At 45.6% G+C, this 115343-nt stretch carries 101 protein-coding genes and 1 pseudogene (1 of these 102 running past the window's edge); 32 read left to right on the top strand and 70 right to left on the bottom strand.

Annotated features, from left to right (window positions below; all coding sequences use genetic code 11):
- Nucleotides 1-342: 342 nt before the first annotated feature.
- Nucleotides 343-1230 carry an NmrA family NAD(P)-binding protein gene (locus tag HFD99_RS20945; RefSeq protein WP_025364014.1) on the bottom strand — a complete coding sequence of 296 codons (888 nt, stop codon included), beginning with the start codon at nucleotides 1228-1230 and terminating at the stop codon, nucleotides 343-345.
- 231 nt (nucleotides 1231-1461) lie between these two features.
- Here HFD99_RS20945 and HFD99_RS20950 point away from each other — a divergent pair, with 231 nt between their 5' ends.
- Nucleotides 1462-2103: a TetR/AcrR family transcriptional regulator gene (locus HFD99_RS20950; protein ID WP_025364013.1), complete on the top strand. Its 642-nt coding sequence runs from the start codon at nucleotides 1462-1464 to the stop codon at nucleotides 2101-2103.
- Nucleotides 2104-2499: 396 nt separating this feature from the next.
- On the opposite strand, the pseudogene HFD99_RS25800 reads toward HFD99_RS20950, so the two are convergent.
- The 4 genes and pseudogenes from HFD99_RS25800 to acpS all read right to left on the bottom strand — a co-directional run.
- Nucleotides 2500-2697: pseudogene (locus HFD99_RS25800) on the bottom strand (FAD-dependent oxidoreductase); the annotation flags it as partial.
- Between the two features lie 56 nt (nucleotides 2698-2753).
- Nucleotides 2754-3641 (bottom strand): NAD-dependent epimerase/dehydratase family protein, encoded by an 888-nt coding sequence (locus tag HFD99_RS20955; protein ID WP_025364012.1) that lies wholly within the window; start codon nucleotides 3639-3641, stop codon nucleotides 2754-2756.
- 799 nt (nucleotides 3642-4440) lie between these two features.
- Complete coding sequence (mutY, locus tag HFD99_RS20960) at nucleotides 4441-5673, bottom strand: A/G-specific adenine glycosylase (RefSeq protein ID WP_025364011.1); 1233 nt, start codon at nucleotides 5671-5673, stop codon at nucleotides 4441-4443.
- A gap of 4 nt (nucleotides 5674-5677) precedes the next feature.
- On the bottom strand, nucleotides 5678-6082 hold the full coding sequence (gene acpS / locus HFD99_RS20965) for a holo-ACP synthase (RefSeq protein WP_016819345.1): 405 nt from the start codon (nucleotides 6080-6082) through the stop codon (nucleotides 5678-5680).
- A gap of 182 nt (nucleotides 6083-6264) precedes the next feature.
- Between acpS and HFD99_RS20970 the strand changes: the two genes are divergently transcribed.
- Nucleotides 6265-7092: an alpha/beta hydrolase family protein gene (locus HFD99_RS20970; protein WP_016819346.1), complete on the top strand. Its 828-nt coding sequence runs from the start codon at nucleotides 6265-6267 to the stop codon at nucleotides 7090-7092.
- Between the two features lie 91 nt (nucleotides 7093-7183).
- Here the strand turns inward: HFD99_RS20970 and nadE are convergent, their stop codons facing one another.
- The 3 genes from nadE to HFD99_RS20985 all read right to left on the bottom strand — a co-directional run bounded on the left by nadE (nucleotide 7184) and on the right by HFD99_RS20985 (nucleotide 10412).
- The gene (nadE, locus tag HFD99_RS20975) at nucleotides 7184-7993 is read right to left on the bottom strand and encodes an ammonia-dependent NAD(+) synthetase (protein WP_025364010.1); all 810 of its coding nucleotides are present in this window, start codon (nucleotides 7991-7993) and stop codon (nucleotides 7184-7186) included.
- Between the two features lie 102 nt (nucleotides 7994-8095).
- Nucleotides 8096-8530 carry a BrxA/BrxB family bacilliredoxin gene (locus HFD99_RS20980; protein ID WP_016819348.1) on the bottom strand — a complete coding sequence of 145 codons (435 nt, stop codon included), beginning with the start codon at nucleotides 8528-8530 and terminating at the stop codon, nucleotides 8096-8098.
- Nucleotides 8531-8672: 142 nt separating this feature from the next.
- Nucleotides 8673-10412 carry a two-component system sensor histidine kinase NtrB gene (locus HFD99_RS20985; protein WP_167440994.1) on the bottom strand — a complete coding sequence of 580 codons (1740 nt, stop codon included), beginning with the start codon at nucleotides 10410-10412 and terminating at the stop codon, nucleotides 8673-8675.
- Between the two features lie 294 nt (nucleotides 10413-10706).
- On the opposite strand from HFD99_RS20985, the gene HFD99_RS20990 reads away from it, so the two are divergent.
- On the top strand, nucleotides 10707-11972 hold the full coding sequence (locus tag HFD99_RS20990) for an NAD(P)/FAD-dependent oxidoreductase (protein ID WP_025364008.1): 1266 nt from the start codon (nucleotides 10707-10709) through the stop codon (nucleotides 11970-11972).
- A gap of 223 nt (nucleotides 11973-12195) precedes the next feature.
- On the opposite strand, the gene HFD99_RS20995 is transcribed toward HFD99_RS20990, so the two are convergent.
- The 6 genes from HFD99_RS20995 to HFD99_RS21020 all read right to left on the bottom strand — a co-directional run bounded on the left by HFD99_RS20995 (nucleotide 12196) and on the right by HFD99_RS21020 (nucleotide 19807).
- Nucleotides 12196-13866, bottom strand: a complete 1671-nt coding sequence (locus HFD99_RS20995) for a ribonuclease J (RefSeq protein ID WP_016819351.1) — start codon at nucleotides 13864-13866, stop codon at nucleotides 12196-12198.
- A 171-nt stretch (nucleotides 13867-14037) separates the two neighbouring features.
- On the bottom strand, nucleotides 14038-15468 hold the full coding sequence (locus HFD99_RS21000) for a YfcC family protein (RefSeq protein ID WP_017428446.1): 1431 nt from the start codon (nucleotides 15466-15468) through the stop codon (nucleotides 14038-14040).
- Nucleotides 15469-15470: 2 nt separating this feature from the next.
- On the bottom strand, nucleotides 15471-17054 hold the full coding sequence (locus tag HFD99_RS21005; protein WP_123796786.1) for an amidohydrolase: 1584 nt from the start codon (nucleotides 17052-17054) through the stop codon (nucleotides 15471-15473).
- Between the two features lie 134 nt (nucleotides 17055-17188).
- A complete protein-coding gene (locus tag HFD99_RS21010) occupies nucleotides 17189-17905 on the bottom strand; it encodes a GntR family transcriptional regulator (protein ID WP_225164843.1) in 717 nt (238 codons plus the stop codon).
- Nucleotides 17906-17997: 92 nt separating this feature from the next.
- A complete protein-coding gene (locus HFD99_RS21015; protein ID WP_113050157.1) occupies nucleotides 17998-18810 on the bottom strand; it encodes a fructoselysine 6-kinase in 813 nt (270 codons plus the stop codon).
- A 28-nt stretch (nucleotides 18811-18838) separates the two neighbouring features.
- Nucleotides 18839-19807, bottom strand: a complete 969-nt coding sequence (locus HFD99_RS21020; protein WP_016819356.1) for an SIS domain-containing protein — start codon at nucleotides 19805-19807, stop codon at nucleotides 18839-18841.
- A 276-nt stretch (nucleotides 19808-20083) separates the two neighbouring features.
- On the opposite strand from HFD99_RS21020, the gene HFD99_RS21025 reads away from it, so the two are divergent.
- A complete protein-coding gene (locus HFD99_RS21025; RefSeq protein ID WP_080902360.1) occupies nucleotides 20084-20716 on the top strand; it encodes a LysE family transporter in 633 nt (210 codons plus the stop codon).
- Between the two features lie 20 nt (nucleotides 20717-20736).
- Here the strand turns inward: HFD99_RS21025 and HFD99_RS21030 are convergent, their stop codons facing one another.
- The 4 genes from HFD99_RS21030 to HFD99_RS21045 form a co-directional block, all read right to left on the bottom strand.
- Complete coding sequence (locus tag HFD99_RS21030; RefSeq protein WP_045245124.1) at nucleotides 20737-22077, bottom strand: amino acid permease; 1341 nt, start codon at nucleotides 22075-22077, stop codon at nucleotides 20737-20739.
- Between the two features lie 156 nt (nucleotides 22078-22233).
- The gene (locus HFD99_RS21035; protein WP_017428451.1) at nucleotides 22234-22533 is read right to left on the bottom strand and encodes a spore coat protein; all 300 of its coding nucleotides are present in this window, start codon (nucleotides 22531-22533) and stop codon (nucleotides 22234-22236) included.
- A 15-nt stretch (nucleotides 22534-22548) separates the two neighbouring features.
- Complete coding sequence (locus HFD99_RS21040) at nucleotides 22549-22734, bottom strand: spore coat protein (protein ID WP_017428452.1); 186 nt, start codon at nucleotides 22732-22734, stop codon at nucleotides 22549-22551.
- A gap of 195 nt (nucleotides 22735-22929) precedes the next feature.
- A complete protein-coding gene (locus tag HFD99_RS21045) occupies nucleotides 22930-23352 on the bottom strand; it encodes a hypothetical protein (RefSeq protein WP_167440995.1) in 423 nt (140 codons plus the stop codon).
- 286 nt (nucleotides 23353-23638) lie between these two features.
- Here HFD99_RS21045 and HFD99_RS21050 point away from each other — a divergent pair, with 286 nt between their 5' ends.
- A complete protein-coding gene (locus tag HFD99_RS21050) occupies nucleotides 23639-24103 on the top strand; it encodes a MarR family winged helix-turn-helix transcriptional regulator (protein ID WP_013369372.1) in 465 nt (154 codons plus the stop codon).
- 168 nt (nucleotides 24104-24271) lie between these two features.
- Here HFD99_RS21050 and HFD99_RS21055 read toward each other — a convergent pair whose 3' ends face one another.
- The 8 genes from HFD99_RS21055 to HFD99_RS21090 all read right to left on the bottom strand — a co-directional run bounded on the left by HFD99_RS21055 (nucleotide 24272) and on the right by HFD99_RS21090 (nucleotide 33962).
- Nucleotides 24272-25864: a glycoside hydrolase family 32 protein gene (locus HFD99_RS21055; protein ID WP_045245125.1), complete on the bottom strand. Its 1593-nt coding sequence runs from the start codon at nucleotides 25862-25864 to the stop codon at nucleotides 24272-24274.
- Between the two features lie 107 nt (nucleotides 25865-25971).
- Complete coding sequence (locus HFD99_RS21060) at nucleotides 25972-27471, bottom strand: glycoside hydrolase family 68 protein (protein WP_019686126.1); 1500 nt, start codon at nucleotides 27469-27471, stop codon at nucleotides 25972-25974.
- A gap of 610 nt (nucleotides 27472-28081) precedes the next feature.
- Entirely contained in the window at nucleotides 28082-29596 is a 1515-nt protein-coding gene (locus HFD99_RS21065) for an MDR family MFS transporter (protein WP_039276767.1), read from the bottom strand.
- A gap of 173 nt (nucleotides 29597-29769) precedes the next feature.
- Nucleotides 29770-31329: an ABC transporter ATP-binding protein gene (locus tag HFD99_RS26015; RefSeq protein WP_039276764.1), complete on the bottom strand. Its 1560-nt coding sequence runs from the start codon at nucleotides 31327-31329 to the stop codon at nucleotides 29770-29772.
- Between the two features lie 54 nt (nucleotides 31330-31383).
- On the bottom strand, nucleotides 31384-31971 hold the full coding sequence (locus tag HFD99_RS21075) for an ECF transporter S component (protein WP_039276763.1): 588 nt from the start codon (nucleotides 31969-31971) through the stop codon (nucleotides 31384-31386).
- A gap of 158 nt (nucleotides 31972-32129) precedes the next feature.
- Nucleotides 32130-32888 (bottom strand): energy-coupling factor transporter transmembrane component T family protein, encoded by a 759-nt coding sequence (locus HFD99_RS21080; protein ID WP_039276762.1) that lies wholly within the window; start codon nucleotides 32886-32888, stop codon nucleotides 32130-32132.
- On the bottom strand, nucleotides 32872-33468 hold the full coding sequence (locus tag HFD99_RS21085) for a GNAT family N-acetyltransferase (RefSeq protein ID WP_039276759.1): 597 nt from the start codon (nucleotides 33466-33468) through the stop codon (nucleotides 32872-32874). The genes HFD99_RS21080 and HFD99_RS21085 overlap by 17 nt, the downstream gene beginning before the upstream one ends.
- A gap of 188 nt (nucleotides 33469-33656) precedes the next feature.
- Nucleotides 33657-33962, bottom strand: a complete 306-nt coding sequence (locus HFD99_RS21090; protein ID WP_039276758.1) for a hypothetical protein — start codon at nucleotides 33960-33962, stop codon at nucleotides 33657-33659.
- Nucleotides 33963-34311: 349 nt separating this feature from the next.
- On the opposite strand from HFD99_RS21090, the gene HFD99_RS21095 reads away from it, so the two are divergent.
- Together HFD99_RS21095 and HFD99_RS21100 are read left to right on the top strand one after the other, a co-directional pair.
- Nucleotides 34312-34791, top strand: a complete 480-nt coding sequence (locus tag HFD99_RS21095; RefSeq protein ID WP_016819371.1) for a GAF domain-containing protein — start codon at nucleotides 34312-34314, stop codon at nucleotides 34789-34791.
- Nucleotides 34792-34881: 90 nt separating this feature from the next.
- Nucleotides 34882-35358 carry a hypothetical protein gene (locus tag HFD99_RS21100; protein ID WP_017425717.1) on the top strand — a complete coding sequence of 159 codons (477 nt, stop codon included), beginning with the start codon at nucleotides 34882-34884 and terminating at the stop codon, nucleotides 35356-35358.
- 97 nt (nucleotides 35359-35455) lie between these two features.
- Here HFD99_RS21100 and HFD99_RS21105 read toward each other — a convergent pair whose 3' ends face one another.
- The 3 genes from HFD99_RS21105 to HFD99_RS21115 all read right to left on the bottom strand — a co-directional run bounded on the left by HFD99_RS21105 (nucleotide 35456) and on the right by HFD99_RS21115 (nucleotide 37816).
- Nucleotides 35456-36220 (bottom strand): MerR family transcriptional regulator, encoded by a 765-nt coding sequence (locus HFD99_RS21105; RefSeq protein ID WP_019686120.1) that lies wholly within the window; start codon nucleotides 36218-36220, stop codon nucleotides 35456-35458.
- 238 nt (nucleotides 36221-36458) lie between these two features.
- Nucleotides 36459-36830, bottom strand: a complete 372-nt coding sequence (locus HFD99_RS21110) for a MerR family transcriptional regulator (RefSeq protein ID WP_019686119.1) — start codon at nucleotides 36828-36830, stop codon at nucleotides 36459-36461.
- A 113-nt stretch (nucleotides 36831-36943) separates the two neighbouring features.
- Complete coding sequence (locus HFD99_RS21115) at nucleotides 36944-37816, bottom strand: hypothetical protein (protein WP_045245127.1); 873 nt, start codon at nucleotides 37814-37816, stop codon at nucleotides 36944-36946.
- 249 nt (nucleotides 37817-38065) lie between these two features.
- Here HFD99_RS21115 and HFD99_RS21120 point away from each other — a divergent pair, with 249 nt between their 5' ends.
- Nucleotides 38066-38530, top strand: a complete 465-nt coding sequence (locus HFD99_RS21120; protein ID WP_016819375.1) for an AbrB/MazE/SpoVT family DNA-binding domain-containing protein — start codon at nucleotides 38066-38068, stop codon at nucleotides 38528-38530.
- 405 nt (nucleotides 38531-38935) lie between these two features.
- Here HFD99_RS21120 and HFD99_RS21125 read toward each other — a convergent pair whose 3' ends face one another.
- Nucleotides 38936-39496, bottom strand: a complete 561-nt coding sequence (locus tag HFD99_RS21125) for an NAD(P)H-dependent oxidoreductase (protein WP_045245128.1) — start codon at nucleotides 39494-39496, stop codon at nucleotides 38936-38938.
- A 418-nt stretch (nucleotides 39497-39914) separates the two neighbouring features.
- Between HFD99_RS21125 and HFD99_RS21130 the strand changes: the two genes are divergently transcribed.
- The 3 genes from HFD99_RS21130 to HFD99_RS21140 all read left to right on the top strand — a co-directional run bounded on the left by HFD99_RS21130 (nucleotide 39915) and on the right by HFD99_RS21140 (nucleotide 42370).
- Nucleotides 39915-40826, top strand: a complete 912-nt coding sequence (locus HFD99_RS21130) for a helix-turn-helix transcriptional regulator (RefSeq protein ID WP_045245129.1) — start codon at nucleotides 39915-39917, stop codon at nucleotides 40824-40826.
- Nucleotides 40827-41203: 377 nt separating this feature from the next.
- Complete coding sequence (locus tag HFD99_RS21135; RefSeq protein WP_017425723.1) at nucleotides 41204-41491, top strand: DUF1330 domain-containing protein; 288 nt, start codon at nucleotides 41204-41206, stop codon at nucleotides 41489-41491.
- 84 nt (nucleotides 41492-41575) lie between these two features.
- Nucleotides 41576-42370, top strand: coding sequence for an SDR family oxidoreductase (locus HFD99_RS21140; protein ID WP_045245130.1), 795 nt, complete (start codon nucleotides 41576-41578; stop codon nucleotides 42368-42370).
- Nucleotides 42371-42528: 158 nt separating this feature from the next.
- Here HFD99_RS21140 and HFD99_RS21145 read toward each other — a convergent pair whose 3' ends face one another.
- The 8 genes from HFD99_RS21145 to HFD99_RS21170 all read right to left on the bottom strand — a co-directional run bounded on the left by HFD99_RS21145 (nucleotide 42529) and on the right by HFD99_RS21170 (nucleotide 48169).
- Entirely contained in the window at nucleotides 42529-43947 is a 1419-nt protein-coding gene (locus HFD99_RS21145) for an aldehyde dehydrogenase family protein (protein ID WP_045245131.1), read from the bottom strand.
- Nucleotides 43948-43989: 42 nt separating this feature from the next.
- Nucleotides 43990-44418: a universal stress protein gene (locus tag HFD99_RS21150; RefSeq protein WP_016819378.1), complete on the bottom strand. Its 429-nt coding sequence runs from the start codon at nucleotides 44416-44418 to the stop codon at nucleotides 43990-43992.
- A 27-nt stretch (nucleotides 44419-44445) separates the two neighbouring features.
- Nucleotides 44446-45657, bottom strand: a complete 1212-nt coding sequence (locus HFD99_RS21155; RefSeq protein WP_016819379.1) for an MFS transporter — start codon at nucleotides 45655-45657, stop codon at nucleotides 44446-44448.
- A 40-nt stretch (nucleotides 45658-45697) separates the two neighbouring features.
- On the bottom strand, nucleotides 45698-46153 hold the full coding sequence (locus tag HFD99_RS21160; RefSeq protein ID WP_016819380.1) for a MerR family transcriptional regulator: 456 nt from the start codon (nucleotides 46151-46153) through the stop codon (nucleotides 45698-45700).
- Between the two features lie 168 nt (nucleotides 46154-46321).
- A complete protein-coding gene (locus HFD99_RS25980; protein WP_016819381.1) occupies nucleotides 46322-46444 on the bottom strand; it encodes a hypothetical protein in 123 nt (40 codons plus the stop codon).
- 65 nt (nucleotides 46445-46509) lie between these two features.
- Nucleotides 46510-46611 carry a hypothetical protein gene (locus HFD99_RS25815; RefSeq protein ID WP_014599460.1) on the bottom strand — a complete coding sequence of 34 codons (102 nt, stop codon included), beginning with the start codon at nucleotides 46609-46611 and terminating at the stop codon, nucleotides 46510-46512.
- Nucleotides 46612-46717: 106 nt separating this feature from the next.
- Complete coding sequence (locus HFD99_RS21165; RefSeq protein ID WP_017425727.1) at nucleotides 46718-47302, bottom strand: TetR/AcrR family transcriptional regulator; 585 nt, start codon at nucleotides 47300-47302, stop codon at nucleotides 46718-46720.
- Between the two features lie 255 nt (nucleotides 47303-47557).
- A complete protein-coding gene (locus tag HFD99_RS21170; RefSeq protein ID WP_045245132.1) occupies nucleotides 47558-48169 on the bottom strand; it encodes a pyridoxamine 5'-phosphate oxidase family protein in 612 nt (203 codons plus the stop codon).
- 115 nt (nucleotides 48170-48284) lie between these two features.
- Here HFD99_RS21170 and pdxR point away from each other — a divergent pair, with 115 nt between their 5' ends.
- Together pdxR and HFD99_RS21180 are read left to right on the top strand one after the other, a co-directional pair.
- On the top strand, nucleotides 48285-49823 hold the full coding sequence (gene pdxR, locus HFD99_RS21175; protein WP_045245133.1) for a MocR-like pyridoxine biosynthesis transcription factor PdxR: 1539 nt from the start codon (nucleotides 48285-48287) through the stop codon (nucleotides 49821-49823).
- A 122-nt stretch (nucleotides 49824-49945) separates the two neighbouring features.
- Nucleotides 49946-50374, top strand: coding sequence for a DUF1259 domain-containing protein (locus tag HFD99_RS21180; protein ID WP_016819386.1), 429 nt, complete (start codon nucleotides 49946-49948; stop codon nucleotides 50372-50374).
- A 72-nt stretch (nucleotides 50375-50446) separates the two neighbouring features.
- On the opposite strand, the gene HFD99_RS21185 is transcribed toward HFD99_RS21180, so the two are convergent.
- The gene (locus HFD99_RS21185) at nucleotides 50447-51085 is read right to left on the bottom strand and encodes a pentapeptide repeat-containing protein (protein WP_045245134.1); all 639 of its coding nucleotides are present in this window, start codon (nucleotides 51083-51085) and stop codon (nucleotides 50447-50449) included.
- Nucleotides 51086-51304: 219 nt separating this feature from the next.
- Nucleotides 51305-51772, bottom strand: coding sequence for an AbfB domain-containing protein (locus HFD99_RS21190; RefSeq protein WP_025363989.1), 468 nt, complete (start codon nucleotides 51770-51772; stop codon nucleotides 51305-51307).
- 321 nt (nucleotides 51773-52093) lie between these two features.
- Between HFD99_RS21190 and HFD99_RS21195 the strand changes: the two genes are divergently transcribed.
- Entirely contained in the window at nucleotides 52094-55360 is a 3267-nt protein-coding gene (locus HFD99_RS21195; protein ID WP_123796784.1) for a DUF5695 domain-containing protein, read from the top strand.
- A 331-nt stretch (nucleotides 55361-55691) separates the two neighbouring features.
- Here HFD99_RS21195 and HFD99_RS21200 read toward each other — a convergent pair whose 3' ends face one another.
- Complete coding sequence (locus tag HFD99_RS21200; RefSeq protein WP_016819389.1) at nucleotides 55692-56738, bottom strand: hypothetical protein; 1047 nt, start codon at nucleotides 56736-56738, stop codon at nucleotides 55692-55694.
- A 217-nt stretch (nucleotides 56739-56955) separates the two neighbouring features.
- On the opposite strand from HFD99_RS21200, the gene HFD99_RS21205 reads away from it, so the two are divergent.
- Together HFD99_RS21205 and HFD99_RS21210 are read left to right on the top strand one after the other, a co-directional pair.
- Complete coding sequence (locus HFD99_RS21205; protein WP_045245135.1) at nucleotides 56956-57354, top strand: hypothetical protein; 399 nt, start codon at nucleotides 56956-56958, stop codon at nucleotides 57352-57354.
- A 588-nt stretch (nucleotides 57355-57942) separates the two neighbouring features.
- Nucleotides 57943-58893 (top strand): glycoside hydrolase family 26 protein, encoded by a 951-nt coding sequence (locus HFD99_RS21210; protein WP_045245136.1) that lies wholly within the window; start codon nucleotides 57943-57945, stop codon nucleotides 58891-58893.
- Between the two features lie 272 nt (nucleotides 58894-59165).
- On the opposite strand, the gene HFD99_RS21215 is transcribed toward HFD99_RS21210, so the two are convergent.
- The 7 genes from HFD99_RS21215 to HFD99_RS21245 all read right to left on the bottom strand — a co-directional run bounded on the left by HFD99_RS21215 (nucleotide 59166) and on the right by HFD99_RS21245 (nucleotide 68801).
- Nucleotides 59166-59993 carry a carbohydrate ABC transporter permease gene (locus tag HFD99_RS21215; RefSeq protein WP_045245137.1) on the bottom strand — a complete coding sequence of 276 codons (828 nt, stop codon included), beginning with the start codon at nucleotides 59991-59993 and terminating at the stop codon, nucleotides 59166-59168.
- Nucleotides 59990-60874 (bottom strand): carbohydrate ABC transporter permease, encoded by an 885-nt coding sequence (locus tag HFD99_RS21220; protein WP_045245138.1) that lies wholly within the window; start codon nucleotides 60872-60874, stop codon nucleotides 59990-59992. The genes HFD99_RS21215 and HFD99_RS21220 overlap by 4 nt, the downstream gene beginning before the upstream one ends.
- A 38-nt stretch (nucleotides 60875-60912) precedes the next feature.
- A complete protein-coding gene (locus HFD99_RS21225) occupies nucleotides 60913-62193 on the bottom strand; it encodes an ABC transporter substrate-binding protein (protein ID WP_045245139.1) in 1281 nt (426 codons plus the stop codon).
- Nucleotides 62194-62303: 110 nt separating this feature from the next.
- Complete coding sequence (locus HFD99_RS21230; RefSeq protein WP_045245140.1) at nucleotides 62304-63371, bottom strand: response regulator transcription factor; 1068 nt, start codon at nucleotides 63369-63371, stop codon at nucleotides 62304-62306.
- Nucleotides 63368-65167: a sensor histidine kinase gene (locus tag HFD99_RS21235; RefSeq protein WP_045245141.1), complete on the bottom strand. Its 1800-nt coding sequence runs from the start codon at nucleotides 65165-65167 to the stop codon at nucleotides 63368-63370. Before HFD99_RS21235 ends, HFD99_RS21230 begins: the two co-directional genes overlap by 4 nt.
- 132 nt (nucleotides 65168-65299) lie before the next feature.
- On the bottom strand, nucleotides 65300-67306 hold the full coding sequence (locus HFD99_RS21240; protein WP_045245142.1) for a beta-galactosidase: 2007 nt from the start codon (nucleotides 67304-67306) through the stop codon (nucleotides 65300-65302).
- A gap of 100 nt (nucleotides 67307-67406) precedes the next feature.
- Entirely contained in the window at nucleotides 67407-68801 is a 1395-nt protein-coding gene (locus HFD99_RS21245; protein WP_045245143.1) for an MFS transporter, read from the bottom strand.
- A gap of 173 nt (nucleotides 68802-68974) precedes the next feature.
- Between HFD99_RS21245 and HFD99_RS21250 the strand changes: the two genes are divergently transcribed.
- Nucleotides 68975-69889: an AraC family transcriptional regulator gene (locus tag HFD99_RS21250; protein ID WP_016819399.1), complete on the top strand. Its 915-nt coding sequence runs from the start codon at nucleotides 68975-68977 to the stop codon at nucleotides 69887-69889.
- Nucleotides 69890-70044: 155 nt separating this feature from the next.
- On the opposite strand, the gene HFD99_RS21255 is transcribed toward HFD99_RS21250, so the two are convergent.
- Nucleotides 70045-71133, bottom strand: coding sequence for a site-2 protease family protein (locus HFD99_RS21255; RefSeq protein ID WP_045245144.1), 1089 nt, complete (start codon nucleotides 71131-71133; stop codon nucleotides 70045-70047).
- Between the two features lie 333 nt (nucleotides 71134-71466).
- Between HFD99_RS21255 and HFD99_RS21260 the strand changes: the two genes are divergently transcribed.
- Together HFD99_RS21260 and HFD99_RS21265 are read left to right on the top strand one after the other, a co-directional pair.
- Nucleotides 71467-72417 (top strand): macrolide 2'-phosphotransferase, encoded by a 951-nt coding sequence (locus HFD99_RS21260; RefSeq protein WP_123796783.1) that lies wholly within the window; start codon nucleotides 71467-71469, stop codon nucleotides 72415-72417.
- Between the two features lie 165 nt (nucleotides 72418-72582).
- Nucleotides 72583-75948, top strand: a complete 3366-nt coding sequence (locus HFD99_RS21265; protein ID WP_123796782.1) for a DEAD/DEAH box helicase — start codon at nucleotides 72583-72585, stop codon at nucleotides 75946-75948.
- 132 nt (nucleotides 75949-76080) lie between these two features.
- On the opposite strand, the gene HFD99_RS21270 is transcribed toward HFD99_RS21265, so the two are convergent.
- From HFD99_RS21270 to HFD99_RS21280, 3 genes are all read right to left on the bottom strand, one after another.
- On the bottom strand, nucleotides 76081-77022 hold the full coding sequence (locus tag HFD99_RS21270) for a ring-cleaving dioxygenase (protein WP_123796781.1): 942 nt from the start codon (nucleotides 77020-77022) through the stop codon (nucleotides 76081-76083).
- Nucleotides 77023-77060: 38 nt separating this feature from the next.
- Complete coding sequence (locus tag HFD99_RS21275) at nucleotides 77061-77687, bottom strand: nitroreductase family protein (protein ID WP_016819404.1); 627 nt, start codon at nucleotides 77685-77687, stop codon at nucleotides 77061-77063.
- Between the two features lie 119 nt (nucleotides 77688-77806).
- Nucleotides 77807-78178 carry an MmcQ/YjbR family DNA-binding protein gene (locus tag HFD99_RS21280; protein WP_016819405.1) on the bottom strand — a complete coding sequence of 124 codons (372 nt, stop codon included), beginning with the start codon at nucleotides 78176-78178 and terminating at the stop codon, nucleotides 77807-77809.
- Nucleotides 78179-78681: 503 nt separating this feature from the next.
- Here HFD99_RS21280 and HFD99_RS21285 point away from each other — a divergent pair.
- Nucleotides 78682-79611 carry a ketopantoate reductase family protein gene (locus tag HFD99_RS21285; RefSeq protein ID WP_016819406.1) on the top strand — a complete coding sequence of 310 codons (930 nt, stop codon included), beginning with the start codon at nucleotides 78682-78684 and terminating at the stop codon, nucleotides 79609-79611.
- A gap of 91 nt (nucleotides 79612-79702) precedes the next feature.
- On the opposite strand, the gene HFD99_RS21290 is transcribed toward HFD99_RS21285, so the two are convergent.
- On the bottom strand, nucleotides 79703-80263 hold the full coding sequence (locus HFD99_RS21290) for an NADPH-dependent FMN reductase (RefSeq protein ID WP_031462837.1): 561 nt from the start codon (nucleotides 80261-80263) through the stop codon (nucleotides 79703-79705).
- Nucleotides 80264-80596: 333 nt separating this feature from the next.
- Between HFD99_RS21290 and HFD99_RS21295 the strand changes: the two genes are divergently transcribed.
- Complete coding sequence (locus HFD99_RS21295; RefSeq protein WP_090891260.1) at nucleotides 80597-81484, top strand: DMT family transporter; 888 nt, start codon at nucleotides 80597-80599, stop codon at nucleotides 81482-81484.
- Between the two features lie 177 nt (nucleotides 81485-81661).
- Here HFD99_RS21295 and HFD99_RS21300 read toward each other — a convergent pair whose 3' ends face one another.
- The 6 genes from HFD99_RS21300 to HFD99_RS21325 form a co-directional block, all read right to left on the bottom strand.
- Nucleotides 81662-82669 carry an AI-2E family transporter gene (locus tag HFD99_RS21300; protein WP_013369319.1) on the bottom strand — a complete coding sequence of 336 codons (1008 nt, stop codon included), beginning with the start codon at nucleotides 82667-82669 and terminating at the stop codon, nucleotides 81662-81664.
- A gap of 55 nt (nucleotides 82670-82724) precedes the next feature.
- Nucleotides 82725-83141 carry a phosphate-starvation-inducible protein PsiE gene (gene psiE / locus HFD99_RS21305; protein WP_016819410.1) on the bottom strand — a complete coding sequence of 139 codons (417 nt, stop codon included), beginning with the start codon at nucleotides 83139-83141 and terminating at the stop codon, nucleotides 82725-82727.
- Nucleotides 83142-83229: 88 nt separating this feature from the next.
- A complete protein-coding gene (locus tag HFD99_RS21310) occupies nucleotides 83230-83724 on the bottom strand; it encodes a DedA family protein (protein WP_016819411.1) in 495 nt (164 codons plus the stop codon).
- Between the two features lie 22 nt (nucleotides 83725-83746).
- Nucleotides 83747-84256 (bottom strand): CDP-diacylglycerol--serine O-phosphatidyltransferase, encoded by a 510-nt coding sequence (gene pssA / locus HFD99_RS21315; protein WP_025363970.1) that lies wholly within the window; start codon nucleotides 84254-84256, stop codon nucleotides 83747-83749.
- Between the two features lie 24 nt (nucleotides 84257-84280).
- The gene (locus HFD99_RS21320; protein WP_025363969.1) at nucleotides 84281-86050 is read right to left on the bottom strand and encodes a sensor histidine kinase; all 1770 of its coding nucleotides are present in this window, start codon (nucleotides 86048-86050) and stop codon (nucleotides 84281-84283) included.
- Complete coding sequence (locus tag HFD99_RS21325) at nucleotides 86047-86727, bottom strand: response regulator transcription factor (RefSeq protein ID WP_016819414.1); 681 nt, start codon at nucleotides 86725-86727, stop codon at nucleotides 86047-86049. Before HFD99_RS21325 ends, HFD99_RS21320 begins: the two co-directional genes overlap by 4 nt.
- A 213-nt stretch (nucleotides 86728-86940) precedes the next feature.
- On the opposite strand from HFD99_RS21325, the gene HFD99_RS21330 reads away from it, so the two are divergent.
- The 3 genes from HFD99_RS21330 (at nucleotide 86941) to HFD99_RS21340 (ending at nucleotide 89558) form a co-directional block, all read left to right on the top strand.
- On the top strand, nucleotides 86941-88284 hold the full coding sequence (locus HFD99_RS21330; protein WP_016819415.1) for a glycoside hydrolase family 30 protein: 1344 nt from the start codon (nucleotides 86941-86943) through the stop codon (nucleotides 88282-88284).
- A gap of 163 nt (nucleotides 88285-88447) precedes the next feature.
- The gene (locus tag HFD99_RS21335; RefSeq protein ID WP_016819416.1) at nucleotides 88448-88843 is read left to right on the top strand and encodes a winged helix-turn-helix transcriptional regulator; all 396 of its coding nucleotides are present in this window, start codon (nucleotides 88448-88450) and stop codon (nucleotides 88841-88843) included.
- Between the two features lie 268 nt (nucleotides 88844-89111).
- Entirely contained in the window at nucleotides 89112-89558 is a 447-nt protein-coding gene (locus HFD99_RS21340; protein ID WP_016819417.1) for a hypothetical protein, read from the top strand.
- Nucleotides 89559-89664: 106 nt separating this feature from the next.
- On the opposite strand, the gene HFD99_RS21345 is transcribed toward HFD99_RS21340, so the two are convergent.
- Entirely contained in the window at nucleotides 89665-90156 is a 492-nt protein-coding gene (locus HFD99_RS21345; RefSeq protein ID WP_016819418.1) for a phenolic acid decarboxylase, read from the bottom strand.
- Nucleotides 90157-90320: 164 nt separating this feature from the next.
- Between HFD99_RS21345 and HFD99_RS21350 the strand changes: the two genes are divergently transcribed.
- Complete coding sequence (locus HFD99_RS21350) at nucleotides 90321-90869, top strand: PadR family transcriptional regulator (protein ID WP_016819419.1); 549 nt, start codon at nucleotides 90321-90323, stop codon at nucleotides 90867-90869.
- Nucleotides 90870-90944: 75 nt separating this feature from the next.
- On the opposite strand, the gene HFD99_RS21355 is transcribed toward HFD99_RS21350, so the two are convergent.
- Genes HFD99_RS21355 through HFD99_RS21365 form a run of 3 tightly spaced genes read right to left on the bottom strand, consistent with a single transcriptional unit; the run spans nucleotide 90945 to nucleotide 94958 of the window.
- On the bottom strand, nucleotides 90945-92144 hold the full coding sequence (locus HFD99_RS21355) for a Ger(x)C family spore germination protein (protein WP_025363968.1): 1200 nt from the start codon (nucleotides 92142-92144) through the stop codon (nucleotides 90945-90947).
- Entirely contained in the window at nucleotides 92141-93235 is a 1095-nt protein-coding gene (locus tag HFD99_RS21360) for a GerAB/ArcD/ProY family transporter (RefSeq protein ID WP_090891249.1), read from the bottom strand. The genes HFD99_RS21355 and HFD99_RS21360 overlap by 4 nt, the downstream gene beginning before the upstream one ends.
- A 22-nt stretch (nucleotides 93236-93257) precedes the next feature.
- Nucleotides 93258-94958, bottom strand: a complete 1701-nt coding sequence (locus HFD99_RS21365; protein WP_016819422.1) for a spore germination protein — start codon at nucleotides 94956-94958, stop codon at nucleotides 93258-93260.
- A gap of 246 nt (nucleotides 94959-95204) precedes the next feature.
- Between HFD99_RS21365 and HFD99_RS21370 the strand changes: the two genes are divergently transcribed.
- The 3 genes from HFD99_RS21370 to HFD99_RS21380 all read left to right on the top strand — a co-directional run bounded on the left by HFD99_RS21370 (nucleotide 95205) and on the right by HFD99_RS21380 (nucleotide 101272).
- Nucleotides 95205-95546, top strand: coding sequence for a phage tail protein (locus HFD99_RS21370; protein ID WP_016819423.1), 342 nt, complete (start codon nucleotides 95205-95207; stop codon nucleotides 95544-95546).
- 49 nt (nucleotides 95547-95595) lie between these two features.
- On the top strand, nucleotides 95596-99486 hold the full coding sequence (locus tag HFD99_RS21375) for an immunoglobulin-like domain-containing protein (protein ID WP_025363966.1): 3891 nt from the start codon (nucleotides 95596-95598) through the stop codon (nucleotides 99484-99486).
- A 211-nt stretch (nucleotides 99487-99697) separates the two neighbouring features.
- A complete protein-coding gene (locus HFD99_RS21380) occupies nucleotides 99698-101272 on the top strand; it encodes an exosporium glycoprotein BclB-related protein (protein WP_025363965.1) in 1575 nt (524 codons plus the stop codon).
- Between the two features lie 68 nt (nucleotides 101273-101340).
- Here the strand turns inward: HFD99_RS21380 and nirD are convergent, their stop codons facing one another.
- Complete coding sequence (nirD, locus tag HFD99_RS21385) at nucleotides 101341-101670, bottom strand: nitrite reductase small subunit NirD (protein ID WP_016818404.1); 330 nt, start codon at nucleotides 101668-101670, stop codon at nucleotides 101341-101343.
- 39 nt (nucleotides 101671-101709) lie between these two features.
- Complete coding sequence (gene nirB, locus HFD99_RS21390) at nucleotides 101710-104139, bottom strand: nitrite reductase large subunit NirB (RefSeq protein ID WP_167440996.1); 2430 nt, start codon at nucleotides 104137-104139, stop codon at nucleotides 101710-101712.
- 316 nt (nucleotides 104140-104455) lie between these two features.
- Here nirB and HFD99_RS21395 point away from each other — a divergent pair, with 316 nt between their 5' ends.
- Genes HFD99_RS21395 through HFD99_RS21405 form a run of 3 tightly spaced genes read left to right on the top strand, consistent with a single transcriptional unit; the run spans nucleotide 104456 to nucleotide 108432 of the window.
- A complete protein-coding gene (locus HFD99_RS21395; RefSeq protein ID WP_025363963.1) occupies nucleotides 104456-106111 on the top strand; it encodes a spore germination protein in 1656 nt (551 codons plus the stop codon).
- 25 nt (nucleotides 106112-106136) lie between these two features.
- Nucleotides 106137-107240 (top strand): GerAB/ArcD/ProY family transporter, encoded by a 1104-nt coding sequence (locus HFD99_RS21400; RefSeq protein ID WP_167440997.1) that lies wholly within the window; start codon nucleotides 106137-106139, stop codon nucleotides 107238-107240.
- Nucleotides 107233-108432: a Ger(x)C family spore germination protein gene (locus tag HFD99_RS21405; protein WP_103042156.1), complete on the top strand. Its 1200-nt coding sequence runs from the start codon at nucleotides 107233-107235 to the stop codon at nucleotides 108430-108432. Before HFD99_RS21400 ends, HFD99_RS21405 begins: the two co-directional genes overlap by 8 nt.
- Before the next feature lie 122 nt (nucleotides 108433-108554).
- On the opposite strand, the gene treR is transcribed toward HFD99_RS21405, so the two are convergent.
- The 4 genes from treR to HFD99_RS21425 form a co-directional block, all read right to left on the bottom strand.
- The gene (gene treR, locus HFD99_RS21410; RefSeq protein WP_031462828.1) at nucleotides 108555-109304 is read right to left on the bottom strand and encodes a trehalose operon repressor; all 750 of its coding nucleotides are present in this window, start codon (nucleotides 109302-109304) and stop codon (nucleotides 108555-108557) included.
- 75 nt (nucleotides 109305-109379) lie between these two features.
- Nucleotides 109380-111344 carry a PTS system trehalose-specific EIIBC component gene (gene treP / locus HFD99_RS21415; RefSeq protein WP_167440998.1) on the bottom strand — a complete coding sequence of 655 codons (1965 nt, stop codon included), beginning with the start codon at nucleotides 111342-111344 and terminating at the stop codon, nucleotides 109380-109382.
- Nucleotides 111345-111449: 105 nt separating this feature from the next.
- Nucleotides 111450-113177 carry an alpha,alpha-phosphotrehalase gene (gene treC / locus HFD99_RS21420; RefSeq protein WP_039276733.1) on the bottom strand — a complete coding sequence of 576 codons (1728 nt, stop codon included), beginning with the start codon at nucleotides 113175-113177 and terminating at the stop codon, nucleotides 111450-111452.
- A 277-nt stretch (nucleotides 113178-113454) separates the two neighbouring features.
- Nucleotides 113455-114036 carry a LysE family transporter gene (locus tag HFD99_RS21425; protein ID WP_167440999.1) on the bottom strand — a complete coding sequence of 194 codons (582 nt, stop codon included), beginning with the start codon at nucleotides 114034-114036 and terminating at the stop codon, nucleotides 113455-113457.
- A 112-nt stretch (nucleotides 114037-114148) separates the two neighbouring features.
- Between HFD99_RS21425 and HFD99_RS21430 the strand changes: the two genes are divergently transcribed.
- Entirely contained in the window at nucleotides 114149-114703 is a 555-nt protein-coding gene (locus HFD99_RS21430; protein WP_017428683.1) for a helix-turn-helix domain-containing protein, read from the top strand.
- Between the two features lie 118 nt (nucleotides 114704-114821).
- On the opposite strand, the gene HFD99_RS21435 is transcribed toward HFD99_RS21430, so the two are convergent.
- On the bottom strand, nucleotides 114822-115343 hold the 3' portion of the coding sequence (locus HFD99_RS21435) for a maltose acetyltransferase domain-containing protein (protein WP_016818394.1). The gene runs 48 nt beyond the window's last position; the window shows 522 of its 570 coding nt (coding positions 49-570); its start codon lies beyond the right edge, outside the window — the gene reads right to left on this strand; the stop codon is at nucleotides 114822-114824.

Consider the following 115343-nt stretch of genomic DNA (forward strand, 5'->3'; position numbering starts at 1 on the left):
CTACCTTAATCCTCTATGCAAATGAAAAAAGGATCAACCAGAAAGAACTGGTTGATCTCATAATACGAACGGGCAGGTTAGTTTAAAGTCATTCGATATGAACCTATCACAGGTAAGGATTTTTTTTGTGCGCATTTATCAATAAAGAACAAAGCTCGCTATCACTTCAGCGAGCTTTGTTCTTTATATGTCAAAACCAAGTCAGAGTAAAACCCTGTTCGAGGTCTGAGATTAGAGCAGGATGAACAGGCTACCATCCCAAGATTCTCCGGGTCAAGTTATCGAAAGAAGTAGCGCACTTAGACGCATTCTCATCCGCAGGTTAACAGCATTCTGGACTGTTTAAACAGATTTATTATACACGTCTGCAAAAACTTCCGCAAAGTCTCCGACCTTGACTTTACCAAGGTGGTAGTCGGTTGCACGGAGGCTGGCGTAGAACTCGTCGGCGTTCTCGCAGGCGCGGTTCATTTGGGCAAACCCGTTGGCAGTGTTCTCGTGGAAGCCGATTTTTTTCATATTCTCAGCAAGAGTTTCAACGGGGATTTGTTGGTATTTGGCTTCGATACCTTTCTCTGCAAGGGCGTTGAGCCAGTCGTTGCCTGTGGCCCAGTCACTAACTATGAACTTCGCGCTTTTACCCGCTGGGGTGTGAGAAATCATGGCGTAAACGACGTTTGCAATATCAACGGGGCTGACCCAGCCTTGTGGGATGTCAACAGAAATTGGGCTGAAAATAGTCTGCTGGGTTTTGAGGCTTTGCATGTCGGCAAAAAGATTGCTGTAAAAGCCGACAGGCCGGATGTGGACAACGTTCACGCTTTCAAGCGAGTTTAGCGCGTCTTCTGCAAAATGATAGCTGTAGAGAATGCCGGCGTTTGCGTTGTCGGCGCCGACTGAGCTGAGGTTGACGACATTTTTTACGCCTGATTTTAGCACAGCGGCCTTATAATTTTCAGCAAGATCAATAGCGATCTGCCACATGTCGGTGCCAGAGGCATAATTGATGCCCGAAATCATGAGGTAAACGACGTCACTACCTGCGAAGGCCTGCGCGAGGAATTCGACGTCGAGGTTTGATCCGATTGCTGGTTTGGCCCCAAGCGCTTCGATGTCGGCGATACGATCTTTGGAGCTTGTGATGACGGTGACATCGTGGCCGTCTGCGATTAGGGATGGCAGGTAGTTGCGGTTGATATTGCCGAGTGAGCCGAGAACTGTGATTTTCATTGTGTATTCTCCTTTTTTAATAATGTGATTTCGAGAAATGTATATCGCTTTTGAGACCGTTATCCCTTCCTCGATTGGCTATTCATTACAAGAGAGATTATACAACGACAAATTAACTAAGTAAACTAAATTAATAAAATTAGTTAATTTAATATTTTTATTCAATATTGTTTGTTGATACAGCTATTTTGATATAGTATGATTTGATGAGCATTAGAGGAGGCTTCAATCGTGAGAAAACCCGTGAGCGCAGATCAATATCTAAATAAAATCAAACCTGTAATTAGAAGAACCAGATTCAGCCAAATGAAAATTGACGATATCGCAAAACATATGGATATTAGTAAAGTGACGCTTTACAAGCACTTTTCATCCAAAGATGAAATCATTGAACAGGTTGTAGAGTATGGAATTCAGTATTTGCAGCAGGCTGACACCGTTGTATATGATGATTCCGTTTCATATATTGATCGATTTCAAAAAACGTTTCTGGAATCGTTAATAGGTGTTATTTATTTATCCGATTTGTTCCTGCAAGACCTCAAGGAGTTTTATCCACGACTTTTTGAAAAAATTTCCGTTGCTCAACAAAATAGAATTAAAAATTTACAATCATTTTTTCAATCCGGTATGGATAAGAAGATTTTTAACAGAATGCACGCTGCGCTGTCCTTAGTTCAAGATGATGCGACGCTTCGGCGCATTATGGAACCGACCTTTAGTATTCAATGGTATGATCTGACCTTGAAACAAGCCGTTATGGAGTTTTATAGAATGAAACAGTATCAAGTGATTAGTCCAGAATATCTGGATACTGTTGACGATTCAGTTATCGAAAAAGAAATCATTCGCATTTTACAAACCATTTCGTAAACGCGTTCGTTTCCTACGACTTGTTCTCATGATGCTATCGTCCCGTTATCGGAGTAATTGTTGTAAAATTTGTAGCTTATAACGCTAAAAGGCCATCCGGGTAGATGACCATTAAACTTAGCGGTTAGAGATAGCGCGGTGAACCGTATCACTGTAAATCATTATGCTAACGTAGAAACGATAATTGAATAAACGACGAAAATGAAGCTGCCTGTGTTGACCGGCAACTTCATTACATTAACGGGCAGGTCAGCTTAATGGCAAATCGTAAGTTGTACGCAAAAAATAAAGTTTTAGTCCGAGCTGCTATTGCTACACAGTGCCAATATTGCTTCTAAATCCAATTTGTTTACTTCCATATCGAAATGGCTCGCGTTAGAAAGAATGTAATCATTAAGGGTACTTCAATATCTGTTCCCTTGCAATCCGCCGGGCGTAATCCCAACACGTGTCAAGAAGCCATGAGACTCTTTTGTCACATGATTTCTTGGCATCTCCTTATCGATTACCAGTACCCGTCTGCGTGAACGAGCCAGCACCAAGGCAAGCGTTCAGTCCAGCAGGGCCACCGCCAACAATCGCAAGATCATATATTTCGGCCTCAGTCTCCGGTCATCTTCCTTCTACCTCCCTGATCAATATCACAATCTTCAAAAGCTATTGGCAAGCCAAGTTTGCACGGATTCGGCTTCAGGCTTCCAGCCAAGCAAGTTTCGAGTATGCACAGAGCGAATTCGGCAATTCGTCGCAAGTGTATATTGAGCCAGAAGGCCAAATTCACCAACCGCTTCTTCCAGAGACCAGCTCATCGTGCGTCCCTCATATCCAAGCGCCTCACTTACGTAACGGCTTAGATCACGGAACGATTCCTCGCCATTTTCTGCGAAAAAGTAAGAAGAGGATGGCGCTTTGTCTAGTGCAAGAAGATACAATTGGGCCAAGTCACGAATATGGACGTTCGACCATCTGTTCAGACCTTTGCCAATGTAGACTCCGGCCTTCATTTCTTTCGATTTCTGTACAATCATTGGAAGCTGAATGCTGTCTCTTGGAAGTCCGAGAGACGTTCCATACACCATGGAAGGTACGATGACAATGCCTCGTACTCCTTGATCGACCCCTGCTTTACGCACCAGCTCATTGACTCGAATCGATTCCAAGTCCCTTGTTACAGGTGTTTCTTCGTTATAGATTTGCTCGCTCTGGAATTCGCCCTTGGCATCATCCCCAACGTTGCCTGAACCGGATGTGTGAATCAACGGCTTTCCTGTACCGCGCAAAGCGCTAATAAACGTCTCAATAGCCTTGCGGTGAGCAACGTCAGCTGTATGAATCACTCCATCGCTCCGTTTTGCGTAATCAGCCAGTATTTCCGTATCTCCAAGTGTGCCCACGACAGGCTCCACTCCAAGCTCTTTCAGCTCGTTTATTTTGCTGGTGCTCCGGGTCAGACCATAGATAGAATGCCCTGCATCGAGCAATACTTTAGCCACAGAACTTCCGATATATCCGGTAACGCCTGTCATAAATATTTTCATCGTTTGTCATCTCCCTAATCTAAGTTCTTTTAAGTGATTCGATCTGTCACTGTGTCCTATACTCAAATTAATAATAAGATATTATAGATACTCAATGTCTGTAATTGAGCAAAAAAAGGTGCGTGATTCAGCTTGCATTCATACAAAGAATCAGCTCCTTTGATCGCATGGACACGAAGTGCATAGTCGAGTTAAGAATAATTCATTTGCGCTCCGATTATCGACTCATCGAGTCCATAATGACTTAGCTCATTTTAGAGCTACGGATCACGTATGTCAAGTACCTGGCTCGCCTAAAAACATAAACCATTGTCATCTTAAACTTGTTGCTCTTAGCATCCCGTATGAGACGGGTTGCATAGCAACGTATTCCACATGCTATAACTGCTAAGCGTACCAGAAGACTGGAAATATCTGGTCATAGACTCTGTCGAAATCAACTGGCAGTGGTTAAATAAATTGAAAATTTTAAAAACAATTATTCAAAGATATTCGCAATTTCTTTGTTAGCTTTATGTCTTTCTCGTGTCAAATGTTTTTTAACAACGAGCATCGTTCGTCCCGCAATTCTCTCAGCTCGGCCGATGAAGCTATCAACATTAGGATATCTTCTGCATATTATTTAAATAAATTCCTACTTTGGTTTCTTTTGTAAAGGATATTGGACTAACGGGAAACGTTAGTTTAATGGAAACAGCGACAGTCTAGGACTTTATTTTCTCGTCCTTAGTTGTCGCTGTTTCCATTTTCTAGGCTAAGTCTAATACTTTATCTTTTGCCGACAGTTATTTTATTAACATCAGTTCTCTTTTTGCTTCGCATAATATTCGGTGATCAGATCAAGGAACACCTTTGGAAACGCCAAGGTGGACATATCTGCCTCGCTGATCCAGCGGTACCCCGCCGGCAGCGCATTGTGCGCGTGCTCTGCCTGCTCAGCCAGTGCAATCAACGCACCTGGCTTCGCCGCGGTGCTGTAGCTGGCCCGCTGCTCGGCAGCCAGCGGCTGTTCGCCCGCCTTCCCGGCAGGGGCGGCGACCTCTTCACACTGGAACACACGCAGGTTCCAGTGAATGTGGCTGAACGTGTGCTCCGCCTCACGTACAAACCGCACCGGGCGCGCATGCACGCCCTCTGCCAACAAATGAGCCGCCAGGTGATCCATGGCTGGCTCATCCGGCACCGGGCCGTTGTAACCCTCCGGCCCGGCAAGCTCATGCGGCAGTTCCCACATGCGGGCCAACAGGCCCTTGGCCGGGCGTTGCCGTACAAGCAGGCGACCTGCGTTCGCGCCGCTGCCCTCAATGAGGGCGACGGAACGCGGCTCCAGACGCGGCGGCTTCGCTTTTGTTTTGACTGGCAGCGTCTCCTCGCGGCCTGCCAGCCTGCCCGAGCAATGCTCCATGACCGGACAGGTCAGGCAATGGGGCGACTTTGGCGTGCAGACTAGCGCTCCCAGCTCCATCAGCGCCTGATTAAAATCAGAGGCTCTCCCTTCGGGAATCAGCTCCCTGACCAGACTTTCCATATGCGACCGCGTGCTACCCTTCATAATATCCTCTTCAATGAGGAAATAACGTGACAGCACACGCATCACATTCCCGTCTACAGCAGGCTCTGGTCGATTAAAGGCAATGCTCATAATGGCCCCCGTCGTATATGGACCTACACCTTTCAGTGCCGCAACAGCCTGCGTATCATCCGGCACCTGCCCACCGTGAAGCTCAACTACCTGTTTCGCTGCCGTTTGCAAATTCCGGGCCCGTGAATAATACCCCAGCCCTTCCCATAGCTTGAGCACATCCTCCTCGGGCGCTTCCGCCAGCGCTTCAATCGTCGGAAAACGTGCAATAAAGCGATTGAAATACGGAATGACCGTATCGACACGTGTCTGTTGAAGCATAATTTCCGAAATCCAGATATAAAAAGGATTGCGATGGCGGCGCCACGGCAAGTCGCGTTTGTTACGTGTATACCAATTCAACAGTTCAAAGCTAAAATAACGCTTTTGTTCCAATGTATTTGTAGTCATCCCATCACGTCTCCTTATATTCGACAATCACAAAAGCAGAGGCAATGTTAGGCTGATGTGTAATACTCAAGTGAATGCTGTAATTCGAGTCACCCGTATTCGGCAATCTCAGTCGATCCCACGCAGACGAAGACAAATAAACTACGGGCTTCCCCCCAGGTTCAGGTAGAATATCCATATCACTGAACCCGATGATTTGTCCAATTCCACAGCCGAAGGCTTTCGTTACCGCTTCCTTGGCGGCAAAGCGCCCTGCTACGAACTCCGCTAGCCTTCCCTTACGTTCCACTGCAAGCTCGCGTTCTGCCGGGGTCAGCACCCGATTCAAAAATGCATCTGCATATTTACCTGCCAAAATATGAGCCATACGGCTTATTTCCAGTACATCATGTCCAATTCCGTAGATCATTTGGGTATTCCCCGCCCTTTTTTTACTTTACTGGATCTATTGTAACAGTGCGTCCACACCCTGGCGAGTCGCAAAGGCGTAAAAGCGTCACCAAAATATGTTAAAATGAGAGAGGCAATCAGTGAATGCTTGAAATTCGCGGATATGCCGGTTTAAAAACTCCCGTAGAAAGGAAGGATAGGATGTCAGAAACGATTGTGGTTGAAGCAGGTACCGATGCAGGAACAGATGCGGTGATCCGTGCCTCCTGGTTTCCCGCTAAAAATACGGCCAAAAGCCTGCTCATCATCGCTCATGGCTACAAAGGATTTAAGGATTGGGGTATGTTCCCCTTTATAGCAGAAGCATTGAGTATGGATAACCATGTGGTAACCTTCAACTTTTCACATAATGGCATAGGTGAGGATCTGGAGAATTTTACCGAGCTGGAAAAGTTCGCACGCAACACCTATAGCCGCGAACAAGAGGATTTGGTACTATTACTGTCCAATCTGAGAGCACGCCACGAATTCAGAGAATTGCCGTTGTTTCTGTTAGGACATAGCCGAGGTGCGGGAAGCTGCTTTGTATATGCTCTAGATCATCCCGGCGAGATTGCTGGCGTCATTTCATGGAATGGCGTAACGGATCTTGATCTGTTTACTTTACCGCAAAAAGAAGAAATGCGTGCCAAGGGACGCAGCTATGTGCAGAACGCCAGAACCGGGCAACAGCTTCCGCTGGATGCTGTCATTCTGGACGACCTGGAGCACAATCGCGAGCGTTTTGCCATTGTAGACAGACTTGCCAACAGCCAGCTCCCAGTTGTGCTTATCCAGGGAACCGAAGACTCCAAACGTCTACGGGAAGGCTCTGCCCAACTCACCTCCGTTCGTCCCGATATCGAGTGGGTACAAATTCAAGGCGGCAATCATACTTTTAACACGGTTCACCCATTCCAGGGAGGCAGTCTTCAACTGGATCAGGCGATTACCGAAACCCGCCGCTTCATTGACTGGATCACCAATTAGGCAATAGCCCCTTCAATACAAACGGCGATCCGCCAGGCGGATCGCCGCATTTATTTAGTTTAGCATTTTACAATTCCAAAATGATTCATGCTTACACTCCTGGAATGCTTGTCCGCTTATGTGCTGTACGTGTAAAATAGCTTTCCAGCTTTTCGCGGTCCGCCGGATCAATTTCCTTGCCTTCCAGGTAGTCGCTGTTTGCTTCGTAGGAGATTCCCAGTTCCTTTTCATCCGTCTGGCCTTCCCATAATCCTGCTGTAGGCGCTTTGTCCAAAATAGCCTGTGGAACTCCAAGATAGCTGGCTAACAAACGTACCTGACGTTTGTTGAGCGTACTGAGCGGTGTAATATCGACCGCACCATCGCCCCATTTGGTATAAAAGCCTGTAATGGCTTCTGAAGCATGATCTGTACCCACGACGAGCAGGTTCAGTTCATTCGCGAGTGCGTACTGAACCACCATACGTGTTCTTGCCTTTACATTCCCTCTCACTTGCGGAGTGATGGAACGTTCCAGACCCATATCCTTTAATGCATGCTCCACTTCCACGGCAACCTCATCCACGGCTTCCTTAATGTTCGTTTCCCCAGCATATTTCAAATTGAACGCTTTAGCCACTGCGTAGCTATGATCAATATCTTCCTGTTGACCATATGGCTGGAATACACCTAGCGTTTTGTATTCTTGCCCTTGCTCCTGCGTCAACTCATCTGTAGCCTGCTTGCACAAGGCGGCAGCTACGGCACTGTCAATCCCGCCACTAATGGCGATCAACAGCCCTGTGCTTCCTGTTTTTGTTACGTACGACTTGAGGAAATCCACACGCTTGCGGACCTCCGCCTCTACGTTGATCGTAGGCTGTACTCCCAATTCAGCAATAATCTGTTCCTGCAAACTCATCAGATAAGCACCTCTTTTTTAGGAATTTCCTTCACAAGCCAACACGCAAAAGCCCCGGCAAGTTTCGCAGGCGAAAAATGCGGGGGCATAGCTTGAGCAGTCTTACCGGCAAAAACGGTCAAATGCACCGGTCAAATCAGCAGCAATCTGATCTGCCGAACGATCTTCGATCTGATGTCGCTCGATGAAGTGAACCAGTTCGCCGTCTTTCAGCAGCGCGATCGAAGGGGAAGATGGCGGATACGGTGCGAAAAATTCGCGAGCCTTCGCCGTTGCTTCCTTATCCTGTCCCGCAAAAACCGTATACAGATGATCCGGCGTAATATCATGCTTCAGCGCTTCAGCTATACCCGGGCGGCATTGGCCTGCGGCACAACCGCATACCGAGTTCACAACCACCAGCACTGTACCTTTAGCATCAGGCAGCTTGGCCTCCACATCTTCAGAAGTACGCAATTCCTGAATCCCAAGATTCGTCAGTTCATCGCGCATAGGCTGAACTGAATCTCTCATATATTGATCGAAAGACATAGACATATTCTTTCACTCCTTTTCATTAAATCATGTATACTACGTTTCTAATTTCATCCTGTGCCGTAGTAAAGGCATGGACATCTAAAGCCCATTATACAATCTTTTTCACGTAATTTGCAAAAAATCCGGTTACATCTTTGCACAATTATTTCTGTATCGAATTTATGACAGGAGGCTCAGAATGCTCCCGATAAGTCGGAATGGTTCTGCGCAGACGGACTTTAAACTGTGTGCCCATTCCCTCCACCGAATCTACGGCAATCGTACCGTGATGACGCTCTACTATACTTTGACATAAGGCCAGACCCAAACCTGTACCTTTCGTTTTGGTTGTATAAAAAGGCTGGAACAGCTTTTCAAGCTGTTTTGGTGGAATTCCCAGACCTGTATCCCTCACTTCCAGTTCGACAAAATCCCCTTCCTCATGAGTAGAAATGGTCAGCACGCCCTTTTCCCCCATAGCTTCCATCGCATTACGCGATAAATTAAGCAGCAATTGCTTGATCTCCTTAGGGTTCAGATGCAGCATCGTTACATGATCCTCCAGCTTTAACTCGATCGTCTGTCCCCTCAGGTTCGCATCTGCCCACAATAGAGGTGTTAGTTCACGAATGATGTCATGCAGATGACACTGCTCCTTCTCGACAATCCGATTCTGGGCCAGGGAAAGAAAATCATTAATAATCCCATTCGCCCGATCCAGCTCCTCCATTACGATGCGGTAGTAATGGCCTAGAGAATCAGGGCTTTTCTCGCGCATAAGCTGTAAAAACCCGCGCACAACCGCCATCGGATTACGTATTTCATGAGTAATGCCCGCGGCCATCTGCCCGACCAGACTGAGCCTCTCAAAATTGCCCAGCTCACTGCGGAGCGTCTCCAGCTCTGTAATGTCCTGCAAGGCGATAATGACGCCTGTGGTTTGATTCATATGTTTATCCCGAAAAGGGAGGAAACTTGAAAAGAATACTTTGGGAGATACATTTATAAAATCAGCGCCTGCTTCTCCTTCCAATGCTTTCGCAACTCGTTCGTTAACTACAGGCGAAGCGCTAAAACCGTACAACGTGTTTAAGGGACGGCCTACGACCTCAGGCAGCGTAATAAAGGGATCGAAGTCCCGGTAGAGCTCCAGCATCGTTTTGTTCATATGTATAACTCGTTCTTCGCTGTCCAAAGTAACAAGAGATAACGGCATCAAATCCATGACTTGACGCAGCTTATCCACTTCGATTAAATATTTGCTCGTAAACTCAGTTACATCTCGCCGCAGCGTCAGTTTCTCAAAGGAATTATGCATCAGACTTACGACCGCAAAACTTGCCAACACACCTACAGCAACATTCCAAAACGTTGTAAGCAGATCAGGAATGTATACTGAAATGTTCTGTTTGCCCCACAATAGCGGTAATAAAGCCTTAAGCAGCATATCAGCCACCACATATGTGAAAATTACGAGCTTTTTGTCCAACAATGTTCCTCTTTGAAAAAACTTGACATGCAGTAGCATAAAAGGAAAAAGGATAAAAGCAGTGCCCACATACATTGGGGACATTTCTATCGACTGCGCTATAATTAGGACACCCGTCAATGCAGAAGCAGCGAGTACAAAGGAAGTGCGACGTGTACCGTACATGACGCCCACAGTAAGGGGAATAATACCGAGATTGGAAGGTAGGCCATATGGAGGCTGGTATTGAAAGAGCGAACATAGCAATATGGCTGGCAAGCAACACAAATAAAGTATGCCTTGATGAGGTCCGGGAAGCAGATGGCCTGCCCAAACCTTTTTCTTGTCTCCATAATCCGTTAATATAGAGAAAAAACCCGCCGATATAACGGCAAGGAGAACTTGGAGCACACTTTCCTTTAACGCAATTAACAAGGACTTCTCCCCCTCATCATCTTTCCTTGACGCCGTTAGTTGAATTAAAGCACAGGCTACAATATATTACAATATATGTGTTAAAATCCCGGTGTAGAACGACAAATTCTGCTAAATACCGGATATATATAAGAGGATCGTTTTTACGTTTTTTTACTTACTCCTATAAAATAGAAGATATACACAGCTACTGTGCTCAGAGTCTATCTAAAGAGACGGGATTACGATATGATGGAAAATTTGTTACGCGATTCTGAATTTTTTGAAAATTTGTCGACGAAAAGGAAGAGGCTTATGACTTACGACGTAATTGTGATCGGAGGCGGCTCAGCCGGCTTAATGGCCGCGGCGGCTGCTAGTGGCGAGGGCGCCAAGGTGCTTTTAGTGGAAAAGGGAAATAAACTCGGACGAAAGCTGGGGATCTCCGGCGGAGGTCGCTGCAATGTCACGAATGCAAAAGAGCTGGATGAACTCATTCGCCACATTCCCGGCAATGGCCGTTTTCTGCACAGTGCCCTGGCTGCTTTCGGCAATCGGGATATCATCGCCTTCTTTGAACAACTAGGTATAGCCTTAAAGGAAGAAGACAACGGGCGCATGTTCCCAGTGACGGACAAAGCCAAAACGGTCGTCGACGCTTTGATTAATAAGGTACGCTCTCAAGGAGTCGAAATTCGGACAAGCTGTCCTGTTCAAGAAGTGATTTACAAAGAAGGTCATACGGCTGGCGTGCGGCTGCGTTCCGGTGAAATGCTGCGTAGCCGTAACGTCATAGTCGCTGTCGGTGGCAAGTCCGTCCCTCATACAGGCTCGGAAGGTGACGGCTATGCATGGGCAGAGCAAGCAGGGCATACCATTACGGAACTATATCCAACAGAGGTACCGCTAACGTCAGGCGAGACATTCATCCAGACAAAAGAGCTTCAGGGACTCTCCTTACGAAACATCAGCCTAACCGTATGGAATGCGAAACAAAAGAAGGTTGTCGTTCATGAAGGAGATATGATTTTCACACATTTTGGTTTGTCTGGTCCAACTGCTTTGCGTTGCAGTCAGTTTGTCGTCAAGGGAATGAAAAAGGATAAGGTAAACACGGTGTTATTAACTCTCGATTTACAGCCTCATAAACATGCTGATGAAGTCTACCGTGAGACGCTGGAACTGGCATCGGTCGATGCAAAAAAGGCGATCAAAAACGTACTTAAGTCTTATTTACCGGAACGCATGATTCCGTTACTGCTTCAGCAAGCTGAACTGCGTGAAGATTTGACCTATGATCATATTCCCAAGCAGCAATGGCAAGAACTCGCCCAGCGAATCAAGGCGTTTCCCATTCGTGTGAATGGTACGCTCTCGCTGAAAGAAGCATTTGTTACCGGGGGCGGTGTGAACTTGAAGGAAATTAATCCGAAAACAATGGAATCCAAGCTGATGCCTGGATTGTTTTTCTGCGGTGAGATTCTGGATATTCACGGCTACACTGGAGGCTATAATATTACGGCTGCGTTTACGACAGGGCATACAGCAGGGACGCAAGCGGCTTTAAACGAGATGCTGTAGGAGTGGGAGGCACTAGCGTAGGCATTGATCTTATGATCGCTGGCCCTTCTCAAGATTCAAATCCTCCGCTGCGCTGCATACCACCACTGCATCCTCGTTTTTTAGGGGAGATAGGAAAAGGAAATTAAAAAGACTTAAATCAGTTGTATCACTGGTTTAAGTCTTTTTTTGATTAATCGCGTAAAGAATACGCTCTATCTTGTTTTGACGTTTACCGCTATGCCTATACCTCAATAATGATAGGTAAAATCATAGGTCTTCTCTTGGTCTGGCTGTAAATAAACTGACCCACATTATCTTTTAACATCTGCTTAATCAGGCCCCACTGACTCATTTCGATTTCTGTTAACTCGTTCACTGTGGTCATAATCGTGTCGCGAATCTGATTCATCAACTCTTCGGAATCCTTAACATATACAAAACCTCTGGATATAACCTCTGGCGCAGCGAGCATTTGCTTCTCGTTTTTGCTCAGAGTCATCACAATAATCAGCATACCGTCTGAGGAAAGTTTTTTACGGTCCCGCAGTACAATATTACCTACATCACCAGTTACCAGCCCGTCTACCAGGCTATTGCCGGATGGTACTTTGGGCCCCAGGGATGCCCTTCCCTCTGCGATTTGAATCGTCTCACCGTTTTGGACGATAAATACATTCTCCATCGGAATCCCTACTGACTCTGCTAGCTGACGATGCTGATGCAGCATTCTGAATTCACCATGTATAGGAATCAAATACTGGGGTTTCATTAGGGTCATCATTAATTTTAACTCTTCTTGGCTGCCATGACCGGATACGTGCATCCCCGTGGCGCTGCCCGATCCATAAATCACGTTGGCGCCCAGTACGTACAGGTTATCGATGACTTGGGAAAGATTTCGTTCATTCCCGGGTATAGCTCCTGCAGCGATGATCACAGTATCACCAGGCAAAATTTCGATTTTGGGATGCAGAGAATTGGCAAGTCGGGACAGTGCAGCCATCGGTTCCCCCTGACTTCCTGTACATAATACTGCAATTTCTTCTGCAGGATACCGCTCCGTTTCTCCAGCCTCAATTAACAAGTCCTCCGGCATGTGCAAGAATCCCAACTCCTTAGCCACGGACACCACATTGATCATACTGCGCCCCAGTAAAACAAGTTTTCTGCCTGTCTCCACAGCCGCATCAATGACCTGTTGGACACGGTTAACATTGGAAGCAAATGTAGAAATGAAAACTTGCTGTTTGGCTCTGGCGAAAGCGTCCAAAATATGCCCGCCAACCAAACGCTCCGAAGGAGTAAAGCCTGGTCTTTCGGCATTTGTACTTTCGGAAAGAAGCACTTTAACTCCTTGTTTTCCAATCTCAGCCATGCGATGAAGGTCAGGGAAAGGTCCGCTGACAGGAGACATGTCGAATTTAAAATCCCCGGTATGAACCACATTTCCTTCTGGTGTCTTGAAAAAGACGCCCAAGCAATCAGGGATGCTGTGTACAGTGGTGAAAAAGGATGCCTGAATCGAACCCGCCTGAATCGTTGAATCCGCATCTATAAGATGAAGCTCAGCATCACGTAAAAGGTTATGTTCCTTTAGCTTAATTTTAATCAATTCGATAGTGAGTTTTGTGCCATATACGGGGATATTAATCTGCTTCAGTAAATAAGGAATGCCCCCGATGTGATCCTCATGGCCATGCGTTACAATGAGCGCTCTGACTTTATCCTGATTCTCCTGTAGATAGGTGACATCTGGTACAATGAGGTCAATACCAGGCAAATTTTCATTAGGAAACTTGGAACCACAATCAATGACGACAATATCCTGATCATATTGGATAAGGTACATATTTTTACCAATCTCATTAACACCGCCTAAAGCAGCAATGAGTAATCTGTTATCAGCAAGCATCAAGTTTATTTCCTCCTTAGGAAAATGCTATCCATATTATTTATTTTCCACGTAAACTTATACACCCTATTGGGAAAGAAATGAGTAGCCTTCCTACATAAGAGAGGACTTGTTTCACCAACACAAAAAGAAACCCTTGTCTCTAACAGACAGGGGCCCTCACTTGATTGATTAGATACCCACCGCAGCCGATATAGCAGCAAAAATAGCAGCAATCAGCCATAGGATCGGGAATAGTTTGAAGATTACCTTCAGCCACTGTCCAAAGCTGATCCGGGCAATGGCCAATCCTGCCAGCAACACTCCGCCTGTGGGTGAAATGAGATTGGTTAACCCGTTACCAAATTGGTACGCTGTGACTACAGCTTCACGATTGATGCCTACAAGATCGCCAAGCGGTGCAAGTACAGGCATGGTTAGTGCAGCTTCCCCTGAAGAAGAGGGAACGAGGAAAGTAATGATATTATGCGCAAGCAGCATAATAGTCGTGAATAAATAACTTGGCAATCCTTCCAGGACGCTTGCAAGTGCATTCAATACGGTATCTATAATCATCCCCTGTTCTGCGATAATCAGAATTCCGCGGGCGAGGCCTATGATCACCGCGGCGTAGATAAATTCACCGCATCCTTTTACAAAATTCTCAGCTATTTCCTTCTGACTCATTTTGGTGACAACCCCAACAAAAATACCAAGGGCAAAGAAAAGGGCGCCGATCTCCGTCATATACCAGCCTTTGACCAAAATCCCCCAAACAATTGCTCCAAGCGTTACAATAAATCCACCTATAATTAATTTGTCCCGAAATGTGAAGACGACGTCCTCATCTGTGCTTTCCTTTATAAATTGCTCGCGGTTTATAATATCACTCTGAAACACGATGGATTTCTCTGGATTTCGCTTAACCCGGTGCGCATACCACATCGTAAAAGCAATAGAAATCGCCGTAAATACAAGCCATTCGATAAATCTCAGCCAGAGCTGAGGATTCCCCTCCACTCCTGCGATTCCCTGGGCAATCAACACCGAAAATGGATTGACCGTCGAACCAACATAGCCAATTTGCGTTCCCAGAAATAAAATAAGAATCGCTGTCATAGAGTCAAAACCCAAGGCAAACATTAACGGAATGAAAATCGCATAAAGTGGGATAATTTCTTCACTCATCCCAAAAGTAGAACCTCCGAGACTGAAGATCACCATAGCAATGGGAATAAGCAAAATCCCCTTATTCTTTAGCCGCCTGGCAAGAGCTGTCAGCGCACGATCAATGGCGCCTGTCTGCAGAATAATACCGAAGGAGCCACCTACGATAAGAACAAAAGAGACGACATCGGCGGCATTGATAATCCCCTCAATCGGAGCGCTAAGGATCTGAGGGATGCCCTGTCTCAAATCACCGTTCTCCCCCGTTTTGGGTACAGAGTGATAGGTTCCTGAAACGATTGCCGTTTTGGTCACACCGTTCACTGTCACTTCATGACGCTCAAATTGACCACTGGGTACAATCCATGTCAACGCGGCGACTGTAATAATAATCAAAAATATTAAGGTATAGCTATGGGGCAAGGATAATTTCCATTTCTTATTCGTGATGTTCATGTTTATCCCTCATTCCAAGAATGGTTATACGTAACCTTCCCTCCCATAATGGTCAATATCACTTGGGCATCCCTGATGTCATCAGCGGATGCATTAAGGAGGTCGCGGTCAAAAACGGCGATGTCAGCATATTTTCCAGCCTCCAGCGTACCTGTCACCTCTTCCATATAACAATGTTTGGCTCCATTAATTGTCCATGCCTTTAAAACTTCGGATGGCGGCATTCCTTGGTCAGGATACCAGCCTCCAGCAGGCGAGCCATCCGGGAATAATCGGTGAGAGGCTGCATACAGCGAATCGGGGACACTGGTGATAAATAAAGGCAAATCAGTACCTATGGTGATCGGCACGTTAGCTTCCAGCATGGACTTATAATTATAAAAGCGGTTTTCATTCTGTTTGCCTGCCACTGCAGACATATAAGCCTCTTCGTAAGAAGGATTGAGCAGCAGAATCTGGGCATAGACCTCGGCAAAAATTTCGTTCTCTCCCATTCTGGTCAGATCATCTGGATGAGGATACTCCAGATCACTGATCGAATGTCTGATAAGGTGATTGCCCTGCTGCAAGCGGCATTTTTCAATCATGGATACGGCTTGGCGAATTGCTGCATCGCCTTCTGCCGTTAGGCAGCATTTGATCCCCTGGCTGTCCGCTTCCAGAACAGAGGCTTCAATCTTCTCATAATCAACTGTCCTCAAATTCGTGACCCCAGGCATATCTGCGTAAGGCTCCAACATGTCCCCTGTATGATCTGCTACAACGCCGTCAAGCATCAGCTTGTAACCTTGGAAACGAATAAGGTCTCCATTGTAAAGTGCTTTATATTTGATACCAATGTTTATATCAAACGGTTCAACAACTGGTTCCAGCGAGAAATGAAATCTGAGTGGCAATTCACCTTTTTCCTTCAACTCATCTAGAATGGGAAGCAGCTCACTATGTCGGTCAAAGCCGATATCTTTTATAGAAGTAACTCCTCGTGCAGCCAACATACGGCAAAATTCCATAAACTCTTGTTGGACAAGGCTACGGTCCTGCATCATAACTTGGAGCAGTAAAGCTCGTGCTTCGGCACTGCATTGATCCGGCGAAAACTGATATCTCTCCTCAGCCAATCGGTTCATCCAGCAGTAGCTTTTATTTCGGTTGATAGCGATGACCGCCCGATCGGGAAACAATCCATCCAGCAAGCTTGACTCAGGCAGCTTCCCCCATCTGTCCTCGTTCCAACCGTAAGCGGTTACATCTTTTCCTGGCGGAAGGTTGTTTGCCTCTTGTAGCAAGAGTTCCATTGCTTCTTCACTGGAGGCCGTATGCGCCAGATCCACGCCCCGATGCATTGACATGTATCCGGTAAAAAATACATGGTTGTCATGGATTCCCGGCATGATAAAGGCATCGCCCAGATTATAGACAACCGTTTCCGCACCTATCCAGGCTTGTGCCTCTTCCGGACGCCCCACCGCTGCAATACGTTCTCCTCGGACTGCAACAAACCCGGGCGAAGCTTCATTTTCCAATCCATTAAAAATAGCATGGGAGAGTAAAACTTTGTCTGCTAATGCATCTTTCTTCCCTTGCACAGTTTCACCACCTCACGATTGATTCACCTAACAATATGACGTAATATAACGTTATGTTAATGCTTCTGCTTCTCCCTATTGGATGGAAGCAGAAGCCACACTTACCTGAACCGCCTTGCATTACAGGCAACGGATTATATGGAGAATTGATAACGGTCTCCGATGATGTACTGCTTTCCTACATGAACCGGGCTTCCATGCTGGTCATAGATCATTGTATGCATGTAAAACAACGCCTGTCCGATCGCTGTCTCCAGCAGCTTGGCCTGATTTTCATCCGCCAAAGCAATTTGTAATATCGTCTCTCCCGGCTGGTTAGGATCAATGCTGTATTTTTGCCGCAGCAGCTCGTATACAGACCCCTCCAACTGCTCGTTCATTAGAAATGCAAAACGGTCATAAGGATAAAAATTGTTTTCCAGCATCAGGGGGCGATCATCCGCATATCTTTTACGCTGGATAAATAACACCTTTTCTCCTGGCGATAGCTGCAATTGATGTGCAATTTCCTCATCTGCTTCTACGATTTCACGTTTTGTGACCACACTATGTGAAGAAAGACCATTGGACTTGCAAGCAGCCGTAAAGCTGATGACATGTTCAATCTTCCGTCCAATTTTGGGGATGTTGACAAAGGTGCCCTTTCCCTGACGTTTGGTCAGATATCCTTCATGAACTAATTCGGCGATTGCTTTTCTTACGGTAATACGACTTACATTATACATCTCGCTTAACTCTGTTTCAGTCGGTATACGGCTTCCCTGCGTAAATGTTCCATTATGAATAGCGGTTTTGACCGCATTTTGTAGTTGAATATATAATGGCTCCGCTTGGTCTGAATTTAACATCATGTACCCTCACTTGTCATATAACGTTATATCACTCTCACTTAGAGTATCAAAGGTTACATATTCTTACAAGTGAAGATATTCGAAAAGGATCGTCAATAATGAACGCCGTATCCGAAGGAACCTTCTACCAGACAGCTCTGGGCGGCAAGCCTTGAGCCTTCTGCCATAGCATCCTGAATGTTGCCTTTTTCCAAAAAGCTCAGTAAAAAAGCAGTTATATAAGAGTCGCCTGCCCCCATGGTATCCACAGCGTCAACGGAATCAGGCATTTGAAAATAGAACTTCGTACCATCATAGGCGATGGATCGGTCACCGCCACGTGTCGCGACCAGAATTTGTCCCTTTTTTTTTCGATTGGAGCGGATATAATTCTGTGTCTCTTCATCCGTCATATGGCTGCAAGAGAAAAATGCAAAATCGGCATACGTAATATTTTGTTCTACTTGTGTATCTGTAAAATCATCTGAAAAATCAAAAGAAATAGGGATTCCTAGCGTCTCTAATTCAGGCAGCAAGTGACCTGTATGACTGTACAAGCCAGTATGAATTAGGTCGAACCCGCCAAGATAGTTCCTGTCATCTTCGCTCAATTCCAATGGATGAAGACGTGTCACTCCCCCCTCATTACTGCCGAGAAATACTCTGTCTCCATCTTCCAGGGTTACACGTGCGCAGCCGTTCTCTCCGCTGTGATATCTGCACCGTGAAATATCGATGTCAAGCTCACGCAGGGTGTGTTCTACATGCCGTGCTTCGTTGTCGTCCCCGAACACACCTATAAAGGCTGCATCCACTCCCGCTTTTTTGGCAAACACACTAAAATTAAGCGCATTGCCGCCAGGGTACATCATACGCAGATGAACATATTTATCTACCACATTATCGCCAATGCCTAGAACCTTCATGATGGTTTCCTCCTGTTGGTAGGTGCGCTTAGTAAGCTACTTTGCCCATATAACGGCGAGTTTCTAATGGGTGATTGCGTACATTTGCTAGTGCTTCACGATACACACATACAATGCTGTAGAATAACACCGGGTTAAAAAACTCTACTACTTCGTCTGCAATCGTTCCGATGCCAAGCTCCTTTGCATCAATCACTTCCACTTTCTCGGCATACTGATTCAGGAAAGTCTGTGCCCGCTCATCCAGCGCTCGTGTACGTCCTTCGTTGATCATCAGAATAAATGGAGTTTCCTTATCCGTTACTTCAAACGGACCATGGAAGAATTCACCGGAATGGATAGAAGCTGCATGGAGCCATTGCATTTCCATCAGCGAGCAGATGGCAAATCCGTAAGCATGTCCATAAGACGCTCCGCTGGTCAGGATATAGAAGAGTTCCTCGTTGCGGTATCTGTCTGCGAATACTTGGGCACGTGGTTCAACTTGGACTTTGGCACGGTTAATAATTCCATTGATTGCCCCCAATCCGTTCTGGAAAGCCGGGTAATGCGCATATCCCTCAGCGATTTGCAGCAGTTCAACCGTAAGTTCTAAAATAATGGCCATCGGGTTGTTTTTAACATCGCTCTCATCCCCCCACTCGTAGAGGAAGGAATAATCCGAATAGTTGAGCAGGTTCGCTTCACTGTTGTGGGTTAAGCCGATGGTATAAGCACCTTTCTCTTTGGCTGATTTAGCAGCCGCGACCGATTCTGGAGTATTTCCACCGTGGGAACAAACGATGACCACTGAGTGTGCTCCCAATCGTTTAGGCAACGCATGTACAAACTCATTCGCTGTATACATGCCTGCTACCAGTTTCCTTGCTTCACTATCCAGAAAATATTTTGAAGGATACATATCCACTAGTGAGCCCCCGCAGGCTACTAAATAAACCTCAGAAATCTTCCCATTCGCTTGTTCATAAATCGTCTGAACCGTCTGTTGTACATTCATTTTTTATCTCTCCTTTTATATAACGTTATATAACGTATTGTTCACGAGATAAATATAAGCGCTTTCACCAAAAGTGTCAAGCCTCTCATTAAAAAAAGCTCTAACCCTTTTGTATAAGGATTAGAGCTCCTTTGGGATTGGATTCATTGGGTTAGCAAATAACGAGGCTGTGGCTACATATACGCACAAAAATATGGTCTTACACATGGGTTTGTCCGAATAAACTAAATGAGACTAATACATAACGTCCAATAAATAATCAAGGAGGAAAACACCATTAATACATTTATCAGTTATGTTTTTCTGGGTCTATCTCTTTCAGCTCCCATTGGACCTATCAATGCCGCGCAATTAGATCGAGGTATTAAAAATGGATTTTGGCACGCCTGGTTTATTGGGCTAGGTGCAATCACAGCAGACATTATCTATATGATGCTTGTCTATTTGGGAATGATCCATCTTCTTAATTCCCCATTTGTCAAAGCTTTTTTATGGCTATTTGGCTTTTTCGTGCTTGTGTATACAGGTCTTGAAAGCATTAAAAATGCTGGTGTGATTTCAGAATCCGAATTAAGGGGAAATAGTAATACCCTGACCAACTCCTTTGTAGCCGGCTTTCTGATGTCGTTGTTTAATCCTCTCTCCATCCTTTTCTGGCTTGGGATTTACGGATCCATACTGGCCAACGTCGCTAATACTTATCCAGTACAACAGCTATTGATTTACAGCGGAGCGATTGTACTAGGCGTGTTGGCCTGGGATGTGACGATGGCAGCCGCTTCAAGTGTTTTCCGTCGATTTCTCAGACCCGGATTGCTTAAAACCATCTCTTGGATGTCAGGTCTGTCTCTTGTAGGCTTTGGCTTTTATTTTGGTGTACAGGCATTTCAATTACTTTTTTTACGCTAACGCTTGTCTTCTTGATAAAGTTAACGAGGTTCCTTGCCGTGCTTTCGACGCACCCATTGTACAATGAGGTCACATATGGCAATTAACAAGACTAGCAGCAAACTGATGTAAACCCCAGGGCGGCTAAGCTTATGAAAAAAGGCCCCTACTACAGCCAAAGCGATCAGCAATAAGCCAATCCAGCGTTTAATATTGCTCGATGTGCTTGATTCCAGTAACTTACCTGAAGACAGCAAAATAAAGCACCAGTTATATAGCAGCATTAAGCCTGCAGCTGTTGTGATATATTCATACACTTTTCCCGGTAGCAGCAACGATAATACGATTGCAGAGATTAATCCAACAGAGATCAAACTAAGTGCATACAGAGGATATTTGCCCTTCCACTTCCGTGAGAACAGTGTGGGCGCATCTCCTTCCTGGGCAAGAGTAATCATCATCGAAGTCTCTGCATATAGCGATGCTGTCATCGTTGAGAATCCTGCAATAATCAGGACTCCATTAAACAAATGAGGCACAAAGACCAGATGATCGCTACTGAGCGCAAGCACAAAAGGACTTTCCTTCGGATTAAAGGCACTTAATGGTACCATAGACACAGCCAGCCCAATCGATAGCACATACACTACAACCAGCGTAATCAGCATGACCTTTCCTGCTTTGGGTGCTTCCTCCGGGTTTTGAAGTCGGTTAGACATAATTCCGAGCACTTCGATACCTCCGTATGCATAAAAGGCAAAAATAAAAGATGACCATAATCCTATGCCACCGGTTGGAAAAAAGTCTTTGTAGCTGAGGGGAAACTTCGGATTATATTTACTTCCTCCGATCCAGCCTGCCAAAAGCGCAATCGCTAGGACCAGAAACATCACAAGAGCCGCCATCTTAATAATGGCGAGTACATTTTCTACACGATCAAAGCCCTTATTGCCAAAAAAAACAATCACAAGCCCTAAGAGTCCGAAGCCTGCCGCAAAAATCCACATCGGTACCTGAGGAAACCAAAAACGTGAAAATATAGACAGCGCGGTTAGTTGACTCCCATTAATAAGCAATTCTGAGAACCAATATACCCAGCCACTGCCGAAGCCTGCCCAATTACCAAATGCTTTTTGGGCATAGGAACGGAAAGAGCCCTGTTCTGGATGATCTGCCGTCATACGCGAAAGAGCGTCAAACACCACATACGTCCCAACTGCTGCCAAAAAGTAAGCAATCAGTACGGCTGGACCACCAATGGAAATCGCTAAACTGGACCCTAGAAAATACCCTGTACCGATGGTGCCTGCAACTCCTAACAAGCTCAGCTGCCACCATTTTAGTTTTTGATCTTTTTGTTTGCCCGCTGAAGGCTTGCTCATAAGAAAATCACCCTATTTCTAAATTTGAGACCGATACCTTGTTTTTTTATGATTTCCTTCTTCTCCATATTTCATGTGAAGTTCTTTCAATTTGTAATAAAGAAGCACCAGCAAACTCGATTAAAGTTTGCTGGTGCTTCTTTTTAATTAAACGTTTCACATTTTGGGCAAAGAAAGTGCCTTGTCTGCATTTTGAATATCCATTTGAATTTGCTGATCTGGATCATAGGCGTTGTAGTAACCATTGTTCTTCATATAATTAAAAATTTGCTCATGAAGATTAACAGCTTTGCTCAATTGGTCACACAGAACATTCCGAACTTCCGGGCTAGTGGACTCTGTTAACGCTGCGGCGTAGTTTTTGATCCCACTTTTAGCTGCGATTAACAGATCGGCAGCAATCACCTGATCGGTCATGGGAGTCGTACCAGTCATATTCCCAGTAAAAGAATTCACGTTAATCCTCCTTCATTATACAAGCAGATTTTTAAGCTGTTGAATATCTTGTGTACCGCCACTGATATCCTGCTGTAAAATATTTTTCAAATTTGAATCTGAGACTAAAGGCAGCATAGCTTGAGTTTTTGTGATACAAGTTGTTTTAAACGTAAGCAGCTCATGCAATTCCAATTTTTCGTGAACTCCGAGTTTTTGCAAGATCAAAACCTCCTTTCTGAACTTCTTTTGGTATTTCCTACGATTACTGCCCTTATGCACGATCCAAGAACCTTAGTTTTCACAATGTCCTTTTCAGCTTTTTCTCATTATGAAAAAAGGTTCCTTCAAACCATTAGTCATGGTTTGAAGGAACCTTTTTGTTCCAAAGTGAGCAGCAAGCGTGAACACCATTATTTAGGTATGGACGCTACCTGAAAAACCGTCCACATCGTCTTCCGGTTGGTGATCAGAGCTGACGTTGTGTTCCTGTGTTGTGTTCGTAAACGTTTGGGAAGAGCCGCTTTTATACGCCTCGCTCCAGTCCTCATTAATGATGTGCGCTGGAATAATCCAATCCTCCGGGCTATAACCTGGATTTTGCACACCGATATTACTTTGTTTACCTGGACGATAAGTGAGAACTCCTGTCTCAATTATACTTCCTTCATAAGCTTGGCAAATCTCTAATGCAGACAGCACATCCTGGTTCTCAACGTGAACACTGAGGCCTGTATCACCGTTCGTGCTGGCAGAGTATCCAATTTCCTTTAATGTTTCACAGGCTTGGGCGGCTTGCTGCGGATCACGAAATTGAAAACGGAAAGAACCCGTATCCATGTGCTTCATCTCCTCTGAATTTATCTTATTTTGTTATTTGGGTCCATTAGGTATGTTATTTGTTAATATAACCAATCGGAACGGTATTTTTACATTCGAAACCTTTATTTTTCAAAAATTTACCTTAAAGCTTTGAAATTAAATAATTAAAAAAGCAGCTACTGTGACAAATCGCATGTTTTCCCTACGTAAATCCCTTTATGCTAGTAGTAAGGGTATGGTTGCCCGGTCATCCGAACCGAGCGGTCAAAGGATGCCCAAATCCATACATAAAGGCGGAATGAAGATGATAGATTACCGAACATTGGTGACACAGCAATCTATGCATTTGTATAGCGTGTTTGCCAAGTCATTCAAAAGTGTAAACGAACATGCGGTTGCTGGCATCAAAACGGTGGGCTTCAACCCAACGGCCTTCGCCGTGATGGAAGTTTTATATCACAAGGGAGCACAACCAATTCAACAAATTGGAGCCAAACTGCTTCTGCAAAGCGGAAATGTCACTTATGTTATCGACAAGCTGGAGAGCCGTGGTTATTTGCACCGTCACCCGTGCGACCAAGATCGTCGTATTATATATGCAGAGTTGACGGACGAAGGACAACGCGTCATGGACGAAATTTATCCTGATTATACACGTCAGATTGAACGTGCCTTTAGCGGAATCAGCGAAACCGAAAGAGATCAACTCATCGGCTTGCTCAAAAAATTGGGCCGTAGCGCTGATAATCTGTCACCTTATCACAAATAGAATGAATAGTAATTTTAGCAACTGTCCAATTGTGAATAAAAGAACAATCCTATAGCTGTGCTAACGAAAATTTAGATTTACACAGAAAAGTCCACCCTTATATTTATGGGTGGACTTTATATATACCTGAGCGAAATATGCCTAAGCTTACGAGCAGCATAAGACCTGTTATCGACTAAAATGTTTGATCACTACATTATTAAAAATAGCCTTACCGCCATCTGAAAAAAGAGTAATTCCCTGATCCTCTAAGCGTGGAAATATTAAGGAGGAATAAGCTACTTCTCCATCATCTACAAAGACTTCGATGCTGGTTTTATCGACAAGAATCTTCAAGTGGACATTTTTTTTATTGGTATCAAAAGGCGCCTTACTCTCTACATATTTACCACTCTGATCCGGCTGCCCGGTGTTTGCTCTGTTTACATAAGAGTATTGACCCTCCACCGAAACACCCACATCTACATGACGCTTGCCATCCGCAGACTCTCGAAGCCTCAAGCCTGTATTTTTGATCGTTGACCAAGATACATCTGCTTCTAACTGATAGGCATCACCTGCTACCGGAAGCTTGTGGTTCCCCTCTACTTGGATCTTCCCCAATGACTCCGTTGCAGTTGGGAATTGCTCCAAAGCTGATACAGGCTGTGAAACCAAGCGATAGCCGACATCAGTTGTACGCTTCAACCGAATTTGGCGAACAACCGAATCCATGCCATTAAAGCCTTCCTTCAAAGTAGGCGTGTTGTTGGCATAATCCCAATTGTTCATCCAAGCCAGCGCATAACGGTGACTGTATTGGTCTTTGGCTTTGCCGTCCTCGAACGTAACCGCACCATACCAGTCAAAGCCATAATCCAGCCAATCAGGATCATTGCGATCAGGGAGAAATGCTTCTCCATTAAAATCCCCCGTCCAGTAGGCATACGTATTGGGTCCGCCGGTTGGTTTACTATTGGCGCTTGCACCTAGAATCCATTGATAGGTCCCATCATCCGCGCGCATCTGGTAAAGGTCAGGACATTCTACAAGTCCGATATTTTCCGTTTGAAAGCCGCTCGTAAACTGCCAATCCTTTAAATTTTTCGACTTATAAAAGCCAATCTTCGTTCCCTCCGCCATGACCATCACCCATTGATTACGTTGAATATCCCGGATGATCTTGGGATCTCTGAAATCCTTCGTGCCAGGGTTGGACATCACGGGCTTGTTGCGATAAGAAGTAAACGTCTTGCCTTTGTCCTTACTGTACCACAGAAATTGTTCCTGCTTTCCTCCATCTGCGGAGGGCTGTGTGACAATGGCTACAAGTGCGCCTTTTCCAAAACCTGCGGTGCCATTATTGTCGATCACGACCGAACCGGACCAAGGGTCTCCATTCGGATTCGTATATTTAGGAATTGCCACCCCTTCATCTTTCCAATGAACCAGGTCGGTGGATGTGGCATGTCGCCATTCTGTACCGTTCTTATGAGGGTAATCACGATTATATAAATAGTAGTAATGATATTGCCCATCCATATAAATAGGCCGCTGTGGATCATTTTTCCACTTATCCGGGACGGTAAAATGATAGGCGGCCCGATAGGTCGGTGTTGTATGCTTGCTTTGATTGGCTTGGTTTTTTGGAGCTGCTGCAGGTATTGGGGGTTTGCCTGCATCCTGTTGGTACATATTCCACCCCATAGCTATGAAAATAGTTAAGCCTGTGATAACTACTACGGATCGTATTCCAATGTTCTTGAAAGCTTTTTTTCTCATTATGACGATCCTCCTTACCCCTCATTGCATTGTTATGTATCGTCCGACGGACGACAGATCGGTAATCTACCAAAGCTGTCGCCTTCGGACATGCTGCTTATAACTACTTATTTCTTTCCATACTCATTTTGGTTATCTTTTTTGTCATTTCCTGGATCAATCGTAATTTGACCTTGCTCCAGAATACCGTTTTTCACAACAGAGGTTTTCGAGCCTTTAATATTCAGCAGGAAGCTTGGTGCGAAAGTAGATTTGTGATCTGGGAAGAGTCCACGATTGGTCATATAACTCGAAACGACTACGTTATTGCCTTTGCCTTGCGGGATAGCAAAATGAGCATATGTCCAGGTAATATCATCACGATCCAGATCCTGATGAAGAACGAGACCGGTTCCATTCAGGGGTTTATAAGGCCCTGTCAAGGAAGTAGAAACATAACCCAACATGTAAATATCATCGTCACCGATCGCATCTACAGTCACCTTGGAACCTCTTGTACTCGTAAATAAATACCACAAACCGTTCATTTTGAACACATTTGCCCGTTCAATTTCATCTGTTACCAGATTGGATGCAAGCAAAGGGGGCATTACATTTTTCAATGTATAATCATCATTCAATTCAACGATGCCCAGTGCGCCGTTCGCCAGCTCAGCTCCTTTTTTCTTAGGACTTTGTTGCAAGTTTTGTTGCTCTTCCGTGAAGAATTTTTTATTGCCACCATAATAAGCTGAGTTTTGAAGCGATTCTTCGCCCTGGTAGCCTGTTTCTGTCCCTGTGTTGGCTTCAAATATAATATATTTGTGGCCTTGATCCTCGACATAGTGAGGGTCTCTAAGGGTATGATTATCCATATCCACTCCGACGCTTTGTTGTACATTTTGATAGGTTTTACCATCTCCACCGTCATAGATCGATTTCAAATCCTCGACTCCATCTACTTTCAGTGTCTTATCATCAGGCTGAGAGACATTAATTTGAGCTGTGCTCAAGGTTTGCTTGCCGTATAATTTGTTATTCGGATCATAGGGCTGTCTGCTGGTATAAAATAAACGTACATGTCCATCAGAGGTTAAGGTAGCAGAACCTGACCATTCTTCTGACTGATTTTTGAGAATCGGATCGTTGGAGAGCAGTTTATCATTGTCTTTAAAGACTCTACCAGCATTTTTCCAGCCGCTCAGTGAAGTATCACCCGCTTTTTGATAGAACAGATATATAAATGTATCCTCGCCTCTTTTAGGATCGCCTGCCAGTCCAAATACGATATTATATCCCTTGTAATTAGCTACTGTACCATCGGCATTTTGCAACGGCCAGCTGTCCCAAACATCCAGATCAATCTGCTTGCCTGAGCTATCGTGACCAATAGCAGAAGGAATATTTTTAATTGTAGAGGCATCGAAGGATGGAACCTCATATTTCTCTTTGCCTTGCTGTTTGAAAATATTCAGCATGTCATTACGCGTAATTTGGGTAAATGCATTGTCTGCATTGAAATCAGCCTTATCATTTTCTTTTGCAAAAGCCTGAACGCCGCCTCCTAACAGCAAGGTAGTTGCTACTGTTGCAGTGGCTGCTTTACTGAACCATTTGTTAAACTTCAAGTACTCCATCTCCCTTAATGTAATTATGCTTTCTAGTGTTGAAGCCCAACTTTTTCGTTGGCTAGAGCCATTTTATATGGTATGTCAAACGATTGATATAGACTGAAAAGCCCTATTATGTGAGGGAAGAAAACAGATTCCTCTATAAATTTCATCCTCATATTTTCCTAGTAATTTTCTGAAAATACCTATTTTTTTCATTCCTATTACATTCAGAAAAATTTGTTACTTGATTTTTTTCCGTATCCCATTTTGCTTGGTTGGTTGCTTCATTCACATGCAAAATTGTTCAAAATATACTCATAAAATGCTCGATTTGTAAGCGGGTGCAAAAAAATGGTTCCTTAGTACCCTATAGCTCAATTTAGAAACAGCTTTTTTGTTACAATTTTTTAAGACTTTTTTACCACTTTGTAACCTATATCATATGAATATATCGCAATCTCTAGGGGATTTTTATTTCCTTTTTGTATATTGGGGAATTTATCGGTCCTATACGAGGTGGCTTTTTGCTAAATCAGTAGGAGAAGAGACCTTAGCATAAAGAAACAGCCCGGCCCCTTATTGGTGTACCGGACTGTCTCTTTAATATGAAAGAAGTATATTTTTTTTATGCGTGTTCTCTTTGTGGTGTCTTCACACGCTGATCTGCCTCTTCTTCCGTACCCGGTGGGCGGTTCCGCAATCCGAGGACAACAAACCAGCTAATCACCGCAATAACGACCATGATCACGAATAGGGAATGCAGACTGTTTTCCAGTACAGACCGGAGTAATCCGGCAACCTTGTCACTTAGACTTTGTGAAGCATGCGGGGCAAGCAGACCATTAATATCCTCCTGTGTAACCCCTTGCTGAGTGAGCTGTCCGTCCGCTGTCTGGGCAGCAATACGATAATTCAGCCATGAACCGAAGGCTGCAACCCCAATCGTTTGTCCCAATGTGCGCAGGAACGTATTCAAGGCTGTAGACGCGCCACGCAGCTGGAATCCGACCGAGGACTGAGCAATAATCGTGAACACGGTTATCGAGAAGCCAAATCCCAGTCCATACAATAACGTAGACAGGAACAGAAGCCAGATTGGAGTTGTTAGGTTCATCAAGGTCATGACGAAGGCTCCCAATACAATCAGAGTCAGCCCGATCAAAGAGGTTCGACGCGAGCCCAGCGTCAGCAAAATGCGTCCTCCGATCATGGAGCCAAACAGCCAGCCTACCGACATTGGAGCCAGCGCCAGACCAGATGAAGCGGCATCTCCACCGTGTACGCCTTGAATCCATAGGGGAAGATAGCTAGTCAGCCCGATTAGCAGGGTACTGACGAGTAGTGCAGCGGCACAGGAAAAAGCAATATCCCGTATCCGAAACAGCTTCAGTGGCACCATCGGTTCCTGAGCGCGCTTTTCGATAACCAAAAACAAAACCAGGAACAAAATGGCCACGGCAGCCAAGGCCAGCAATTCAGGAGAAGTCCAATCGATATACTGTCCCCCTAGGGCTAATACGAGCAAGAGTGCCGTCATCCCGATGGTAAAGGTAACTGCCCCCGCCACGTCGATACGCGCGGTACGCGTGCTTACCTGCTCCCGCAGGTAACGGGCGATGAAGAACATAGCCAGTAATCCAAAGGGAACGTTAAAACCAAAAATCCATTCCCAGCCAAAATAGGTGACCACGTAACCGCCCAAGAGAGGCCCGACGAGGGAAGAAATCCCCCACACCGAGCTGATCATGCCTTGGACTTTACCACGTTCCTCCATTTTGTATATATCACCGATGATGGTAAAGGTAACAGGAATGACACCACCCGCTCCAATCCCCTGGATGGCCCGGTATAAAATAAGCTGCTCCATACTATCAGCCAGCATACAAAGCAAAGAGCCAAGTACAAATAACGAGCACCCAATTAGAAAAATGGGTTTTCGGCCAAACAAATCGCTAAGCTTGCCGAAAATAGGCGTAGTTACAGCCATCGTCAACAAATATGCTGTAAAAATCCAGCTGAGCAAATTCACACTGCCCAGTTCACTAACAATTGTCGGTCCCGCCGGACCGATAACCGTTCCTTCAATCGCGGCCAGAAAGGTGGCCAATAGAACACCTGTCAGCACGAGTCCGCGCTTCATAGGTTTATCGTTTCCCAAGCAAATCACAAATCCTTTCCTTGTATAAACTGTGCTGTATCTGTACGGTTTTCCTTCCCAGCTTGAATGATTACCCGCACTGTATAATCGTAAACAGGCGGCCTATATAGGCCGCCTGTTATGTACGATGTATATATATTATTGTCTACATATCCTTAATTTTTGTCAACTGTAATCGTATGATTAATCCAGCTATCTTCCGTTTTATAGAGATACCCCTCTTCCATACGAAGAACATGGCTGGCAAAGCGTTCAGCTATCTGCAAATCGTGGGTAATGATCAGAAAAGCCGCTCCTTCAGCGGACTGCTCTGTGCACATCTGGAGCAGGATGTTTGCCCCTTCGTAATCCGTTCCCGCAGTCGGCTCATCCAAAATGTAAAGCTTTTTGGGGAGGATAAACTGTGCCGCAACGCTCAAAAGCCTTTTTTCGCCTCCACTTAGCAGATACGGCGAGACCTCCAGTCGGTGTTCCAGCCTGGCGGCTGTCAGCAAGCGATGCGCCCGTTCCTCATAGGCGGCGGGAACCGGATCTCCGATCCGTAAACCAAGCTTGACCCGCACACTGTACAAGCACTCTTCCCACACCGTTGCAGCTGCAAACTGATGCTCTGGCTGCTGGAACACATAGCCGATCCCGGCGGCCAGTCGGTGAATGGGCAGCTTCGACATATCCTGCCCTTCCCACCACATGCATCCCTTCGGCGCGGGGAGCAAGCCCATAAGCAGCTTGCCCAGCGTGGTTTTGCCAGAGCCGTTCTCGCCCAGCATTACGGCTCGTTCGCCAGGCGCAAGGGCAAGACTCACGCCCTTGAGCGCCGCGCGCTGGCTGCCGGGGTAGGTGAAGGGCAATCCCTTCACCTCCAGCAACGGCTGCCCAGCGCAATAAGCTGCCGAGCCGGCATTCCCTTCCGGCTCACGCGGCATGTCTTCCCTCCCCGCGGAAGAGGGAAGCAGCCCCCAGGCTACCAGCTGCGCACCATGCTCGCGCAGCAGCTTTTCGGGCGGGCCTTGCAGCAGCATAGTCCCGCCCTTCAGCACGATGAGGCGCTGCGCTGCACGCGCACCATCATCTATGCGGCTGGACGCAGTGATCACCGTCCGGCCTGCGGCATGGAGCCGCCGACATAGCAGGACGAAGTCCCGTACCGCCGGCGGGTCCAACTGCGCAGCCGCGTCGTCGAACACGACCAGCGGCGCTTCCAGCGCCAGCACCGCCGCAATGGCGGTGCGTTGGCGCTGACCTCCCGAGAGGCGCCGCACGAAGGAGCCGCGCTCGGATGCCAGGCCGACGGCCTCCAGTGCAGCGGCCAGGCGCTGCTCTATTTCTGCCGGAGGCACGCGCAGGTTCTCCGGCCCAAAAGCAATTTCGTCTTCGACGATTCCCTGCACTAGCTGGGCATCCGGGTCCTGAAGCACGACGCCGACAGTGGTGGCGACCGTAGCCAATTCAGCGGTGTCGGGGTCCATCCCATACACGGTCAGCTCTCCCGCCCGTTCGCCCTCGCCGGAACGGGACAACCCGCCATGAAGCAGTTGGCACAGCGTAGACTTTCCACTCCCACTAGCTCCAACAATGGCTATGTGCTCACCCACCGCAATGTCCAGCGTCAGACCATGTAACGCTGGCTCCACCTGGTCGTCATAGCGATAGCCAAAATCCCTTAAGGAGACAGCTATTCTATTTTCTACATCATGATCACTACGTTCATTCATAGCCGAAATACCCTCGATCCCTATTGTTCAGGCTATAACCATGTATAGCCTTGGTTATGCCCGTGAAGTGCGTCCCAGTTCAAAGCGTTTTAACAGACCCGTACCACTTAAGGCATCGCCCAGTACTTTCGTCAGCAGACCACACAGGACAATGCCGCTCAGGATACGAACGACCAGTGCAATCGTCAGTACCTTCCAGCCCCAATGCATATAGCCAAACATATTGGCTGCCACGATAAACCACAGCGGAACCATGGCTCCGCCCACCAGCATTAGTGAAACTGCATTCCAGCGGCGATACCGCAAAAGAGCAAATACCAGCTCCGCCGCAACCATATAGCAGACAGCTGCCGCAATGATAGATGCAATTCCATAGGCAGAGCCCATAAAAGACTGCACTACCGCGCCAAAGGCATAAGCAATTACCGCCGTACCTGGCTTACGAATAATATAATAGGCCAGCAAACCATATATCATGTACAGCCCGACAATAGCGGAAGTTGCGATCGGCCCTCCCAGACTGTTTAACGTTTTGTTAATCATCGACAAATACACAGTCATGACGCCGTTCAACGTAGCCAGCATGGCCATTAACACGATATCCAGCGTTGTAAACTTGGCAAAAATACGAGATCCCTTCATATGTATTTCTTGACTCCTCTCCATAATCTAGTATACAAGGTCATAGCTCTGGCCCTTGTACAAACTGTTACTGTATAAATGTATTCATCCGTCGTCTTATTGTCAACCTAATTTTATTTTACTAGTTGACAATGAGAGCAAAAAAAGGGAGTGCTTCTTTATAATATCCACCCTAAAACAGCCGTAGCGAATACAGCAATCACTGCACATACGTAGCCTAAACGCCCATTCTCCAGTGTACGAAGATACGTCCGTTCTGCATATGCGCCAAAACCTTTGCCCTCCATAGCCAGTGCTGTCTGCTGAACCCGTCTCACGGCATTCACCAATACAGCAGCCGCATACCCGCTCCACCATGATATCCGATTGCCCCATCCTCGTGGTGGTTCCTGCCCCCGAACACGCCGTGCAGCCATAATGGTTCGCCCCTCTTCTTCCAATAAGGGCAGGAACGTCAGCGCCACTGAAATTCCGAACGCAAATCGATAAGGTACACGCAAGCGCAGATTCAAAGCCTGCACAAAATCTCGGGGATCGGTCGTCGAGAGATAGATATAGGATGCCAAAAACAATACAAAAATCCGCAGCGTTAATGCCCCCGCGATATCCAGTCCCTCCGCTGTAATCACAATGGGTCCCCATGAAGCGACAGCATTCCCTTCTCGAATCGCTAGGATAGACAGTATAAAATACGGAATACCTAAACCAATCAGGAACGACATAGCGCGAAGTTGGCGTGCTAGGGTCAACCGTGCGCCGAAGCCAGCCACAGCGATCAGTGCCACCAAGAGTGCCGCTTCCCGTATTGTCGAATCCCATGCCATCGACAGGAGGCTAAAGCATCCCACCCATATAAGCTTACTTAACGGTCCAAGCCTGTGGAGCGGCGACGAACCGCCGTTATACTGAAACAGCATTTCGTTGTGCCTCCAATCTGAGCCATTCTTCATGCAGTAATGAATACATCAGCATATCCTTAAAGCCTGTAGATGTATGCTGTACCTGCCGTAACAGCCCTTCCTGGGTCCAGCCCATCGAGGACAGCAGGGCTTGCGAGCCTGTATTGCGCGGGTCCACCAGCGCTTCGATCCGATTTAATCGAATCGTGTCATATCCGAATGAAAGCACTAAGCGAAGCGCCTCAGTCATATAGCCATTGCGCCAATAAGGCTGGGCCAACTCATAACCAATCTCGGCTTTATAAGCTCCCTCCGTCTGCCAATAATTAAAGCCGCAGCTTCCAATCAGCCTCCCGTTCTCCTTCAGCTCGATCCCCCAGCGCAGCGCATCTTCCGTCTTCGCCAGCTCATTCAACAGCTCAATCATATCCTCTGCATCCTCTCGTCCTGACATACCGGTAAGGTTCATATAACGGTGAACCTCCGGGTCAGACCAGCAAGCGAACATCGTAGCCGCATCCCGGCTTTCCATCCTTCGCAGCCGAAGACGCGGGCTTTCCAGCAGTGGGATATGCCCCTTACATGCATATGCACACATGTTCCATCATCCTTCCAGCATTTCAATGACAACAAATATACGCTACATTTAAGCATACACCTCCAACAAACACAACCTTATTAAAGTGGACAGGCCCTTATAAACCAAATTAGCCCTCCGCTTCCTGATATCAGGAATGAAGAGGGCTACCTTTTATTGTTATAAGATTTTTGGTGTCTCTTATCCTTTTAAGAAGAAGCACGGGCAGAGACATGCGCTGGATTTTTCACAACATCTTCGTACAATACGCCTAGCATCGACTGAATTTCCTGCAATTCTTCGATCCCTGCGCCGGTAAGGCTGAACATATCATCATGTGGTGTCAGAAAGTTTTCCTGTGTCAGGTTTTCCAGCTCCTGCTTGACTTCACGTTCTCCTACACGGTATCCGCGTTCTTCGAGAACTGGTTGTATATCTCTCACGGTCAAATCGTCCTGATGTGCATAAGAAAGCATCTGTATACGGATAAACAAGTTCTGAACATCTGCATGCATAATTGTAACTCCTCCCTGGCCTAAGCCAACATGTTACATTGTTTTTACCCATAGGGGAGAAGCTGGAAACAGATGAGGGCAACCCTTCATTGAATTACTTTCTATATTATATGTCCCGCTAAAACGTAATGCTTTACCGTCAGCGTTGCTTGTAGAGAAGGGAATTGTGGTGCTAGAGAAAGGAGATTATTCCAAGGCAGTAGTGCTATTTTCTACTTGACTGAATATGTACAATCGTTATATCTTAAATTAATTAACCAATGGTAAAAGTGATTTGCACAATTACCTATTTTTGGTGACACATACAACAGTTAATATGAAAATTTAATGTTAGGAGCGTGGACTCTACATGTTTCAAACTATCCCTTACGAAGGAACACGTCAGGAACAATTCGAATCCGTTCTCGGACAACTCCGGGCACTTGTTCACGATGAATCCAATAGGATTGCCAATTTAGCGAACGCTTCAGCTTTACTGGGTCACTTTCTTCCAGATGTGAACTGGAGTGGCTTCTATCTTTATGATGGGACTGAGCTTGTACTAGGACCTTTCCAGGGTTTACCCGCATGTATACGGATTCCACTGGGACGTGGTGTTTGCGGTACCGCAGCAGCTGAACGGCGAACACTTGTCATAGACGATGTACATGCATTTCCAGGACATATCGCCTGTGACGCTGCTTCCAATAGCGAAATCGTTATCCCTCTAATCAAAAACGATGAGCTGATTGGAGTGCTGGACATTGACAGCCCGCTAAAAAGCCGATTTGATCAGGAAGATCGTGTATTCCTAGAGGAATTTACGGCTATTCTGGTATCCAGCCTGTAACCAAAAATTGTGCATATATATAGTCTTCCTTCGCCACAATATATGAGGGTCCTAAAACCTAAACTATCCGGCGAAGGAGATTGATGATCAATGTTCAACAACATGGCTCCACAACAACAACTTCATCAATGTGAACAAATTATGCAGCAATTGGTACAACAAACACAGCAAGGAACTGCTATGTATCAGCAATTGCTGCAACAAGAGCAACAAAACGCATCTAGCCTTGAAAGCCTAGTGCAACGCGAACGTAGCGCAGCTCAAATGATTCAAACCGCAATTCAGCATCACCAGCAAGCGATGCAGCAATACCAGCAAGTCATTCAACTGTGTAGCCAATTGGAAAACTCCATCCGCTCAAGCAGCCAAATGACTCAACCTGGATTTGGCGATAACTATGCTTCTCGCAGTATGCAACCATCCACCTTTAGTGCAGGAAGCCACATGAACCACAGCTTTCCGCAACACATGGGGACGACCGGGCAGCATTTTGCAAGCAGCGGTAGCATGCAGCAGTACGGAAACAGCAGTCAGCAAAGCATGAGAACAGCACCAAGCAGCATGTAAGCTGCTTTACACAAAAAAGGGTGAACAGCAGGCCGTCGATGGGGTTGTTGTTCACCCTTTTTCATATTACTTATAGCCCTTTTTATCAGCTGTTGCTCTAGGTTAATTCCCGTTTGGCCAGCTCCTTCATTCCGTCTCGCAAATATTCAGCTAGCCCAGGGCGATAGCCTTCATACATTTTACTGAAGTCCTCATGTTCTACATACAAGTCTCCCAGCCCGCTATAAATTTCTGCTGTAGGGGTATAGAATCGGCTTACCCATTGAAGATGACGGCGGATCAGCGCCTGTACTTCTGCACTGTTATGCTTCAATCCCTTATGCATGGCTTCAGCCAGCTCCCGATGAATCTGATCTGCCTCTGCCTGTGAATCCAAATAATCCTCTTTGCTCCAGTTCGTCGTCGCGGTCTTACTCTCCTGGATCTTTTCTTCGACCTGTGAACCATAACGTTCCGTCAGATCACGTTCATACATTTCCTGTTTTTCCGGGTTAAACCCTTGGTACATTTGCTCTGGTTTCATCGTTTGTTCTCCTTTCAAATGAGCCACCGTTTCGTCGATGGTCTGAAGGAGAGTATGCAAGCGGAAGACCTTGGCCTCAATCTTGGCTCGATGCACCTGCAAAACCTCGGCTTTCTGCTCCTTGGTTTGCTTTAGCACATTGCCAATTTCGGATAAAGGCAAATCCAGTTCCCTGTACACCATGATTTGTTGAAGCCTCAACAGTTGTTCCTGTTCGTAATAGCGATATCCATTATTTCCGATATGATGTGGTTTCAGCAATCCAATTTCATCATAATAATGCAAAGTTCGAACGCTGATTCCCGACAGATTAGATACTTCCTTTACTGTATAAGCCATTCCGCTTCCCCCCTTGCTTTCACAGTCTACAGCCTCCCGTGGCGTGAGAGTCAACACCCCCACTTCCCCACCTTGGTAATACACTTTTACCCTGTAAGCACATCGTGAACCGCTAATTGCCAACGATTTTTCATACTTGCGACCTACAGTAGGTATCTTTAGATATCTATGCAAAAAAAAGCCCTACAGCGTATTTCAAATAGGCTGCGGGCTTCTTATATTCAATTGAATTTGGCGACTAAGAGAAGCTTCTTCCCATGACCACATGATCGTAAAAAGCTATCTTTTGAATAATTTTCTCCAAATTGCGCTGCGTTTGGGCCATCTGTTCTTCCACTTTCTTTTTGTGGGCAACCAGGAAGTCTCTTCTCTCTTGGATTGTGGCTTCTCCTTTTACATTTAGCTCAAGATATGCCTTAATTTCTTCAATGGTCATTCCCGTATCTTTCATAGCCATAAGAAACCTGATCCAATCCATTTGTTTCTCGGTATATACCCTTCTCCCACCCTCATCCCGACCGACATCAGGTAGAATGCCCTCTTTTTCATAATAACGAAGGGTAGATGCGGGCAATCCACTCCTGATTTCAACTTCTTTAATGGAGTACATAGTTGATCCCCTCCTCATTCTTTTTTTTCGCTTCGAGCCAGCTGTAACGATAAGTATAAGTTTTCATAGAAAAGAGTGCAAAATTAACATTTCTCTATTTACCAACTGAACAGCTAGCTCTCTCCCTGTCCTTCCCCTCGCAATTTCCCAATATAACTCCTTACATTCTCCTCTGGATGGCTCACTTCCCATTGATCTAACAGCCGATTGACCTCCTCATCCTGAGAATTCAACTGGTAATAGAATATGGCCGCTCGTAATTGGTGATGCTCTTCGACAGGTTCATCACCAGGCCAGTGGTACTCTTGCTTGCCGTTCTCATCGGTAGTCCCTATCGCTCCGTCCAGTAACGGGGAGCGGCCTTCTAGGCCTTCACCGCGGGCAATGGCTTTGAGAAAATCGGCATGTCTCCTAGCAACATCAGGCGAACAACGGTACAAATTCTCAAAAATATCAAAGGCATCAATCGGATCGTATTCCAAATTCTCAAGGAAATGCCTTTGCAGCAGCGCGGCAACCTTCTTATTGCCCGTCAGTCCCGACAGAAAATAAAATGTAGGCATTTGTGCCTCATAACGAAAATCGTCGACATGGCTGATAATATCGTCCACAATCTGCTCGGTCTGAACACCTTCACGGGCTAACCGAGTTAGTATCCTCACTGCCTTATACTGCGTCCAATCGTACACCCCGAACGCCACCTCATACAGCATGGGAATCGCTTTTTCCCTGTAATTGTAGATAATCTCAAAAATCGCATCCTGTTGAATATGCAGCCAGTCGCCCAACCCTTCGTACTTTCCTGCCAAACTCTCAGGCTTCTGCAACTCAGTTCCAAAAAAATAACGCGGGAATAGAGGCAATGCCTCTTCTCCCAGCATAGCAGCAGCCTTCTTCGCCTCGGCGGTGAATTGCTCGGGCTGATCTACTAATCCGCCGACCTTTATAATGACTGCAGGAATAGCAGTGACCAAATCGATTGCCATATGTAATTCACAGCTCCTTATCGTATATTACTAAAAATTCCTTCGCCAACTAGAATATTCATTCTGAATATATATCGGTAATCCCCTATAATTCATCAACACGTTTTCCACGATTAAAAAAACATATTTTGGGAATTACTTGTATACTTTTCAACAGTTTACTTAATATATGCGATTGCTTCTCTAAGCCTATTCTTTTTTACTATAATTATTTAGTATTATAAGGATATAAAAAAAGGAGGTTATCATTTGAAAAGTACAGGTATGACACGTCCCCTAGATGCGTTAGGCCGTATCGTCATTCCCAAAGAAATGCGAATTTCTATGGATTTTAATGTGGGTGACCCCGTTGAGATTTTCGCAGATGAGGAAACCGGTATTCTCGCCTTTCGAAAATATACCGGGGTGACGTGTAAAATGTGTGGTTCAGCAGAACAATTGACTTATTTTAGAGATAGTTTTATTTGTAAAGAATGTATTGAAAGTTTAAAGAAGGGGTTAAATTTTAGCCCTGTCCTAAGACCAGCCAAATCGGCTTTAGCCAACGGACAACGGTCGATTAAAGAGTCCAAACGTCTACGGAGATCGACACAGCAGATGATTGAAAGCCTCAAAGAATTAATGCAAAAGCAACCCAATGCAGCACAGCACGAATATGCCAAAATGCTTGAGGTTTCCCAAGCCCGTATATCCCAGCTCAAAAAAATGCTATAACTACAGCTTGCTATCCTACATAGGTATACACCAGAGATTTCATCATGTACAGCTAATTTTGAACCGTGATACGCAGCATCATAGCTAACCGACAAAAAGTAGGAAACACATTTGCGAAATCCTCGAACTAGGTACAAAGAACTACTAGATGACTTGCAAGCGACAACGCCTTATTAATAAGACTATGCCAATTAATAGTAACGCCTAAATTAAACGAAATGACCTTCTCTACGTAAAGAAGGTCATTTCGTTTATTTATTCATTTTAATGTTGTTTCAACTCATCCAAAATACTTTTACCTGTAAAGATATGTTTTTAGTGACAGTGAGTTTCAAAAAATATCTTAAAGGAACTTGGTACACAGTCTTATATTGATGTTACTCAAATCAGTTAGGCTCAAGGCTCTTATTCAAGTATGCCTGCAATCTGGCGAAGCCATTCTTTACGTGTATCTTCATCGGATTGGGGTACCGACTCGAAAAATATATGATACATAACGTCAAGTCCGCAATATTCAAATATGCCTTTGTCGGACGTCAAGTGAAGTGCTTGATCCATGCCATTGCTGGCATATTCCGCATGTGATTTCCCTTGTGTGTTGAGGATGATGACTTTCTTCCCCTTAAGCAGCCCCATCTGCACCCCATTTACATATTTGTAAGCAAACCCGTAAGAGAATACGCGGTCAATATACCCTTTCATTATGGCTGGCATCCCCGTCCACCATATCGGATAAATAAAGGTGACCACCTCTGCCCATTGCAAAAACTTCTGTTCCCGCACAATATCTTCTCCGATTCCTCCAATAATCTCGCTACTGCTGACTACAGGTTGAAAGCCGATATCATATAGATCACGAACCACCACATCATGCCCTTTTTGCTTTAGCCCCTTCAATGCTGTGGTCAAAATTGCATGGTTAAAGCTTTCTTGTGATGGATGCGCGTAAATAATAAGATGTTTCATTTTCTTCTCCTCCATTTACTAATAAAAGTGAGTGATCGATCAATTACTTATCTTCATACATCTTCATCTAACTGAATCTGCATCAATTCATAGTTCCAATAAAGATACGTTCAGTCAACTTGAAGCGTATGCTGCTCATAAATGTCACCTACGTTGATTGTTAATCAGTTAGTAATTGATCAATCACTAATTGATTGGTCTCAGTATAGTTTATTCCTTTTTATTTCGCAAGTGCTTTTGGTTCAACTTTATATAAAGAATTGTAAAAAGATCTGATCCAAGGCAGTGTTATTATCGCTGTCCAAAGAAAATAAAGTCCCCCAGTTGATGCCCATTAGAGTGTGATGTAGAGCAATCACTTAATATGACTTTATAATGTCATGTTATAAGGTGTATGCTACCGAGTGAGGTGAAGCTTATGCCGTTAAGCAGACATTTTGAAATCGTTTATATGTTACTCCATAAGAAAAAAGTGACTGCTGATGAATTGGCAGCGCATTTTGAGGTCTCCACACGAACGATTTATCGGGACATAGATGCCTTAAGCGCAGCTGGGATTCCCATCTACAGCAGTAGAGGCAAGGGTGGCGGAATATCATTGATGGAGGGTTATGTCTTTAACACCTCTTTACTGTCCGAGCAGGAACAAGATGATATCTTAATGGCCCTTCAGAGTGTGGCTACAGCTACCATTCCACAGGTAGAAGAAGTGCTAAGCAAGTTGAGTAGGCTTTTTAAAAAAGAAATGGGAAACTGGATCGAAGTAGATTTTTCGCCATGGGGAAGCCAAAACAGCCAGAGACAGCTATTCACTCTTATACGCAACGCGATAATCACAAACCGTGTTATAAAGTTCCGCTATTATAACGTCGCCGGGGAACAGAGTTATCGTAGCGTCGAACCTGCCAAGCTCTTGTTTAAAGATAAATCCTGGTATGTGGAAGGTTACTGTTTAAATACCGAAAGTTATCGTGTATTTAAGATTAGCCGAATGAAAGAGATTGTAGTTACTGAAATTAGTTATGAGCCAAGAACAGTCGTAGCAGCTACAGATACAAAGGTGAACGACTTGCTTCATACCATTGAATTAACTCTTCACATTTCTGCTCAAGGAGCTTACCGCGTATACGATGAATTTGCCGAGAAAACAATTACTCAGAGGGAAGACGGCTCTTATACCGTCACGGCACAATTTCCTGTAGGCAATTGGTTGGACAGTTATCTGCTGTCCTTTGGTCCCCTCCTTATAGAGGTTAGCCCCGAACAAGTACGTACAAGAATATTGTCTCATTTAGAAACGATGAAAAGAAATTTAAATGTTCCTCTATAATATGACATTATGTAGTCATATTATTACTGCTATGATGAGTTTGAAGTTATCGCTCACAACATACTCACCATAGGAGGTTGAAGAATCAATGAATCCACATAGATCCCTGCCACCAGTAGTAGAAACTTACTTTACATCAGCGAACAAATCCCGGCTTGAAGCATTTACTTCCGCTTTCGATAAAGATGCGTTGATCTTGGATATGACATTAATAATACCATCGTCGTAATTGCGAAAGTAGACGGAGACTTTGATAAATCGAATCTTCCCGACCCACTCCTACTTAAACATCAATTTCTAGTAAACAACAATAAAATTAAAGAACTGATTATTACACTTCCATAAAAAAATAAAAAAATAAGAAAGGGAAAACGTATATGCCCGCTTATGTTGTTTTTATACGTGAACAGAGTACCGATCAAACTGAACTCCAACTCTATTCTCAATTGGCACCGGCAGGTTTGGCGGGACATTCCGTCAACCCCCTAGCAATGTATGGCGCATACCAGGTCCTGGAAGGACCCAATATTGAAGGGCTGGCCATCTTGGAATTCCCCACTTTTGAGGAAGCACAAGCTTGGTACTTTAGTCCAGCCTATCAAAAAGCCCTAAAGCATCGACTGCGCGGAGGGCGTTACCGGGGTATCATTGTCGATAGTGTGTAAGGTTCGCAAAACAAGTGAACTCGGAGTGAAGATACCTAGAGGTAGTTCTCAACCCTATTGTCAAAATTAGGAGGAATTATTCACATGAGTTTTCAATTAGAAAGCATTTTAAGTGAGTTTAAAGGCAAAAAGGCCTTGGTCACAGGCGGTACCAAAGGAATGGGAGAGGCTATTGCTAAGAGACTTACAGCTGCAGGTGCTACTGTAATAACTACGGCTCGAACTACTCCAGTTAATTTAGAAAATGCGGACCTATTTATTCCAGCCGATATTAGTACGCCTGAAGGTGTAGATAAAGTGGTAAACAGCGTTCTTGAGCGCCTAGGCGGTGTAGATATTCTTGTCAACAATGTTGGAGGCTCGTCAGCCCCATCCGGGGGAGCTCTTGTCTTGACGGACGAGCATTGGCAGCAAACTTTTAACGCCAATCTGTTTGCTGCCGTTCGTTTAGACCGTGGACTGCTGCCGGCTATGGTGGAAAAGGGTTCAGGTGTTATTATTCATATTTCATCTATTCAACGTCGCTTGCCTCTATATGATGCAACATTGGCTTATGCTGCGGCCAAAGCAGCTTTAACTACTTACAGTAAAGGAATATCCAAGCAGTTTTCGCCTCAAGGCATTCGTATTAATACAGTTGCGCCAGGCTTTATCGAAACGAAGGCAGCACAAAGTTTGATTGATCGGATTGCTGAGACTACAGGCGATCGAGAAAGTGCATTAAAGCAACTAATGGACTCGTTGGGAGGAATTCCAATTGGTCGTCCAGGACTACCAGAAGAAGTCGCTGAGCTTGTTGCTTTTCTAGTATCCGACCGGGCCGCTTCTATTACAGGAAGTGAATATAATATTGACGGTGGAACAGTCCCAACGGTCTAAAACTCAAGCTAAATACGCTTTATCCAAATATTTTTCAGTCTAACACTTTATTTTCATCTGACATTCGCGCAAATAATGAGAAAAAAAAGCCCATCTAATGAGCAGACATACGCAAAGCGCATTTTCGATGTCCATCAGATAGGCTTTTATACAGCTATTTACCGTTTAATAACGATCAGCTTGGTTTCCAACATTTCTTCCATAGCGTACTTTACACCTTCGCGTCCAGTGCCACTTTGCTTCACACCGCCATACGGCATATGGTCAACACGGAAGCTTGGTATGTCATTGATCATCACGCCCCCTACCTCAAGCTTGTCCGCTGCATCCAGCGCGGTCGTGATATTACGTGTGTAAATTCCCGCCTGTAAGCCATAAATTGAATCATTCACATGGCTCACAGCCTCATCTACAGAGCTAACGGAATGAATCAGCACAAGTGGGGCAAACACTTCGCGACAAGACACCTTGGAAGTCGGGTCCACATTGAGCAATACGGTCGGCTCCAGAATCCCACCTTCGGCATGACCACCCAGAGCGATTCTCGCGCCTGCTTGGACTGCTTCCTCCAGCCACACACGAACACGCTCGACATCCTTGGCTGAGATGAGCGCCGATACGTCCGTGTCCGGGTCTAGCGGATCTCCGATTTTTAAACGTTGAGTCGCTTCTATAAATCGGGACACGAACGTATCATACAGCTCACCGACAACGTAAATACGTTGAACCGAGATACATACCTGCCCCTGATTGGCAAAGGCTCCACTCACACAACGGTCGATGATCGCGTCCACATCTGTATCACGGTCAATAATAACAGCCGCGTTGGAACCCAGCTCCAGCGTAACCCGCTTCAAGCCAGCCTTGGAGCGAATTTCTGTACCGACTGCCGGGCTACCGGTGAAGGTGATATAGCTGACACGTGGATCAGTGACAAGTACGTCGCCAATGGTTTTGCCATCGCCGCTGATCACGTTAAGAGCGCCCGCAGGCAACCCGGCCTGCTCCAACAGCTCCGCGATCAAGTAAGCCGACAGTGGTGTCTGCTCCGCAGGCTTCAATACGACCGTATTGCCTGCTGCCAGCGCAGGGCCCACTTTATGAGCGACCAAGTTCATCGGGAAGTTAAATGGTGTAATAGCTCCTACTACCCCGACGGGTTCTTTGAGCGTGTAGGCCATACGGCCCTCGCCGCCTGGTGCAGCATCCAGCGGAATGGTCTCTCCGTGAATGTGCTTGGCTTCTTCGGCTGCAAACTTGTAGGTTTGTACCGTCCGATCAACTTCCGCAAGCGCAGCCTTCCATGGCTTGGACGCTTCGCGTGCAATGATACGCGCTGCATCCTCACGCCGCTCTTCCAGCAGGTCAGCCAGCTTCTCCAAAATAGCTGACCGCTGGTGGGCTGGCATGACCCGCATCTCTGCACGTGCATCAGAAGCCGCCTGAATAGCGGTCTTGGCATCCTCAGCAGTGGCCTCTGCTACCTCGGCAATGACTTCCCCGGAATACGGTGATTTCAGCGTCGTATATGATGAAGCTGCTTTCCATTCACCGCCAATAAATAAGTGCTGCTGCATGCTTTTTTCCTCCTTTGCTCTATATCAATGTCTCATTTAATACTATTTCACTGTCAGCACTGGACAAGGTGCATGCTGAATCACATGATGGCTCACGCTACCCAGGATCAGCTCCGAAACAAGTCCCTGTCCCCGTGTTCCCATAATGATCAGATCTACCTTTTCCTGATCTGCAATTTTACAAATGAAACTCGCCGGATCACCATGCCCCGCCAGCATACGGTACGAAATGCCCTCGTCCTTCAAATAGTCGGCTGCAGGCTCCAGAATATGACGACCTTCCTCTTCGATCCGCTCATCCACATCAATCCCAACCGGGGGCTCATTCATGGATAAAGTCGGATTTACATGCAATACGGTCAGATGCAGGTTTCCCTGAAGCTGCTTGGATAACGTTTTGGCTGTCTCCAATGCCTTCATAGCGTGTTCCGAACCATCAATCGCGACCAGAATCTGTTTGAATTCGCTCATACTCTTTTCCTCCCCAGAAGTTCAATGTTAGTGTGCATCTACCTGAATATCCTGCATATGTCGGCGACGTACGATCAGCACAGCTACGCCAATCAATACCATCAATGCTCCAAAATAAAACGGAGTTTCTGCTGCATACCACTCTGACAGCTTCCCTGCAAGCCATGGTGAAATGGCCCCGCCCAAAAAACGCATAAAGCTGTAAGCCGCAGATGCTGTGGAGCGCTCCACTGGAGCAGCCTGCATAACAGCAGTTGTAATCAATGTATTGTTAATCCCCAGAAAAATACCAGCCACAATGACCGCGACAATGACAGTCGTTGGCGAACCAGCTAAAGTCCCAATCGCCATAACACCTAAATCAATGGCAAACAACGTCAGCATGATACTAATGGAAGATACCACGCTCAAGCGTGCTTGAATCTTTGGAGCTACAAACACCGAGGTAAAGGCCAGCATAATTCCCCAACCAAAAAACACGTAACCCAAACCATGCTCGTCTAAATGCATGACATATGGAGAATACGCCATCAACGTAAAGAATCCAAAGTTATATAACAATGCTACAATGCCGAGCGTGAACAAGGCAGGGTAACTTAACGCTTTGAATGGGTCCGCAATGGAACCGCGTTTTTTCGGCTTTGGAATCGAAGGCAGCATAAACGTAATGAACAAAAAGCCAATAACCATCAATCCAGCTACACCGAAAAATGGACCGCGCCAGGAAATGGAACCTAACTCACCGCCTAGCAGCGGGCCGACTGAAATCCCAAGCCCCAAGGCCGCTTCATACAAAATAATCGCTTTAGCTGTTCCAGAAGTGGACAGACCTACAATCGCAGACAACGCTGTTGCGATAAACAAAGCGTTTCCCAGGCCCCAGCCTGCCCGGTAGCCCACAATTCCGCCAACTGTACTAGCCGTGCCGCCCAGTCCGGCAAACACAATAATAAATAATATGCCGGTTAATAACGTCCATTTGACACCCAATCGACTAGATACAACGCCCGTAATCAGCATCGCAACGCCCGTCACCAGATTATAGCTGGTGAACAGCAGCGACACTTGGCTTTTCGTAGCATGAAGCTGATCGGCAATGGCCGGCAGGATCGGATCGACCAATCCCAGACCCATAAATGAAATAACACAGGCAAAGGCGACCGCCCATACCGCTTTAGGTTGAGAAAGCAAGCCTGAGCGTTCTTTTAACTCTTCAGGTAATGCATGTTGTGAACTCATAATAGGATGTTACCTCCACATCTGAATGTAAATGTTCTTGTTATGATGGGTCGTGCTCAAGTTCCTCATCCAGAAGAACCTTACGTTCACGCACCCTAACCCGCAGCTCCTCCAGCTCTGTCTGGAGCATACGGATACTGTTGATCTTTCCCTCCATTAAGTCCAACTGTTCGTTCAACGTACGTTCCATATCCTCCAACATGGTCCGTCGCTCGATTGGCTGCAAATGCTCTGTGCGCTCGCGATATTCCTCCCGCTGCCCCTTGAGCATTTCTGCTGCGGACATGTACCGCTGAAGTTCTTGCAAAGAAAAGCCAAGCACTTCCTTGGCACTCACTATTTTTTTTAGTAAATCCACATCCTCCTGCGTATACAGCCGCATATTTCCTTCACTGCGCTGCGGGGAGGGCAATAAGCCGATTTCCTCATAATAACGAATGGTTCGCTTGGTTAAACCGCTTTGTTTGGCGACCTCATCAATTTTATACGTAACCATGACACCCACCTTATGAAAAAGATTATATATAAATACTACGCCTATATAACGTTAACGTCAACGTAAACTTTCAAACACAAAGAAACCGCCTCTGTTAGAGACGGTTCCTATTTGGGATTGCATAGTCATAGACCCGAAGCATCGGCGCTCAAGCCCATGAATATCACTTTAGATGAAGAAAGTACGTGTGATGATAACCAGCAAAATAAAGAGTACCAAAATGACACCAGTGGAAGTCCACATGCCGTAGCCGCCACCGCCACAGCCACAGCTTCTATCTACTTCACCCATCTCAAATTCCTCCTCCCTCTGTCGATTACAACAAATCGCCCGAAATCAAATTCTTCAACTGAGAATTAGATAACGAATGCTTTGGAAATAATAACGAGCAGAATGAAAAGTACCAGAATCGCTCCTGTAGATGTAAAAGCTCCATAACCAGCGCCTACTCCAGACATGGTGATTCCTCCCTTCATGGTTTACAAAAGCATCTTATGCTTATGCCACCGTCCATGATAGGGACAAATGCCGCGCCTGCTGCCCAAATATGGGTTTGGGGTCCAGTTATTCTTCGGATGCGAGCATTCCGTGATACAGGAGATTTCTTGCCTGCTTGGCAAGTACAGACGGGCTTTCACGTCCAGGCAGCAATTTCGTTAACGTCAGCCGTTCTATCAAACCGATCACACATTCTGCTGTCAGTTCAGGGTCAAGTTCCTCACGGCAGGAACCCCATCGTTGTGCCGCCAGCAGATGCTTCTTGATATGCTCCGCCATTTCCGCCTTGATGTGTACCGAGTCTGCCGCCTGGTAAAAACCGACACGAGTGATCGCCGGATTATTAGACAACATGCGAAAAATAGCTTCCAGAAAAGCTTGTCCCCGTCTCAAAACTTCAGCTTCGCTTAGGTCCGGGCCAATCTTCATACTTTGTACCGTCTCATTCACCAAAGTACGGAAGCTCTCCACAAGCTCCTCATACATTTGTTCTTTGCTTTCAAAATGAATATAAAAATCCGGCTGCGTCAATCCTGCACGTGCCGCAATCGAACTTACCTTAGTTTGGTAAAACCCCGTCTGAGCGAACTCTTCAGCCCCCGCTTCCAGTAACAACCGCCGACTTTCCCGACTTCTGACTCCTGCTCTCATCACGGTTTTGCCCCCTTACACCACAAATCTATCGTATTATAAAGTTCCTTTGCAGTAAGAACAACGGGCTTGAGGATGATATATACCTTTCCTTCAAAAGTCCTAATATAGAAGGACTGAATGTTATGGAAAATCAAGGGTATCCCCCTTCAAGGTATAATTAACCAATTAGATAGATGAGCGAGCAGGAATTATTACGCCGAATTTTAATTTTTATACTTGAGAATTTTGTGAAATCCTGACTTTCGATATATATCAGTGATGAGGAGCATATTTGCGCATCATTTCAATCGTTATCAGATCATCATCCAGCCCCCGTTGTTGCAAGCCGTCGATAATTTGCTGACGCTCCTGATCTTTAACATTTTGTCCGAATTTAAACTTGGCGGTCCATTCCTCGGGTACAATTTTGATCAGAGCGACCCCTTTCAAACGTGAGGCATACCGAGAATCGCTGGCATCAATCGTGTCATATCCGCCTTCCGGTTGCAGCTTACTCATAAAAATGGAAAATGCTGATGCTTTTTCTTCCAAATCCACTACATGCTCCGCATGACCACGCACGGTAATACTTTTAAAAAATGAGGTCGCAGGACATGCCATATGTTCATCCGTGAAATAAGATGGAATGAGCGCATATTCTTTGGCGGCTGAAAAAGTAACCCGATTATCCTCTTTCATCCGTTCCATCTTTTCTCCAGCACGACTGCCATGAATATAAAAAACGCCATTTCCATAAGCGAAATTCAAGGGAACCACACGCGGAAAACCATCCTCGCTGTTTATACCTAAAAATCCGAAACTAACCTCGCTTAGAAACTGCTCTATTTCCTCTAGTTCTTCTACCGTAAATTCCTTTCTTCTCATAGGGGACTCTCCTTCCATCTATTGACCAATGATACATTTCAGATTATGTTGAAAATGGATTATTAAAAAGATCCAATATGAACGGAAATGACTGGTCCAATATAAGGAGAAAAGTATGGACATTACGATTGCTTATCAGCGTGCAATTCAAAAATATCATTTGAAATACTTGGCATTGTATCACGCTCTTCGAGAGGGAATTCTCACTGGCTCCCTTGCCAGCGGTACGCGCCTGCCTTCCAGTCGCGATCTGGCTGTGATGTATGGCATTTCACGCGGAAGTGTTAAAGAAGCATACGATATGCTGTTAGCAGAAGGATATGTGAATTCGGTAGTAGGCAGAGGAACCTTTGTTATGGAACAGACTGCAATGCTGCCAGACGAATCTCTAATCGATCAGCAGAACCAACCCCCGCCTATTGCAAAACAAAAAGCCCCTGCTCTGTCAGCATGGGGACAACGAATAATGCAGCTCGAAAGAGAACGGGCCTTATACTCGGCTCCTGTGTCTGCTACGGATAGAGACGGTGCACAGCAGCCTTTGATTTCTTTTCAAGCAGAAGAAGATGTATTGGAGGGCAGCTCACAGATCGCATGGAAAAGTGCATTGGCTGCCGCTGGCAAGGACCTGCAAAAGCCTTCGGATGACTCGACGCCTGCACCAGTGAACGGTGATAAAGGACTGCGTGAAGCGATTTGCCATCATGTTGGCAGAACACGCGGAATTACGGCTACCCCGGATCAAGTCGTATTATGCAGTGGTTCCATGGAAGTGATCACGTTATTAAGTCAGCTGCTTATTCATGAACAAGATAACATTGTACTGGAGAATCCCTGTTATTCCGGCATCTACCGTGCAGTTACTGCCTCAGGCGGACAGATACACGCTGCTGATCTGGATCAGCATGGAATTATTCCACAGGATTGGGATGCCAAGCTCCTGTTTGTTACGCCTGGACGACAGTTTCCAACCGGTGCTGTATTGCCATTAACGCGCCGTCAACATATTCTGCAATGGGCAGCGTCCAAGGGGGCGTGGATCATTGAGGATGATTATGACAGTGAATTCCGCTGGGCAGGACGCCCCATTGAACCATTAAAAGCACTGGATCGCGCGGAATGTGTCATCTATGTCGGTTCCTTTTCCAAAAGCATGTTCAGCAGCCTTCGACTCGGGTTTGCCATCCTGCCTGTGGCATTAGCTCAAGCGCTGACTGCTGCCAAACGACTATACGATCCCCTGCCGCCTGCCCGCTTGGAACAGCGTGCACTGGCACGTTTTATGATGCGCGGAGACTACATTCGTCATTTGCGGCGGATGACTCGAATATACAGATCACGCTACGACGTATTCCAGCATGAAATACAGCCGTTGAGTGAGCTGTTTCACTGGCAGCAGAACGATTGCGGTCTACACGCCTATGCCATCTGGAAGCATGGACCTGCCCCGTATCATCATTTGATGCAAACAGCACGATTTTATGGAGTCACATGGCGTGATGCTGCTGATTACCAACTGACACCGGGGCCTTCTTCAGCCTGCTTTAACTTTGCTCACTTAACGGAGCAGCAGATTATCGAAGGTGTTAAGCGTCTGCGCCAGGCCTGGGACCGTATTAAACATGAGTATCACGGAGCAAAGCTGAGGCTTTAAAAGGGTGCTCCATTCGCACTTTATATATAGCAAATTAGACTAACGATAAAGAAGACTTGCCCTTTCCATTCCCTTACTTTTTCATATGATGCTAGTAACTTAAAAGAATTGGAGTGAGAGAAATGGCAGTTAGTCCACTTTGTAAACGATTTGCTGATATATTAAAAGCAACACCTCAAATCATTAACGGAGTTTGTACTGCATCTACAGTCAGAAATAACATCAAGCCGATCATTTTGGGGAAAAGAGCCAGATCCTTTCTTGCCATCCCCCAAGCTTTTTCTTTCGAAAGCATTGGCCGGAACGGAAAAGGTTTATGTCTTGGCGAAACTGTGATTCTGACCGCAGAAATTAATCCGTTTATTTCTCGACTTCGTAACCATGATATCAAAGTGACGGCACTCCACAATCACTGGCTATTTGATAACCCTAACCTTTGGTACATCCACTTTGAAAAAGTAGAAAAGCCGCTTGTTTTCGCCACAGAAGTACGTGACGCGCTTAATGTCTTGACAACGAAGCCTGTACGTCCGGTGATTAAAAAGAAATAAGCTATCAATAAATGCAAGAGATCCGCTTAGGCGGATCTTTTCTTTGTTATGGCTACCTTTGCCCTGAACCCCTTATTTAATCACTAGCCCCAAAAGGCCAACAAAGGATGAAGCCTGATGCGGTGAGATGATGCAACCATTCAAGTCTTCTATCTCCACTTGTAATCCGTCAAATTCGCAATCACTGAGATCAATTCCCTTGAGCTTGACCCCCGACAGGATGGCTTGATCCAGATTGCAACGGGCAAAAGAGGTTTTTTGTAGTGTTACATGATAAAGATCTGCACTTATCAAAGAACAATCCTCAAAACCAACTTGCTTGAAATTAGCAAAACGGAACATCGAATAATCCCCTAGGCAATCCAGAAAACGAACGTTTTGGAGCCTACTTCTCGAAAAATCCGACCCGAGCAATTTACAATTTCTGAACTCTACCCGATGGATAAAGGAGCCGGAAAAATTAATATTAGACAGATCGCATTTATCAAAAATGATGTCTGTCCATTCACTTTCTGGCAATGATGATTCCATGATGGTGACATTTTTGAAGACCATCTTCTCTAATGAAACCTTAACTGCTTCCATATTGTCCAAAATAATATCCTCTACAGACCCTGTACTAAGTTCGTCTTTGGATCGTATGGAGCGTATTTCTTCATTTAATACGGGTAAGTCCGCAGGAATCTTCGGTGACTCCATTTTATTTTTCATTATAGCTCTACCTCCACTATGAATATATTTCGATAAGTCCTATGCACGATGTCTATTTTCTTAACTGGTCTGACGCTGTTTCAATAATACTTAAATATTAAAAAAGAGACCAACAGTTTAGCTGTTAGCCTCTCTATATTCTTCTAGTGGTCTTTTCACCGAAAATCAACACTTTTTTTCTTTAACGTCTTTTGATTCCTAGTAACATCAGCTAATATATTACCGCCACATAATCGCTGGTTTCGCCGTTATCCGAAACGTGGAATCCTTAAGGGCTAATTGGTCATTTTGAGGGATAAAATCGACATAAAGGTGAAAATTCCGATGACGAATGTAGTGCCTAGGAGGAAGATTGATTGCACGAAAAGATATAAACTCCCAACCGTATGGATATGCAAGTCCCTGTTCTACGATAAAAGTTGAGTCTGCCTGCATTAGTGGGTCTGCCGGATTGTCCGGGTGAAGCTTAATTTGAAAACCTTGATGCCGTAAGAAGTAATTTGGGAAATTGTAGGAACGAAGTCTTGCTAAGTTTCGGCTTTCATCAATCCACTCCAAATTAAACGTAGCATCCATTTTATCTGAATCGCTGCTATTCATACGGAGTAGGTCGAGTTCCCCGAGGAAGTTTCGGTGACGGATAAACCTATCCGGATAGTTAAAGGATCCAAAAGTGCTCCAAGCCATAATATCCCCTCCTAGTTTCAAAAGTTCCTAAATATGTATATGCGTATGTATATGCTTAAGATAATTGTCCATACAGATTTAGAGGAGTACAAGCAATGAAAGATAATACCTCTATATTATCTTTTCTTAGTTCAGCCATTATTTCTTGTTTAACGATTCCAGCCAAATTCATTACTTCACGTCCTTTGATTATTCTGCTTCCTAGGATATCTATACGAATCTATTTTCTATTAATTCTCACGCATAGGGTAGCAAAAGTATTTTTGACACATATATTAACATGTGAGCAAACTCACGAACCTTTGTTAGGAGGTTGATAGCATGGCAGTACAGCTATCTAATCAAATATTCTCCATCTCAATCGGGGATTATGGGGATATCTCTTCCTTACGTCTGACAGGAGACACCTTCAATACGAATTATGTCATGAACGGCTCTAACGCACCTAAACAAAATACGTCAGATCATCAGTGGCTGGGTGAACTCATGTTCACCTATCGTCTCGGTAACGGGGCGTGGACTCGGGCATGGACAAGCAATTCTGCTGATGTGCGCCAGATCATCTCTTCTGGTAACAGCGTCCAGGTATCCTATCAAAATTCCTCCAACCATCAGGGAATACGCAACTTCACTTTACAAGAAACCTATTCGTTGGTTAACGACTATTTACATTGGCAAATGAAAGTAACGAATACTTCTAATCAAGCACTGGAAATCGGAGATTGGGGGCTGCCGCTTCCTTTTAACGAATACTGGTCCGGTGGCAATAATGAACAAATCTATGAAACCAGGGTACTCTCTCACTCCTTTGTAGGTCATCACAGTTCCTTTATTACAGCTGGACGACCTAGCGGCATCGGACCGTATATCCTGCTGCTACCTGATGCCGCAACGGGTGCTGGTCTCGAATATCAGGACCACTGGAGAGTCGAGGAGCATCCAGGCAGTACATGGGCTATGGAGCAAGGCGGCTGGTCTGAGGGACTGAATGTGTTCTATATCCACTCCAATGTCATCAAAAGCACCAACCGTGGTTATATCGGAAGCACCAGTCTGTCGCTGGCCCCTGGTGAAAGCAAAACGTATGCCTTTAAATTCTACAAGGTAACGGACGAGCAGGCTGTAAAGGACAGGCTATACAGCGAGGGGCATGTGGATGTGACTGTGGTTCCGGGTATGATTGTCCCGACCAATCTCAAAGCTAAATTCGATCTGCATACCCGTAAATCCATTACCTCTGTCACAGCGCAGTATCCCTCCGAAACGACCATCAGCTATTTGGAAAATGCCCCTACAAACCACAAAATATATGAGCTTACACTGGGACGATTGGGTCACAACAATATTACAGTAAATTACGGTAACGGCGAAAAAACCGTTCTCCAGTTCTATGCCATTGAGCCGGTTGACACTGCACTTCAGCGTCACTCCACCTTCATGGTCAACAGCACCCAATGGAACGTACCGGGAGACCTGCGGGACAAGGTGTTTGACGACTGGATGATGCAATATAAGGCCAAACGCAACAGCTTTGCTGGCTACTGGGGCTGGGGTGATGATTGGGGATTAACTCACGGCCAGTTTCTAGCGGAGAAAAATGTCCAGAAGCCCGTGGCCTCTGAGATCAAGGCTGTCGATGATTATCTGGAGGTGGCTATCTGGACGAATCTGATGGAAGGCCATCATACCGATTATTTGGTCCCTGATTTCCTGATGCCACAACCTAATACGACACCAACATACCGGGGCTATGCCTATCCGCACATTTATAATACGTTTTTCAGCATGTATAAACTTGCCAAGCTGTATCCCAACCTGGTCAGCTATCGCAATAGCAAAAACACATATTTGCTACGTGCTTACCATATTTTTAAAGCATTGTATGAAGGTCCTGTTGCTTATAACTGGAACACAGGGCTTATGGGTGAGCTGACCACACCTGATATGATTAAGGCGCTTCAGGAAGAAGGATTGACTACTGAGGCTAACGACATGATTGCCAAAATGGCTACCAAGTACAACAATTTCAAAAACACCACCTATCCCTATGGCTCTGAGTACAACTATGACAATACAGGCGAAGAGGCGGTATATACACTTGCCAAAATGAACGGCAATACGACAATGATGAGCAAAATCAATGCCAAAACACGCGCCGCACGCGGACATATGCCTGTCTGGTACTATTACGCCGATCCGGTCACAATCACCGGAGAGAATTGGTGGAACTTCCAGTACACCACTTCGCTGGCGGGCTATGCGATGGATGACTGGACACGTCGTTATTCGTCCAAGCCTGAAGTGGACCAGCGCCTATCCTATGCCGCCAAACTGGCGAACATCGGGGCGATTAATTCGGGACAGATCAGCCCGGACCCTGCCAATATCGGGGCAGTATCGTGGACATATCAGGCAGGTAAGGGCAATTACGGCGCCCTTGGTCTGGACGGCGGCCCTCTCTTTAACGGATGGCGCGGCATGTCCGGGGAAGCCGATCTGGGGCTGTTTGGAGCCATTAAAATCCTAAGTTCGGATGTTGCTGTCGATCCCATATTCGGATTGTTCGGTTATGGCTGTGACGTTACAGAAAGCAATAACAGCTATACGGTTACTCCAAAAGACGGCGTATTCCAACGTCTGCATCTGATTACCCAGAAGCTGAGTCTGGAGTTGAACCGGGACCAATATACCTTGGCCGTCGTGTCCAAATCCAAGAACAACATCCGTCTGATGTTGAAAAATACGACACCAGGCACAGCTCATACTACTACTGTGACAATAACCGGACTCGCGACAGGTACGTATGATGTACTGGTAGACGGCACAAAAACCGGCTCAGTCACTGCTGTTAACAGTGCTGCGACTACAACCAGCCTGAATATCGGTACGGCAGCCAACTACGATATCCGCATTCAGTCCAGTACAGGCATTCCAGCTCCCGCTGGGGACATTATAGCCCATTATGAATTTAACGAAACGGCCGGATCAACCGCAGCCGATTCGTCAGGTTATGGGCAGCAGGCCAGTGTAATTGGCGGCTCGTGGAGCGCGGGGCGGAATGGCAATGCCCTGCGCCTTAACGGTATTGGCGCCTATGCCAGCCTGCCCGGCGGAATCGTTAGCAGTTTAAATGACTTTACGATTGCAGCATGGGTACGAGTGAACACGCATAATGGCTGGGCTCGTCTGTTTGATTTTGGAGCAGGAACAGATCGGTATATGTTTTTGACCCCGAAGGCCGAAGGGACAGGTATGCGTTTTGCCATCACTGTCTTGGGGAACGGAGAGGAACAGCAGCTGAACGCCCCGGAACTGGCTACAGGGGTGTGGAAGCATGTCGCAGTGACTCTGTCAGGCACTACGGGAATTATGTATGTGGACGGTATAGAGGCGACACGTAACACGGGTATGACGCTGAGACCTTCCAGCCTTGGACTGACAGATTGGAACTACATTGGGAAATCCCAGTTTGATGATCCTTATCTTAACGGTGCAGTAGATGAGCTGATCATTTACAACAGAGCTCTGACTGCTCAGGAAATCAGGGGCTTGGCCTCGGCAAGCAGCACCATACAGCCCATGATTTGAGAGTCCAAGCATATGCTGAAGGGGCCGATTAGAATGTAATTATAAATTTAATTTAATGCATTCCTTTCATGCCATTAACGTTTTAGATTGTGAATGATTTGTATTATGAATGATTCGTACCGTGAATCATTGGCGTCGTAAATGATTGGTATCGTGAATTATTTTTGCGGGTGCTTCCCATCGCCTCCGCCCCGGATTTCTTATCTTAATTCTGCAATCAGGGGAGAAATCCGGGGAGATGATGCTTCCGAAGCGAGCCTTCCTATGGAAAGCTGGTAAATCGACCACTTTACCGAGGGGTCCAGCCGTAGCTCTTCCATCTGCAGAGCAATTAGCTTCGTCTAATACGTGTCGTTCTTGGTCTTAAGCGAACGAGTTCCTCACTGGTGAGTTGTCTAGTATAGGAACGAGGGGAAGATCCTGTATCTACCCTGAGCACCCTGCCTGCCCCGCTGGGGCGGGCTACTCGTGTGTTGAATACCTGCATGACCCACTGCACTGGAAAGGCTATGGATAAGCGACCATCTGCCGTGCCTGCATAGTTGACCGCGGCTGCATAATTATCGGACTGTCTGAGCCATACAGAGCCGGAATCCCCGGGTAGTGATACAGGAGTCGTACCTCTAATAACTGTCTGATCTTCGAAGGTCAGCAGGCCCAACTCACCACCATAATTGATTTGCAAGTCCGTATAGACGGACTCTACCGTGCCATTAACCCGCCCGCTCGTACGCCCTACCTTCTTCAATCTTTCTCCTATGCGATAGGCGGTAACATGACCCGGAATCGCTCCCACTGTAGCATAACGGGGATTGAGCAGGTTGTTGCGGGTCGGAAGCGAAAGCGCTGCATCAATCAGGTTCGTTCCAGTGGGATTTAAGCGTACGTAACGATACAGTCGTCCTATACGATCCTGGGCAACCGTCCCCCCATCGGCTCCGCCTGGCTGAATTGTAGCCTCCCGATTGTCTGTATTGGAGGGATTGAGCACATGGTTATTGCTTAAAAGATAACGTGTAGCCGGCGCTCCAGTTGGGGCAACGATAAGTCCGGTTGTACCGGAGCCTTCAATCGTCCCGACACTGTAGCCGGCGATGACCGGGCGGATGCGCACTTTGTAGTCCGTAGCATTAGCCCTGATTTTTCCAGTCTTTACAATTCGGACAGGAACGTTCGATTTCTTCCCTAAGGCAGTGGCCGACAAGAGTCCAGTAGAGGCCGACGCTAGACGGTCCGTGTACACAATGACAGCGGCTCCCTTTTTGGGGTGCGCAGGGTCCCTGTAGCCTACGCCAATGCCGTGAACACCGGACATTTTTAAGACTCGCTTGGCCATCCGCTTTTTCACCTGAAGCGCGGCCGAGAAGGTAGCCAACATAATCATCTCCTTTTACTTTCAGATGAAATATTGTATGGCTAAGGCCGCTCTGCGTTCCATTTGATCTTACGATCGCTGTTGCTTCTCTAGAGCCAAACGGACCGCTGCGCTACCGAACTCCGTATCGAACTATATATGAATAAATTACAAAATATGGTATAATAACTCGCGAAATTGGCATTCGATCATTTGATTCTAATGTTCGAGGAGGTATTTCATGTTTTCAATGATATTGACATACAGCATACAGGCAATTGTGATTTTACTGATTATCTTCACAGTGTTGAGAAACAACAGAAAGAAAATAGGCCGAGGATCACTTTCACTGCTGCTATCTCTTCTTGGCATGGCTGTTTCTTTTGAATTTGGCGATTACATATTCGGAGACCAGTTGCTTTCCTTTTTAGGAATGTCAGCATGGTCCAATCCTGTTAATAATACTGGGTTCCACTACACTATTTTTGTATCGAGTATCTTTTTTATTCCTAGCTTAATCATTGGATATAAAAATCCTGAAGATTTTGGAGCTCTTATTGGAAAACGAATTTCTAGTATTTATCTATTTATAATCATCATTTCGCTTTTATTTTTCGTAATAAGCTGTTTGTCGAAGTGAAAGTTAGATGTGTGGTCATTCCAAAATAAGAGGCCTTTCTATAATTGAACTGATCTCTGTTAAGTAGACCGTAATAAAAAAGCAACCTTAAGCAGCCTACGTCCGATATTCATACGGTCTTAGGCTGTTTAATTTCTGTTAAAAACAATGGTGTGTAGAAATAGATGTAACGTCAAGTGTGCGAGTATGAATTCTCTATATAGTACAAGAATAACAATAATTGCAATCAAAATTCATAAGAGTGAATTAAAAATTCATAAAAATGAACCGGAAATATTTTCTTTTTCACATACTTAGTCTCTACCACTGTTTGCAGAAATTGATAGTTTATTGTTATATGAAATAATTTTTACTTCAATAGAACTATTTTAGTTTTTTTCCCTGCTGTCGATATAATTGAGGATTCGCTAAAAAGCCCTTTCCTATAGGAAGATGGGATCAACTCGCTAAAAACAATGTTCGTTGTGATTGATAGTAAAAGTCAACCAGCCGATCCAAGGAGGTAGTGTACTAGAACATTTTTCACTTAACACATCTTATCTTGCGTTAACCGATAGCAAGATATAAAACATTAGGAGGATAACCAATATGAATTCATTCAAGAAAACGAAGAGCTTGATCACCGCCCTGACCGGGGCTGCGTTATTATTCGCGCTACCCATGACGGCAGGCGCGGAGAGTAATATCAATTATACTGGCATGTTCCTGGGCTATGACGGAAGTGTAGACACCAGTCCTGTCCAGACCTACAACCCTGACATCGTCTCTTATGATCTGCTGAACTGGAACTACGGGGGGAGCGATGCAGCCTCCATTACCTCCCATAGCGCCTCAGCCATCCAAGGCTTAGGTAAAATCGTTACCATTTCTACCCACATGCCCAATCCCCAGGGTGGAAATGTAAACGCCCTGATGTCTGATTCCGATTTTAAGATCTTGGCCAATACAGACATTTCATCCATCAATTCATCCAGCCCCGTATGGCTGCAAAATTATAAGGCTCAGATTGACAATGTTGTGACTAGCCTGCAAAAGTTTGACTCATCCCCCGTCTACTACAGACCCTTCCATGAAATGAACGGAGGCTGGTTCTGGTGGGGAAACAAGAACACGACAGACTATAAGAACCTGTACATCAATCTGTACGATTACATCGTGACGACCCATGGCATGTCCAACGTCAATTTTGTCTATGCTCCAAATAAAGGAGCCAACGCGGCCGCTTATTATCCCGGCTCCAGCTATGTCACTTGGATTGGCATCGACGCCTACAGCGACGATCCATCCAATGACAATGAAATCAAGATGGCTTACAATGACATCAAAGGACTTGGCAAAACTTATGGCTTCTGCGAGATTGGACCAGCCGTGGGCGGCGACCATGTGGATCGCAACAATAATCAGCTCAAGGAATTCGATTATTCGCTTTGGAGCAATGCCCTGAATGAGATCTATACTGGAGCAAGCTTCTTTATTACCTGGGACGGTGCCTATGCTCCGCAGAACAATACGAATAGCAGCACGCTGTTTGCGAAGTAGAGCTCATAGTAAGCGTCCGGCTCCCGGTTCGGCAGCAAGGCATCATACGTGTTATTCCAAGAAGACAGCAAGGTCCTGGAAGATTAGGACGTCATCAAGCACGACAAAAAAGCATGCCCTTATGAACTGAAGTTTCCCTATCAAGCAGCCAATTATTAATAAGCCCTATTTAAACAGCCTGAGTCCCATATTTGTAGGGACTCAGGCTGTTTAGTCTCTTTTGAAAACGTTCGTGGTTAAGAAAGGCTTTTTTTAGCAATGAGAAGCACAGCTTATCCCTTAACTGCTCCCTCCGCAATGCCTTCCATAATGAATTTTTGAAAAAAGGCATAGATCAGAATAACCGGGATGGAGGTCAGCACGAGCGCAGCCAGAATGAGCGACCAATCCTTGTTGTATTCTCCAAACAACATATTGGTCGAGAGAATCAGGGTGTAATGGTTCACATCCGTCAACATCAAAAGTGGAAGTAAAAAGTCATTCCAAATCCACAGGAAATCCAAAATGGCAATTGTGACGGTGATCGGCAGCAGCAAGGGAAATATAATGCGAAAGAACGTTTGGAACTCATTGCAGCCGTCCATTTGCGCGGATTCTTCCAGCTCACGCGGGATGGATTTGACGAATCCATGATACAAAAAGATGGCCATGTTCACGCCCAAACCGATATAGATCAAAGCCAAGCCGTACGTACTGCCTTGAACAGACAAATCTTTTGCCATTCGTGTAAGCGGTATCATTATAGAGTGAAAAGGCACCAGCATGGACGCAACAAACAGGAAGAAAATCGCACTGCTCAGTTTTCCACTTGTACGAGACAGCTTGTAGCCTGCCAGTGCCGAACAGACCACGATCCCGCCAATGCCGATAAAAGAAATAATCGTAGAATTCAGAGCGCTGTTCAGCAAATGGGTCTGATGAAAGGCCTGGCTGTAATTTTCAAAGTGAAGCTTCGTCGGCAGCGCCGTAAAGGATGCAAACATCTCACCCTGTGTTTTAAACGAATTAATGACCGCCATGTAGATCGGAAAGAAGGACACGACTGCGCCCACGCACAGCATCAGCGTGATCAGCAAGGAATTAGTCTTTTTCAGCCTCATGCCTCCACCTCCCTCTTCTTCATGACACGCAGCTGGATCAGAGTAAAGATGAGCACAATGGCGAACAAAATAACGGATTTAGCACTCGCATAGCCATAACGGAAATTATTCGAGAAGGCCTCCTCATAAATGTTCATCGTAATTACCTGTGTGCTGCGTCCCGGTCCTCCGCCAGTCAGTCCATACACAACCTCATACACCTTGAAAGCACCGTTAAGTGTCAGGAAGAAACAGATCGTAATCGCGTGGGTAATCATCGGCAGCGTCACACTTCGCAATGTCTGAAATGCGTTCGCTCCATCAATAATAGCAGCCTCCTTCAAGCTTTGTGGTACACCCTGAAGTGCAGCCAGATAGATGATCATCATATATCCCACACCATTCCAGAGCGAGACAATAATGATGGAAAAGAACGATACTTTCGGATCACCCAGCCATGATTGACCTAAAAAGGCGATAGTCGTCTTTTCGGCAATCTGCGGCAGCACAGAGGAAAAAACGAATGTCCACATAAATGCGCTAATAATAGTACTGATCATATTGGGCATAAAAAATATCGTCCGAAAAAATCCTTTGCTGCGTGTACGTGATTCAATCAACACTGCCAGTACTAGCGCAAGTACATTTTGTAGCACGATCATGACCAACACGTATTTAAGTGTAAACCAAAGGGAATTGAGAAAATCGGGGTCTTCCTTCAAGGATTCCACAAAGTTCCCCAAGCCGATAAAGTTGTAATTGGGATTCAATCCATTCCAGTCTGTAAAGCTGTAGTACATGCCGCTGATCGTTGGAATAAGCAGGAAGATGGCGTAAAAGATCAGTGCCGGGGCAGTAAACGCCAGCAGCATGACGTATTTTTTGTAGATTTTAAAAGGCATGGAGTCTCTCCCTCCCGATGTCATTCTGTAGGTTCCCGCTACTTGTTCACTTTGTTATACGATTTCCATGCCTTATCCAGCGCCTTAATGACGTCATCCTGCGAGAGCTGACCAGCATAATAGGATTGGAGCGACTTGCCTGCCTCGTCCTTGACCGCCTGCGGGATGGATGGATCTTGGTACGACTTGCCTGCTTTCACATATTCGGTAGCGTCATTAACCCAAGGATAGCTTTTGAACGTATGCACTTTGGAGATAGGGTTAAATTTCAATGCTTCATAGAACGCGCTGGAATCCTTGTCGTCCAACACATAGTTAACAAAATCGAGTGCAACCTCCTTATTCTTGCTTGTAGAGGATACAGCCAGCGAAGTCGATGTCGACAAATTGATCAAGGTCGCATTTGGATCGTCATTAATCGGTAGCGGGGCTACTCCAAAGTCCATCTTCGGATCCGATTTTAAAATCGTTTCCGCAAACCACGGCCCCTGAATCCACATCGCCGCTTTACCTGAGGCAAAGGCCGCCGACCCATCATCCCCGCCAATTTCCAGCGCCTTATCTGTACCATTACTGTTCACCAGATCAATAATATCGAACATGCTCTTCATTTCCGAGAACGAGCCTTTGTCCTGATTCATCCGTTCGATAAAATCCTTATTCTGTGTGTTCATCATTGCACCTGCAGTGAGCGGCACGAACAACTGTGGAATCCAGGATTCCTTGTAGGACAACAGGAACGGTTTCACATGATTCGCTTTCAGCTTGTCGACGACAGCCTTCATTTCGGTCAACGTTCCCGGCGGCTTCAAATCCAAATCCTTAAATATCTTTTTATTGTACAAATAGCCCCAGGAGATCGTTTCCAAAGGAACCGCTACAACCTTGCCGTCTTGAGTTGTCACCGAGGGCTTCACACTGTCCATCAATTTGCTGACAAATGGCTGACCGGACAAATCCTCCAAGTATCCCGCTTTGTAAAACGGTGGAATTTCATTCACCGCATGCAGTGCGAATACGTCCGGTGCATCGTTGGATGCGAGCCTTGTCTTCAAAATTTGTGCGGCATTGTCAGCAGGCGGCATCTCCAGTTGAACGGTAACGTCGATATTTTTATCTTTCTTCTCTTTGGCTACAAACGCATTAATGTATTTATCGTAGTGCTCCTTCAAACGGGGCTGAGCAATAAACATTTTGAGATTTACGGTTTTGCCGTCTCCACCGGAACCGCTGCTGTCACTGCCTGAAGAATTCGCTCCACATCCGGCCAACAACGTGCCAACCAGCATCGTACTCAATACACCTTTCCACATCTTCATGCAAAATGACCTCCCCTAAGTTGAAAATAACGATTTTGTATACGCTTTCATTATAGGATGGGAGACCACTTCTGCCATTGGACACCGTTAGCATATTGAATTGGATTTTTTTAAACTTCCTTTCTCATTTCACCGGGGGCCATGCCAAAATGCTTTTTAAATACCCGATAAAAATAAGACACATCCTCGTACCCAGCCATCTCTGCAACGGCTTTAATTGAAATCTGTTTATTGGCCAGCCATTCCCGCGCCTTTTCCATTCTCCGTTCTACAATGTAGTCCGTTACATTCTGACCGTACTCCTGCTTAAATACCTTGCTCATATACTCTTTGCTCACAAAAAAGTTTTTCGCCAACTGCTCCAGTGTGATCGGCCCAGCATAGTAACTATCGATATACCGCCGTACCTCCTCCAAATTCAGCTTGTTTTTGTATTTCCGCTGCCGAATCAGCTGATCCAGTTCCTGAACATAGCATGACGATACGAATTCCAGCGCATGTTCTACAGAGGATAGAACAGCCTGCGAAAGCGGAAATCCACCCTTTGCCGTAGAAGTATTCAGCCCGTTATCCGCTGACAGTTCTTTCAGCAGAGAAAGCAACTCCTGCACCAGCCTGCCCAGCATATGTGGAGTTGGTGCTCCATAACTCTCCAACTCCTGCACAACCTGTCTGCATGTTAAGTTCACCCCGTCACGATTCAGCTCATTAAAATAAAGACGCAGCAGTTGCTTATACCGGGTTAACTTGTGAAAAAACTCATAATCCAGTTCTGTTGCTTCTGGTTGCTGTTCGGCCAACTTGACCTCCAGATCGTTTTTGCATTTGAGCAGCACCGCATTCAGCTCGACAGGATTGACAGGCTTTAGCAAATAATCAATAGCCTTGTAACGGATCGCATGTTTGGCATACGCGAAGTCATCATATCCGCTCACAACAATGATTTTCACATCAGGATATTGGTTATTTAGCGCTTGCAGCAGCTCCACTCCGTCCGCACCTGGCATGTGCATGTCCGTAATCACAATGTGGGGAGCTAACTCCCCGACCAGCCTGAATGCTTCATCTCCGTCCTCTGCCTCACCCACCACCACCATTCCAAGCTTTTCCCATGCGCCAAATGTCTTCAAAATATCGCGGTTCCACGGCTCATCGTCAACGATTAATACCTTGATCATACTTTGCCCTCCTCTGCTGAGGTGAATGGAATACGAATAGTGACACATGTACCGACTCCCTGCTCACTATCTATCGTCACTCCGTAATGCACTCCAAAATTCATCCGTATACGTGAAGACACATTGCTTAATCCAATATGACTGCCCTGCGCCCAAATTGGTTCCTCCGATGCGTTTTCCAGCCTAGCTCGAACTTTTTCCAGCTTGTCGGGGGGCATACCGTTACCATTATCGCTGACCGTAATGCACACATCTTCTTTCATAATCTCCACGCGGATTGCCATTTTCCACGCCCCTGCCTTGCGATCAAGACCATGCTGAAATGCGTTTTCCAACAATGGTTGAAGCGATAGCTTCGGCAAACGAATATCCATTGCCTGCTCTTCTGTCTCCACCTGAAATACCAATCTTTGCGGAAAACGACGCTGCTGGATGCGCATATAATGTCCCACATGATCGAGCTCTGCGCGCAGAGAGGCCATATCCTGAGGCTCCCGTACCACGTAACGGAACATCTCACTCAGCGAACGAATGACTTCATAGGTATCCTCCGGCTTTTGGGAAAACACCATACTTCCAATCATTTGCAACGTATTTTGCAGAAAATGAGGATGAATCTGCGCCTGGAGCGCTTTCAATTCAGCCGTCTTTTTTTGCAAATTGATACTGTATTCTGTCTGGATATGTTCGCGTATTCGGCCTGCCATCCCATGCAAACTTCTTTCCAGCAACCCAATCTCATCCGGTCGTATACTTGGTTCTCCAACCGGTCCCTTGATCATATCCAGTTCCTGCACCGAACGCGCCAAACGGACAATCGGGCGTGCGGTCCTCCATGCGATGAAAACGGCGATGCAAATGGAAACCAGGATTGAAATTACGCCTACGACAATACCATACAGCATGGTTGAAAAGGCACTGTGGTTAATGGAGGAAGTCGGTATGATTTTGACCAGTTTCAGTCCAACCACATCCAGATCATTGTAGAACACATAATGCTCGGCAGTTTGAAGCATCCCCGGACCCGGCTTAACGTCACGAAGAGCAGCCAGCACTCCTGCAGGAGGAGGCGATTGCCGAGCCTGCACTGGATACATAACTCTGCCATCCCTATCTGTAATCAACACTTGATGCTGATCCCATCGTCCCAGCAGACCCAGCGTCTGATCGAATTGTGACCACAGCACCTCCAATGAAATAGCCCCCGTCTGCTTCTGGTCTTCAAAACGCCGAATACTGCGTGTCAGTGTAAAGCGTTCCGGGTCAGCGGAGCTTGGTCGAATCGAATAATCCTTATTCGCTTGCCACATCTCAGCATACTGCGGGGGAATACCGCCCACTGTCGTAATTTCATTTTGCATACTATTGAAGGTGAACACGGTTTGCGATTGCTTCAAATATAGCTGAATACCGATGACATGACTCCCGGCTGAATAATACACATTCGCCAGCGTATTCAGCATTTTTCGCTGGGCATTAAATTGGCTAGAAAGATTGTCAGGCTCTCGTTCATTCAAATAATCGCTTAGATCAGGGCTGATCTGAATGCTGTAAATCAGATGATTCAGACGATCTAACTGGTCGCTGATATAAATGCCCGTCCATTTCATGTTGGACATGTTCGTCTCGACCACTTCGGTTTCCATAGACGATCTGCTTTTCTCCGCAGCCAGCACCGTGACAGCAATGACCGGCAGCACAGATAGAACAATCATCGTCAAGACTAGCTTGAGCTGAATGCTACGTCGATACGGGGCCATCAGCGCCCGAAACCAGCGGATTGCTCGGGTTGGCATAGCGATGCACTCCTCTATTCAGCCATATGCGAAAACGCCCCGCAATTCGCAGGGGCGCTTCACTTGCCGGATACTCCCGGCCGATACTATATAAAATGATTCGTACGTCGGTTTCAGCTCACTATTCATCATTTACGCTTCTTCGATAATTATAACACCCCAAGGCTCCAATTGGAGCATCTGTCCTTGGGTAACCCTCTGCTCTCCGATCAGCTCCTTGCCGTCTCCGTGCGGATATATCACCGAGCCTGCTTGTTCGGAATAGTTAAAATAGTACCGGATCGTTCGCCCCAAATCATTCGTACCGGATTTGACAATGATCGGATAAGAAGCTTCCTGATCTAGTCCCCATACGCCTGCCTTTTTGGCTACAGAGCTTAATAATTCGCGGATGACCGCCGAACTGACGATACAGCCTATGTAGGTCGCCGTGCCCTGACCATAGCGATTTTGCGTAATCGCGGCATATTTGCCCCAATGCGGGTGATCATAATAAGCCAATACTTCCGCAGTCGTTGGGGTAATCAGCTCCATCCACGTATCTACCTGATTGTCCTCTGCTGCCACTTTAAAAGGATTATCCTTAAGCGTCACGTTCTTTGGCTCCACAAACAAGCTGTAATGAATGCCGCAGGCTTCGCTAATCACACCCGGCTGCTGGGAAGTTCTTACCTGCACATGCTCATTCGTAAATCCGCTTCGGGATGTGTAAACTACATGACCGCCTTGTTCGACATAGCGGTTCAGCTTCTCCAGCAGTGTATCTGGCGCAGAATAGAGGCTCGGGACGATCAAGAGATCGTAGTCATCAAACGATTCCGTACCCGGATGGATAATATCCGTCCCGATATTCAGCTTGTACAGCTCGTCATACAAACGGCGTACGATATCGTTGTAATTCAATGGACTGTTCATATTAAACTTGAACCAGCTAATGGATGTCAACGCTTCGTTGCTGACCAGGATGGCTGTTTTATTTTTCTTTTTCAAATTGACCAGATGTGGGGATAATCTCGCAAAATCCTTCCCTATCGTCTGTGCTTCCTCATACACAGGATTCGGTTCAAAATCATGGCTGAGCAGACCTTTCCAGTAGGTTTCGAAGGAATTATGAATGGAATGCCAGTGCCAGTAAGCTACCATATTGGCCCCGGAAGCCAGATGGCTGAACGCTTGCAGTCGCAATTGTCCCGGATAAGGAACCCAGTGTGTAAACGCCTGCGCCTCCGTTTCCAGCACCAGGTAATTATTCTGTTTTGTTGAACGTGCCACATCACCACCAAAGGAAATCTCAATTCCAGTCAGATCATCCTGGGATGGATGGTAAATATCTACACCTGTCACATCAAACGCTTGAGATGCAGCAAAGTGATCCACATCCGGCTGAATCCCAAAGGAATGACCTCTCCACTCAAAATCAAAATTTTGCGTAACGAATTGGTCTTCCCGCTTATATTCATTGACAAGCGCAACCTGCCAGGCCAGGAAGTCCGTTACCAGCTTGCGCTGGAATTGGGAAAAGGCTGCGCCCAAGCTTCCATTAATCGTTCCGACCACCGAAGGGAAGTCCTCCCAGCTATTGATGCGATTGCTCCAGTAATCCAAGCCAAATTTGCGGTTCAGCTCATCCAGTGATTCAAACCGCTCCCGCAAATACTTCACAAATTGTAATTGCACATTGGGACCGCTCGTATGGTAATGCTTCGTCTCATTGTCTGTCTGAAAGCCGATGACCGCCGGATGCTGACTCACCCGTCCAATCAGCTTGCGTATGATTCGCTCAGCATGGAACAGGTACACCGGGTTCGTAATGTCCATAATCTGGCGAGCTCCGTATTTGCCCGGCCCCTGAGGCGTTGTCGCCAATACATCGGGATGCTCCTTCACCAGCCAGGTGGGCACAGCATAGGTCGGCGTGCCCACTATGACCTCAATACCGGCTTTATGCATAGCGTCCAGCACCCGATCCACGGAGGTGAAATCAAACACGCCATTTTGCGGTTCATGTGTACTCCAAGTAGATTCGGCTATCCGCACCACGTTAATTCCCGCATCCTTCATCATTTGGATATCCTGGTCCAAACGGTCATAAGGCATATATTCATCATAATAGGCAACACCGTACAGCAGCTTTTTCATCGAGTCGTCCTCCTATAAGTTCATGGTAATTGTCATATCCCATTTCGCCTACTCCGTTTTCCATGGGATTTTTTTCGTGTTCAACTTATATAGCTTTGTTTCAAATACCGTGGCTGTTATGCGGCTTTTTCAGGGATGGAACAGATATCGTATTACCAGCAACTTCCTGCTTCGTGAGATCCGTCTGCTGTTGATTTTTTTTCGCACTTGCCAGCCAGCCCTCTACGTCTTTTTCCTTAATCTTGTACAGCCATGCGAACAGCCCTGCCGTAATTAAGGCCCCCACACCAGGCACTACCGCATAAAGCGCAAATATCCACGTAAGCACCTGTCCGGTCTGCGGTACATTCGGAATGTAGCCGGCAAAGGCAAGCGCATAGGCCACAATTCCACTGGCTGCTGCTCCCCCCAGTTTTCCTGCAAACGTTTGGGTAGCAAAGGCGGTTCCGCTGGCACGCACCCCTTTTTTGAATGCGCCATATTCCACGCAATCGGCGGTAAACATCGGCACCATGAGCTGCGGTGCAGAGCTGAACAGGCCAAAAAGAACTGCGAATACACACACAACAATAGGGTTGCTGTAACCGATTGCAAATAAGGACAGGCCTGTAGTAAACAATCCAAGCAAGCTGATAACATTCACTTTCCACTTGCCAAATCTTTTAATAATCGGCGGTAAAATTAATGCGGTGAGCAGCTGCACACCCAAGGAAATGAACATGAGAATTGAAATATAGATAGGATTTTTCAAGTTATATAAGGCAAAATAGCTGACGACAATCCCTTGCAGATTGGTCATGGACAGTGTCATAAACGACATCAGGTAAAATAAAAGCTGCTTGTTTTGCATGGGATACGTCATAATCTGCTTGAGCGTAACCTTCTCTGCCTTGTTGGAATAACGCTCTTTGACATTAAAGCGAGTAAAGTTCATTAAAATCAAACCTGCTACAGCAACGATTAGCGCCAAAATTGGCCAGGAGATCTGATTGGCTACGGCTACCGAAGAGGAGGAGATGACCATAAATGCCAAGAAAACCATCGTTCGGCCTCTGGACATTAATAGATCACGTTCATGCGTATTTTTCGTCATCAGTGTAGCCAAGCCAAACCCAGGCGCATCGCTGATCGTGTAACACATTTCCCATATCAGATACGTGACAGCAATATAAATCACCTTGACGGTGAGTGACGCGTCACTCGGAACGAGAAAAATAAGTACAGTAAGTATTGGCAAAATAATAGAAGCCAGATTCGTCCAGGGTTTGAACAAGCCACCCCTTAGGTTGGCCCGGTCTATGATCACACCGAAGATCGGAGCACTAAGCGCATCCCATATACGGGCTAGTACGAATAAAGTACCAATAATTGAAACAGATATGCCAACATAATCCGTATAAAATAGCATTGCAAAAGAGGCAACCAGACAGAGAATTGCGTTACTCCCCAAAAAGTAAACGTAATATGACACACGTTCTTTCGATGTTGTTTCCATAGCTCCTCCTAATCACAATATGACATCGCTTTCAAAATCACTACATATAAGCGAGTTATTTATGTAAAGGCTTATACCAGAACACTTGTAAGCGCTCTTTTATTATAGATAAATGTTAGGTACAATGAGATTGTCTAAGCGGTGTAAAATTTGCCCTAATCGAAGGTGATCTGATGATATTAAATCCTGATGTTGATCCAGCTCTATTCCATGATTGCCAATGGCTACCTATTATTGATTGGAATGTGAAGTTTTTTGGTGCCCATATTCACCGGGTCAAAGCGGATTGGTGCATGCCTGAGGAGTCCCATATCGGTTTTGAAATTGCACTCATTCTAGAAGGTCGTCAGGAAACGATGATGGAGAATAACGTATACTCGGTGGGGGAAGGCGATATTTTAATTATTCCGCCGGGGTTCAAGCATGTGAGTCAGTGTGTATCCCCAGATGGAATGTATTATTTTAGCACCCATTTTAATGTCGATGATCCATTGTTCCGTCAAGAGATGATTAAAAGCAATCAGCTCTTTTTCCCGGCAGGCACTGAAACCAATACCAAGCTGCAGAAAGTTGTCCATAGCTGGATCAGCATGGTGCGGGAGAACGGAGAATATACGACAGCGGACCGCTTTCGCATGCAGATTGCTTTGTTCGAGCTATTCGGGATATTCTCGCAAATGATTTCTACGGGATTGGAGCCGAGAATTGCACCTTCATCCGTTCAATATGCCAAGGCCATTATGGAAGCTATTCAATCGAGGTTCAAACCTTATCGAGAGGATGAATCTGGCGAGCAGACGTTCCGGCTTGAAGATGTGGCGGCTTCCCTTGGAATCAGTCCGGGCTATGCCCAGGAAGTGTTCCGCAAGGTTTACGGCTATTCACCACGTCACTATCTATCGGAAACCAAGCTGCATGAGGCTAAGGTGCTGATCCAGCAGCCCAATCTACCGCTAAACAAGGTAGCTTCCCTACTGGGATACTCCAGTCTGGCTCATTTCAGCAGACAGTTCAAGCGCTGGACAGGCACCAGCCCACTTAAGTACCGCCAGACGTTAAAACCGATTACTGATGAGCAGAGGAGCTAGAATAAGGAAGGATAGCAATGGCTCCACTGCGTTAATATCATATGAAAAAGAGCGCGACACCCTATATTCGGCTGTCGCGCTCTTTCTATTTTATTTTCTAATGAGTTTCATTGCCTTAATAATCTAAATTGATGGTGAAGTTCCTATCCTGCAAATTATAGCCTGATATCTCCTATGTGCTGGTGTACTACATACATCATCCCTATCAGGAATAAGGCCAAGCCCATATAACCGATACCGAATTTCCAGCGTGATGATGCGGGTACTTCGTAATATTTATCATTTTCAAATGGAATGTAGTCAATCCCACACAGCAATCTGAGCTGATACGCATCCGGGGTAGGTATATGTTCTACACCGTTCAGCCATACATGCTGGACAAGACACTGCTGTGGCAGCAGAAGCGTATGCTCCACATCCAGACTCTCCATATATACCGTTACATATTGCTGCCCCTCCAGATCCGAGTAGGTATTAAAGGATAATCTGCGCGTATGCTCCGGTCCTGGTAGCGGATATCCTTGCTCATACAAATGCTGTACGTTAACCAGCGGCTTCTGTAATAACGACTGAACTTTGACGCCTTCTTTATTGCGTTTGACATATTTCTTGTATAAATCATAGGCAAATAGTGCCCAAATAAAGAAAAATAAAATGGATTTCAAATACACGATGACTACAATCCCACCCAGTAGACCCACCAGCCATAACCAGCGTGTCACTGCTGTAGAAATCCGTCCTCCATCAAGCGGATGAATCGGCAGCAAATTGATCAGGTTCAGGAAAAAACCGATATATGCTAGTGCATACAAAAGTGGACTGTCTGTTGCATACGCTCCTGCGTATACGGCCATAGCCCCAACTGTCCCCAATAACAGGCCGCCCATGGCCACGTAAGCCTCTGTCTGGGCATCCAAAGGCTGTCGTTTCATGGTGATTAACGCACCGAGAAATGGAATAAATAACGGTGTCGACACCGGAAGCCCCTTGCGTTTGGCAGCCAATACATGCCCCAACTCATGCACGAATAACAACAACACGAACCCAACCGCAAATCCCCACGGGTATATAATCGCATACGTGCCAATCGTAAACGCCATAGATATCAGCGCACCGCCAAATTTACTGAATTTTAAAAGGGCAAGTAACGATTTGCCTTTCAGCAGGAGCAATGCTGCTGCACTACCAAGATACCATTTGGATGAGCCGGATTTGGAATCGGTCTTATTGTCTTCTTTTTGCAAACGTATCCGTCTCCTTTCTCTAATACTTCCATTGTATCCTGCAATGTGCAGCTTGTAAAAACTTCTCTAGTCCACAGATAAGCGAACTGGGGAAGCTATGTACATTATCCCGTATATTGTAGACATCCTCGAATGTCGGATGGTATATTAGGGCTGGGTTAGATACCCTATTTTGTAAAAGGAGGTTTGCTCATTCATGTGTACTCACTACATGCGTCTCAGATAAAAGGCTAGGCTTCTCAATGAAGCTCAACCCGTTTTTCACATGAAGGGTTGAAGCTTGTTTAAGTTACCTTTTTTAAGACCAAATCTGAACAATGAGGTGTGTTTCATATGACTGAAAAGCGTCCCTCGACTAACCCGAATGACGTTAGCGATATATTGGCCCTTGCCCAAAACAATGGGCTTCACATACAACATGAAGGATTGGAACTCAATGAATCCGGGCTGGATTTCCGAGCCGTATTCGCCAAGGACATCCACGATACCCCTTGGGTTCTACGTACACCGCGACGAGCAGATGTGATTCAATCTGCCGCTTACGAGCATAAGGTGCTTCGGATGATTCGTGATACTCTTCCTATAGCGGTACCTGATTGGCAAATATATAGTCCAAAGCTCATCGCCTATCCTCAGTTGGGGGGAACTCCCGCTGCTACTATTGATATGGAAACAAAAAGCTATGTATGGTTCATCAACCCTGACGCTCTGACGGATAGATTCGTTGCTTCACTCGCTAAAGCCTTAGCCGCGTTGCACCGGATAGATTACCAACGGGCAGCTGATTTCGGTGTTCGCGTAAAGCAGCACGACGAAGTTCGGCAATTAATGGCTCAGCGAATGGAAGAAACACGGCGCGTCTTTGGTGTATCTGAGGAGCTGTGGCAACGATGGCAGGCGTGGCTAGCTGACGATAGCTACTGGCCGGCATATTCCGCATTTGTGCACGGCGATCTGCACCCAGGTCATATTCTAGTCTCTTCGAATACAGAGGTTACTGGAATACTAGACTGGACCGAGGCCGAAGTAGCTGATCCGGCAATTGATTTTACGAGTTACTATACTTTATTCGGAGAAGTAGAGCTTGCTCGTTTATTGAAGCTTTATGAGACAGTAGGCGGACGTGTATGGCCGCGTATGAGCGATCATATCGTCGAATTAACTTCAGCTTACCCTGTGCTTATCGCCGAATTCGCCCTTAAGTCTGGTGTGGAAGAGTATATGGATATGGCACGTAATGCGCTGGGAGTTCATAAGCAAGGAGAAGGGTTGCCCGACATATAATATAGCTATAGCCACCTGGCAGGCTTTGGTTCAATGACGGACCAAGACCTGCTTTTTTTCTTCTCTTCTTTTTCCTAAAGTTACGTTCCGCACTCCAGTGTCCTTCACCCGGTCTGTTCTGTTATCATGTAGAAAACGGAATAACTCAGGAAAGGATTACGAACCATGAGTTTTGAACTTACCCGGCGAGCGATCAGACAACTATGCAGTCAATCTGCTTATGACGACGGGGATGCCTATTATCGGGCCAAAAAGGTGGCCTTTACACAAATAGATCATAATGAAGGTGTGTATGAAGCTACAGTCAAAGGAAACGGCTTTTATGCCGTTGCTGCGATGATCCGGCCCAACGGCAGTATTCGCGCGGAATGTACCTGTAGCTCATTTCAAACCACCGGACGTTATTGCAAACATATTGCTGCTGTTCTCCTTAACGCCTATGATATGCGACGTGGAAAAAGTCTATCCGTACGCTCCTATGTCTCCAGACTTCATCCCGGCACTGCCCCAGATCCAGCGGGGAGCATGGGTTCAGACGGGATGTACACATCTACAGATGCCCCCAATGAACACACTGCTAGAATTTCACGATCCTCTGGCATCACACAAGGGGATCTCCAGTTGACCGACAGTATGTTAAAACTATTCGGCCGCAAGAGACCGCTTCGCAGCACTCCTACGCTGCTGGATACTCGTGCGATCTTGGATTTTCAATTCGTCATCCGGCCTTTTGCCTACGGTTACCAAAAATATATGTTTGGATTGGAAATGAAGGCTGGACCCAAACGATTATACATCGTTCAGAAAATCCGTCCGTTTCTGGACAGTATCGACCGTGGGAATAGCTACATGTTCACGAAGAGCTTCTCTTACGAGCCTGAGCTGTACCGCTTCCGAGCTGAACATGACGCGATCCTACAGCAATTATCCCAGGTATGCCATCAGGAGCGCATGATTCGGGAAACCTCTGGTACGTATTCAGCCTCCGGCAGTCATATGAGTGGCGAGCGAATGCTTCTCATCCCGCCTACCGCTTGGGATAGGCTGCTCCCCTTGCTGACAGCAGCACAGGGCGTCTATTTTGAAATTCACGGTAACATGAGCGAAGGTATTCCTCAGTCCGACCTGATGCTTCCGCTGCAATTTGAATTTGATGAGGCCGAATCCACAAGCGAAGGCTACCAGTTAAGCATTCAAGGATTAGATGACTTGACCATCATGGAGGACTACGGTGTCGTCATTGCCGATGGCAAGCTTGTCAAGCAGAAGGATGATTCCTTACGGCGTTTGTCCGAGCTAAAACGAATGGTCGAGGTACATCACAGACGAGCAGTCCAGATCGCACCAGAACAGATGGAAGCTTTTATGGATAAGGTCGTGCCCGGGTTAATGAAGCTCGGACGTGTCCATATGACCCGTTCTGTCTCAGAGCGGGTCGCCCAGCATCCGTTGAAGGCCAAGCTGTATCTGGACAGGGTAAGAGACAAACTACTGGCAGGATTGGAATTCCAATATGGAGACATCATCATCAACCCGTTGGAAACAGATGCACGAACGCCAGGTAACGACCGGATTCTGATACGTGATGGGGAACAGGAGCAACGGATTTTGGAACTGATGGAGCATAGCTCCTTTGCCAGAACAGACAGCGGATATTTTATGGAAGATGAAGATGCAGAGTATGACTTTTTGTACCATACGGTTCCACAACTGGAAAAGTTGCTGGACGTCTATGCCACGGGTGCAGTCAAATCGAAAATCAATAATACGCTGCCTGTCCCAAGAATACGGGCGGAGTGGGATGAACGTACGGATTGGCTTGAATTTAAATTTGATATTGAGGGTATACCGGAATCGGAAATTCGCAAGCTGCTCCAATCGTTGGAAGAAAAACAGAGATATCACCGTCTACCGAATGGTGCCCTGCTCCCGCTGGAAACAGAGGAGTACAAGGAATTAATTCGGTTCATGAACGAAACAGGTATCCGCAAAAGCGATCTGGATGCAGCGCAGATTCGAATCCCGGTCACGCAGGGTCTGTATTTAATTGATCCTCACGATCATGTAAAAAGCCTGACCTTGGGTAAAACCTTTCGCCAGCTGCTAGAAAATATACGCAATCCTGACCATCTCGACTTTCCAGTACCCGTCACGCTTGTCCCTATCTTGAGAGATTATCAGGTCTACGGTTTTCAATGGCTTAAGACCTTAGCACATTACCGTTTTGGAGGTATTTTGGCAGATGATATGGGGCTGGGCAAAACGCTGCAAAGCATTGCCTTCCTCGTGTCAGTATTGCCGGAAATTCGCAGTCAGCAGCTTCCAGCCATGATCGTGTCCCCTGCATCACTGGTGTACAATTGGCGGAATGAACTGGAGAAATTCGCCCCGCATATCCGCGTCACTATTGCAGATGGCAGCCCGGAGGAACGGAGCCGAATTATACGGGATGCCACCAGCTATGACGTTATTATTACTTCCTATCCGCTGCTGCGACGCGATGCGGATGTGTACAGCAAGCCATCGTTTCATACGCTCATTCTGGACGAAGCGCAGGCGTTCAAGAATCATGCTACCCAGACGGCACAGGCCGTTAAGGATGTACAAGCCCGTTACCGCTTTGCCCTGACAGGAACGCCAATCGAGAATACATTGGAAGAACTTTGGTCCATCTTCGACGTTGTATTTCCTGAGCTATTTCCCGGCGGAAAAAGAGCGTTTCACAACCTGCCTCGAAATGTGATTGCCAAGCGGGTTCGTCCGTTCCTGCTGCGCCGTCTGAAGAGCGATGTACTTAAGGAACTGCCGGAGAAAATCGAATCCGTGCAGGTATCACGCCTCCTGCCAGATCAGAAAAAGCTGTACACGGCTTATCTGGCCAAGCTACAGCATGAAACGTTGAAGCATCTTAACGAAGAAGGATTTCAGAAAAACCGGATCAAAATTCTCGCAGGTCTGACCCGACTTCGGCAGCTCTGCTGTCATCCGGGCTTATTCATCGAAGGATATACGGGAAGCTCGGCCAAATTTGAACAACTGCTGGAGATTATTACGGAATGTCTCAGCTCCGGGAAGCGGATGCTCATTTTTTCACAGTTCACCACGATGCTTCAAATGGTCGGACGTGAGCTTTCTCGTGAGGGGGTCCCCTACTTTTACCTGGATGGACAGACTCCCGCCCCCGAACGAGTCGAGCTGTGCAGTCGCTTCAACGAAGGAGAACGCGAGCTGTTCCTGATTTCCCTCAAGGCAGGAGGTACGGGTCTGAACCTCACCGGCGCAGATACCGTCATTCTATATGACCTGTGGTGGAATCCCGCTGTAGAAGAGCAGGCTACCAACCGTGCACACCGAATGGGCCAGAAAAAAGTGGTGCAGGTTATTCGGCTCGTCGCCCAAGGTACAGTAGAGGACAAAATGTATGAGCTACAGCAAAAAAAGAAAAATCTGATCGACCAGGTCATTCAGCCGGGGCAAGAAAGCCTTTCAGCACTGACCGAACTGGAAATTCGTGAGCTGCTCATGATCTAAACAGCTCTTCCACGCTTATTTTTACACTAATGACATTCAGATACCAAAAGGTCCAATGAGGGTGGAAATCTTCCTGCATTGGACCTTTTGGTGTTCCGTATGTGATTGTCCAGCTTAAACCGATTCATCCTGTTAGAGTACTCTAGGTTCGATGGGAACCAGATTAGACTCAATCTCGGCGCGCTGAGGCTCATACCATTCAGGCAGCATCAGCTTGTGCCCCAACTCATTCAATTCCTCATCCACCGTAAATCCGGGCGGATCGGTTGCGATCTCGAATAGAATACCGCCTTGCTCGCGGAAGTATACGGCATTGAAGTATTGGCGATCTACAATGCCACTGGTCCCAAAACCATGCTGACGAACCCACTCGTCCCACGCCTGATGCTCAGTATCGTCCTGCGCGCGCCACGCAATATGGTGAACCGTACCGGCGCCGCCGTTCCCCCATGGTACATCTTTGACCGGAATGTCGATCAGGTTGCCTAGATCCCCAGTCGTCTGATAACGGATATAGCCTGCATCTGCGTCTTCTCCGATGGGAGTCATGCCCAGAACATTCTCCAGCACGCCTTGGGTGTGCTTGGAATCCGCACTGTAGAGCACTGCTCCTCCAAAGCCCTTGATCGCTTTATCTGTAGGCACGCCTCCGGCTGTCCACGTATTCACCGGGCCTTCCTCGCGCTCCACCAGTTCCAGATGCAAGCCCTCATTGTCTCGGAACTGGATGAATGACTCGCCAAAACGAGTAGCCTTCGTGAAGGATACCTTTAAGCTGTGCAGACGGTTTTCCCAGTAATCCATTGAGCCCGGCGGCACAACATACGTCGTAATCCCGACCTGTCCGCCTCCAATTTTACCCTTGCGTGTACCCGGAGCCGGAAAAAAGGTAATGATCGTGCCCGGGCTGCCTTTTTCATTCCCAAAATACAAGTGATATACTTCTGGAGCGTCAAAGTTAATTGTCTTTTTGATCAATCTCAAACCAAGCACACCTGCGTAAAAGTCAACATTGCCCTGTGGATCGCCTGCAAAGGACGTAATATGGTGAATTCCAGCGGTTTTCAAAGACATCTCAATCACTCCTTAATGAACATGATGATTTACAAATTTCAAAATCCATTGTAGCTAACAAACTGTCCAACCGGCTTGCGATATCCTCTTGCCCGTTGCCCCGATTCGTCCTCTTTCCCCAAGGTGATCATCATCACAGGCACAAATTGCTCGGGGATATTCAATACTTCCTGCACCTTCGCCGGGTCAAAACCGATCATTGGGCAAGTATCCCAGCCTTTGTCCTTGGCAATCAACATAAATTGCATAGCCGACAGGCTGGCATTACGAATCGCTTCTTCCCTCTGGAAGACAGGTCCTCGCTCGCGATAAAACTGAGTTACTGATTCTACGGTGCTATCATATTCCTGCTTGCTCAGAACACCCAAATTCAGGAACCCTTCGTTGAGGTCAGCTACCTTGGTATAAGCCTCTGTATCACCCAGCACTACAATGGTAGCCGAAGAGGTTAATATTTTATACTGCTTACTTGCCTCATCATGCAGCCTTTGTTTGATCTCTGCATCCTGCACTACGATATAACGCGCATGCTGTAAATTAAAAGCCGATGGAGCAAACTTCACCAGCTGAAATATTTCTTCCAGTTCTTTTGCATCTATAGTAACATCAGGAATAAATTTAGAAGCCGATCTTCTCTCTTGAATAACATTCACCAGTTCGCTCATATTCAGGTCCACTCCTTGATATTATTTTCAAATAAATTATCTTTAAATTAAGAATATATCTTTAGTGGTTTTCTGTCAAGTAAAACTATAAAAGTGTTACTAAGGGCTTCACCAGCCCTTTACAGATCCGTAGCCCGTATCCTCATCGTAATCGCTTCGCGTTGCGCTTTGGTTAAGCTTTTGAAGACCAGCTCATACGAATGGTCGATCATGCTGTACAAATCCTCCAACGGAAAGCTATTATCAACCTCTACCGTATTCCAATGCTTTTTATTCAAATGATAGCCTGGCTTAATTGCCTTGTTCTGCTGACGCAGGTTTTCTGCAATGACCGGATCACATTTCAGGGATACGTGGCTAATGCCATCTTTTTCAGTCAGGAGAGCAAACATCTTGCCCCCTACCTTTAGTACCAGGGGATCAGCTCCAAATGGATAATCCTTAACGGCCTCTTTTTGGCTCAGACCATACGCTACAATTTGCTCAAACACCAGCCTTCTCTCCTCTGCTCCAAGTTATTTGTTCTATGAACCTACCTATTGCGCCCTATTATATCACCTTCATTACGCTACATATACACTAAGTCCGTGCTACATGTACTAAAAAGAAAGTCATTATGGATACCATCACATACACGCTGTTTGGATTGGATTTATATGGGACAGGAACCTGATATTCTGGTATACTTCCCTGAGAGGCTGTATCGATATATTCGAACGGTACTCTGGTAAGGTGTAATTTAATAGTATAAGCGTGAGCCTATGGAGGTGAACTCGTTGGATTTTGCTCTGATCCGAAAGGACCGAGACAAAAGAACGGTCGCAAATTGACTCTTTTTTTGCCTTTCGGACCTTTTCAGCAATGTGCTGGAAGGTTTTTTTGTTTTCCAAAACCAAGGTAGGAAAGGATTTGAGTGTATCATGACAAACTCGAAGGTACTTAATGTTTTGCAACTAAAGGAAATGAAACAAAAAGTAAAGGCAGGTACCCTATGATGCGGTTTCTAGTTGTGGGTGCAGGAGCTATTGGAGGCTATTTTGGGGGACGCCTGGTTCAAAAAGGAGAAGATGTAACCTTTCTCGTCCGCCCTTCCAAGAAGCTTCATTTGGCAAAAAACGGTCTGACGATTCAAAGTGTGCACGGAGATTTTCAGACACCGATCCAGGCTATTACCTATGGTGAAGCTGCTGAGCCATTTGACTGTATTATTCTCGCGGTCAAAGCGTACCATCTGCCTCTATTGCAGCCCGACCTTGCGCCTTATATCGGCAAAGATACCATGATTCTTCCTTTACTTAACGGTTATGAACATTTTGAATCTTTGCGCGAATATTTCGGAACTGAAAAAGTGCTGGGTGGGCTTTGTTATATCGAAACGACGTTAAATCACAAAGGCTCTATCGTTCAGACAAGCCCGTTTCACCGCATTGTTTTTGGGGAATGGGATGGAGCAAATTCAGAGCGTGCGCAACTACTATGTAGCCATCTTGATCATGCAGGCTTCACCGTCACACACAGTCATGACATTCAGCGTGAAATTTGGCAGAAGTATATATTTATTGCCAGCATGAGCGGAATCACAACCCTCATGGGTAGCTCCGTCGGAGCTATACTCGCCACGCCCGAATCGCGTGCAATCTATGAAAGGCTACTGCATGAGATCGTCACACTCGCACGCAACGCCGATATGCCTATTCATTCAGAAATGGAAGCACATACACTAAAAACGATGGATTCCTTAAAGCCTGAGATGATGTCATCCATGCAACGTGATATGCAGAAAAATCTACCGGTTGAAGCAAGTCATCTGCACGGTGCACTTCTGGCATTGGCTTCTGGCAGTAATGTCTCATATCCGATACTTGAAACGGTGTATGCCCGTTTAAAGGTCTATGAGAGCTTATTGAACACTTCTAACATTTAGATAACTGATGAATACCTGCCGTTGAATACGTAGTAGGTGGCCATCCGAAAAAGCAGATCCTTCTATGATGAAGGATCTGCTTTGAATTTTTCTATGCCTGTCCTCTGCATGCTTGCTCAATCCCTTGAAGTAATGCTTCCAACTCCTGTCTAGTATCAGCGTTTGTAATGATGCCTTCTTGATTCAGCTTCAATGTGATATGCGGAATAATGACCTTTCCATTTTCCACAATCTCTGCATTGATCATTTGCAATGTGAGCAGTAGCGAAGCATGAGCCATATTGCCGCCCATAGGGGACGGTGAAGCGCTAATGACCGCTGTAGGCTTGTTTACAAATTCACCTGAAGATACGAGCCAGTCCAAGGCATTTTTTAAAGCACCCGGCACACCATTCCCATATTCCGGCGTACAGATCAGTACTCCATCGGCTTGTTTCAATTGCTCCCGTAGCTCTCTTACGGAAGTTGGCCCTTCCTCTACATCCAAGTCAGGATTAAAATGAGGCAAATCCCCCAATCCATCATAAACCATGAATGATATATTTTCAGAAGCCAGTCCAATAACAGCCTTCATAAGCGCGGTATTGGAAGACTTTTGACGAAGGCTACCCGATATAGCCAATACCTTAATCTTTTGTTCCATCCATCTCATCTCGTTTCTTTTCACTTGATCTAATCTTGATACTCAGTGTACTACAAAAGTTGGCCAGTATCATGAGATAACGGGTAAAACAATAGATATACTGCCGCAAACAAGTGTGTTGTGATTACTCCGTCTTTTATCGAAAGCGACCGCGAAAAAGTGTCGGACAAATATCTAGTAAATAAACTATTAAATTCGATTTAAATAAATTGGACTGGTTATTTGTGTCGGGATTGGTCCTTCAGGAAAGTCCAATGGATATTTATAATTTATGAAGTTAACAATTCATTACGTTTCATTTCAGTCATACATTTTTATTGAGTGTATTTGGAGGGACAAGCAATGTGGTTTGCATACGCAGTAGGGGCTGCTTTTTTCTTTGGCTTACGAGGCATTCTTTACCAATGGACTTCTCAACGAACAATTAATCGAGATCTAATGTTTATTGGTGTATATATCTCTAGTGCAATTTTGGTTTTAATCATAAACTTATTTGTTAATCAAACATGGAGTAACGAAGTTTGGTTTGGTGTTTTAATGGGCGTTTTCTCTTTTTTGGCCAACACATTTCTGTATAAGGGATATGCTGTGGGGAGGGCTTCAGTCATTGCATTTTTTTCTGGATTGACGCCTGTAATTGTTGTCCTTTTAGCTGCATTACTTTGGGCAGAAAAGCTGAGTCCCGTGCAATTGGTTGGATTCTGTATCATAATCCTTTCTCTGCTCATCATCAGATATAAAAGAGATCTACAGGAAGGTACGTATCAAGGCTGGCAGTTTGGTTTATTGGCGATCATTTTTTATAGCTTTACGGACTTATCATCAAAACAAGCTTTACTAAATGGTGTTTCTATCCTACCACTCCTAACATTGATGTTTGCAACAAGCAGTATATTATTTTCTGGAGCTTTCCTAATTAATTTTAGTGGACAAAGACCTTCTTCAATTCAAGTAGGAATTAATAAACAAAGAGAAATTGTGAACCGTTGGACCCTTTCTAAAACCTTATGCTTAGGAATAGGAGTTGGTCTTGTAAATGTTTTAGCCATGGTACTTAAACTTGCTGCTTTTAATAATGGGGTTACCGGGGTTGTTTCTGCAATTATCGCCTTGAGTGTTGTTGTAGTATTGCTATATGCTCGTTTCTATCTGAAAGAATCAATGAGTAGAACGGAAATGTGCGGTGTAATCATAGCTATAATCGGAATCATAGTTGTAAAATGGATGTGAAAATTTAAAGGAAGTAAAACGTACCGTTGGACTCCTCCTGAACGGTGATGAGCGTCAGCCATCTTTCCCATGAATAAAATGAGGAATACCAGGAAATCAAAAAATGCCTGCGGTTTCACAGGCATTCGTCATGAAAAATCAATGGTCACTACTATGTTCGTATCTGTCGTAAATAGATTAGGTATCCTTCTCTTGCTTGCGTTGCACCCCGATCAGGTCAAGGAAGAAAACAAACAACGGAATACCTACAATCAAGCCCCACACCCCAATCAGATGCTCAGAGAAAATCAATACAACAAAGGTGAAGAAGATCGGTAAATTGGTTTTGGATGACATCAGCTTCGGGTTCAGGAAATAGGCTTCAATCGCATGAATAACTACGATCAGAATAACCAAGTAAATCACATAATTGATTCCCCCGACGCTAAAAGCAATCAGACCGAGCGGGATCAGGGAAATGAATACACCCGCCACTGGCACCAACCCCAACAAGAATATAATGAGCGCGAGGCCGAGCAGATTGGGAAAACCCATAATCCAAAGAGCCGTCGTCGTCAATATACAGTTGATGAGTGAAATCAATAGCTGAGCTTCCAGCACCTTCCCGAATGTACCCAGAAACATGCGTCCAAAATGGCCCACTTCCTTGAAGAACCAACCCAGCTTACTATCCACAAACGTAGCTGTAAAGCGTGTAATATAGGACTTTTCCATCAGGAAGAACAAGCTCAGAATAATTGATACCAGCAGTTGTGTTCCCAGTTGGCTAATTTTCATTACCGCATTCCAGCCAGGCTCAAATAACCGCTGAACATTGAGCGTGTCCATAAATTCAATAATCGTTTCATTCCATTGGTTACGATCAGGATACATATACGCTTGCTGAATCATGAGATACACCTGCTTGACCTGCACGCTGATTAGCGGCACCATTCGATAAACTCCCCACACGATAATCAGGATCAGCAACCCGTATACCAGTAGCAGCACGATCATAGGCGGTACATTGGCGAACCGCTTGATCAGCTTATTCACACCGTTATATATGCTGCCAATCAAAATCGTAAGCAGCAGTGTTAACAAAATAATATTCATCATGCTTCTTAACATGAAGAGCAGTAAAACGATTATCGCAAGGACGGCTGCCCGCCTGACGCCCGCATGATTCATCCAGTTTCTTACCATTCGTCTTTATTCCCTCTCTCCCACTTGACTGTCACCCTTGCAATCTTCCTCGGCATCAACTTTCTCTCTTTAACAACTTACTGTTAGCAATCAATAGAGAACCTACCATGACTAGGATAGCAATGGACCACCAGAATGTATTTTTAGCATCATCATGGTCCACAATAATGAGCCTGATGACGGCCGTAATCCCAATATAGATGAAATAACGTAATGGAAAATGAAAATTGGTTTTAAAGTACTTAACGATTAATGCAATGAATTCAAAATACAAAAAGAATACAAGCAGTTCTTCCGTGAATTCATAGTAATTTTTGTCGTCTTCTGTAGACAAGAACACATATGAAAATATGGCCCATGTTTCTTTTAGAAGTAAGAAGCTTAAAATCAGCCCGACCAGAAACAGCGAGATATTCAAGATCATTTGCAGAAAACCAGGTAACTTTTCAATATACTTCATTAATGCATTCAATACAGATCCCCTCACTGGTTGTACAGGTTCTTTTATTTATATTATCGGTGCAATACGTGAAAAATGCTACATTACTTTTGCGGTCACCTTAATGAAAGTTTATATTGGCCCCGGCAATGTAACCAATGGAGATAAAGATCAGTGTCCATACCAGAGAACCGGCGCTGGCCACCAGCATATATTTTCGTACAGGCATCGCGCTAATCCCCGACAAATAGCTTGTCGCATGTCTGACTCCTGGAATAAAATAACCGAACAAAATGGTCCACAATCCAAAGCGCGCAAACCACCCTTTTACCTTTGCAAACCGCTTTGGTGTCAGTCCCACCCACTTGCCATGCTTATCTACCAGCGGCTGACCCAGCTTTTTGCCTAGCGTGTAGCTGATCATCATCCCTGTCATCGCCCCAATGAAACTGACTAATATAGACACGGAATAATTCAGTACCATGATAGAGGATAGGTAGCCGACAAACACCATAATAATTTCATCAGGAACGGGTAGCCCTATAATTCCAAGGGCAAGCAGTGCAAAAATAGCAATATATCCGTATTGTGTAATCATGCTGATGGCCCATTCCATAGAGGCGCCACCTCCTGACCGATTATTTTTTGAAGGACGGGAAGGGAATACGGCTAACCATCAGGAACGACAGCACCACCATGAGTGCCAGCAACAACCCCGGCTTCAAATGCTCACTCCATAAAAACATAAAGGACAAAACCACACCCGCAGCTGTAATGGGCATGCCCACAAAGCCTTTGCTAAAAGCCATCAGGTTGAATCTCGCCAACCTTACCGCACCGCATATCACAAACAACACGGCTACAAGCGGTCCTATCCAGTGGGTATCCCCCAGCTTGTACTGCAAGATTAGAAAAGCAGGAGCAACACCAAATGAGACCACATCCGCCAGTGAATCAAGTTGCTTGCCAAAATCACTGGAGCAATGCAGCAGCCTTGCCAGCAAACCGTCCAGTACATCCCATAAAGCAGCCACTACCACGAGGGTAAAGGCGGTCATATATTGCTCATGAATCGTGAAGTATAGGGATAGGACCCCTGCCCCCAGGTTTGCAAGTGTGCAAAGTGAGGGCAACCAATTCCATTTCATACTTGTTAACTCCTTTGCCATAGCTTAGCCTCCGAATATAACGACAAAACGGACGCCATCCTTGGTATTCTCCGCCATATAGCGGAATTCGTGTAAATCCAGAATTCGTTTAACGATCGATAGCCCGAGTCCTGTCCCACCTGTCTGGCGGCTGCGGGAGAGCTCGGCCCGGTAAAAACGATTCCATATCAGCTCCAACTGATCGTCTGGGATGGTCTCCCCCTTATTTTCAATGGAAAACGTATTGACTTCCCCAGAGCCTTCGATACGAATCGTGATCGAGCTTCCTTCCTCAGCATGCCGTATGGCGTTGACAACAAAGTTGATAATCACCTGTTCCATCCATCCTATATCGGCATGAATCGGCAGCTCATTGGCAGGAATAATGACCACTTCCAGCTGCTTCTCCTTCAACAGATGGAATAGCTTATCCACAACCTCCTCCACCAGCTCGCTCAAAATAAAGGTCGTTTTGCGAAGCTTGAGGGTTCCAGATTCCAATTTGGCAAGGTCCAGCATATCCTTGACCAATCGCTCCATTTTGTCCGCTTCCTCTACAATGACTTTCATATAATGGTCCTGCTTCCCGGCGCTGACTCCATCTTGCAGTCCTTCTGCAAACCCTTTGATAATACTTAGCGGGGTTTTCAGCTCATGAGAAGCATTGGCAAAAAAGTCTTGTTGTACAGCCTCCATTCTCTGCTTCTGTTCCATGTCCTCGACCAATTGCTGATTGGCCTCCTGAAGCTCACGCAAAGCTGTGTCCAGGTTCTGGGACAGGGTATACATGCTGTAGGACAGGCTACCCAGCTCATCATTCTGCCGGATTGGCGTATGGGCTGTAAAATCGAGCTTGGCCATCCGCTTGGCGGTATTATTCAAAGTAATAAGCGGGCGGGTTACCATTCGGGAATAGAACAGGGACAAAATCAGAATAAGTGCAAATCCGCCGATCCCCAGATACAGATAAAACCAGCGTAGAGCCTCATTCGTCTCACTGATTTCCTGCAACGATGTCACAGTGAACAAAAGGTCGATCTCGCCTGTGCTCTGACGAACAGGATGGACGATAACGGCATTTCGTACCCCTGTCCAAGGTTCCGTCCACTCTTCCTCCAACACCTCGAAATTTTTAAGTTTCTCCAGATGATCCTGGGATAAAGGAAACCATTCCTCCAGCGCACTATACAGCAGACCTTGGCGCTGACTCCATGTTTTCAGATCCGGCAGCACAATCTCTGTCACCGTACCGGACAGTCTTACACTGTCATCTGTGCTTGTCTCATCTGAAATTGATCCTATATTTTTGAAACCAAGCTTCTGTATGCCTGATGGATAAATTAAATAGGCAGAGGAGATGCCGTCAGTTCCCAACACCTCACCTTCAACGGTCACCGTGTCACCAGGCTGAATCCGGGCAGCTCTCAGTTCATCTCCGTATTCGCTCATAAACAGAGACAACGATATTTTAACGATTTTACCATCTGCTTTTCTGAGATTGATATGAAACGCATCATCCAGCTTTACTTTGCCGTCCAGCGTTACAATCGCCAGCTGGTTTTTATTCTGGAGCATAAAACGAGCTGCCTCACGCGAAACCCTTCCCGATCCCCAAGCCTCCTGGACATAACTTTGACCGAAGCTTTGCAAACGGCTTTCCACACGCCCAATCTTCTGTTTCTGATAAAAATTTTCAAAAAACAGCAATTGACTTAAAATCACCATTCCGTAAAAACACAGGAAAAACACAACCGTCATAATGAACAACTTAAAGGTAATTCCCCGTTTGTTCATTCTTCCTCCTCGAACCTGTAGCCTGTACCAAAAACCGTGCGGATATGGCGTGATTCACGGCCCAGCTTACTTCTCAGCTTTTTGATATGCGTATCAACAACTCGTGTGTCCCCTTCAAAATCGATACCCCACACCCGGTTCAGTATCGCCTCTCGTGAAACAACTATGCCTTTGTTATGTATAAGCAGCCGCAGCAGCTCATACTCCTTGGGCGTCAGCTCAACTTCCGCCTGATCCACTTCAAGCCGATGAGCCATCGTGTTGAGCATAGCACTGCCGAACCGCAAAATATGCGACTCCGGCTGCACATGTCCCTCTACCCGTTTCATCAGCGCGTTCGCGCGAGCAATCAGTACCTTGGGGCTGAAAGGCTTGGTCACGTAGTCATCTGCCCCCAGCTCAAAGCCCAATATTTTATCATCATCACCGGATTTGGCCGTCAGCAAAATAATCGGTACACCTGAATGGCTGCGTACCTGACGGCATACTTCCCAACCATCCAGCTCAGGCATCATAATATCGAGTATAATGAGTTCCGGCTGTACCGAATCAAACCAGAGGAGTGCATCTTTTCCATTGCCTGCTTCATAGACTTCCCAATTATTTTGTTTAAAATAATCCGCAATCACTTCACGAATACGTATTTCATCCTCCACGAGAAGAACTCTTTTATTCAAATCGACTTCCCTCTTTCGGTCATTCTAGGACAACAGCATATCAAAGAGATGTGTACTTTATGTGTTCTCGCCACTTCTTATTTACGGAAACTTCTCATCCGCAAATTTCACCTTGGATAAGGGCAAATTTGTCTTCGCTCAGACCATCTCTTCCCCTACGATCCTACCCTATAATAAGTAGAGATACAAAAAGATTGAACAGGAGGGGTACACATGAGCAATCAAACCATTCAGTGGTTTTCCACTTCCAAAGCTAATGCTTGGCAATCCCAAGCTCATCATTTGACCCAAACCCAAGAGAGTGCCAACCTAACCTTTACAGGAGAAACATATCAGCTTGTAGAAGGCTTTGGCGGCTGTTTTAATGAATTGGGTTATGTGGCCCTGAATCATTTGGACAGCGAAGAGCGGGATCAGGTGCTTCATGCTCTCTTTCACCCGGAGGGCGAGCACAAATTCACGATATGCCGACTTCCTATTGGAGCGAGTGACTACGCGCTGGAATGGTACAGCCATAATGAAACGGACGGCGACATAGAGATGAAGCACTTTTCCATTGAGCGCGATCAGCAATATCTCATTCCTTTTATTCGGGAAGCGTTACAACTCAATCCAGACTTGAAGCTGTTCGCCTCACCCTGGAGTCCGCCGACATGGATGAAATCACCGAAAGCCTACAATTACGGAACGTTGCGCTGGGAAAAGGATATCTTGAAAGCGTATGCATTGTACTTTGTCAAATTTGTTCAGGCATACCGTGAGGCAGGCATTACGATTCATCAGGTTCATGTTCAAAATGAAGTCATTGCTGATCAGAAATTCCCTTCCTGCGTATGGACCGGAGAACAACTACGTGAATTTATTCGCGACTATTTGGGGCCTGCTTTTGAAGAACACGGACTGGATACGGAAATTTGGCTGGGTACTATTAACGCTCCCGATCCGTGGGAGGAATTAATGAAGAAAACTTCAACTGGCTTCGATGAGTATGCCCATACCGTATTGAGTGACCCCGAGGCCTATAAATATATTAAAGGTGTAGGTTATCAGTGGGCAGGTAAAAATGCCATTCAGCGTACCGTAGCCAGCTATCCTGAGCTTCGTTATATGCAGACCGAAAATGAATGCGGAAACGGAGAAAACTCATGGGACTACGCCAAATATGTATATAACCTGTACCAACACTACTTCACCAATGGCGTGAATGCTTATATTTACTGGAATATGGTTTTGGAACCGCGAGGCAAGAGCACATGGGGCTGGGAGCAAAATTCGATGATCACCGTTGATCCAGCAGATCGAAAACCTATGCTGAACCCGGAATATTACGTTATGAAGCACTTTTCTCATTTTGTATTGCCAGGGGCCAGACGCATTGGAATTCAAGGTTCATGGGCTGGAAATGCGGTTGCTTTTCAAAATACAGGCGGACAAAGGGCTTTGGTCATCGCCAACCCGTTCAAGGAATCTCGCGTGCTGAATCTGTCTGTCGGAGAAATAACACACCGTTTAGGGCTGGAGCCGGAGTCCTTTAACACCATCGTTATTCCTTCTTAAACGTCGTAGATTTCTGGAAGCTTCCAGCCTGGCGCACATCATCAGATTGTGATTTCAGTCGATTCGTATCCCATCGTATGCATAGTTTCCAAAATGGATGTATCTCCTTTTGCGTACTGTAGTTATGCATAGTATACTTGGAATAACTACGGACAGGAGGTCGATGAACATCACAACTGTAAAAGACCGGATTGATTTGAAGCTGATTAATTGTGATAAAGAATTGACTCTCGCGGTCATCGGTGGCAAATGGAAGCTGATTATTTTGTGGCATCTTGGTATGGAAGGCACCAAGCGGTTCGGTGAATTGAAGAAGCTGATCCCCCACATTACGCAAAAAATGCTGACCAACCAATTGCGCGAGCTGGAAGAAGATCAACTCATTCTGCGTAAAGTCTATCCTGTCGTCCCTCCACATGTGGAATATTCACTGACGGAGCATGGCGAAAGCCTGATCCCGGTACTGCGAGCGATGTACGATTGGGGATCTAACTATCGCGAGAACGTGATCTGGAAAGAGGAAAAAGAAGAAGCCATTCAGGATGTAACACCCGTGTGATTCAGCTAAACAAGCATTTTGCAATGCAGATATATATTTCTTGTAAAGACGACCCTGGGGTGACCTGGGGTTGTTTTTTGTAATATACAGACCATCGTCAAGATAATGAAAGAGACGGATACAAGTATCCGTTTCCATTGCCATTAAAATCCGTTTTCCGCTACATATTCTTTTTTTACGCTTATATTCATGATTTACATTACATCCGCTGTGACGTATGATTCTTCCATCCCTATTACAATGATCCCGAGAAGGAGGCCGTTCCAGTATGAGCCTGACGCTTGCCCAGCCCTCAACGCTGCAAACGACGCAATTATGCATTGGTTCCATGGCAATTATCCAATACGACCATCGTCAATTTCCTGATCCTGAACAGTACCAACACCATTGCTGTGGCTTGTTTACTATGTCGTGTAACGGCGCTCAAGGCGTGGCGGAATATAAGCTGCCTGAAATTAAAGGCACCTTTGATCTCGTCCGCTGGGCTTCCGTATTTACCTCGCTCAAAGGTCTGTCCTTGACCGAGACCGAACAATATATTAAACACCGCGCTGATCACTGGGGACCTGTTAAAACAGAGCTGGCTCTATCTGCCCTATCCGATCTGGCTGCCCATGCGAACTCGTACATTCTCTCCCCAACAGCGACCACCCTCCACCCTCGGATTAGTCGTTCATATCTTATCGAGCATGGACTGGTCTACTATTCATTCTAGCTATCGTCCACCACTGCATAGGTAATCCACTCTCCAGTTTACGTAAAAAAGCCTGAGACTGCTTACCACAGGCTCAGGCTGTACAACTTCCATTAACCATGTTCGATTATGCTTGCAACTTCCCTGCGCGAATGTCGTCTGTCATTCCAGCGTAAGGTGCCTGAGAAATCAATTGTTCGTTGTTCACACCTGCATTTTCAATGAATGTAATATCCGCGAATTCAGGAACTACATACTTCGGATAGGTTTCATACTTTTCACGCGATTCTTCCATCAGCGGAATAAAATCGTTTTGGTAGCGTACCGTGATTTCTGGATGCTCATGAACCCATTTAGGGAAGAAAATAATGCCATGCATACGTTTTTCCTCAGGCATAAAGTTTAGGGAAACGTCTGTGCCTGTCGGTTCGGTCCACGATACTTTATACACATTCTCTACCAGCTTCACCAGATTGACCTTCTGATCACGTACCCAGCGTCCGCCTACCATACCACTATGAATGCGATAATCAATCGTATCCTCATTTTTAATATATATTTCGTACTCCCAACCATTCTCATAGGTGTAAATCATGTGACTGCCGATAAACTTGTCCATCTTGCATCCTTCTTTCCTTATTATGAGTTTATGAATTGAACAAGACACCAAAATAATAAATAATAATCATTCAAACATGTAAATATAAACATGTTTTAAGATACATATAAATTGTAGCGCTGTGATATACTATTGTCAAATACCCCATTGCGAGGAGAGCTACGTTGAAACGCACATTAAAATATGCCATTTTGGGTCTGGTTCACAAAGAGGAAATGAGCGGCTACGATATTACGAGCCAATTCAAGCAGGAAATTGGACAATTTTGGAGTGCTAAGCACAGTCAGATTTATCCCGAGCTCAAAAGACTGACCGAAGAGGGACTCATTGAATATCGCACCTCCATTACAGGAGCCAAGCTGGAAAAGAAGCTGTACTGTATTACCCCCAAAGGGACCCAAGAGCTGACCGAATGGCTGCTAAGCGCCAAAGAGTTACCGGAAACAGAAAAGGATGAGTTTATGCTCATGCTGTATTTCTCAGCAGCCATCCCCAAGGAAGAAAGTAAGCGCTTGTTCGAGGATCAGATTGCCAAACGTGAAGAAAAGCTGGAATACCTGTACGAAAGTAAAAATTCTCTCCAGCGGCTGGACGAGAACTTTCAAGTACCCGGCTCTAGTCAATTCGGTCATTATTTGGTGCTGAGCCGTGCCATTAATCGGGAAGAAAGCTATATTACGTGGCTGAAAGAAACACTGTCTCTGTTTAAATAGACTAAAAAACCTTCAATTCCACTTAGGTTCGTGGTATTGAAGGTTTTTCTATAACAGATGCAAACGAAATTCCTTTTAGTCTGCCGTCGTAATCGAAGAGCCGTAATCTTCAATATGAATATCTGTGCTGAACCGTACAGGAATGGTGCTAAAAGTGGTATCCCAATCCTTTTTGACCTTATGCCAAACTTTAGGATGTTGGATCCTCAAGGCTTCTCCGAAACCTCCGACATCAACCTTCAGTTTTTGCATCTTAGCTACGGTTTGTTCAGCTAATGAATTCACTTTCTCCTGAAAGAGACTCTCTTCTTGTCCAAGCACATTGTTGTTGCGCAAATCTTCATTCTTTATATGCACCTCCGAAACACGTCCCTCTGAGGTCATTTTTACCTGAAAGAAAATGTCGTCCCCCTGGACGATGGCCTTGATCTTGCTTTTACCCGCTTTGATCTCATATGCTATGTTTTTACCGGTCTTCGGATCCCTGCTTTTCAGCACGCCTCCCTTCAGCTCGCCTTTGATCCACATTAGACCCTCAACCTCTGACTCATTCAGATAACCACCGTATGTTTGTGTCTTTCCCTTGATGATTCCCGCACCTGCGAGCTTGATTTCATTCTCCGCCGTAATGACATTGGGTAATATAAAGCTTCTTCCGCCCTTCATGGGTCCGATCACTTTAACCAAGGCCATAGGCTTTATCAACCGTGCGTTCCGTTTCCGGTTTTGGAAAATATCCTTTAAAATATAGGCAGGAATCTGACCAGGGATTTTCTCCTGGAGTGTATTTCCCGCCTTTTCTGTACTAATCAGCAGCAGTACACTCGGCCGAATGTCATTATCCCCCAAGAAAAAGTCCAGCAGCTCATACAACGGAATCTTGCGAAGCAGACTGGAGCTGATAATAACCGTTTTCAAATGTTGCCCAATGGGAGGACGATTGGTCCGTAAAGAAATTTCTCTTATCATTTCAAAAACGGAATCGCCTGTTTCCGTAATATTAAAAAATTTTTTGGCTTGTGGAGAGGAGCTGTTGGAGCCGCCACTTTCCTCTGGAATGACAAATTGAAAGGTTCCTGTAATTAACTCCTTTTTTGGATAATCTCCCCCTTCCTGATTAATTTGTTTTTCTTGCGAGGATTCTTCCGCTATATCCAAAGCAATACCTGTCTCCAGATTTAGATCCTCCACTGGGGAACTGCTCCAGCAACCTGAAAGTGTACAGCACATCAGGAGAGCCATCAATCCGAGTAATCCTGACTGGACTCTCTTCATGACCCCACCCCTCTCCAGCGAGAAATAAGCAGCAGGGGCAGTGGAAGTAGCGCGAATAAAGCGAACGCTACATTTCCGATAACCGTTCCAAAAGAAAATAGCTCATTCAAGTTTTTCGGAATTTGGGACAAGAGGTAGATAAACGGAAGCAAAATGAACAACATCTTGGAATAAGAGTTATTCAAAATTTGAGATACTCCGAGCGAAGCACAATAAAAAGCAATACTGAATGTGGCAAAAATCTGCATGATCCAAATGGTCAGCAATAAGGACTCGAACCGTTCCAACAACAGATACTCCACTTCAAAGCTGCGGGCCAAATCTAAAAATGGCCAGGTTCTGCTCAACACCCCTTCCATTGAAAAGGCGCCAATGCACAGGATCAACGTAGCTGTATAAAAAACGACCGCGATCCCAATCGCCAGTCCGATTGCCTTGGTTGCTTTCTCCGGTTTTTCCATCCGACAAAGAATAATCAGCAAGGACTCTGTCCCCGTTAATGTCAGGATTGTAGTCTTGAGCGTTCTAAGCACTGGCATTCCCCCCTCCGACAAGACAGGACGCAAGTTATTCAATTCAAAAATATTTAAACTCAGCAAGCAGATCAGCAAAAAGATAGCCGCCGAAACCGGAAATATCAGTTGACATATCTTTCCTAATGAACCCACTCCCCCCATGCATAGGTACAGAGAGAGCCACATAAAAGGTGCTGAAATCGCCCACGCCGGAGTGCCTTCAAGCAGAAAGAACGACGTGACTTCCTCCACAGATCGGATTTCAAATGCGGCTATACAAACAAAATAAATAACAATCAGCATGCCAATCCCTTTGCCAATGAATTTGCCTGTTATTTGCTGAACATACTGGTAAAAGGTACTTTCTGGAAACCGTGAGCTTAGTTTGACTATAACCCATCCGAACAGAAAAGTGCCCACCCCTGCTAAAATGACAGATATCCACGCATCCGGTGTTTTTGCAGCTTCAGTTGCTACTCTTGGAAGGGTAAGCAACCCGGCAGCCAGCATAAAGCAAACCACAATTGCCGTTGTCTGTAACGTTGTAATCTTATCCGCTTTTTTCCCACGGGCCATCTTGCTCCCTCCTGTGTTGAGCTCATCCTTGTCGCTTAGGGTCTTTATGCTTCAAAAGAATGGGTCTGTTTTTCATAAATTGCAACGGTGCTCGTACGAAGTAATCTTTCCAGTCTTTGAACGAACGGGGGGTCGTTAGACTAAGAAACGGAACACCAAAGCTGTGTAATTTAACCATATGAATACTCAGCATCAGAAAAAACATGATCACGCCATACAAGCCAAAGATGGACGCCGTGAACATGGCACCGAAACGAAGAACACGCATGGATATGCCAGCGCTGTATACAGGGGCGGAAAAGGAAGAAATCGCTGTGACTGCCACCACAATGACGAGGATCGGGCTTACAATCCCGGCGTCAACAGCCGCCTGTCCAATAATCAAACCGCCGACGATACCCATCGCTGGACCGATGGGTTTGGGGAGCCGAAGTCCTGCCTCGCGTAAAATTTCAATGGAAATTTCCATAATCAGGGCCTCAATCAACGTCGAAAACGGCACTCCCTGTCTAGCACTGATAATGGAAATGACCAGCTTGGTTGGAATCAGTCCGGGATGAAACGAGATAAAGGAGATATAGAGCGCTGGAGCAAATAACGATATGAAAGTTGCCATAAACCGAAGAAATCGAATAAGCGACCCCGGTAGCCATCGCTCATAATAATCTTCGGGAGACTGGAGCATCATCCCATACGTTACAGGCATAAGAAGCGCAAAAGGTGTACCGTCCAGCAGAATCGCGACACGTCCCTCCAGCAATGCAGCCATGACCCGATCCGGTCTCTCCGTATTTTGAATTTGCAGAAATGGGCTAAGAAAATTATCTTCAATAAGCTGCTCTACATAGCCCGACTCCAGTACCTCATCCATATCAATGGTTTGGACCCGCCGCTTCACCTCATCTACAAGCTCCGGGTCGGCAATATCTCTGAAATACACTACCATCAGCTGTTTTTCCACTCTTTTGCCGACTTTGAAGGATGACATGGCCAGTTCTGTACTTTCTCCATGCCTGCGCAGCATCGCTGTATTGTCGCTGAGGGTCTCTGTAAAACCGACACGCGGTCCCCGCAGCACCGATTCCGATATAGGATCTTCCACCCCTCGTGTATTTCCTTTGGGTGTACCCAGTACAAAAGCACCCGGTATGCCCTGAATCACGAGTATGACTGAACCAAACAGCACCTTTTGCAAGGAGAACTGCACCTCTAACGTATACTCCGTCTCCGATACCAGCATGACCTGGTGAACAATCATATCCCGAAGCTCTTTTCCTCGCGGAAGCTCTCCCCTCTCTTGCCCGGAGCTGCCCCAATCCATCAGCGGTTTTAATATATTCTGATCCATGCCAACCTTGTCCGTTAATCCATCCACAAAAAAAAGTGTGCTTACAGCGTTCAGATTTTCCAGAAAAATCGAGCGTTCGTTTACGTCTGCCATATCTGCAACTGCTTGTCTGATTTTTGCTATGTTGGCTTCATAATCTTCGGTAAAGGTCCCCTTTTCCTTCTCTGCCTCACTGACAGATGGATTATGATCTGCCTGCTCCGAACGATCTTCTTCTTCCATAAGCTTTAATCGTTCCATACGTCTGCTCTCTCGACCATCCAGCGCTTTGAGTTGTCGTACTGCCAGAAAAATAATCAAAGGTATGATGAACAAAAAGAAGGCTTCCACCCACACATTCCATTTGGGCGCATGAGTTCCGATGACCTGCCACACGCTGTTCACTCCTTCACTTCCATAGGATTTGTATATAGATTTACCTGGATTAGAAAAAAGATGCATGGAGAATGGGCCAGATGGAATAAATTTCTTTACTCACAAAAGGAATAAAAAGGTGAATTTGATAGATGAACTGTAGTGCCAAATGTGGAAAACCATGATAATATCTATTCATTCTATGACTAATGTCACAAATTTATTGAATTCGTGGTCCATTATTCGAATCTTAAAGGAGTTGTAGGTATGAAGAATCATTTTTGGAAGAAAGCCGCCGTATTGAGTCTGCTGGCGGTCATTTTGTTAGGAGGAACAGCGATTAGTCCCAAACAGGCACACGCAGGTTATGAGCCTTATATGGGGGAAATAACGATGTACCCGTACACGTTCGCCCCTAAGGGCTGGCTAAAATGCGAGGGCCAGCTGTTGCCCATTGCTCAGTATTCAGCATTATACAGTCTGCTGGGCACTAATTTTGGCGGTGATGGAGTGCGTACATTTGCATTGCCTGACTTGCGTGGAGCTTCCCCGTTGCCGAATGTAAACTACTACATCGCAATCGAAGGGGATTACCCGTCCCGCCCATAATATGAACACGCTCAAGTGGTGTGCTATTTAATAAAGAAGAGGTGATAGCGTGCTCGAAGGAAATAACTTCACACGCAACAAGTTAAAACCCTACCGTGTGCTGATTCCACTGCTGCCATTTATCAGCGGTGCGGCTTTGCTCATAGGGACGAATGAAACCAATGCTGCCGGTTGGGAAAATGTAGTGCTTAACAAACCAACAACATCAAGTGGCTACACCCAGCCCTATGATCCCTCCAAGGCTGTGGATGGGTCAATCGAACCGACAAGCCGCTGGTATCAAGCCAGCAACGGTGAAAAATGGATCGAGGTAGATCTGAGAGACTGGTATATCGTAGATCGATACGTTGTTACAGGTATGGGTGTCCATTATGGATGGAACGATGAACGTGATCCATACAGTTTCCGATTGCAGACGAGTAGCAACGGATTTAATTGGGCGACTGTGGATACTGTGCAGAATAATGTGAGCTCTAATTTTCAAAAGAGCATTACTCCTGTAACTACACGATACTTTCGATTATATATTGATCAAGGAAATGCAAGAAACAATCAATGGGCCTCCATCATGGAATTCGCAGCTTATGGGGAACGACTCCCCATTCCACAGGCTCCGGGTCATTTTACAGGTACTAAAAATGGAAATACGGTGGAGTTAAGCTGGGATGCCGTTCCTTATGCAACTTCCTACAAAGTCGTGCGTGATGGTATAACGCTCTATACAGGCAACTTAACCCAGTTCATAGACACATCAGCATTGCCGCCAGGTGAAGCAGTTTACACGGTTCAGGCCGTGAATGCTAAGGGGGAGAGCACTCCCTCAGAGGTCAAAGTGACCATACTTACCGATGCCGAGAGAGTTGCACAGGCAAAAGCCGCGCTCGCTCTAGGTCTAGCACCTGGTGATACAGTAGAGTCGGTATCCCAAAAGCTGACACTGCCACTCACTGGGTTGAATGATACAACGGTGAGCTGGAGTTCGGATACTCCTGCCGTCATTACGAACGAAGGAACTGTAATACGCCCGCGATACGACCTGGGTGACCAAAAAGTAAAACTGACAGCAACGATTGCGAAAGGAACTGCCTCGGATACCCAAACTTTCGAAGTTACCGTTTCAAAGATGACTGCTCAAGATACATTAAATCAAGCAGCAGATGCCCTATCGCTTGGTGATTTGTCTGCGGTACAACAAAATGTATCTCTCCCTCTCTCCAGTTATGGTGGAGTGCAGATCGAATGGTCCTCGTCCAAACCTCTTGTCATTGCAGCAGATGGAACACTTACCAGACCTTCCTATAGTAGTGGAGATACGGACGTTACCCTAACGGCTACCCTGCAACTTGCAGGCTTAACGAAAACAAAGGATTTTACTGCACACGTACTCCGTCTGCCGATGAGCGACACTGAAGCCGTGGACGCAGCATACAGAGCACTAGAACTACCGCTAACGACAGTAACCGGAGACGTATATTTGGCAAAGGATGCGCTGAATGGTGTTCAGGTGTCATGGGCGTCGAGTCAACCTGAGTTCCTGGATCATACTGGACATGTAACATTCCCAACCTATGTACAGGGCGATCAGACCATCACGCTGGAGGCGGTTGTGTCAAGAGGTGGGGTTGAGCTTCGAAAAACCTTCAGTCTGCTCGTACCTGCATTGCCCGTAAGCGCTGATGAAGCAGTGAATTTGGCGGCAAATACACTGAATCTGGATTACCCGCAAGGGATTAAGGATTCCATCGCCCTGCCTCGTACAGGGGCATTTGATACCCAGATCGACTGGTCCTCGGATCAACCGGATATCCTCAGTGATAGTGGTCAGGTAAATCGGCCTAAATATACAGACGGTGATATGAATGTACAGTTAATTGCTATGATTTCTAAAGGCATAGCTTCTGTCCAAAGAACATTCACGATCACCGTGCTGAAAGCATTGCCGAATACACCTTATGTACGACTGAACGGCAATAATCCAATTGTTTTGGAAACCGGCGACAGCTTCACGGATCCGGGAGCCAGTGTATTGGACAGTGTATACGGCAATATCCTGGTCCCCGATCTTTCAGGGATCGGCAATGTCGATACGAATGTACCTGGTGTATACGTATTGAACTATGCTTATAGCGACAATGGAAGTTGGACCGCAGAACCGGCAGAACGCCGTATAAACGTGTTGCCCCGTGCTGTTGCAGCCGCAGCAGGCGACGAGGATATTGCCTCTGTGATTGTCACAGGCGCTTTACCGAGCGCACGGCTTGAGCTGTATAATGCCCAGCAGGAGCTTATAGCGGAAGGAATCGCTTCGAGTGAGGGAAAATATACATTTACACCTGTACCCGAAGGAGCCAGCTTCTATGTGCTGCAGAACGTAAATGGCATGAAGAGCGCTCCCTCAGGGCTAGTGTATCCGCAAGGATTAACCGCGCAGCGTGTCGCGGATTCCATCACAAGCATACCTGCTCCTACAACAAGTGATACACTGCTTAGGTTGCCTGCCGTACCTAATGGCTTCCGTGTGACCATCAGCAGCAGTAGTCAGCCAGACATTGTGCGTACAGACGGAACTATTGTTCAAGCAGACACTCCTTCCGTTGTCACTGTCATGCTGAATGTCATGAAGGTAAGTGATGGTTCTCATGCTTTGACGCAGGCCATAGAAGTCATCGTCCCTGCCAAAGTAAGTGTGGACACAGGCAAGTCTAACAAAGATAAAAATGAGGATCAGGATCTGTCTGCTGGCATACAACAGATAGGATTTTTAGAGCAAGGGAAAACAGTCTCCCTCTTTGTTCCTCCTGCGGCATTCCTGGATGAACAGATCCAACAAGCACTTCGTGAAGGCAAGGCATACGCTGACATTCGTTTGGAGCAGGAAAAGCAAATGAGTCGTGTTCTCCTCACTCATTCTGTACTAAATAAATGGGATCAGCTCGGAGCTTCAGTGATATCCCAATATGGGACGCTGATGGTATCCAGTGACACACTAACCAGCATGGCCGCCTCAGGTCAGCAGGACGTCACCATGTCATTCCAGCAGGCAGATCAGCAATTTCGCGATTGGGCCGAGCAGCAACCCAACCTGAAGCTGATAGGGCCGGCTGTAGAAATTAAAGCTAACGTGACAGGGAATTCGTCCATCGTTCTGCCGCTGGATAGCGTATCCTCAAGTGAATTGCAAAATGTTGAACCTCAATTCTCCATTCTTGTGATGTATGAAAATGGTGAACGTGAGATTCTAAAAGGTACTGCTGTGGTGAATTCACAAGGGATTTTGTCGGGTGTGAGTCTGAATACGTCTCGATTAGGTACCTTTGCCGCTGCCGTCTCTACGAACGCGTCTCAGGTAGATCAGACCCGTGTACAAAATGACCCACTCCATTCGTCAGATTCACAAGAACCAGCTCAGGTATGGCCGGACCTACAAGGTCACTGGGCAGCGAAGTCCCTACAATCTCTTGCAGCCAAAGGCTGGATGCAGGGCTATAAAGACGGCAACATGCGCCCTGAGCGTGCGGTGAGCCGTGCAGAATTTGTAGCCACATTGATCAGGGCTTTAGGAACTACTGGAGACGAGAGCCTGTCTACCTCATTTACAGATATGAAGGGGCACTGGGCTGGATCGGCCGTGGATGCCGCTTACCGTCAGGGATGGATTCAAGGGCTAACTGCTCAGACGTTCGGACCTAATGAGAGCCTTACCCGTGAACAGGCGATGGTGATCCTGTCACACGCGATACAGAATCAGACATCCATTTCCAGTCCTACTGGACTGCAATCCTACAAGGATGATCAGCAGATTGCTTCCTGGGCTTCCACAGCATTCGAGAAAGCCATAGGCTCGGGTTGGATCAGCGGGTATCCTGATGGAACGCTCAAACCGAAAGCCGCCATTAGCAGAGGCGAGATGGCTGAACTGCTGGTACGAATTTTCAAATAAATCTGCCGAAGACATATAATCTAATAGACTACACACTAAAGCGCGGTCCCAGGCATTTGGGAACCGCGCTTTTGTTATCAATATTTTATTAAGCTTTGCTTGTGTATTCACCCTTTTCACTTCAATAAATATATTATGAATATCTGTAAAACGGGGCGATTAACCATCTGTCACCTCTACAGTAGGCAGAATGAGGAGGAGATACTTGAGCATGAAACATAAAAGACCGTTCAGGTTCAGTGGTGCTTCAAAAAAAGATGAGGACTGCAAACCATCAAGAGATATTAGAAGTATCGAAACGCTTCTCAAGCTTATTAATGAATTGACCTCGATCATCCCACTTGTATTCGCAAACCCTTCTGCGGCTAATGTATCTTTATTGCAACAGATTTTAAGACAATTACTGTCTATGGCGAAAAGTTTAAGACTTAGAGGCGGGGCTAGGGCAGATTTACTGGCGGCGTTGGAGCTTGCTATAGTAGCGTTAGAAGCCACGCCTTTCTCTCCGATCAGCGTAGGTACTACATTACAGCAACTGTTGGATGCCCTATTGTCCATCGTTCTACAGGAATCCCTCAGTCCAACTCTTAAAGACAGTTTAATCCGTGCAATCAGAACTGCGGGAACGACGGTTAGCAACGCACTAAGTGAACCGTATTTGTCAGGGGAGCCCGGCCCACAAGGGCCTCCGGGACCTGTGGGGCCTGGTGGTGCGCCTGGTCCAGCAGGTGTGCCGGGCCCTCCAGGACCTCCCGGGTCTCCAGGACCTGTAGGTGCCGCTGGGCCTGTCGGAGCTGAAGGACCTGCTGGACCTGCTGGGCCTCCGGGAGCTGCTGGACCTGTAGGTGCCGCTGGACCTGCCGGGCCTGTCGGAGCCGCAGGGCCCATCGGGGCCGCCGGACCTGAAGGGCCTGCTGGACCTCCCGGAGGTGTAACAGGCCCTACGGGACCGACTGGCGCCGATGGGCTGCCGGGTGCAGTTGGCGCGGTCGGTCCTGCTGGAGCCACGGGACCTACCGGCGCTGATGGCCTGCCGGGCGCGGTGGGCGCGGTCGGACCCGCTGGAGCCACGGGACCGACCGGCGCCGATGGGCTGCCGGGCGCGGTGGGCGCGGTCGGGCCTGCTGGAGCCACTGGAGCGACTGGCGCCGATGGCCTGCCGGGCGCGGTGGGCGCGGCCGGACTCGCCGGAGCCACGGGCGCAACAGGTGTTGGCGGAGCTACCGGAGCCACAGGGGTTACAGGCGTTACTGGAGCAACCGGTTCGGGCGCAATCATCCCATTTGCTTCGGGTGGACCAGCAATTTTGACAACCATTGCCGGCGGACTGGTTGGAACCACAAGTTTAATCGGCTTTGGAAGCTCAGCAACAGGCATTAGTCTCGTAGGCGGTATCATTGATCTCACAGGTACGCTTGTAGGATCAGTCATTAACTTTGCTTTCTCCGTTCCACGGGGTGGTGTAATCACATCCATTGCCGGATATTTCAGTACAACTGCTGCTCTAACCCTCTTGGGATCATCCGTTAGCATTACTGCCCAGTTGTTTAGTTCCCCGACACCTAATAACACCTTTATAGCCGTTCCCGGAGCTACCGTTACATTGACCCCCCCGCTAACTGACATCGTTGCATTAGGAACGACTTCTAGTGGTATTGCTACTGGGTTGGCAATACCCGTAACCGCACAAACCCGTCTGCTTATGGTTTTCTCTGCCACAGCTACAGGAATTTCTCTCGTTAATACCGTGGTGGGCTACGCAAGTGCAGGCGTTACCATTACCTAATCCAAAACGAAAAGGGCCCACAGGATTATTCCTGTCGAGCCCTTTTTATTTTTATTCCTTCAAATAAATTAAACCGTTTCGAGCGATATTTTCACTTCTTCTCCCTCTTCACAGACGGCGAACGTTTTAATTTGCCCGTGATCGGGCTCTTGAACGGTACCCGTCCGCAAATCAATTTTCCAGTCATACAAAGGATCATAAATATAATGTCCCGATACTATCGCCTCTGTAAGAGGACCTCCTTTGGGATGTGGGTTGATATTTTCAACAGCATATAGCTCATTCTCCGAAGTACGGAAAACAGCAATTTCAGTCCCTTTGATGTGGATGGTACGTCCTATTCTAGTCGGAAAATCCTTACTGTGACCGACGACAAGCCATTCGGCATTCTTGATCATTTGCTTGATTGCTCCCTTCCTCAGGCATTTTAGATACAATTACACAATAGATGGAGTGACAACTTCAAATAGATTTTTACGTGTATCCTCATCATTGATGATCTTTTTCCACGGGTCTTCGACCTGTTGTAGTGCAAATTCAATACGTTCTACTAAAGCTTGTCGATTAGCGGTATCGTGAACGACAACCTTCTGAATCTCTTCCAAACCGATCCGTTCCACCCACTCCGAAGTACGTTCTAGATATTGCCCTGTTTCCCGATAGAACTGCATCACGGCTCCTACAATATCAATCAGTTCAGCGTCCGTTTTTACTTTACAGAGTGAATCAGCCAACCGTGCTTTAATACCGCCGTTTCCACCGATAAAGATCTCCCAGCCCCCGTCATTGCCTACGATTCCGATATCTTTTGTACATGATTCCGCACAGTTGCGTGGACAGCCATTAACTGCTAATTTGAATTTTGCTGGGAAATCCAGTCGTTCAAATTTCCGTTCCAGCACTTCACCCATTCCCATCGAATCCTGTGTACCAAAACGGCAAAATTGCGATCCAACACAGGTTTTAACCGTACGAAGTGATTTCGCGTAGGCATATCCTGAAGGCATATCGAGTTCTTCCCACACTTTAGGCAGATCTTCTTTACGGACACCAATCAAATCCAGCCGCTGTCCCCCAGTTACTTTAACGACTTTAACGTTGTATTTAAGAGAAACATCAGCTATTTTCTTCAGATCCTCTGGAGTCGTTACACCGCCGTACATTCTTGGCACCACTGTAAACGTTCCGTCTTTTTGAATGTTCGCATGCAATCGCTCATTTACAAAGCGGGAATCTCCCTCATTTTCATAGGTATCTGGGTTAATCATCCCTAAATAATAATTCAGCGCCGGACGGCATTTGGAGCATCCTTCATCATTATGCCAACCCAGTACATTCATCACTTCACGCGTAGTTGTCAGCCCTTTGGTTTTGATCGCTTCCACAATCTCATCCCGGCTCAATGTTGTACAACCACATATTCCTTGCTTGGCTGACGTCTTGAAGCTGTCTCCAAGAACATATTGCAAAATTTGCTCAACCACTGGCTTACATCCACCACAGGAACGCGTAGCTCCGGTACATGCCTTAATTTCGTCGACTGTGGTTAGTCCATTTTCATTAATTGCATCCACAATCGCCTTTTTAGTTACACCGTTACAGCCACACACAATTTCGTCATCGGCCATCGTTTCAGCGGATGATGTTTTCGCCCCGTGATTGCTGCATCCAGTACCCATAAGCTGTCCATATATTTCATCTGTCATTGGCGTTTGCTGACGCACATACTTTTGAAGACTAGCAGATTCGCTCACATCGCCGAACAGTACAGTCCCCACAATTTTATTATCACGAAGCAGCACTTTTTTGTATGTGCGCTTCCACTCATCCTTTGCTACAATCACCGTATGTTCAGGCTGGGTTATGAATTCGCCAGCTGAGAAAACATCCACCCCTGAAATTTTGAGCTTGGTGGAAACTACCGATCCTGCATAACCTTCGGTATCCGCGCCTGCCAAATGTTTGGCAATTACACTTCCCTGTTCAAACAGCGGAGCTACCAGACCGTAGCAGACCCCACGGTGTTCAACACATTCCCCTACGGCATATACGTCCGGCAAGGAGGTTCTCATCAAATCATCGACCACAATCCCACGGTTCGTTTCCATACCACTTTCCACAGCTACCTGGATATTAGGCTTGATTCCGACGGCCATTACGACCAAATCTGCTTCCAGCTCGCTTCCATCCGAGAAGCGCAGTCCTTGTACCCGATCTTGACCGTACACTTCCGCAGTTTGCATTTGCATAGCAAACTTGATTCCCTGACGTTCCAGTTCTGCTTTCAACATCGCAGAGGCTTCCCGGTCCAGCTGACGTTCCATCAAATCTTCCATTAAGTGAACGACCGTAACATCCATTCCTAGGTTGACCAAGCCTTTAGCTGCCTCCAGCCCCAATAGACCTCCGCCAATGACAGCCGCCTTTTTATAGGTCTTCGCTGCTTCCAGCATGGCCGAGCAATCGGCGATATCTCGGAAACCAATAACTCCCGGTAGTTCTTTACCCGGAATAGGCAGAATAAACGATTGTGAACCAGTAGCCACCAAAGCCACATCGTAATCAATTTCCAGTCCGTCTTCGGTGAGAATCTTCTTGTGCTCACCGTCGATGCTTTTAACCATTTTTCCTGTATATAAAGTAATCCCTTGATCCGCATACCATTGCAAATCGTTCAGTATGATATCATCTATTGTTTTACTACCTTCCAACACATAAGAGAGCATGATCCTGTTATAGTTCGGATGCGGCTCACTTCCCAGGACTGTAATTTCATATTTATCTGTTAATTTTAAAATTTGTTCGACCGTATTGATACCAGCCATCCCGTTCCCTATAACCACAAGCTTCTTTTTACTGTTTATCATATACCGGTTCCTCCATTCATTCGACGATACTCCCTATCCGACGACATCTCCAACGTTCCTATGAAATTCTGTTTATGCTTCTATTTTAATACAGCAGATAGGTCTATATGTGATTTGGATCACAATGTAGTTAAAATTAAGAATAATTAGGGATTTCCCTATTCAACTTCAAGGGATAACGGTAAGAGCCGGAAATGATACAGTTCTTCGAATGAATCTTTCCAATTCATGTGTAAATACAGCCTTTATAAGGAATACTTTATGAACAACTTATATCTTATGGGAAAACGAATTGAATTGTTTGGAGGTAATCATCATGTGGTCTAAAATCATTACTTATCTTCCTAGCTGGAATACACTCTTTCAAGCTGGCCTCGCGTTGATTATTCCTTTAGGAATTTATTATATAAACACCTCGATTTATTCGTTTGTCGGCAGTAAGGGAGCCAAATCCAAACATAACGAAGGTCCCATGGATCAGCAGCATGAACCGAGCTCTAAAATTACAGGAAATTATGATTCCGACTTACAGGCAATTCGTGAAGCTATTGGCGAAAATAGTGATGTGCATTTTCGTGAGTTTATGGTGAAGAAATTTCATGCTCGGTCCATGTTAGTCTTCATAGATGGTATGCAGGATGAAAAGCTTATGAGCGAGCAGGTATTAGAGGTCTTGATGTTTGAGGGCCAGCAGGGTCAGGATCAACAGGAACAACCGGAAGGGTTAAGTAACTCTTTTATAAAAGAAAGCCTGATGCCACTTACGCAAATTAGTGAAGTTACCCGTATGGAGGAACTGTACGAGTTCATCCTTTTAGGTCATACCGCCCTATTAATTGAAGGAATGAAGGAAGCGCTACTGGTGGGCCCTCCTAATGGCGCTATTCGCTCCGTCAATGAACCAACCTCTGAAGCATTGCTTCGGGGTCCCAGAATCGGTTTTACGGAAGTATTGAGTGAAAACACTTCGATGCTTCGACGCCAGGGTTTAAATAAAAGTCTGGAAATGAAGAAATTTCAAGTGGGCAGCAGAATCAAAAAAGATCTGGTTATCGCGTATATAAAGGATATTGTGAATCCGGACCTTCTTGAAGAAGTAAGCCGCAGAATATCAAAAATAGACATGGATTTTTTACCTGAATCCGGGTATGTGGAACAACTCATCGAAGACAATTATTTAAGTCCGTTCCAACAGGCTCATAATACAGAGCGTCCTGACCGTGTTATTAATGCTTTGTTGGAGGGAAGAATAGCGATCTTACTGGATGGTACTCCCTTTGCACTTATTGTCCCGGTGACCTTCAGTATGCTGCTTCAATCTCCCGAGGACTATTATGAGCGATGGATTCCGGGGACACTATTACGTCTGCTACGGTTTAGCGGGGCTTTTATAGCGCTTATGGGGCCTGCTCTGTACATTTCTTTTATATCGTTTCATCCCGGTTTAATTCCGACCAAGCTGGTCATTAGCATTATCGGAACCCGTCAAGGCGTCCCTTTCCCATCCGTTATAGAAGTTATGATTTTGGAAATCTCTATCGAAATTCTGCGAGAGGCCGGCATTCGCCTGCCCAAACCCATTGGCCCTGCGATGGGCATTGTGGGAGGCTTGGTTATCGGCGACGCTGCTGTAAATGCGGGCATCGTTAGCCCATTCCTAGTGATTGTGGTTGCGGTTACTGCCATTTCATCGTTTTCGATACCGACATACAGTGCGGGCATTACCTTACGCCTTTTGCGTTTTGTCGGAATGTTCTTTGCAGCAATGCTGGGCATGTTTGGAACCATATTGTTCTTTCTGTTAATTTGTATCCATCTGACGAAGTTGAAAAGCTTTGGTGTACCATATGTAACTCCCTTTTCCCCTATGCGTCCAAGTGACTGGAAGGATCTGTACATCCGAGCCCCTATTTCTCTGATGAAACGAAGACCTGTCATGATGAAAACACAACAACGCAAGCGTAGATCATGATGCCCAATACGAAGGAGGAGCCACTGTGTTTAGACGCTCTGATGATAAAATCACAACGAAGCAAGGGGCTGTATTCCTGACCAATACCGTATTGGGCGCAGGGATATTGACACTGCCGAGAGGTGTAACTGAACAAGTACAAACTCCTGATGCATGGCTTTCTGTCCTCATCGGTGGAGCTATTGTCATCTTCGTCGTCTGGGTTATGGTGAAATTAAGTCAACAGTTTCCCGGAAACACTATATATCAATACTCCAGAAGAATTGTAGGTACTGTTCCGGGAGGATTCTTAAGTGTGCTATTAATTATATACTTTATAATCATAGCTGGATTCGAGATCCGTGTGTTGGCTGAAGTAACCATGTTTTTTCTACTTGAAGGCACACCCATCTGGGCGATTGTGATTCCATTCATCTGGGTAGGGAGTTATTTGGTGTTTGGAGGCATTAATTCCATCGCGCGGCTATACCAGATTATACTTCCGATCAGTCTCTTCTTTCTGCTTCTCTGTTTTGTCTTTAGCTTAAGAATCTTCCAAATTGATCATCTTCGTCCCGTATTGAGTGACGGAATTTTACCCGTCATCAAGGGGCTGAAATCGACTATTCTTGTCTTCTCTGGATGTGAAGTCGTCATGACACTGGTCGCTTTTATGCAGCACCCCGAAAAAGCATTTAAGGCCATGGCAGTGGGTATCGGTATCCCTTTAGTTTTGTATTTTTTGACCGTAGTTATGGTGATCGGCGGGCTATCGGTAGATTCTACTGTGACAAGTACTTGGCCTACTATTAATTTGATGCGCAGTTTTGAGATCCCCGGATTTCTTTTTGAACGGCTGGAGTTTCCACTGCTGGTGATCTGGGTGATGCAAATGTTTTGTAATTTCTGCAGTTTTTTCTTCAATGCAACCTTAGGTGTCTCACAGGTGTTTGGTCTTAAATATCGTTATGCGATTTTCGGTTTAATTCCGCTTATCTTTATCTCCACGATGACTCCTGTTCGTATGATGGAAGTGTTTCGCCTTGGCGATGCGATCGGATACATGGGAATCATATTATTTCTTATGATTCCGGTATTTCTCTCCATCGTGTTCATGATCAGGAAGAAGGGAATGAAGCAAAATGTCTAGACGATCTATCCTATCCGTGCTGCTTGCCTTCATTCTGCTGGTTACTCAAGTCGGCTGCTGGAGCAGCAAAGAAGTAGAAGAACTAAGCATATATACAGGACTTTCTCTGGATAAGGGGGAGCTAAGTCCATTGGAACAGGAGCTGGAGAAGAAAGGCAGCCGCTACTTCAAGAAAAATAAAATTACGGCCAGTGTACAAATCGTTCCCAAAAAATCATCTGGAGGCCCAAGCCAGCAAGGCGGAGGAGGGGGACAAGAGCCAAACTATAACAACATAACTGGCACAGGAGATTCTTTGCTTGAAATCTTCCGCCAACTCTCTCTCCGTTTGGATCGCCCCGTTATTGGTCACCATCTAAAGGTCATGGTGGTTTCCACCGAACTGGCAAAACAACAGACGATGCAGCAATTGATGGATTTTGTGCTTCGTGATAATGATATTCGCCCGAGTTGTTTGGTCTTCTTAAGCAAGGGAAGAGCAGCTAATACTTTAGTTACCAAATATAAGGAAGAAGTCCCATCCATTCATATTCTGTATATGCTTCGTAACCATTTCAGAACCAGCAAGGTAATGAGGGGGGTCAATTTGTCTGAATTGGATGGGATGATGCACTCCAAAAAAAGCTATATACTGCAAAACATCATTGAATCCGATGGGGAATTAGAATTTTCAGGGGCTGGTATTATTAAAGGAGAAACCGGCCACTGGATCGGTACTTTGGGACAACAAGACGTGGAAAGTATTGGATGGATTAAGGGTGATGTTGAGGGCGGAGCTGTCAAAACGTATGACAAGCGAAATGAAGCCATAACTTATGAAATCAAATCGGTAAAGAGCAAAATAACAACTAAAGTGGCCGATGGCGATGACATCTCTTTTCACGTAAAAATTGAATCCAAAGGACGTTTAATCGAAAACTGGGATGAGAAGGTAGACCCAACTGAGACGCGAAACATGAAAGAAGCTGAGCTAGAGTTTGAAAAACAAGTGACTAGAAGGGTTAAATCTCTTATGCACAAATTACAATCCGAATATAAAGTCGATGTTGCTGGTTTTGGTGATCACTTGAAAATTGAAAAACCACAGGTGTGGAAAAAAGTAAAAGATGATTGGGATTATAAATTCAGTAAAATCCCTGTAACCTTCGATGTTAAGCTAACCATTACGGATTTAGGTTCCTCAGCCGAATAGTCAACATCTACTCAAAATTTGTCCTGGAGTCAAAAAAGAACCCCTCTTCTTTAGAAGAGGGGTTTTCCACCACAGTGGACTATTCCAATTTAATCACTCGTTCTTGGGTCAACTCTAATGGGTCAGCTTAAAAACTCAGATTTCCTCTCTTCACCGTGGGAACGTCTGGCAAAATCGACGAATTGAAATTTATCCAGCCGATGCCTTGATTCAGTATACTGGAACAATGTGGTGTCTTCCAGATAAACATAGTTACGGACTACAACCACATGAGTATAGTTTTGGAGGTCCATCAGCTTACGGTCTTCTTCATCTGCATCTTCTACAGAAACGATCTTTTTAGCATAACTGATTTGAAGATGGAGTTCCCCTTCCAGGTACTCGTAGATAGATTCACGACTAATTTCCTCGGTAAGCACGGGGACAATGTCTGATCGAAAGTAGTCTTTATCCAGTATGACACATTCACCTTCTATTTCACGTGCACGAATGACTTTCCAGACCAAATACTTGTCTTTGTCAATCTCAAGATGAGTAGCTATATCATCTGGAACGGGAATCAACTGATTTTCATGAACAATCGTTTGTGATTTACGCCCAATACGCTCAGACATTTCTTTGAAACTGACCAATCCCCCTATGGGAAAATCCATCCGTCCTATATCCAGAACAAAAGATCCTTTAGCCTTTATTTTATGGATATACCCATTTTGTGCAAGCAAGTGAAGTGCCTTACGCACGGTCTCACGAGAAGTGTCATACTCCCGGGCCAATTCATTTTCAGAGGGCATTTTCGAACCAGGAGCCAATTCGCCTGTCTGGATTCGTCCCGAGTACTCTTGATAAATTTGCAAAAATATATTCTTAGTCAATTTTCATCACCACATTTATTGTAGCATTCTTTCACTGACCAGGTTACTAAAATAGGCTAGCAGGATGAATCTGACTTAATCCGTTTTGTTCGATGAAGAATTCAAATGAATTTTCATTAAGACATATTGCAAATCGTTCGCCTCACCTGGCAATTCCTCAACTGATTCAATCATATTCTGCCCATCGGGGACAATAACCGGTGTAATGATGGGATATCCCGATTTCTGGATCAGCTCACGGTCAAATTCCATCAGTAGCTGGCCCTGCTCCACGGTTTGACCTGTCTCCACATGCATGGTGAATCCTTCTCCCTTCAATGACACCGTGTTGATTCCTACATGTACCAGTATCTGTACACCTGTTGGATGCTCCAAAATCAAGGCATGCTTGCTTTTCACCATGATGTGAATGACTTTTCCACTGAAAGGGGCAAGAATCCGACCATCCCTCGGTTCCACGGCAATACCTTGCCCCATCTGCCGTTCGGCAAAAGCCGGATCAGGAACCTGCTCCAATGGCACCACATGCCCCAATACCGGGGTCTTTACTTCAAGCACATCCAGTGCAGAATTTTGAAGGCCCGAATCTTTCTGTACGGAATCGTTAGCTGGTGTAGCAGGAGTCTGACGGCGTTTACTTAGCAGTTTCCCGTACATGAAGGTTAAAGCGAACGGTACAATCAATACAATTGCCATCCCGATGAAGAATACGCCCCAGTTGTTTGGGAAAATGGATAGGAAGCCTGGAATCCCTCCTACACCAATGGAAGAAGCCAACACATGATTTACGGTGAGCAGTATACCTGCGATACCGGAACCGATCATTCCAAATACAAACGGATATTTATACCGGATATTCACCCCGAATATGGCAGGTTCGGTCACACCCAGAAACGCAGATACGGAGGAGGTAAGAGCCAATCCTTTTCCCTTTTGCTCCTTCAATACCAGCATCATGGCCAGTGCTCCGGCCCCCTGAGCGATATTGGACAGTGCCAGCATCGGCCATAGGAACGTGCCACCCTGCGTACCAATTAATTGCACGTCCACCGCCAGGAAAGTATGGTGCATTCCCGTAATGACCAGCAAGGAGTAAAAGCCTCCATAAATCAAGCCACCCAGCGCAGGAGCCAAATCGAAAACGTATACAAGACCAGACGTAATTGCATTACCAATCATAAAAGTAACCGGACCGATCACTGTAAATGCAAGAAATCCTGTTACTAATAAGGTAATCGGTGCTACAAGCAACAGCTTAAATGAATCCGCTATCTTTTTATTTAAGAATTTCTCAATTTGTGCGAGCACGTAAGCGGATACCAAAACGGGTAGAACCTGTCCCTGATAACCAATCTTGTTCACGTGCCAGCCAAACAAATCCCACACCGGAACGGTCCCTTTGGTCACGGCATCTGCATAGCTGTATGCACTCAGTAGATCTGGATGAACCAGAATCAAACCCAGTACAATCCCGAGTAAAGGACTACCGCCAAACCGGACAACAGCCGACCATCCAATCAAAGCAGGTAGAAATGTAAAAGCAGTGCTGGCAATGGTATTAATGATTGCTGCAAAGTCGGTCCATTGAGGGTAGACCTGAACCAGAGACATTCCTTCGAAAAAGATTCCATTGCCTGTCAAAATATTATTGATCCCAAGTAATAAACCTGCAGTCACGATCGCGGGCAAAATCGGAATAAAGATATCTGCCAGCGTCTTGATGGCACGCTGAATCGGGTTTTGTTTTTTACTAGCGGCGTTTTTAACATCGTCCTTAGAAGCCCGACTGCCTCCTGTAATGGAGATCATTTCGTCATATACCTTATCCACCAGACCTGGACCAATCACGACCTGATACTGTCCTTGTGAAGAAAATTGGCCTTTGACCAGATCATTTTGTTCGAGTGCTTCTTTATCGACCAGCTTATCATCATAAAGGGCAAATCGCAGACGAGTTACGCAATGCGTAGAGGCCTCTATGTTGTCTTTACCACCAACGGCTTTTACAATGTCTTCCACCTGTGCTCTTTCAATCGCCATCTAGTCCACTCCCTCGACGTTTGCTCATTTTTAAAGCAGCACCCCGGCTTAAAAATAAATGTACTACCGGGGTACTACTAGATGTTTCCATACTATTCACTCAGGTTAACGAACAATCCACATATAGGAAGCATACGGAGTCAAAGAGACCACCTGATTTAGCTGCGGAGCGTGCTGGGTATTACCGATTAAAAGCTCAGCCGCAACCCCTGCTTGATTATCTAATGATGAATAAAATGAATCCGGTATACGGAACTGTACATCCTGCCCGCTAAAATTAGAGATGACGACCAAAGTCTCCTGTTCATTGCTGCGTTGATAGGCATAGACCTGAGGGTGGGCTTCATCCAAGCGTTGATAATCCCCATCGGTGATGACCTGTACCGTCTTACGCAGATGAATCAGCTTACGATAATGATTATAGATCGAGTCCGGGTCCTCTAACTGGGACTGAACGTTGATATGTGGATATCGTTCATCTACCTTAATCCAAGGCGTGCCTGTAGTGAAACCTGCATTGCGAGTATTATCCCACTGCATCGGTGTCCTCGAATTATCACGGGACCGCTCTCGAATGATATCCAACGCTTCCTCTGCGCTTTTGCCTTGCTCCTGCAAGATACGATACATATTCAGCGATTCAACATCCCGAAACTCTTCAATATCTGACCACTGCGGATTGGGCATTCCAATCTCTTCACCTTGAAATATATAAGGTGTTCCCTGAAGTCCATGTAGCGTGGTGGCCAGTAGCTTGGCGCTTTCCACATGGTATTCACCATCATCCAAAAAGCGAGAGATCGCTCTTGGCTGATCATGATTGTTAAAAAACAATGCACTCCAGCCGCCACCCTGTTGCATGCCAATCTGCCAATCCGAAAATAGCCTTTTCAGCATTTCAAAATCATAAGGCATGAGTTCCCACTTTTGCCCATTAGGATAATCCACCTTCAAATGATGAAAATTAAAGGTCATAGATAATTCTTTTCTCTCTGGATTGGAATAACGGATACAATGATCCAGTGAGGTGGAGGACATCTCCCCTACAGTGACGCTGTTATATGTTGAGAATACTTTCTCATGTAATTCATGAAGGTATTCATGCACATGCGGACCATCCGTATAATACTTACGCCCGTCCCCAGGAGCCGTGCTTCCATCATCGTCCGAGAATTGCCGATCCTTGGAGATCAAATTAATGACATCAAGTCGGAAGCCACTAACTCCCTTCTCAGCCCAAAACTCCAGCACATTAATAACTTCTTGGCGAACTTTGGGATTTTCCCAGTTTAAATCCGCCTGCGTCTTATCAAACAGTGTCAAGAAGTATTGGTTTGTCGCCTCGTCATACTGCCAAGCCGGTCCACCAAACTTGGAAATCCAGTTGTTCGGAGGTCCTCCATCGGGTGCTGGGTCACGCCAGATATAATAATCCCTGTACTCATTATCCTTAGAAAGCCGCGCCTGCTGAAACCAGACATGTTCTGTGGAAGAATGGTTAACCACGATGTCGATCATCAAGTGCATCCCACGCGCCCGAATTTCCTGGCTCAATTCTTCAAAATCCTGCATTGTTCCATAATCAGGATTAATCCGGCAATAATCGGCTACATCATACCCGTTATCGCGCTGTGGCGAGACATATACAGGCTGCAACCAGATAATATCAACACCCAGTCCTTGCAGATAATCCAGCTTTTGTGTCAGACCTCTTATATCACCGGTTCCTTTGCCCGTCGTATCGTTAAAGCTTTTGGGATAAACCTGATAGACGACCGATTTGCGCCACCAGTCTTGATCTTCAGGAATTAAAGCCTTGTTCATTGCTTCCATTCATGCTCATTCCTTTCTTACGAAATGAAGTAGCGTAAAAGAATTTAATATAACGCTTTCAACTTCTTGTATATACAAGATTAAATCATGTATATACAAGTTGTCAATATACTTTATGTATTAAGGTAATACCCGTTTTACAGCTAAATGACCAGGAAACTCATCCATTCTGTCCGATTGTATTTCATGACTCTTTCAATAAACTCTATTTCACACGAAAAAGGCTCCTGCTTATAAGTCAGGAACCCATCTTTTAAATCGTGAATACGGTATTTATTTAAATCCATATAGATAGTGCGCTATAAAGGAGCAATAAGGCCATTATAATATTGAAGGAGCGCTCATACTTATTCAAAAAGCGTTGAAACATGGCGCCGAAAATCGCCCAGCACATGACAGCTACAAAACCAATACAGGCCAGGATTAACGAGATCGTTATCATTGTCATATATGACACATCATACGGCATTACAAACGTTGAAATGACCGTAATACCATACAAAATGATTTTTAAATTGATAAATTGCAGCAGCAGTCCCGATCTGAAGGAATATCCTTCATTGTGGTCATTATCCTCCGAAGTAGATTTGCTCTTTGCTATTTTTACTGCCAGGTAAAGCATGTACAGACTACCAAGAACATTCATCCAGATTTTAACCCGAGGCAAGAAATGATATAAAGCTAGATTAAAATAGCAGGCTAACAGCATAATAGCGAAACAGCCTGCTGTTATTCCCAGTAAGAATGGAAAAGCTCTCTTCAAACCTAACCGCCTGGCACTGTCCAATGACATAATATTGTTGGGGCCTGGCGTAAAGCTAGTAACCAGTACATAAGATAAAAATGGAATAAACGGCATGCAACAATCAACTCCAGTGTGTTATAATTGAATAAAATGTGCGTTGAAAAGCACATTTGTACTTCATGATTGTACATCATGTTCTTTATATAGCACAATAGGGAGCGGAAAAATGATGGAGAATATTAATTTGATTTTAAGTAAAAATCTAAAGCATCTAAGAAATGAAAGAAAATTGAGTTTAGATAAATTAGCTGACCTGACGGGGATCAGTAAAACGATGCTCGGCCAGATTGAACGCGGAGAATCTAATCCTTCGATTACAACGGTATGGAAAATTGCGAACGGTCTGAAAATATCATTCACTGCCCTGATTAGCGAGCCGCCTGCCGATGCCATAGTCGTTCCTAAAAGCAAAGTACAAGTGCTTGAAGAAAGCAATCACTATCGCTTGTATCCGTTTTTCCCCTATGAAGGAAATAGAAATTTTGAGGTCTATACCGTAGAGATTGAACCAGGCGGGGAACTGAGTTCTGCCCCACACCGTGAGGGTACTGAAGAATTTATTACCGTATTTGAGGGTGAAATGGTGGTAAAAGTTAGCGAAGAAATGTACACGGTGAAAGCTGGAGATTCGATCCGCTTTAAAGCAGACCGTCCACATATATACTATAATTCGGGAGAAACACTGGTACGGATGAATATGATCATTTATTACTCTGTATAGTTCAATTCTTAAAGAGCATACATGTAAAAGCCCTTAAATTAAATGATCCTATTAAAATAAGGAGCTCTTTTAATAGGATCATCGGTACAAATATTAAATGATTAGACCTGTATAGTGTTTAGGAGATTTCAATTTGCTTAATTATTCGTGCTGGATTTCCAGCTACAACTACATTATCTGGAACATCCTTGGTTACTATTGCTCCTGATGCCACTACGACATTATCGCCTATCGTAATACCGGGATTAATAACAGCTCTACCGCCGATCCATACATTGTTACCAATCGTTACAGGCTTTCCATACTCTGCCCCAGCGATTCTTTCAAATGGATCAATGGGATGAGTCGCTGTGTAAATATGCACTCCTGGGGCCAAAAAACAATTATCTCCAATACGCACCTCACAAACATCCAAAATAGTACAGTCGAAGTTGGCATAGAAATTTTCCCCAACATGGATGTTGTATCCATAGTCACAGCGTATGTTGGGTTCCATGTTTATATTTTCACCCGTTGATCCGAAAAGCTCCTTAAGTAACTTTTCACGATAATCGCTATCCGCCTCCGTCGTCTGATTAAAGAGACGTACACATCTTCTCGCATACTCTCTTTCACTTGTTAATTGAGGATCAGCAGCTAC

This window comes from Paenibacillus sp. EKM301P (assembly GCF_011800295.1).
GTDB lineage: Bacteria > Bacillota > Bacilli > Paenibacillales > Paenibacillaceae > Paenibacillus > Paenibacillus polymyxa.

Excerpts from the sequence above, each read along its gene's own strand:
- HFD99_RS20945 (WP_025364014.1), bottom strand. The coding sequence starts at position 1,230 with ATGAAAATCACAGTTCTCGGCTCACTCGGCAATATCAACCGCAACTAC.
- HFD99_RS20955 (WP_025364012.1), bottom strand. The coding sequence starts at position 3,641 with ATGAAAATATTTATGACAGGCGTTACCGGATATATCGGAAGTTCTGTG.
- mutY (WP_025364011.1), bottom strand. The coding sequence starts at position 5,673 with ATGACTACAAATACATTGGAACAAAAGCGTTATTTTAGCTTTGAACTG.
- acpS (WP_016819345.1), bottom strand. The coding sequence starts at position 6,082 with ATGATCTACGGAATTGGACATGATGTACTGGAAATAAGCCGTATGGCT.
- HFD99_RS20970 (WP_016819346.1), top strand. The coding sequence starts at position 6,265 with ATGTCAGAAACGATTGTGGTTGAAGCAGGTACCGATGCAGGAACAGAT.
- nadE (WP_025364010.1), bottom strand. The coding sequence starts at position 7,993 with ATGAGTTTGCAGGAACAGATTATTGCTGAATTGGGAGTACAGCCTACG.
- HFD99_RS20980 (WP_016819348.1), bottom strand. The coding sequence starts at position 8,530 with ATGTCTATGTCTTTCGATCAATATATGAGAGATTCAGTTCAGCCTATG.
- HFD99_RS20990 (WP_025364008.1), top strand. The coding sequence starts at position 10,707 with ATGACTTACGACGTAATTGTGATCGGAGGCGGCTCAGCCGGCTTAATG.
- HFD99_RS20995 (WP_016819351.1), bottom strand. The coding sequence starts at position 13,866 with ATGCTTGCTGATAACAGATTACTCATTGCTGCTTTAGGCGGTGTTAAT.
- HFD99_RS21000 (WP_017428446.1), bottom strand. The coding sequence starts at position 15,468 with ATGAACATCACGAATAAGAAATGGAAATTATCCTTGCCCCATAGCTAT.
- HFD99_RS21010 (WP_225164843.1), bottom strand. The coding sequence starts at position 17,905 with ATGATGTTAAATTCAGACCAAGCGGAGCCATTATATATTCAACTACAA.
- HFD99_RS21015 (WP_113050157.1), bottom strand. The coding sequence starts at position 18,810 with ATGAAGGTTCTAGGCATTGGCGATAATGTGGTAGATAAATATGTTCAT.
- HFD99_RS21020 (WP_016819356.1), bottom strand. The coding sequence starts at position 19,807 with ATGAATGTACAACAGACGGTTCAGACGATTTATGAACAAGCGAATGGG.
- HFD99_RS21030 (WP_045245124.1), bottom strand. The coding sequence starts at position 22,077 with ATGAGCAAGCCTTCAGCGGGCAAACAAAAAGATCAAAAACTAAAATGG.
- HFD99_RS21045 (WP_167440995.1), bottom strand. The coding sequence starts at position 23,352 with ATGGATACGGGTTCTTTCCGTTTTCAATTTCGTGATCCGCAGCAAGCC.
- HFD99_RS21050 (WP_013369372.1), top strand. The coding sequence starts at position 23,639 with ATGATAGATTACCGAACATTGGTGACACAGCAATCTATGCATTTGTAT.
- HFD99_RS21055 (WP_045245125.1), bottom strand. The coding sequence starts at position 25,864 with ATGAGAAAAAAAGCTTTCAAGAACATTGGAATACGATCCGTAGTAGTT.
- HFD99_RS21065 (WP_039276767.1), bottom strand. The coding sequence starts at position 29,596 with ATGAAGCGCGGACTCGTGCTGACAGGTGTTCTATTGGCCACCTTTCTG.
- HFD99_RS26015 (WP_039276764.1), bottom strand. The coding sequence starts at position 31,329 with ATGAATGAACGTAGTGATCATGATGTAGAAAATAGAATAGCTGTCTCC.
- HFD99_RS21075 (WP_039276763.1), bottom strand. The coding sequence starts at position 31,971 with ATGAAGGGATCTCGTATTTTTGCCAAGTTTACAACGCTGGATATCGTG.
- HFD99_RS21080 (WP_039276762.1), bottom strand. The coding sequence starts at position 32,888 with ATGCTGTTTCAGTATAACGGCGGTTCGTCGCCGCTCCACAGGCTTGGA.
- HFD99_RS21085 (WP_039276759.1), bottom strand. The coding sequence starts at position 33,468 with ATGTGTGCATATGCATGTAAGGGGCATATCCCACTGCTGGAAAGCCCG.
- HFD99_RS21090 (WP_039276758.1), bottom strand. The coding sequence starts at position 33,962 with ATGCATGCAGATGTTCAGAACTTGTTTATCCGTATACAGATGCTTTCT.
- HFD99_RS21095 (WP_016819371.1), top strand. The coding sequence starts at position 34,312 with ATGTTTCAAACTATCCCTTACGAAGGAACACGTCAGGAACAATTCGAA.
- HFD99_RS21100 (WP_017425717.1), top strand. The coding sequence starts at position 34,882 with ATGTTCAACAACATGGCTCCACAACAACAACTTCATCAATGTGAACAA.
- HFD99_RS21105 (WP_019686120.1), bottom strand. The coding sequence starts at position 36,220 with ATGGCTTATACAGTAAAGGAAGTATCTAATCTGTCGGGAATCAGCGTT.
- HFD99_RS21110 (WP_019686119.1), bottom strand. The coding sequence starts at position 36,830 with ATGTACTCCATTAAAGAAGTTGAAATCAGGAGTGGATTGCCCGCATCT.
- HFD99_RS21115 (WP_045245127.1), bottom strand. The coding sequence starts at position 37,816 with ATGGCAATCGATTTGGTCACTGCTATTCCTGCAGTCATTATAAAGGTC.
- HFD99_RS21125 (WP_045245128.1), bottom strand. The coding sequence starts at position 39,496 with ATGAAACATCTTATTATTTACGCGCATCCATCACAAGAAAGCTTTAAC.
- HFD99_RS21130 (WP_045245129.1), top strand. The coding sequence starts at position 39,915 with ATGCCGTTAAGCAGACATTTTGAAATCGTTTATATGTTACTCCATAAG.
- HFD99_RS21135 (WP_017425723.1), top strand. The coding sequence starts at position 41,204 with ATGCCCGCTTATGTTGTTTTTATACGTGAACAGAGTACCGATCAAACT.
- HFD99_RS21140 (WP_045245130.1), top strand. The coding sequence starts at position 41,576 with ATGAGTTTTCAATTAGAAAGCATTTTAAGTGAGTTTAAAGGCAAAAAG.
- HFD99_RS21145 (WP_045245131.1), bottom strand. The coding sequence starts at position 43,947 with ATGCAGCAGCACTTATTTATTGGCGGTGAATGGAAAGCAGCTTCATCA.
- HFD99_RS21150 (WP_016819378.1), bottom strand. The coding sequence starts at position 44,418 with ATGAGCGAATTCAAACAGATTCTGGTCGCGATTGATGGTTCGGAACAC.
- HFD99_RS21155 (WP_016819379.1), bottom strand. The coding sequence starts at position 45,657 with ATGAGTTCACAACATGCATTACCTGAAGAGTTAAAAGAACGCTCAGGC.
- HFD99_RS21160 (WP_016819380.1), bottom strand. The coding sequence starts at position 46,153 with ATGGTTACGTATAAAATTGATGAGGTCGCCAAACAAAGCGGTTTAACC.
- HFD99_RS25980 (WP_016819381.1), bottom strand. The coding sequence starts at position 46,444 with ATGGGTGAAGTAGATAGAAGCTGTGGCTGTGGCGGTGGCGGCTACGGC.
- HFD99_RS25815 (WP_014599460.1), bottom strand. The coding sequence starts at position 46,611 with ATGTCTGGAGTAGGCGCTGGTTATGGAGCTTTTACATCTACAGGAGCG.
- HFD99_RS21165 (WP_017425727.1), bottom strand. The coding sequence starts at position 47,302 with ATGAGAGCAGGAGTCAGAAGTCGGGAAAGTCGGCGGTTGTTACTGGAA.
- HFD99_RS21170 (WP_045245132.1), bottom strand. The coding sequence starts at position 48,169 with ATGAGAAGAAAGGAATTTACGGTAGAAGAACTAGAGGAAATAGAGCAG.
- pdxR (WP_045245133.1), top strand. The coding sequence starts at position 48,285 with ATGGACATTACGATTGCTTATCAGCGTGCAATTCAAAAATATCATTTG.
- HFD99_RS21180 (WP_016819386.1), top strand. The coding sequence starts at position 49,946 with ATGGCAGTTAGTCCACTTTGTAAACGATTTGCTGATATATTAAAAGCA.
- HFD99_RS21185 (WP_045245134.1), bottom strand. The coding sequence starts at position 51,085 with ATGAAAAATAAAATGGAGTCACCGAAGATTCCTGCGGACTTACCCGTA.
- HFD99_RS21190 (WP_025363989.1), bottom strand. The coding sequence starts at position 51,772 with ATGGCTTGGAGCACTTTTGGATCCTTTAACTATCCGGATAGGTTTATC.
- HFD99_RS21195 (WP_123796784.1), top strand. The coding sequence starts at position 52,094 with ATGGCAGTACAGCTATCTAATCAAATATTCTCCATCTCAATCGGGGAT.
- HFD99_RS21200 (WP_016819389.1), bottom strand. The coding sequence starts at position 56,738 with ATGTTGGCTACCTTCTCGGCCGCGCTTCAGGTGAAAAAGCGGATGGCC.
- HFD99_RS21205 (WP_045245135.1), top strand. The coding sequence starts at position 56,956 with ATGTTTTCAATGATATTGACATACAGCATACAGGCAATTGTGATTTTA.
- HFD99_RS21210 (WP_045245136.1), top strand. The coding sequence starts at position 57,943 with ATGAATTCATTCAAGAAAACGAAGAGCTTGATCACCGCCCTGACCGGG.
- HFD99_RS21215 (WP_045245137.1), bottom strand. The coding sequence starts at position 59,993 with ATGAGGCTGAAAAAGACTAATTCCTTGCTGATCACGCTGATGCTGTGC.
- HFD99_RS21220 (WP_045245138.1), bottom strand. The coding sequence starts at position 60,874 with ATGCCTTTTAAAATCTACAAAAAATACGTCATGCTGCTGGCGTTTACT.
- HFD99_RS21225 (WP_045245139.1), bottom strand. The coding sequence starts at position 62,193 with ATGAAGATGTGGAAAGGTGTATTGAGTACGATGCTGGTTGGCACGTTG.
- HFD99_RS21230 (WP_045245140.1), bottom strand. The coding sequence starts at position 63,371 with ATGATCAAGGTATTAATCGTTGACGATGAGCCGTGGAACCGCGATATT.
- HFD99_RS21235 (WP_045245141.1), bottom strand. The coding sequence starts at position 65,167 with ATGCCAACCCGAGCAATCCGCTGGTTTCGGGCGCTGATGGCCCCGTAT.
- HFD99_RS21240 (WP_045245142.1), bottom strand. The coding sequence starts at position 67,306 with ATGAAAAAGCTGCTGTACGGTGTTGCCTATTATGATGAATATATGCCT.
- HFD99_RS21245 (WP_045245143.1), bottom strand. The coding sequence starts at position 68,801 with ATGGAAACAACATCGAAAGAACGTGTGTCATATTACGTTTACTTTTTG.
- HFD99_RS21250 (WP_016819399.1), top strand. The coding sequence starts at position 68,975 with ATGATATTAAATCCTGATGTTGATCCAGCTCTATTCCATGATTGCCAA.
- HFD99_RS21260 (WP_123796783.1), top strand. The coding sequence starts at position 71,467 with ATGACTGAAAAGCGTCCCTCGACTAACCCGAATGACGTTAGCGATATA.
- HFD99_RS21265 (WP_123796782.1), top strand. The coding sequence starts at position 72,583 with ATGAGTTTTGAACTTACCCGGCGAGCGATCAGACAACTATGCAGTCAA.
- HFD99_RS21270 (WP_123796781.1), bottom strand. The coding sequence starts at position 77,022 with ATGTCTTTGAAAACCGCTGGAATTCACCATATTACGTCCTTTGCAGGC.
- HFD99_RS21275 (WP_016819404.1), bottom strand. The coding sequence starts at position 77,687 with ATGAGCGAACTGGTGAATGTTATTCAAGAGAGAAGATCGGCTTCTAAA.
- HFD99_RS21285 (WP_016819406.1), top strand. The coding sequence starts at position 78,682 with ATGCGGTTTCTAGTTGTGGGTGCAGGAGCTATTGGAGGCTATTTTGGG.
- HFD99_RS21290 (WP_031462837.1), bottom strand. The coding sequence starts at position 80,263 with ATGAGATGGATGGAACAAAAGATTAAGGTATTGGCTATATCGGGTAGC.
- HFD99_RS21295 (WP_090891260.1), top strand. The coding sequence starts at position 80,597 with ATGTGGTTTGCATACGCAGTAGGGGCTGCTTTTTTCTTTGGCTTACGA.
- HFD99_RS21300 (WP_013369319.1), bottom strand. The coding sequence starts at position 82,669 with ATGGTAAGAAACTGGATGAATCATGCGGGCGTCAGGCGGGCAGCCGTC.
- HFD99_RS21310 (WP_016819411.1), bottom strand. The coding sequence starts at position 83,724 with ATGGAATGGGCCATCAGCATGATTACACAATACGGATATATTGCTATT.
- pssA (WP_025363970.1), bottom strand. The coding sequence starts at position 84,256 with ATGAAATGGAATTGGTTGCCCTCACTTTGCACACTTGCAAACCTGGGG.
- HFD99_RS21320 (WP_025363969.1), bottom strand. The coding sequence starts at position 86,050 with ATGAACAAACGGGGAATTACCTTTAAGTTGTTCATTATGACGGTTGTG.
- HFD99_RS21330 (WP_016819415.1), top strand. The coding sequence starts at position 86,941 with ATGAGCAATCAAACCATTCAGTGGTTTTCCACTTCCAAAGCTAATGCT.
- HFD99_RS21335 (WP_016819416.1), top strand. The coding sequence starts at position 88,448 with ATGAACATCACAACTGTAAAAGACCGGATTGATTTGAAGCTGATTAAT.
- HFD99_RS21340 (WP_016819417.1), top strand. The coding sequence starts at position 89,112 with ATGAGCCTGACGCTTGCCCAGCCCTCAACGCTGCAAACGACGCAATTA.
- HFD99_RS21345 (WP_016819418.1), bottom strand. The coding sequence starts at position 90,156 with ATGGACAAGTTTATCGGCAGTCACATGATTTACACCTATGAGAATGGT.
- HFD99_RS21355 (WP_025363968.1), bottom strand. The coding sequence starts at position 92,144 with ATGAAGAGAGTCCAGTCAGGATTACTCGGATTGATGGCTCTCCTGATG.
- HFD99_RS21360 (WP_090891249.1), bottom strand. The coding sequence starts at position 93,235 with ATGGCCCGTGGGAAAAAAGCGGATAAGATTACAACGTTACAGACAACG.
- HFD99_RS21370 (WP_016819423.1), top strand. The coding sequence starts at position 95,205 with ATGAAGAATCATTTTTGGAAGAAAGCCGCCGTATTGAGTCTGCTGGCG.
- HFD99_RS21380 (WP_025363965.1), top strand. The coding sequence starts at position 99,698 with ATGAAACATAAAAGACCGTTCAGGTTCAGTGGTGCTTCAAAAAAAGAT.
- nirD (WP_016818404.1), bottom strand. The coding sequence starts at position 101,670 with ATGATCAAGAATGCCGAATGGCTTGTCGTCGGTCACAGTAAGGATTTT.
- nirB (WP_167440996.1), bottom strand. The coding sequence starts at position 104,139 with ATGATAAACAGTAAAAAGAAGCTTGTGGTTATAGGGAACGGGATGGCT.
- HFD99_RS21395 (WP_025363963.1), top strand. The coding sequence starts at position 104,456 with ATGTGGTCTAAAATCATTACTTATCTTCCTAGCTGGAATACACTCTTT.
- HFD99_RS21405 (WP_103042156.1), top strand. The coding sequence starts at position 107,233 with ATGTCTAGACGATCTATCCTATCCGTGCTGCTTGCCTTCATTCTGCTG.
- treP (WP_167440998.1), bottom strand. The coding sequence starts at position 111,344 with ATGGCGATTGAAAGAGCACAGGTGGAAGACATTGTAAAAGCCGTTGGT.
- treC (WP_039276733.1), bottom strand. The coding sequence starts at position 113,177 with ATGGAAGCAATGAACAAGGCTTTAATTCCTGAAGATCAAGACTGGTGG.
- HFD99_RS21425 (WP_167440999.1), bottom strand. The coding sequence starts at position 114,036 with ATGCCGTTTATTCCATTTTTATCTTATGTACTGGTTACTAGCTTTACG.
- HFD99_RS21430 (WP_017428683.1), top strand. The coding sequence starts at position 114,149 with ATGATGGAGAATATTAATTTGATTTTAAGTAAAAATCTAAAGCATCTA.